This window comes from Kitasatospora viridis, assembly GCF_007829815.1.
GTDB classification, from domain to species: Bacteria; Actinomycetota; Actinomycetes; order Streptomycetales; family Streptomycetaceae; genus Kitasatospora; species Kitasatospora viridis.
In genome coordinates this window covers 396,213-507,082 of the sequence record NZ_VIWT01000006.1, presented here as the reverse complement: position 1 = coordinate 507,082, position 110,870 = coordinate 396,213, and the positions used below count along the sequence as shown (strand labels likewise).

Annotated in this window: 110 protein-coding genes and 1 pseudogene (2 of these 111 cut by a window edge); 58 read left to right on the top strand and 53 right to left on the bottom strand. The window is 73.4% G+C overall.

Annotated elements, in window-relative coordinates; translation table 11 throughout:
• On the top strand, positions 1 to 125 hold the 3' end of the coding sequence (locus tag FHX73_RS41400; protein WP_145911237.1) for a flavodoxin family protein. It extends 355 nt beyond the left edge of the window; 125 of the gene's 480 nt are visible here — the last part of the coding sequence; its start codon lies beyond the left edge, outside the window; it ends in the stop codon at positions 123 to 125.
• Between the two features lie 32 nt (positions 126 to 157).
• Here the strand turns inward: FHX73_RS41400 and FHX73_RS41395 are convergent, their stop codons facing one another.
• Complete coding sequence (locus FHX73_RS41395; protein WP_145911236.1) at positions 158 to 562, bottom strand: nuclear transport factor 2 family protein; 405 nt, start codon at positions 560 to 562, stop codon at positions 158 to 160.
• Positions 563 to 680: 118 nt separating this feature from the next.
• Between FHX73_RS41395 and FHX73_RS41390 the strand changes: the two genes are divergently transcribed.
• Entirely contained in the window at positions 681 to 1,124 is a 444-nt protein-coding gene (locus FHX73_RS41390; protein ID WP_145911235.1) for a MarR family winged helix-turn-helix transcriptional regulator, read from the top strand.
• A gap of 148 nt (positions 1,125 to 1,272) precedes the next feature.
• Positions 1,273 to 2,526, top strand: coding sequence for a serine hydrolase domain-containing protein (locus FHX73_RS41385; protein ID WP_145911234.1), 1,254 nt, complete (start codon positions 1,273 to 1,275; stop codon positions 2,524 to 2,526).
• A gap of 25 nt (positions 2,527 to 2,551) precedes the next feature.
• On the opposite strand, the gene FHX73_RS41380 is transcribed toward FHX73_RS41385, so the two are convergent.
• Complete coding sequence (locus tag FHX73_RS41380; RefSeq protein ID WP_145911233.1) at positions 2,552 to 3,415, bottom strand: SDR family NAD(P)-dependent oxidoreductase; 864 nt, start codon at positions 3,413 to 3,415, stop codon at positions 2,552 to 2,554.
• A gap of 106 nt (positions 3,416 to 3,521) precedes the next feature.
• On the opposite strand from FHX73_RS41380, the gene FHX73_RS41375 reads away from it, so the two are divergent.
• Together FHX73_RS41375 and FHX73_RS41370 are read left to right on the top strand one after the other, a co-directional pair.
• Positions 3,522 to 4,121, top strand: a complete 600-nt coding sequence (locus FHX73_RS41375; protein ID WP_145911232.1) for a GNAT family N-acetyltransferase — start codon at positions 3,522 to 3,524, stop codon at positions 4,119 to 4,121.
• Between the two features lie 126 nt (positions 4,122 to 4,247).
• Positions 4,248 to 4,715 (top strand): hypothetical protein, encoded by a 468-nt coding sequence (locus tag FHX73_RS41370; protein ID WP_145911231.1) that lies wholly within the window; start codon positions 4,248 to 4,250, stop codon positions 4,713 to 4,715.
• Here the strand turns inward: FHX73_RS41370 and FHX73_RS41365 are convergent.
• A complete protein-coding gene (locus tag FHX73_RS41365) occupies positions 4,676 to 5,365 on the bottom strand; it encodes a response regulator (protein WP_145911230.1) in 690 nt (229 codons plus the stop codon). The two genes, FHX73_RS41370 and FHX73_RS41365, sit on opposite strands and share 40 nt — an antisense overlap.
• Positions 5,362 to 6,567 carry a sensor histidine kinase gene (locus FHX73_RS41360; protein WP_145911229.1) on the bottom strand — a complete coding sequence of 402 codons (1,206 nt, stop codon included), beginning with the start codon at positions 6,565 to 6,567 and terminating at the stop codon, positions 5,362 to 5,364. Before FHX73_RS41360 ends, FHX73_RS41365 begins: the two co-directional genes overlap by 4 nt.
• A gap of 219 nt (positions 6,568 to 6,786) precedes the next feature.
• Between FHX73_RS41360 and FHX73_RS41355 the strand changes: the two genes are divergently transcribed.
• Entirely contained in the window at positions 6,787 to 7,662 is an 876-nt protein-coding gene (locus tag FHX73_RS41355; protein WP_145911228.1) for a patatin-like phospholipase family protein, read from the top strand.
• Positions 7,663 to 7,684: 22 nt separating this feature from the next.
• Here FHX73_RS41355 and FHX73_RS41350 read toward each other — a convergent pair whose 3' ends face one another.
• From FHX73_RS41350 to FHX73_RS41335, 4 genes are all read right to left on the bottom strand, one after another.
• The gene (locus FHX73_RS41350; RefSeq protein WP_145911227.1) at positions 7,685 to 8,650 is read right to left on the bottom strand and encodes an acetylxylan esterase; all 966 of its coding nucleotides are present in this window, start codon (positions 8,648 to 8,650) and stop codon (positions 7,685 to 7,687) included.
• A 277-nt stretch (positions 8,651 to 8,927) separates the two neighbouring features.
• A complete protein-coding gene (locus tag FHX73_RS41345) occupies positions 8,928 to 9,770 on the bottom strand; it encodes a hypothetical protein (protein WP_145911226.1) in 843 nt (280 codons plus the stop codon).
• Between the two features lie 150 nt (positions 9,771 to 9,920).
• Positions 9,921 to 11,204, bottom strand: a complete 1,284-nt coding sequence (locus tag FHX73_RS41340; protein WP_145911225.1) for a beta-ketoacyl-[acyl-carrier-protein] synthase family protein — start codon at positions 11,202 to 11,204, stop codon at positions 9,921 to 9,923.
• A 161-nt stretch (positions 11,205 to 11,365) separates the two neighbouring features.
• Complete coding sequence (locus tag FHX73_RS41335; RefSeq protein ID WP_246214199.1) at positions 11,366 to 12,724, bottom strand: right-handed parallel beta-helix repeat-containing protein; 1,359 nt, start codon at positions 12,722 to 12,724, stop codon at positions 11,366 to 11,368.
• A 207-nt stretch (positions 12,725 to 12,931) separates the two neighbouring features.
• On the opposite strand from FHX73_RS41335, the gene FHX73_RS41330 reads away from it, so the two are divergent.
• The 3 genes from FHX73_RS41330 (at position 12,932) to FHX73_RS41320 (ending at position 20,251) form a co-directional block, all read left to right on the top strand.
• A complete protein-coding gene (locus FHX73_RS41330; RefSeq protein ID WP_145911224.1) occupies positions 12,932 to 18,178 on the top strand; it encodes a SpaA isopeptide-forming pilin-related protein in 5,247 nt (1,748 codons plus the stop codon).
• Positions 18,179 to 18,346: 168 nt separating this feature from the next.
• The gene (locus FHX73_RS41325; RefSeq protein ID WP_145911223.1) at positions 18,347 to 19,105 is read left to right on the top strand and encodes a hypothetical protein; all 759 of its coding nucleotides are present in this window, start codon (positions 18,347 to 18,349) and stop codon (positions 19,103 to 19,105) included.
• A 96-nt stretch (positions 19,106 to 19,201) separates the two neighbouring features.
• Positions 19,202 to 20,251: a fatty acid desaturase family protein gene (locus FHX73_RS41320; protein ID WP_145911222.1), complete on the top strand. Its 1,050-nt coding sequence runs from the start codon at positions 19,202 to 19,204 to the stop codon at positions 20,249 to 20,251.
• 41 nt (positions 20,252 to 20,292) lie between these two features.
• Here FHX73_RS41320 and FHX73_RS41315 read toward each other — a convergent pair whose 3' ends face one another.
• Together FHX73_RS41315 and FHX73_RS41310 are read right to left on the bottom strand one after the other, a co-directional pair.
• Positions 20,293 to 21,840, bottom strand: coding sequence for a threonine/serine exporter family protein (locus tag FHX73_RS41315; protein WP_145911221.1), 1,548 nt, complete (start codon positions 21,838 to 21,840; stop codon positions 20,293 to 20,295).
• Positions 21,841 to 22,036: 196 nt separating this feature from the next.
• Positions 22,037 to 22,978, bottom strand: coding sequence for an amidohydrolase family protein (locus tag FHX73_RS41310; RefSeq protein WP_145911220.1), 942 nt, complete (start codon positions 22,976 to 22,978; stop codon positions 22,037 to 22,039).
• A 424-nt stretch (positions 22,979 to 23,402) separates the two neighbouring features.
• Between FHX73_RS41310 and FHX73_RS41305 the strand changes: the two genes are divergently transcribed.
• The gene (locus FHX73_RS41305; RefSeq protein ID WP_145911219.1) at positions 23,403 to 24,458 is read left to right on the top strand and encodes a C40 family peptidase; all 1,056 of its coding nucleotides are present in this window, start codon (positions 23,403 to 23,405) and stop codon (positions 24,456 to 24,458) included.
• On the opposite strand, the gene FHX73_RS47455 is transcribed toward FHX73_RS41305, so the two are convergent.
• The gene (locus FHX73_RS47455; protein ID WP_145911218.1) at positions 24,451 to 27,390 is read right to left on the bottom strand and encodes an AfsR/SARP family transcriptional regulator; all 2,940 of its coding nucleotides are present in this window, start codon (positions 27,388 to 27,390) and stop codon (positions 24,451 to 24,453) included. The two genes, FHX73_RS41305 and FHX73_RS47455, sit on opposite strands and share 8 nt — an antisense overlap.
• Before the next feature lie 139 nt (positions 27,391 to 27,529).
• Here FHX73_RS47455 and FHX73_RS41295 point away from each other — a divergent pair, with 139 nt between their 5' ends.
• A complete protein-coding gene (locus FHX73_RS41295) occupies positions 27,530 to 28,378 on the top strand; it encodes an MOSC domain-containing protein (RefSeq protein WP_145911217.1) in 849 nt (282 codons plus the stop codon).
• 17 nt (positions 28,379 to 28,395) lie between these two features.
• On the opposite strand, the gene FHX73_RS41290 is transcribed toward FHX73_RS41295, so the two are convergent.
• The 5 genes from FHX73_RS41290 to FHX73_RS41270 all read right to left on the bottom strand — a co-directional run bounded on the left by FHX73_RS41290 (position 28,396) and on the right by FHX73_RS41270 (position 36,898).
• A complete protein-coding gene (locus tag FHX73_RS41290) occupies positions 28,396 to 29,604 on the bottom strand; it encodes a hypothetical protein (protein WP_145911216.1) in 1,209 nt (402 codons plus the stop codon).
• A 68-nt stretch (positions 29,605 to 29,672) separates the two neighbouring features.
• On the bottom strand, positions 29,673 to 30,200 hold the full coding sequence (locus FHX73_RS41285) for a SigE family RNA polymerase sigma factor (RefSeq protein WP_145911215.1): 528 nt from the start codon (positions 30,198 to 30,200) through the stop codon (positions 29,673 to 29,675).
• 128 nt (positions 30,201 to 30,328) lie between these two features.
• Entirely contained in the window at positions 30,329 to 31,054 is a 726-nt protein-coding gene (locus FHX73_RS41280; RefSeq protein WP_145911214.1) for a nucleoside/nucleotide kinase family protein, read from the bottom strand.
• Positions 31,055 to 31,306: 252 nt separating this feature from the next.
• Positions 31,307 to 35,659, bottom strand: a complete 4,353-nt coding sequence (locus FHX73_RS41275; RefSeq protein ID WP_145911213.1) for a discoidin domain-containing protein — start codon at positions 35,657 to 35,659, stop codon at positions 31,307 to 31,309.
• Between the two features lie 234 nt (positions 35,660 to 35,893).
• Complete coding sequence (locus tag FHX73_RS41270) at positions 35,894 to 36,898, bottom strand: LacI family DNA-binding transcriptional regulator (RefSeq protein ID WP_145911212.1); 1,005 nt, start codon at positions 36,896 to 36,898, stop codon at positions 35,894 to 35,896.
• Positions 36,899 to 37,117: 219 nt separating this feature from the next.
• Here FHX73_RS41270 and FHX73_RS41265 point away from each other — a divergent pair, with 219 nt between their 5' ends.
• The 5 genes from FHX73_RS41265 (at position 37,118) to FHX73_RS41245 (ending at position 43,510) form a co-directional block, all read left to right on the top strand.
• A complete protein-coding gene (locus tag FHX73_RS41265) occupies positions 37,118 to 38,560 on the top strand; it encodes an extracellular solute-binding protein (RefSeq protein WP_145911211.1) in 1,443 nt (480 codons plus the stop codon).
• Positions 38,557 to 39,483: a carbohydrate ABC transporter permease gene (locus FHX73_RS41260; protein WP_145911210.1), complete on the top strand. Its 927-nt coding sequence runs from the start codon at positions 38,557 to 38,559 to the stop codon at positions 39,481 to 39,483. The genes FHX73_RS41265 and FHX73_RS41260 overlap by 4 nt, the downstream gene beginning before the upstream one ends.
• Position 39,484: 1 nt before the next feature.
• A complete protein-coding gene (locus tag FHX73_RS41255; protein WP_145911209.1) occupies positions 39,485 to 40,360 on the top strand; it encodes a carbohydrate ABC transporter permease in 876 nt (291 codons plus the stop codon).
• A gap of 139 nt (positions 40,361 to 40,499) precedes the next feature.
• Complete coding sequence (locus tag FHX73_RS41250; RefSeq protein ID WP_145911208.1) at positions 40,500 to 42,116, top strand: glycoside hydrolase family 13 protein; 1,617 nt, start codon at positions 40,500 to 40,502, stop codon at positions 42,114 to 42,116.
• A gap of 125 nt (positions 42,117 to 42,241) precedes the next feature.
• Entirely contained in the window at positions 42,242 to 43,510 is a 1,269-nt protein-coding gene (locus FHX73_RS41245; protein ID WP_145911207.1) for a sodium:proton exchanger, read from the top strand.
• A 43-nt stretch (positions 43,511 to 43,553) separates the two neighbouring features.
• Here FHX73_RS41245 and FHX73_RS41240 read toward each other — a convergent pair whose 3' ends face one another.
• Together FHX73_RS41240 and FHX73_RS41235 are read right to left on the bottom strand one after the other, a co-directional pair.
• The gene (locus tag FHX73_RS41240) at positions 43,554 to 43,724 is read right to left on the bottom strand and encodes a hydrophobic protein (RefSeq protein WP_145911206.1); all 171 of its coding nucleotides are present in this window, start codon (positions 43,722 to 43,724) and stop codon (positions 43,554 to 43,556) included.
• Between the two features lie 105 nt (positions 43,725 to 43,829).
• Positions 43,830 to 44,465 carry a hypothetical protein gene (locus tag FHX73_RS41235; RefSeq protein ID WP_145911205.1) on the bottom strand — a complete coding sequence of 212 codons (636 nt, stop codon included), beginning with the start codon at positions 44,463 to 44,465 and terminating at the stop codon, positions 43,830 to 43,832.
• Positions 44,466 to 44,635: 170 nt separating this feature from the next.
• On the opposite strand from FHX73_RS41235, the gene FHX73_RS41230 reads away from it, so the two are divergent.
• The gene (locus FHX73_RS41230) at positions 44,636 to 44,935 is read left to right on the top strand and encodes a WhiB family transcriptional regulator (protein WP_145911204.1); all 300 of its coding nucleotides are present in this window, start codon (positions 44,636 to 44,638) and stop codon (positions 44,933 to 44,935) included.
• A gap of 23 nt (positions 44,936 to 44,958) precedes the next feature.
• Here the strand turns inward: FHX73_RS41230 and FHX73_RS41225 are convergent, their stop codons facing one another.
• Complete coding sequence (locus FHX73_RS41225; RefSeq protein WP_145911203.1) at positions 44,959 to 45,729, bottom strand: maleylpyruvate isomerase N-terminal domain-containing protein; 771 nt, start codon at positions 45,727 to 45,729, stop codon at positions 44,959 to 44,961.
• A 160-nt stretch (positions 45,730 to 45,889) separates the two neighbouring features.
• Between FHX73_RS41225 and FHX73_RS45335 the strand changes: the two genes are divergently transcribed.
• Positions 45,890 to 46,048, top strand: coding sequence for a hypothetical protein (locus tag FHX73_RS45335; RefSeq protein ID WP_170305316.1), 159 nt, complete (start codon positions 45,890 to 45,892; stop codon positions 46,046 to 46,048).
• Positions 46,049 to 46,081: 33 nt separating this feature from the next.
• On the opposite strand, the gene FHX73_RS41220 is transcribed toward FHX73_RS45335, so the two are convergent.
• Both FHX73_RS41220 and FHX73_RS41215 read right to left on the bottom strand, forming a co-directional pair.
• Positions 46,082 to 46,663 (bottom strand): cupredoxin domain-containing protein, encoded by a 582-nt coding sequence (locus tag FHX73_RS41220; RefSeq protein ID WP_170305315.1) that lies wholly within the window; start codon positions 46,661 to 46,663, stop codon positions 46,082 to 46,084.
• Positions 46,664 to 46,772: 109 nt separating this feature from the next.
• Positions 46,773 to 47,120, bottom strand: a complete 348-nt coding sequence (locus FHX73_RS41215) for a hypothetical protein (RefSeq protein ID WP_145911201.1) — start codon at positions 47,118 to 47,120, stop codon at positions 46,773 to 46,775.
• Between the two features lie 186 nt (positions 47,121 to 47,306).
• On the opposite strand from FHX73_RS41215, the gene FHX73_RS41210 reads away from it, so the two are divergent.
• A complete protein-coding gene (locus tag FHX73_RS41210) occupies positions 47,307 to 47,867 on the top strand; it encodes a DUF1990 domain-containing protein (RefSeq protein ID WP_145911200.1) in 561 nt (186 codons plus the stop codon).
• Between the two features lie 28 nt (positions 47,868 to 47,895).
• Here FHX73_RS41210 and FHX73_RS41205 read toward each other — a convergent pair whose 3' ends face one another.
• The 3 genes from FHX73_RS41205 to FHX73_RS41195 are packed head-to-tail and all read right to left on the bottom strand — an operon-like array spanning position 47,896 to position 49,783.
• Positions 47,896 to 48,342 carry a winged helix DNA-binding protein gene (locus FHX73_RS41205; protein ID WP_145911199.1) on the bottom strand — a complete coding sequence of 149 codons (447 nt, stop codon included), beginning with the start codon at positions 48,340 to 48,342 and terminating at the stop codon, positions 47,896 to 47,898.
• Positions 48,339 to 48,815 carry a MarR family winged helix-turn-helix transcriptional regulator gene (locus tag FHX73_RS41200; RefSeq protein ID WP_145911198.1) on the bottom strand — a complete coding sequence of 159 codons (477 nt, stop codon included), beginning with the start codon at positions 48,813 to 48,815 and terminating at the stop codon, positions 48,339 to 48,341. The genes FHX73_RS41205 and FHX73_RS41200 overlap by 4 nt, the downstream gene beginning before the upstream one ends.
• A 47-nt stretch (positions 48,816 to 48,862) precedes the next feature.
• On the bottom strand, positions 48,863 to 49,783 hold the full coding sequence (locus FHX73_RS41195) for a LysR family transcriptional regulator (RefSeq protein ID WP_145911197.1): 921 nt from the start codon (positions 49,781 to 49,783) through the stop codon (positions 48,863 to 48,865).
• A gap of 88 nt (positions 49,784 to 49,871) precedes the next feature.
• Between FHX73_RS41195 and FHX73_RS41190 the strand changes: the two genes are divergently transcribed.
• Positions 49,872 to 51,305 carry an MFS transporter gene (locus tag FHX73_RS41190; RefSeq protein WP_246214198.1) on the top strand — a complete coding sequence of 478 codons (1,434 nt, stop codon included), beginning with the start codon at positions 49,872 to 49,874 and terminating at the stop codon, positions 51,303 to 51,305.
• 138 nt (positions 51,306 to 51,443) lie between these two features.
• Positions 51,444 to 51,878 (top strand): hypothetical protein, encoded by a 435-nt coding sequence (locus FHX73_RS41185; protein ID WP_145911195.1) that lies wholly within the window; start codon positions 51,444 to 51,446, stop codon positions 51,876 to 51,878.
• A 26-nt stretch (positions 51,879 to 51,904) separates the two neighbouring features.
• Here FHX73_RS41185 and FHX73_RS41180 read toward each other — a convergent pair whose 3' ends face one another.
• Positions 51,905 to 53,260: a serine/threonine-protein kinase gene (locus FHX73_RS41180; protein ID WP_145911194.1), complete on the bottom strand. Its 1,356-nt coding sequence runs from the start codon at positions 53,258 to 53,260 to the stop codon at positions 51,905 to 51,907.
• A gap of 132 nt (positions 53,261 to 53,392) precedes the next feature.
• Positions 53,393 to 53,605 carry a cold-shock protein gene (locus tag FHX73_RS41175; protein ID WP_145911193.1) on the bottom strand — a complete coding sequence of 71 codons (213 nt, stop codon included), beginning with the start codon at positions 53,603 to 53,605 and terminating at the stop codon, positions 53,393 to 53,395.
• Positions 53,606 to 53,778: 173 nt separating this feature from the next.
• On the opposite strand from FHX73_RS41175, the gene FHX73_RS41170 reads away from it, so the two are divergent.
• The 4 genes from FHX73_RS41170 to FHX73_RS45890 all read left to right on the top strand — a co-directional run bounded on the left by FHX73_RS41170 (position 53,779) and on the right by FHX73_RS45890 (position 57,239).
• Entirely contained in the window at positions 53,779 to 54,306 is a 528-nt protein-coding gene (locus FHX73_RS41170; RefSeq protein ID WP_145911192.1) for a hypothetical protein, read from the top strand.
• Positions 54,307 to 54,360: 54 nt separating this feature from the next.
• Positions 54,361 to 55,494 (top strand): serine/threonine-protein kinase, encoded by a 1,134-nt coding sequence (locus FHX73_RS41165; protein ID WP_145911191.1) that lies wholly within the window; start codon positions 54,361 to 54,363, stop codon positions 55,492 to 55,494.
• Positions 55,495 to 55,656: 162 nt separating this feature from the next.
• Complete coding sequence (locus tag FHX73_RS41160) at positions 55,657 to 56,718, top strand: trypsin-like serine peptidase (RefSeq protein ID WP_246214197.1); 1,062 nt, start codon at positions 55,657 to 55,659, stop codon at positions 56,716 to 56,718.
• Positions 56,719 to 56,831: 113 nt separating this feature from the next.
• Positions 56,832 to 57,239 carry a hypothetical protein gene (locus FHX73_RS45890; protein ID WP_211786498.1) on the top strand — a complete coding sequence of 136 codons (408 nt, stop codon included), beginning with the start codon at positions 56,832 to 56,834 and terminating at the stop codon, positions 57,237 to 57,239.
• A gap of 4 nt (positions 57,240 to 57,243) precedes the next feature.
• Here the strand turns inward: FHX73_RS45890 and FHX73_RS41150 are convergent, their stop codons facing one another.
• Positions 57,244 to 57,738: a hypothetical protein gene (locus tag FHX73_RS41150; RefSeq protein WP_145911190.1), complete on the bottom strand. Its 495-nt coding sequence runs from the start codon at positions 57,736 to 57,738 to the stop codon at positions 57,244 to 57,246.
• Between the two features lie 131 nt (positions 57,739 to 57,869).
• On the opposite strand from FHX73_RS41150, the gene FHX73_RS41145 reads away from it, so the two are divergent.
• The gene (locus FHX73_RS41145; RefSeq protein ID WP_145911189.1) at positions 57,870 to 58,922 is read left to right on the top strand and encodes a hypothetical protein; all 1,053 of its coding nucleotides are present in this window, start codon (positions 57,870 to 57,872) and stop codon (positions 58,920 to 58,922) included.
• Positions 58,923 to 59,040: 118 nt separating this feature from the next.
• Positions 59,041 to 60,624, top strand: a complete 1,584-nt coding sequence (locus tag FHX73_RS41140; RefSeq protein ID WP_170305314.1) for a purple acid phosphatase family protein — start codon at positions 59,041 to 59,043, stop codon at positions 60,622 to 60,624.
• Between the two features lie 3 nt (positions 60,625 to 60,627).
• Here FHX73_RS41140 and FHX73_RS41135 read toward each other — a convergent pair whose 3' ends face one another.
• Together FHX73_RS41135 and FHX73_RS41130 are read right to left on the bottom strand one after the other, a co-directional pair.
• Positions 60,628 to 61,080, bottom strand: a complete 453-nt coding sequence (locus FHX73_RS41135; protein ID WP_145911187.1) for a hypothetical protein — start codon at positions 61,078 to 61,080, stop codon at positions 60,628 to 60,630.
• 22 nt (positions 61,081 to 61,102) lie between these two features.
• Entirely contained in the window at positions 61,103 to 61,921 is an 819-nt protein-coding gene (locus FHX73_RS41130; protein WP_145911186.1) for an SAM-dependent methyltransferase, read from the bottom strand.
• 234 nt (positions 61,922 to 62,155) lie between these two features.
• Between FHX73_RS41130 and FHX73_RS41125 the strand changes: the two genes are divergently transcribed.
• From FHX73_RS41125 to FHX73_RS41115, 3 genes are all read left to right on the top strand, one after another.
• On the top strand, positions 62,156 to 63,478 hold the full coding sequence (locus FHX73_RS41125; RefSeq protein ID WP_145911185.1) for an MFS transporter: 1,323 nt from the start codon (positions 62,156 to 62,158) through the stop codon (positions 63,476 to 63,478).
• A gap of 116 nt (positions 63,479 to 63,594) precedes the next feature.
• Positions 63,595 to 64,335: a hypothetical protein gene (locus FHX73_RS41120; protein WP_246214196.1), complete on the top strand. Its 741-nt coding sequence runs from the start codon at positions 63,595 to 63,597 to the stop codon at positions 64,333 to 64,335.
• Positions 64,336 to 64,420: 85 nt separating this feature from the next.
• Positions 64,421 to 65,413, top strand: coding sequence for a helix-turn-helix domain-containing protein (locus tag FHX73_RS41115; RefSeq protein WP_145911184.1), 993 nt, complete (start codon positions 64,421 to 64,423; stop codon positions 65,411 to 65,413).
• Between the two features lie 24 nt (positions 65,414 to 65,437).
• On the opposite strand, the gene FHX73_RS41110 is transcribed toward FHX73_RS41115, so the two are convergent.
• The 3 genes from FHX73_RS41110 to FHX73_RS41100 all read right to left on the bottom strand — a co-directional run bounded on the left by FHX73_RS41110 (position 65,438) and on the right by FHX73_RS41100 (position 67,824).
• Positions 65,438 to 66,448 carry a G1 family glutamic endopeptidase gene (locus tag FHX73_RS41110; protein WP_170305313.1) on the bottom strand — a complete coding sequence of 337 codons (1,011 nt, stop codon included), beginning with the start codon at positions 66,446 to 66,448 and terminating at the stop codon, positions 65,438 to 65,440.
• Positions 66,449 to 66,748: 300 nt separating this feature from the next.
• Positions 66,749 to 67,000, bottom strand: coding sequence for a DUF397 domain-containing protein (locus tag FHX73_RS41105; protein ID WP_246214195.1), 252 nt, complete (start codon positions 66,998 to 67,000; stop codon positions 66,749 to 66,751).
• A complete protein-coding gene (locus FHX73_RS41100; RefSeq protein ID WP_170305312.1) occupies positions 66,997 to 67,824 on the bottom strand; it encodes a helix-turn-helix domain-containing protein in 828 nt (275 codons plus the stop codon). Before FHX73_RS41100 ends, FHX73_RS41105 begins: the two co-directional genes overlap by 4 nt.
• A 359-nt stretch (positions 67,825 to 68,183) precedes the next feature.
• On the opposite strand from FHX73_RS41100, the gene FHX73_RS41095 reads away from it, so the two are divergent.
• Together FHX73_RS41095 and FHX73_RS41090 are read left to right on the top strand one after the other, a co-directional pair.
• The gene (locus FHX73_RS41095) at positions 68,184 to 68,621 is read left to right on the top strand and encodes an ATP-binding protein (protein WP_170305311.1); all 438 of its coding nucleotides are present in this window, start codon (positions 68,184 to 68,186) and stop codon (positions 68,619 to 68,621) included.
• Positions 68,622 to 68,672: 51 nt separating this feature from the next.
• A complete protein-coding gene (locus FHX73_RS41090) occupies positions 68,673 to 68,873 on the top strand; it encodes a hypothetical protein (RefSeq protein WP_145911180.1) in 201 nt (66 codons plus the stop codon).
• Positions 68,874 to 68,884: 11 nt separating this feature from the next.
• On the opposite strand, the gene FHX73_RS41085 is transcribed toward FHX73_RS41090, so the two are convergent.
• The 3 genes from FHX73_RS41085 to FHX73_RS41075 form a co-directional block, all read right to left on the bottom strand.
• Positions 68,885 to 69,163: a DUF7336 domain-containing protein gene (locus FHX73_RS41085; protein ID WP_145911179.1), complete on the bottom strand. Its 279-nt coding sequence runs from the start codon at positions 69,161 to 69,163 to the stop codon at positions 68,885 to 68,887.
• A 171-nt stretch (positions 69,164 to 69,334) separates the two neighbouring features.
• The gene (locus FHX73_RS41080; RefSeq protein WP_145911178.1) at positions 69,335 to 69,793 is read right to left on the bottom strand and encodes a hypothetical protein; all 459 of its coding nucleotides are present in this window, start codon (positions 69,791 to 69,793) and stop codon (positions 69,335 to 69,337) included.
• A 70-nt stretch (positions 69,794 to 69,863) separates the two neighbouring features.
• Complete coding sequence (locus FHX73_RS41075; protein WP_145911177.1) at positions 69,864 to 71,144, bottom strand: chymotrypsin family serine protease; 1,281 nt, start codon at positions 71,142 to 71,144, stop codon at positions 69,864 to 69,866.
• 248 nt (positions 71,145 to 71,392) lie between these two features.
• Between FHX73_RS41075 and FHX73_RS46935 the strand changes: the two are divergent.
• Positions 71,393 to 71,500 (top strand): annotated as a pseudogene (locus FHX73_RS46935) (IS5/IS1182 family transposase); the annotation flags it as partial.
• A 19-nt stretch (positions 71,501 to 71,519) separates the two neighbouring features.
• On the opposite strand, the gene FHX73_RS41070 reads toward FHX73_RS46935, so the two are convergent.
• On the bottom strand, positions 71,520 to 71,831 hold the full coding sequence (locus FHX73_RS41070; protein ID WP_145911176.1) for a hypothetical protein: 312 nt from the start codon (positions 71,829 to 71,831) through the stop codon (positions 71,520 to 71,522).
• 1,157 nt (positions 71,832 to 72,988) lie between these two features.
• On the opposite strand from FHX73_RS41070, the gene FHX73_RS41065 reads away from it, so the two are divergent.
• Positions 72,989 to 74,038: a HEAT repeat domain-containing protein gene (locus FHX73_RS41065; RefSeq protein WP_145911175.1), complete on the top strand. Its 1,050-nt coding sequence runs from the start codon at positions 72,989 to 72,991 to the stop codon at positions 74,036 to 74,038.
• Positions 74,039 to 74,117: 79 nt separating this feature from the next.
• Positions 74,118 to 74,642: an RICIN domain-containing protein gene (locus FHX73_RS41060; protein WP_170305310.1), complete on the top strand. Its 525-nt coding sequence runs from the start codon at positions 74,118 to 74,120 to the stop codon at positions 74,640 to 74,642.
• 70 nt (positions 74,643 to 74,712) lie between these two features.
• On the opposite strand, the gene FHX73_RS41055 is transcribed toward FHX73_RS41060, so the two are convergent.
• The 5 genes from FHX73_RS41055 to FHX73_RS41035 form a co-directional block, all read right to left on the bottom strand.
• Entirely contained in the window at positions 74,713 to 75,087 is a 375-nt protein-coding gene (locus tag FHX73_RS41055; protein ID WP_145911173.1) for a hypothetical protein, read from the bottom strand.
• On the bottom strand, positions 75,084 to 76,646 hold the full coding sequence (locus tag FHX73_RS41050) for a hypothetical protein (RefSeq protein ID WP_145911172.1): 1,563 nt from the start codon (positions 76,644 to 76,646) through the stop codon (positions 75,084 to 75,086). Before FHX73_RS41050 ends, FHX73_RS41055 begins: the two co-directional genes overlap by 4 nt.
• The gene (locus FHX73_RS41045; RefSeq protein ID WP_145911171.1) at positions 76,643 to 76,990 is read right to left on the bottom strand and encodes a DUF6507 family protein; all 348 of its coding nucleotides are present in this window, start codon (positions 76,988 to 76,990) and stop codon (positions 76,643 to 76,645) included. The genes FHX73_RS41050 and FHX73_RS41045 overlap by 4 nt, the downstream gene beginning before the upstream one ends.
• Positions 76,991 to 77,112: 122 nt before the next feature.
• Entirely contained in the window at positions 77,113 to 77,922 is an 810-nt protein-coding gene (locus FHX73_RS41040; RefSeq protein ID WP_145911170.1) for a hypothetical protein, read from the bottom strand.
• Between the two features lie 111 nt (positions 77,923 to 78,033).
• Positions 78,034 to 79,224: a cytochrome P450 gene (locus FHX73_RS41035; protein WP_145911169.1), complete on the bottom strand. Its 1,191-nt coding sequence runs from the start codon at positions 79,222 to 79,224 to the stop codon at positions 78,034 to 78,036.
• Positions 79,225 to 79,426: 202 nt separating this feature from the next.
• Here FHX73_RS41035 and FHX73_RS41030 point away from each other — a divergent pair, with 202 nt between their 5' ends.
• From FHX73_RS41030 to FHX73_RS41020, 3 genes are all read left to right on the top strand, one after another.
• Positions 79,427 to 80,122 carry a MarR family transcriptional regulator gene (locus tag FHX73_RS41030; RefSeq protein ID WP_145911168.1) on the top strand — a complete coding sequence of 232 codons (696 nt, stop codon included), beginning with the start codon at positions 79,427 to 79,429 and terminating at the stop codon, positions 80,120 to 80,122.
• Positions 80,123 to 80,273: 151 nt separating this feature from the next.
• Complete coding sequence (locus FHX73_RS41025; RefSeq protein ID WP_145911167.1) at positions 80,274 to 80,681, top strand: YciI family protein; 408 nt, start codon at positions 80,274 to 80,276, stop codon at positions 80,679 to 80,681.
• On the top strand, positions 80,678 to 81,835 hold the full coding sequence (locus tag FHX73_RS41020; RefSeq protein ID WP_145911356.1) for an RNA polymerase sigma factor: 1,158 nt from the start codon (positions 80,678 to 80,680) through the stop codon (positions 81,833 to 81,835). Before FHX73_RS41025 ends, FHX73_RS41020 begins: the two co-directional genes overlap by 4 nt.
• 18 nt (positions 81,836 to 81,853) lie before the next feature.
• Here the strand turns inward: FHX73_RS41020 and FHX73_RS41015 are convergent, their stop codons facing one another.
• A complete protein-coding gene (locus FHX73_RS41015; protein ID WP_145911166.1) occupies positions 81,854 to 82,672 on the bottom strand; it encodes a methyltransferase domain-containing protein in 819 nt (272 codons plus the stop codon).
• A gap of 81 nt (positions 82,673 to 82,753) precedes the next feature.
• Between FHX73_RS41015 and FHX73_RS41010 the strand changes: the two genes are divergently transcribed.
• The gene (locus FHX73_RS41010; protein WP_145911165.1) at positions 82,754 to 83,353 is read left to right on the top strand and encodes a GrpB family protein; all 600 of its coding nucleotides are present in this window, start codon (positions 82,754 to 82,756) and stop codon (positions 83,351 to 83,353) included.
• Between the two features lie 43 nt (positions 83,354 to 83,396).
• Here the strand turns inward: FHX73_RS41010 and FHX73_RS41005 are convergent, their stop codons facing one another.
• The gene (locus FHX73_RS41005; protein WP_145911164.1) at positions 83,397 to 83,843 is read right to left on the bottom strand and encodes a cytidine deaminase; all 447 of its coding nucleotides are present in this window, start codon (positions 83,841 to 83,843) and stop codon (positions 83,397 to 83,399) included.
• Between the two features lie 117 nt (positions 83,844 to 83,960).
• Between FHX73_RS41005 and FHX73_RS41000 the strand changes: the two genes are divergently transcribed.
• From FHX73_RS41000 to FHX73_RS40990, 3 genes are all read left to right on the top strand, one after another.
• A complete protein-coding gene (locus tag FHX73_RS41000) occupies positions 83,961 to 84,956 on the top strand; it encodes a S41 family peptidase (RefSeq protein WP_145911163.1) in 996 nt (331 codons plus the stop codon).
• A gap of 101 nt (positions 84,957 to 85,057) precedes the next feature.
• Entirely contained in the window at positions 85,058 to 85,855 is a 798-nt protein-coding gene (locus FHX73_RS40995; RefSeq protein ID WP_145911162.1) for a VOC family protein, read from the top strand.
• Positions 85,856 to 85,899: 44 nt separating this feature from the next.
• A complete protein-coding gene (locus tag FHX73_RS40990; protein WP_170305309.1) occupies positions 85,900 to 86,610 on the top strand; it encodes a LysE family translocator in 711 nt (236 codons plus the stop codon).
• Positions 86,611 to 86,641: 31 nt separating this feature from the next.
• Here the strand turns inward: FHX73_RS40990 and FHX73_RS40985 are convergent, their stop codons facing one another.
• Positions 86,642 to 87,178: a YcxB family protein gene (locus FHX73_RS40985; protein WP_145911161.1), complete on the bottom strand. Its 537-nt coding sequence runs from the start codon at positions 87,176 to 87,178 to the stop codon at positions 86,642 to 86,644.
• A 222-nt stretch (positions 87,179 to 87,400) separates the two neighbouring features.
• Here FHX73_RS40985 and FHX73_RS40980 point away from each other — a divergent pair, with 222 nt between their 5' ends.
• Positions 87,401 to 87,892 (top strand): hemerythrin domain-containing protein, encoded by a 492-nt coding sequence (locus FHX73_RS40980; protein ID WP_145911160.1) that lies wholly within the window; start codon positions 87,401 to 87,403, stop codon positions 87,890 to 87,892.
• A 43-nt stretch (positions 87,893 to 87,935) separates the two neighbouring features.
• On the opposite strand, the gene FHX73_RS40975 is transcribed toward FHX73_RS40980, so the two are convergent.
• Complete coding sequence (locus FHX73_RS40975; protein ID WP_145911159.1) at positions 87,936 to 88,904, bottom strand: hypothetical protein; 969 nt, start codon at positions 88,902 to 88,904, stop codon at positions 87,936 to 87,938.
• Positions 88,905 to 89,065: 161 nt separating this feature from the next.
• Here FHX73_RS40975 and FHX73_RS40970 point away from each other — a divergent pair, with 161 nt between their 5' ends.
• Positions 89,066 to 90,250: a serine hydrolase domain-containing protein gene (locus FHX73_RS40970; RefSeq protein ID WP_425461482.1), complete on the top strand. Its 1,185-nt coding sequence runs from the start codon at positions 89,066 to 89,068 to the stop codon at positions 90,248 to 90,250.
• An 11-nt stretch (positions 90,251 to 90,261) separates the two neighbouring features.
• Here the strand turns inward: FHX73_RS40970 and FHX73_RS40965 are convergent, their stop codons facing one another.
• From FHX73_RS40965 to FHX73_RS40955, 3 genes are all read right to left on the bottom strand, one after another.
• Positions 90,262 to 91,158, bottom strand: a complete 897-nt coding sequence (locus FHX73_RS40965) for a nucleotide exchange factor GrpE (protein ID WP_145911157.1) — start codon at positions 91,156 to 91,158, stop codon at positions 90,262 to 90,264.
• Positions 91,159 to 91,218: 60 nt separating this feature from the next.
• Positions 91,219 to 92,298 (bottom strand): type 2 periplasmic-binding domain-containing protein, encoded by a 1,080-nt coding sequence (locus FHX73_RS40960; RefSeq protein WP_145911156.1) that lies wholly within the window; start codon positions 92,296 to 92,298, stop codon positions 91,219 to 91,221.
• Positions 92,299 to 92,522: 224 nt separating this feature from the next.
• Positions 92,523 to 92,930: a nuclear transport factor 2 family protein gene (locus tag FHX73_RS40955; RefSeq protein WP_145911155.1), complete on the bottom strand. Its 408-nt coding sequence runs from the start codon at positions 92,928 to 92,930 to the stop codon at positions 92,523 to 92,525.
• Positions 92,931 to 93,103: 173 nt separating this feature from the next.
• Between FHX73_RS40955 and FHX73_RS40950 the strand changes: the two genes are divergently transcribed.
• Positions 93,104 to 93,310, top strand: coding sequence for a DUF397 domain-containing protein (locus FHX73_RS40950; RefSeq protein ID WP_145911154.1), 207 nt, complete (start codon positions 93,104 to 93,106; stop codon positions 93,308 to 93,310).
• 81 nt (positions 93,311 to 93,391) lie between these two features.
• Here the strand turns inward: FHX73_RS40950 and FHX73_RS40945 are convergent, their stop codons facing one another.
• Together FHX73_RS40945 and FHX73_RS40940 are read right to left on the bottom strand one after the other, a co-directional pair.
• Positions 93,392 to 94,408 carry a WD40 repeat domain-containing protein gene (locus FHX73_RS40945; RefSeq protein WP_246214194.1) on the bottom strand — a complete coding sequence of 339 codons (1,017 nt, stop codon included), beginning with the start codon at positions 94,406 to 94,408 and terminating at the stop codon, positions 93,392 to 93,394.
• Positions 94,405 to 95,097, bottom strand: a complete 693-nt coding sequence (locus FHX73_RS40940) for a class I SAM-dependent methyltransferase (RefSeq protein WP_145911153.1) — start codon at positions 95,095 to 95,097, stop codon at positions 94,405 to 94,407. Before FHX73_RS40940 ends, FHX73_RS40945 begins: the two co-directional genes overlap by 4 nt.
• Positions 95,098 to 95,337: 240 nt before the next feature.
• Between FHX73_RS40940 and FHX73_RS40935 the strand changes: the two genes are divergently transcribed.
• Positions 95,338 to 98,235: an ATP-binding protein gene (locus FHX73_RS40935; protein WP_145911152.1), complete on the top strand. Its 2,898-nt coding sequence runs from the start codon at positions 95,338 to 95,340 to the stop codon at positions 98,233 to 98,235.
• 26 nt (positions 98,236 to 98,261) lie between these two features.
• On the opposite strand, the gene FHX73_RS40930 is transcribed toward FHX73_RS40935, so the two are convergent.
• On the bottom strand, positions 98,262 to 98,720 hold the full coding sequence (locus FHX73_RS40930; RefSeq protein ID WP_145911151.1) for a DUF6194 family protein: 459 nt from the start codon (positions 98,718 to 98,720) through the stop codon (positions 98,262 to 98,264).
• Positions 98,721 to 98,816: 96 nt separating this feature from the next.
• Here FHX73_RS40930 and FHX73_RS40925 point away from each other — a divergent pair, with 96 nt between their 5' ends.
• From FHX73_RS40925 to FHX73_RS40895, 7 genes are all read left to right on the top strand, one after another.
• On the top strand, positions 98,817 to 99,512 hold the full coding sequence (locus FHX73_RS40925; protein ID WP_211786497.1) for a MerR family transcriptional regulator: 696 nt from the start codon (positions 98,817 to 98,819) through the stop codon (positions 99,510 to 99,512).
• A gap of 216 nt (positions 99,513 to 99,728) precedes the next feature.
• Complete coding sequence (locus FHX73_RS40920; protein ID WP_170305308.1) at positions 99,729 to 100,643, top strand: phosphotransferase family protein; 915 nt, start codon at positions 99,729 to 99,731, stop codon at positions 100,641 to 100,643.
• 155 nt (positions 100,644 to 100,798) lie between these two features.
• On the top strand, positions 100,799 to 101,302 hold the full coding sequence (locus FHX73_RS40915; protein ID WP_145911148.1) for a SigE family RNA polymerase sigma factor: 504 nt from the start codon (positions 100,799 to 100,801) through the stop codon (positions 101,300 to 101,302).
• 5 nt (positions 101,303 to 101,307) lie between these two features.
• Positions 101,308 to 102,123 carry a hypothetical protein gene (locus FHX73_RS40910; RefSeq protein WP_145911147.1) on the top strand — a complete coding sequence of 272 codons (816 nt, stop codon included), beginning with the start codon at positions 101,308 to 101,310 and terminating at the stop codon, positions 102,121 to 102,123.
• A 3-nt stretch (positions 102,124 to 102,126) separates the two neighbouring features.
• On the top strand, positions 102,127 to 104,121 hold the full coding sequence (locus FHX73_RS40905; protein ID WP_145911146.1) for a penicillin-binding transpeptidase domain-containing protein: 1,995 nt from the start codon (positions 102,127 to 102,129) through the stop codon (positions 104,119 to 104,121).
• A 37-nt stretch (positions 104,122 to 104,158) separates the two neighbouring features.
• Positions 104,159 to 104,617, top strand: a complete 459-nt coding sequence (locus FHX73_RS40900; protein WP_145911145.1) for a hypothetical protein — start codon at positions 104,159 to 104,161, stop codon at positions 104,615 to 104,617.
• A gap of 12 nt (positions 104,618 to 104,629) precedes the next feature.
• Positions 104,630 to 105,196, top strand: coding sequence for an SUKH-4 family immunity protein (locus FHX73_RS40895; RefSeq protein WP_145911144.1), 567 nt, complete (start codon positions 104,630 to 104,632; stop codon positions 105,194 to 105,196).
• A gap of 23 nt (positions 105,197 to 105,219) precedes the next feature.
• Here the strand turns inward: FHX73_RS40895 and FHX73_RS40890 are convergent, their stop codons facing one another.
• Positions 105,220 to 105,654 (bottom strand): cupin domain-containing protein, encoded by a 435-nt coding sequence (locus FHX73_RS40890; protein ID WP_246214193.1) that lies wholly within the window; start codon positions 105,652 to 105,654, stop codon positions 105,220 to 105,222.
• 110 nt (positions 105,655 to 105,764) lie between these two features.
• Here FHX73_RS40890 and FHX73_RS40885 point away from each other — a divergent pair, with 110 nt between their 5' ends.
• The 3 genes from FHX73_RS40885 to FHX73_RS40875 all read left to right on the top strand — a co-directional run bounded on the left by FHX73_RS40885 (position 105,765) and on the right by FHX73_RS40875 (position 109,272).
• On the top strand, positions 105,765 to 106,436 hold the full coding sequence (locus FHX73_RS40885) for a TetR/AcrR family transcriptional regulator (protein ID WP_145911143.1): 672 nt from the start codon (positions 105,765 to 105,767) through the stop codon (positions 106,434 to 106,436).
• 11 nt (positions 106,437 to 106,447) lie between these two features.
• Positions 106,448 to 107,479 carry a hypothetical protein gene (locus FHX73_RS40880; RefSeq protein WP_145911142.1) on the top strand — a complete coding sequence of 344 codons (1,032 nt, stop codon included), beginning with the start codon at positions 106,448 to 106,450 and terminating at the stop codon, positions 107,477 to 107,479.
• A gap of 137 nt (positions 107,480 to 107,616) precedes the next feature.
• A complete protein-coding gene (locus tag FHX73_RS40875) occupies positions 107,617 to 109,272 on the top strand; it encodes an NB-ARC domain-containing protein (RefSeq protein WP_145911141.1) in 1,656 nt (551 codons plus the stop codon).
• Positions 109,273 to 109,388: 116 nt separating this feature from the next.
• Here FHX73_RS40875 and FHX73_RS40870 read toward each other — a convergent pair whose 3' ends face one another.
• Complete coding sequence (locus FHX73_RS40870; RefSeq protein WP_145911140.1) at positions 109,389 to 109,649, bottom strand: hypothetical protein; 261 nt, start codon at positions 109,647 to 109,649, stop codon at positions 109,389 to 109,391.
• A 218-nt stretch (positions 109,650 to 109,867) separates the two neighbouring features.
• Between FHX73_RS40870 and FHX73_RS40865 the strand changes: the two genes are divergently transcribed.
• Both FHX73_RS40865 and FHX73_RS40860 read left to right on the top strand, forming a co-directional pair.
• A complete protein-coding gene (locus FHX73_RS40865) occupies positions 109,868 to 110,446 on the top strand; it encodes a TIGR03086 family metal-binding protein (protein WP_145911139.1) in 579 nt (192 codons plus the stop codon).
• Positions 110,447 to 110,533: 87 nt separating this feature from the next.
• Positions 110,534 to 110,870 carry the 5' end (the start) of a YhgE/Pip domain-containing protein gene (locus tag FHX73_RS40860; protein WP_246214192.1) on the top strand. 959 nt of this gene lie beyond the right edge of the window, so only the first 337 of its 1,296 coding nucleotides appear in the window; the start codon lies at positions 110,534 to 110,536; its stop codon lies beyond the right edge, outside the window.

Below are 110,870 nucleotides of genomic sequence, written 5' to 3'. Positions count from 1 at the left end.
CCTGGCTGCCGTTCAAGCTGGTCGGCGGCATCAACCGGTCCCGCCCCGACGGCGGCGACCTGGCCGCGGCCCGCACCTTCGCCGAGCACCTGCGGGTGCGGGCGGGTGCGGGCGCGCGGCCCTGAGCCGTGTCCCTGACGGTGGCCCTGACGACTCGTCAGCGGGCGCTGCCGAGGTTGCGGTCGTCGTCGGAGCCGGCCAGCAGCAGGGTGGTCTCCTCGATCCGGCGGAACCGGCCGTCGGGGGCGAACTCGGCGAAGACGTAGACCTCCATGCGGACGGTGGAGCCGTCGGTCTTGGTGGCCTCGACGATGTGCCGGTCGGCGTAGCGGTCGCCCTGGACGAGCTCGTCGAGCACCTGGATGGTGCCGCCGGTGACGACGGTGCGCAGGTGGGCGATGTGGGCGGTGAACTCGGCCCGGTCGGCCCAGCTGCCGTCGGTGCGCTGGCGGTAGTCGGGGGCGAAGTGGCGGTCCACGGCCTCGGCGAGCGCCAGCCCGGGGGTGAGCAGCAGGTCGGTCATGGCGGCGGCGATGTCCGTGCGGAAAGCGGTGGTGGTCATGGGAGGTGGTCCTCTCGGGTTCGTCGGCAGAGCGGACCGGAGTCCGCCATGTGCGTGCGTCGAGCACGCATCTGCAGAGTACACGGATTGCGTGCGCAGCGCACGCTAGTCTGGTCCCATGCCGAACGACGTGGGACAACAGATCGCCGACGCCCTGGGAACCCTGCTCCGGCGCGGCACCCGGGCCCAGCTGTACCAGCACCTGACCGAGGGCCTGGGCGAGGCCGTGGACGAGGTCACCTACCCCGTACTCAGCGGGCTCGCCCGGACCGGCCCGCGCAGCGCCGCCGACCTGGCCGGCGAGATCGGCCTGGACCGCTCCGGCGTCACCCGCCGGGCCACCCGCCTGGAGGAGGCCGGGCTGCTCCGCCGCGAACCCGACCCGCACGACCGGCGCGCCACCCTGCTCGCGCTGACCGGCGACGGGCAGCAGGCCGTGGCCGCCACCCGGCGGCGGCTGGCCGCGCACATCGAGGCCGCGCTGGCCGACTGGCCGCCCGAGGAGGCCCGCTCCTTCGCCCGCCACCTCCAGCGCTTCGTCACCGAGGGCCCGTTCGGCTGAGCGCCGGACGGCGCCGGGTCGAGTCGGGTCCATCCGGCCGGGTCCATCCGGGTGGACTCGCCGGACGGCGCCCCGGCCCCTGGGGCCGGGGCGCGGCGGTGGTGCGGATGCTGACGGCAGATCACCTGATCGAAAGGGATGTTCCGTCATGAGCCGTGCCACCGCACGCCGAGTCGCCGCCGTCTTGCTCACCCTCTCAGCCGTCGCCTCCCCCCTGCTCGCCGGTCCCCCCGTCCAGGCCGCCGGGCTCTCCGCAGACCGCCTGGCCGCCTACCGCGCGGGCGCCGACCGCAGCGTCGACGCCTCCGGCGCCGACCTCGCCGCGGACGACTGCCCGCCGCACGGCCTGGACCCGGAGCTGGCGCGCCGGATCGACCGGGCCGTCGAGCAGGTCCGCCACGAGACCGGCACCCCGGGGGTGACCGTCGGGCTGTGGTTCCCCGGCCGGGGCAGCTACGTGCGCTCCTTCGGCACGGCCGACACCGCGACCGGCGCGCCGATGAAGCCCGACCTCTTCATGCGGATCGGCAGCGAGACCAAGACCTTCACCGCCACCGCCGTGCTGGAGCTGGTGGACCAGGGCCTGATCGGGCTGGACGACCCGATCGCCAACTACCTCGACGGCGTTCCGGACGGCGAGCACATCACGGTCCGTCAGCTCCTGGAGATGCGCAGCGGCCTGTTCCCGTACAGCGCCGACCAGGACTTCATCAACGCCTTCATCGGCGACCCGACCAGGCCGTTCACGCCGCAGGAGCTGCTGGCCTACGGGTACAAGCACGCGAACCTCTTCCCGCCCGGGAGCAAGTTCCTCTACGACAACAGCAACTACATCCTGCTCGGCCTGCTGGCGGAGAAGTTCGGCCGGCAGCCGCTGAACGAGCTCTTCCGGGACCGCGTGCTCGGGCCGTCCGGGCTGGCGCACACCCAGTTCCCGTTGGACGCCCGGTTCCCGCGGCCGCACGCGCACGGCTACACCAACCAGACCCCGACCGGCGACATCGCCGACTCGACCGACTGGAACCCGAGTTGGGGCTGGGCCGCCGGTGCGATGATCTCCGACCTGCGGGACCTGCACCGCTGGGCCAAGGAGGTGGCGACCGGCAACCTGCTCTCCCCCGCCACCCAGGCGGAGCGGCTGAAGTTCATCCCGGTCGAGGGCTTCCCCGACGCGGGCTACGGGCTGGGCCTGTTCCAGACCCACGGCTGGCGCGGCCACAACGGCTCGCTGCCCGGGTACGAGAGCGTGACGGTGTACCTGCCGGAGGAGGACGCCACGATGGTGATCCTGCTCAACACCGACGTCCTGCACGACGGCAACGAGCCCAGCACCCTGTTCGCCAAGGCGATCACCCAGATCGTCACGCCCGACCACGTCTACGACCTGCCCGCCGCACCCTGACGGACCGTCTGTTACCGGCCGCCTGTTACCGGCCGTCCGCCGGGAGTTCGACGGGGTACTCGGCGCCGAAGTCGGCCGACTCGGAGACGGCCTGCCAGGCCTCGGCCTCGGCGCCCTGGCGCCGGGTGTGCTCCAGCGCCATCCGGGCCGCGTTCACGCCGAGCAGCAGGTGGCTCGGCAGCTGTTCGCGCTTGACCACGCGGACCAGGATCCCGGCGGCCCGGTCCGGGTCGCCGGCGCTGCGCCCGGCATGGGCGAGGCCGAGGAAGGCGCCGACGGTCTCCTGGTACTCGGCCGGGATGTCCTGCACCTCCATGGAGGAGCCGGCCCAGTCGGTGGCGAAGCCGCTGGGCTCGACGACCAGGTACCGGATGCCGAACGGCGCGGTCTCGGTCGCCAGCACCCGGGTGAGGCCGTCGATGGCGAACTTGGCCGCCTGGTAGGAGCCGAGGCCCGGGGTGCCGCCGACCCGGCCGCCGACCGAGGAGAACTGGACGACGGTGCCGCCGCCCTGCTCGCGCAGCAGCGGCAGGGCGGCCTTGGAGACGTTGTACACGCCCCAGAAGTTGGTCTCGAACTGGCGGCGGAAGTCGTCCTCGGGGGCCGTCTCGACCGGGGCGACGTTCGCGTACCCGGCGTTGTTGACGACCACGTCGAGCCGGCCGAACCGCTCGCGCGCCGCGCCGAGCGCGGCGGCGACGGCGGCCGGATCAGTGACGTCCAGCGCGAGCGGGACCACCCGGTCGCCGAACTTCTCGACCAGGTCGGCCAGTTGCTCGGGCCGGCGGGCGGTGGCCGCGACCTGGTCGCCCGCCTCCAGGGCGGCGACCGCGAGGGAGCGGCCGAAGCCGCGGGAGGAACCGGTGATGAACCACGTCTGGATTGCCATGCAGATAGCAAAACACTGTTTCGCCAATACCGCAACCGCGTTGTGCTAGCTTCGCGCGGGCCGACCGCTTGACCCACCGGGGCGCGCTCGGGTGAGCATGGTCCCCGTGCCCCGCGCCTTGTCGACTCCGCCCACCGTCCTCCCGGGAACGGCCTGCGGCTCCCCGCAGCCCGTGCTGCCCGCCGCCCCCGGCCTGGTCCTGCGGCCGTGGCAGCCCGCCGACGCCCCCGCCTTCCTCGCCGCCTACCAGGACCCGGAGATCCGCCGCTGGCACACCCGCCGCCCGCACAGCGAGGCCGACGTCCACGCATGGTTCGACCGCTACCACCAGGACTGGGAGCGCGAGCGGGGCGCCCACTGGGCCGTCGCCCGCTCCGACGGCGAGGTGCTCGGCCGGATCGCCAGCGGGAGTTGGGACTTCGACGACGGCATCGCCGGCGTCAGCTACTGGGTGCTCCCGTCCGCCCGCGGCGCGGGCGTGGCGACCCTGGCCGTCACGGCCCTCGCAGCCTGGGCCCTGGAGGAGATCGGCTTCCACCGCCTCCAGCTGGACCACTCCACCCGCAACCGGGCCTCCTGCCGGGTCGCCACCAAGTCGGGCTTCCTACTGGAGGGCACCAAGCGCGGCGCGGCAGTGCACGACGACGGCCGGCACGACATGCACCTGCACGCCCGCCTCCGGGAGACCCGACCCGGCCACGGCTGACCACCCGTCAGGGCGCCAGTCCGGCCGCTCCTCCGCCGCCCACCGCGCCCAACGGGACGGAGGCCTCGGAGCATCGGACGCGCGGCCGCAGCCGTATGATCCCGGTGTGGCTGACGAGGGGGAAACGTGAACATCCGGTCGACGGTCGTGGTTCGCGCGGTGCTGCTGGGCGTGTCGATCGGCGCCGCGCCGGCCCTGGTACTGGCGGCTCTGGTGGGGGCCACGCTGGGGGCGGACGCGCTGGGGCCCGCGGTCGCGGTGGTCGTGCTGGCCGCGGCCGTCGGCCTGCTGCCCGGTGCGGCGATGGGACTCGCGCTGGCATTCGCACCCCGCTCGGTGTGGGACCGCGACGCGCACCGCAGCCTGGTGGCCGGTGGCGCGGCCGCCGGTGCGTTCCTGGTCCAGACGCTGGCCGTGGCGGTCATCGGCGGGAGCGGCGCCTGGCTGGGCGTCTCGGCGTTCGGCACCCCGGCGGTGCTGCTGGGCGGCTGGTTCCTGAGCGGCCCGGTGGCGGCGCCGCTCCGGCGCGGGGCGGCGCCTGACCCGGGGCGGGTTCAGCCCGTCGTGCCCGCCACCACCAGGCCGGACTCGTAGGCCGCGATCACCGCCTGGGCCCGGTCGCGGACCCGCAGCTTGCCGAAGACGCTGGTGATGTGGTTCTTGACGGTGGATCCGCTGATCCCCATCTCCCGGGCGATGCCGGCGTTGTCCAGGCCGGTGGCGAGCAGGCGCCAGACCTCGATCTCACGGCCCGTCAGCTCGTCGAGGCCCGGCGGCGCGACGGCGGAGCGCGGCCGGCGGGGCGGGGCGGCGACGAAGGTGGAGAGCAGCCGGGTGAGCAGCCGGGGTGCCACGGCGGCCTCGCCGGTGTGCACGGTGCGCACGGCGGCGAGCAGCTCCTCCGGGGAGACGTCCTTGGGCAGGAAGCCGGCTGCGCCGGCGCGCAGCGCGGCGACCACGTACTCGTCCATGTCGAAGGTGCTCAGGGCCAGCACCCGGCAGTCGGGCAGTTCGCGGGCGAGCCGTTCGGTGGCCTGCACGCCGTCGACGCCGGGCATCCGGATGTCCATCACCACCACCGACGGCCGGTGCCGGTGGGCGAGTTCGACGGCCTGCTCGCCGTGCTCGGCCTCGGCGACCACCTCGATGCCCGGGGCGGGACCGAGGATCAGCGCCAGGCCGCGGCGGACCAGCGGCTGGTCGTCGGCGATCAGTACCCGGATCGGCTCGGCGGTCGGTGTCATGCGGGCTGCTCCTCCTCGTGGCGGGACTCGACGTGTTCGGCGGGCCCCAGCGGCAGCCGGGCCGCGACCCGGAACCCGCCGTCGGCACCCGGCCCGGCGACCAGGCTGCCGCCGTGCAGGGCGGCCCGCTCCCGCATGCCGATCAGGCCGTACCCGGCGGGGCCGCCGGGCCGGCCCCCGCCCGCCGGGCCGGCGCCGTCGTCGCTGACCTCCACGGTGACGGCCCCCGGCAGGTAGGTCAGCCGGACCCGGGCGCGGGCGGGGCCCGCGTGCTTGCGGGCGTTGGTCAGGGCCTCCTGGACGATCCGGAAGACCGTCAGGTCGGTGGTGGGCGGCAGCGGACGGACGGTGCCGTGCACGGTGAGCTCGGTCGGCAGCCCGGCCAGGGCGGACTCGCCGACGATCCGTTCGAGGTCGGCGGTGCCGGGCTGCGGGGCGGCCGGCGTCTGCTCGCGCTCGTCGTCGGCGCGCAGCACGTCGAGCAGTTGGCGCATCTCGCGCAGCGCCAGGCGACCGGAGCTCTCCAGGGTGACCAGGGCCTCGCGCACCACCTCGGTGTCGCCGCCGAGGTTGGCCCGGGCGCCGCCGGCCATCAGCTGCATGGTGGTGATGTGGTGGGCGACGATGTCGTGCAGCTCGCGGGCGATCCGGCGGCGCTCCTCGGCGACCGCGCGTTCGGCCAGCAGCACCCTGCGGGCCGCCACCTCGCGCTGCCAACGGCCCATCAGGGCGCCGGTGCCGATCGCCAGGGCGCCGCCGAACAGGGCGGCCAGCAAGCTGTCGGTGCTCAGGTCGAGCCGGCCGCCGCGGCCGGTCAGGGTGACCAGGCCGGCCGCAAGGCCGGTCGGCACGGCGAGGGCGAGCGGGCGGTAGCGGGCGAGCGCGTAGAGCGCGACCAGCATGGTGGACGGGTAGTGGTTCGGCACCGGCGAGCTCAGGTTGAGCGCCAGGTTGACGGCCAGCACAGCGGCCGCGGCGCCGAGCGGGTGGCGGCGCCGGACCAGCAGCGGCAGCGCGGCCGCCGCGCCCAGCAGCAGCCCCAGGACGCTGATCCGGGTGTGCCCCTCCAGGCTGTTCATGGTGGAGCTGAACAGCTCCAGCGCCGCCGAGCCGGCGACCACCAGGGCGTCGTTGCGGGTCCAGGGCAGAGCCTCGGCCTGCTCCGGCGCCGCGTCGGGCGGCGGCGGTTGGCGCGTCGGCATGCTGGCGGTTCCCTTCCCCGGTGGACGGCCCGGGTGGCCCCGGCGTGGTCGAACCATTCTCCCAGAGCGCCGACCGGCCGGAACGGGACCTGCGGAGGAGCCGCCCTGGGAGCAGGGTCCTGGTCGGGGCCGAACCACCGCCGGGGCCCGGTGCGCCGGATCCGACGGTGCGTCAGTAGGCTCGCCTGGACCGTCACACCGCTGGAGGGGAGAGCGACCATGGGGCGACCGCCGGAGACCGCCGAGCGCGCAGTCGTGCTGGGTCCGGGTGGCTACGTGGGCACCGCCTGGCTGGCCGGGCTGGCCCAGGGCCTGCGGGGTCGGGGCCTCGATCTGGGCGGGGCCGACCTGATCGTCGGCACCTCGGCGGGCTCCATGGTCGGCGCGATGCTGGCCACCGGGCAGGACTTCGACCGGATCGCCACCGTGCCCGCCGAAGCGCGGCCGACCGGGCCCGGCGCGGCGAACGGTGCGCCGGGTGGCACGGCGGGCGAGGTCCGGCAGGCGGTGTTCGCGGTGCTGGGCGACCCGGCACTGGAGCCGGCGGAGCGCCGCCGCCGGGTCGGCGCGATCGCCGCGGCGCAGGCCGACCCCGAGGCGGAGCGTGACCTGGTCGCCCAGCGCGCCGGGCTGATCGGCGCCGCGCAGTGGCCCACCGAGCCGCGCCTGCTGATCCCCGCCGTGGACGCGGCCGCCGGCGAGCCGGTGGTGTGGGACCGGGACAGCCGCGTACCGCTGGCCCGGGCCGTCGCGGCGAGCAGCTCGTTCCCGGGGACGGCGCCGCCGGTGACCGTCGACGGCCGCCCGCACATCGACGGCGCGCTGCGCGCGGGCAGCAACACCGACCTGGCGGCGGGCGCCCGCACGGTGGTGGTGCTGGAGCCGCTGGCCCATCAGTTCGCCGACCCCGGGCTCGAAGAGCGGCTGACGGCGGCCGGCGCGCGGGCCGTGCTGATCGTCGGCTCGGAGCCGCCGCTGGACCCGGCCGTCCGGGGTCCCGAGGTCTGGGCCGCCGCCTACCAGGCGGGGCTGGCCCAGTCGGCGGCGGTCGCCGAGCGGCTCGGCGGGATCTGGCCGGCCGCCGCCGAGAGCTGACCCACACTAAGGTGAGGCCCGCTCAGGCCAGGAAGGCGCCGATCGCGGCCTGCAACCTGTCTTCGTCCGCCGCCCACTGCGGGTAACCGCGGAAGTGGCCGGCCGGCAGCACGTGCAGCCGGCGCTCGCCCGCCAGTGCGTTGTGCACGGCGAACTGGCCCGGCGGCGGGACCGACGGGTCGAACAGGGCGCCGGCCACCTGGACCGGGATCCGCAGCCGGGTGGCGGCCGTGGCGGCGTCGAAGTAGCCGAGCACGTCGAGCACTTCGGGCCGCTCCAGCCAGCGCTGCCGCACGGCGGTGCCGCTGCCGACGCACTCCAGCGTCACCCGCAGCGGGTGGTTGCCGAAGGTCGGCACGGTCAGGTGGGCACTCCGGTACCGGTCGTCCCAGGGCAGCCCGAGCGCACCGACGCCGCCGCCGAAGCTGATCCCGCAGTAGTCCAGCCGGGGCGCCGCCTCGGGCACCAGCTCCAGCAGCGCGCTCGCGGCGCACCAGACCAGGTCGGCCACGGCGTCGCCGATCACGTAGGTCGCGTGGTCGGCGATGCCGTGCAGCACGTGCTCGCGCGGGTCGGCGGGGATGTCGGTGCGCAGGCTGCGCGCGCCCAGTCCACGGGCCACCGGGAAGAACGCGGCCGCGCGCGGGACGGGCAGCGGCGGGAGCGGCAGGTGGCACCCGTCGTAGCCGTGCCCCATGACCAGCCCGCGCTCGACCACCCCGTCGGCCGGCCGGACCAGCCAACCGCCCAGCCTGACACCACCGGTGGAGCCGTAGCCCACCTCGTGGACGGTGGCGCCGTCGGCCGTGCGCGCGACCGGCGGCCCGAGTTCGGGGCGCACCTCGACCTCCCGCGCCGCGGCGTACCGGGCCTGCCAGAACGCGTCGAAGTCGGTCGGCCGGTGCTCCGGCGGGCCCACCGCCAGCAGGGAGTCCAGGTCGTGGCCGTAGGTCGGGTCGAACGGGAAGGGGTGGCTGAAGTCCGTCATGATCATCACCCTCGCACCCGGCGGCGCGCCGGGGAAGCCCCACCCCGCGCACGCGTTCGCCCAGCGGCAGGGACGGCGCGCCCTTGCGCCGGCCTGCCGCCGGGCCGGGCCCGGGGATTCGCACGCCTCCGCTCGGGCCGTGGTCCGCCACGCCGCCCGGGAAGCGGGGCAGGGGGTGGCGGAGTCCTGGAGGTCAGGGGGCATGCGACACCGTACATCAGTCCGAGTGCCACCACGGTCGCGCGCCGCACCTGGTCACAGGGTGAGACGGCGAGCCTCAGCGGTGCTCCCAGAGGACCACGGCCAGCAATTGGCTGTCCTGGTCGGGCGGGTCCTGGGTGACGAAGTAGCCGACCCGGCCCTGGTTGGTGCCGAAGCAGGCCATCGAGCCCGGTTTGACGTCCACCGAGCTCTGGCCCAGCTCGGAGTTGAGCAGGTTCGCGCACTGGTCGCGGGTCGGCGCGGCCGACTGCTTCCACGGCACCACGGCGTGGCCGTCGATCCGGCCGGACGTGCAGACCAGGTTGCAGTCCAGCGACAGGTCGGACGGCAGACCCGGGGACGGCGGGTACACGTCCATGTCCCAATAGAACTGCCCCGGGCCGTTGTTGCCGTCCACCAAGGTCACCGTGCCCTGCCAGCGCACCGGGATCACCGTGGCGGAGGGCGACGGTGACGGGGTGTCCGGGCTCGGCGACGGCGGCGGCGGGGCGGGCGCGCTGCTGGTCGGCGTGGCAGGCGGCGTGCTCGGGCTCGGGCTCGCCGAGCCGGTGGGCGCCGGAGTGGTGGACACCGGCGGCAGCGGACCGGGCCCCGGGTGGCTCCCGCCCCCGGAGCCGGCCTCCTGGACGACCAGCGCGATCACCAGGGCGAGCGCCACCACCCCGGCCGCCACCGCCGCCAGCCGCCGAGGCGTCAGCCAGTGCGGCTGCGTCGGGGGTAGCGGCTCCGGGGGCCCGGCCGGCGAGCCGTACTGGACCGTGACCCGTTCGATCCGGTCCGCGCTGACGGAGATGCCCTGCTCGCCCGAGGCACGGCTCTGGACGCGCGGCGCGGACCGGCCGCCCCCGGGCAGCCGGCCCAGTTCCAGATCGTCCTCGTCGTCCTCGTAGTCGCTCATGCGCTCCATGCACCCGGTGTGGTCGGCGGTCAGCGGTTCCGACCGACATCATCCCCGCTCCGGGCGGCGGGCGACCCCGTCGCGACGTGGACATCGCTCCCGCACTCCGTCACCCCACCCCCACGCGCCCGGGGGCGGGATGACGGTCCGTCAGACGCCGGTGCGGCGCAGCGCCAGCACGGCGTTGTGCCCGCCGAAGCCGAAGGAGTTGCTCAGCGCGATCCCGCCGGGGCCGCCGGGCAGCGGGCGCGGTGCACCGATGACCAGGTCGAGCGGGTGCTCCTGCTCGGGGGTGCGGTGGCCGACGGTCGGCGGGACGACGCCGTGGTGCAGGGCGAGCACGGTGGCGACCGCCTCCACCCCGCCGGCCGCGCCCTGGAGGTGCCCGATGGCGCCCTTGGTCGCGGTGACCGGCACCCGGGCGATGTCCTCGGCGCCGAACACCGCGTGCAGCGCGAGCGCCTCGGCCGCGTCGCCGGCCGTGGTGGCGGTGGCGTGGGCGTTGATGTGCACCACGTCCTCGGGTGCCGCGCCGGCGGCGGCCAGCGCCTTGCGCAGCGCGTCCGCCACGCCCTCGCCGTCGGTGCGCGGCGCGACCATGTGGTGGGCGTCGGCGGAGACGCCCCAGCCGGCCACCTCGGCGTAGATCCGCGCGCCCCGGGCGAGCGCGTGCTCCTCGGCCTCCAGCACCAGGATCCCGGCGCCCTCGCCGACCACGAAGCCGGTGCGGTCCCGGTCGAACGGGCGGCTGGCCTCGGCGGGGTCGCCGTCGCCGGGGGCGAGGGCGCGCATCGCGGTGAAGCCCGCCATGATCGACGGCGTGATGACGGCCTCGGCGCCGCCGGCCAGCACCACGTCGAGGTGGCCGTCCCGGATCCGGTCGGCGGCCTGGCCGATGGCCTCGGTGCCGGAGGCGCAGGCGGCGGTCACGGTGCGGGCCTCGGCCCGCGCGCCGAGGTCGATGGCGATCTGCGCCGCGGGCCCGCTGGGCACGATCATCGGGGTGGCGTGCGGGGAGACGTACCGGGCCCCGCGCTCGGTCAGCGCCGTGTGCGCGTCCACCAGGATGGGCGCGCCGCCGAGGATGGTTCCGATCGAGACGCCGGTCCGGTGGGGATCGGCGTCCGTGAGGCCCGCGTCGGCCCAGGCCTCGCGGGCGGCGAGCACGGCGAACTGGGCGGCGCGGCTCATCGTGCGGGCCCGATTGCGCGGCAGTCGTTCGGCGGGGTCGACGGCCGCCCGTGCCACGACCCGCACCGGGATCCCGTCGAACTCCGCTCCCTCCAGCGGCCGGATCCCGCTGCGCCCGTCGAGCAGGCCCTGCCAGGTGGTGGCGGCGTCGCCGCCGAGCGGGGTGATCGCCCCCACGCCGGTGACGACGACGCGTCTGCGGGCGGGGGCGGCGATCGGGGCGGGGTGCTGGTGCTGTGCCATGGTTCTGATCTCTTCTGTGCTGGTGGAGCCTGGTGCGGAGGGCGGCCGACCTGGTGCTCCGTCAGTCTGACGACCAATCCGGAACCGCTGCCTCCGCTCACCATGATCACCTATCAGCTCCGTTCTTACCAGCGAGTAAGCCCGTCGGCGGGAGCGCCCGGTCAGGAGCCGGCCGGGCCCGGCGGCACCGCACCGGGGTCGGTCGGCAGCGGGTAGGCGTCCGGGGAGACCGGCCCGGGCAGCCCGACGGCCGGCACTCCGGGGGCGCCCGGGTCGGGCATGCCCGGGCGGGCCGGGGCGGGCGGCAGGTCGCGGAAGGAGACGCCCGGCGGCGCGGGCGGCTGCGCCGCGGCCGCGGCCACCGGGAGGCAGGGGCCGGGCGGGGCGGTGCCGGTGGCGGCGGTGGCCGGCTGGTCGGTGAAGCAGTTGCCGGCGTCCGGGCCGGCGGCCAGCACCTCGTCGACGCCGTTGCCGGTGATCCGGTTGCCCGCCACCAGGTTGGCCCCGGCCGGGTGCCCCTGGACGTCGCTGATCAGCACACCGGCGGCGGAGTTGCCCGAGACCAGGTTGCGGGTGAGCAGGTTGCCGGTGCCGCCGCCGACGCCCACCCCGATCCCGAAGCCGCCGTCGGCCTGCTCGGGGCTGGCCGGGTCGTTGTCGTCCACGATCACGTTGCCGGCCAGCACCGCGCCGTGCTGCGGCGCGAGCGCCTCGACGTCGTTGGAGTTCAGCGTCACCCCCACCCGGTTGCGGGCCACCCGGTTGCCCAGGAAGGCGAGGTTCTCCGAGGCGTTGGTGATCTCGATCCCGACCGCGTTGTGCTCCACCTCGTTGGCCCGCACCACGGTGTCGCACGGGTGGCACTGGCCGACGTAGATGCCGGAGTCGGCCTGCCCGGAGGCGTAGGAGTGCTCGATCACCCCGGCGCGGGCGTCGAAGGCGTAGATGCCGTAGAGGGCGTTGCCGTAGGCGGTGACGTAGGAGGCCCGGAAGCCGTTCAACTCGGGGAAGCGGACGGTGTCCAGCGGGTTGTAGCCGCTGCCGCCGGCGCCGTGCTGCTGGAGCCGCTCGTCGGTGACGCCGGTGAAGAGCACGCCGTTGGCCAGGTGGTGGCGGACCGTCAGGTTCTCCACCACCGACTGGGCGCCGGTCACGGTGATCCCGTTGGCCCGGCGGAAGTCGCCGTCGACGACCACACCCTGACGGTCCGTGCCGCGCAGCACCACCCGGGGCGTGCGCAGCTGCACGCTCTCGTGGTACTCGCCCGGATGGACCAGGACGGTGTCACCCGGGCGGGCGTGGTCGACGGCAGCCTGGATTGACCGGAAGTGCCCGGGCACGTCCAGCACGGCGGGCGGCCCGGTGGGCGCGGCGTCGCCGCCCGGGGGATGTCCGCCACACCCGCCGAGCCCGCCCAGCAGCGCGCCGACCAGCGCGGTCACCAGCACCCGCCGGGCCGTTCGGCCCCGCCCGCGGCACCCGGTCGCGCCGGGCCCGCCCATCATCCGTAGAACTCGCATGGGGCCTTGTTTAGCGGGTTCTCCGACGCCCACAAAAAGCACTCAGTAATACCATCCGCCGATAAATCCGGTAGGCAATTTCTCGCCCAACCGACTGAAACACATGAACGGATGACGGCGATTCTCGAACGATAATTCCGTCCGCCCGGATTCCGGCCGTCAATATTCAGCCTGGTGATTCACCCTCACGAAAGGCGTCGCGACACGGTGTTCGACATTCCTCGGCCCTTCGGGGCCCGGCCGCCGCGCGGCGGCCCACCCAAGCGCCGGCGCCGGCTCGCCGCCGCCGGCACGGTCCTCACGCTCGCCGCCGGCTACCTCGGCGCCCTCGTCCACACCGCCGAGGCCCAGGCCGGCGACGGCTCGGTGACGGTGCGGGTGATCCGCGCCGTCACGGCCAGCGGAGTCTGGCAGGGCGCCGCACTGGAGCCCGGCATGTCCGGCGTCACGGTCAACCTCACCGACGACGCGGGCACCACGATCAGCGGCACCACCGCCGCCGACGGCACCGTCACGCTGAACGCCGGGACCAGCGGCCTGACCGGCGGCACCTACCGGGTCCAGGTGATCAACCCCAAGCCCGGCGTGCTCTTCTCCGCCTTCGCCAGCCGGCAGGGCCTGGCCGGCGCGCCCAACCAGCTGAGCAGCACCGAGGAGTTCGTCAACCTCGCGGGCGGCCGGAACGTCTCGTACACCACCGGCCTGTGGAACCCGGGCGACTACTGCCAGGACAACGCGCCGCTGGTCACCGCCTGCATCCGCAGCGACGTCACCCCGGCCGACACGGGCACCCGCACCCTGGTGAGCTTCCCCTACCACGCGCGCGGGAACGACAACCAGACCACCAACCTGGCCACCAGGACCGACACCGGCTCGGTGTACGGCATCGGCTACAGCAAGCAGCGCAGGTGGATCTTCAGCGGTGCGACCGCGCACCGCGGCTCCGCCTACGGTCCGGGCGGCAGCGGCGGGATCTACCTGACCGACCGCGCCACCAACACGACCACGCTCTTCGCCACCGTGCCGGACACCGGCACCTCGGCGCACGACTTCACCACCGACATGGACCTGGCGTTCGCGCCGGCCGTGGCCAAGGAGGCGCTGGGCGACGTCGACGTCTCGGAGGACGGCCAGGACCTCTACGCCGTCAACCTGGCCGACCGTCAGCTCTACCGCTACGACGCGACCCAGCGCACGGCGACCGCGCCCAGGGCGGTCTACCCGATCCCCGGCCCGACCACCGCGTGCCCGGCGGCCGGTGACTGGCGCCCGTACGGCCTGGGGATCCAGGACGGCGTGGTCTACGTGGGCGGGGTCTGCTCCGGCGAGTCGACCCAGAGCGTCTCGGACATGCGGGCGATCGTGCGCACCTTCGACCCGGTGGCCGGCACCTTCGGGCCGGTGATCCTCGACCAGCCGCTCGACTACCCGCGCCTGGCCTCGTTCAGCATCGCCCCGTGCCCGGGCGCGGGCTGGTTCCCGTGGTCGGACACCATCCCGACCACCCAGAACGGCACCGCCTGCGGCACCACCTACTACGCCAACCCCGAGCCGATGCTCTCGGACATCGAGGTGGACACCGACGGCTCGCTGATCCTCAGCTTCCGCGACCGCCTCACCGACCAGATCGGCCAAGGCCAGCGCGCCAGGGCCAAGGGCGGTCTCTTCGTGCCCGCCTCGGGCGGGGCGCTCACCAAGGCCTGTGCCGGCGCGAACGGCATGTTCGTGATGGCCGAGAACCTCGGCTGCGGCAAGACCGGGAACCGCGGCCAGAACTACTACGCCCAGCAGCGCACCACGTACCACAACAACGCGATGTACTCCGGGATCGCGCTCTCCAAGGTGGAGTCGACCATCGCCAGCTCGGCGGTGGACCCCGACGGCGTGACCACCTACACCGGCGGCACCGGTTTCGTGAACCGCGACGGCAGCACCTCGACCACCGCCCAGATGGGCAACCGGCTCACCACGGCCTTCGGCAAGGGCGGCTCGATGGCCGACCTCGAAGTGATGTGCGACGAGGCGCCGCTGCAGATCGGCAACCGGGTCTGGTACGACGTCAACCGCAACGGCATCCAGGACCCCGGTGAGAATCCGGTGGTCGGCGCCACGGTGCGGCTGTACGACGCGAACAACACCGTGGTCGGCACGATGCGGACCACCGCGCGCGGTGAGTACTACTTCGACAACAGCAACGTGACCGGTGGCCTGCTGCCGCACACCCGGTACACGATCCGGGTCGACCTGCCCGCCGACTACGCCCCCGGCGGCCCGCTCTACCGGTGGACCGTCACCCAGGCGAACGCCGGCACCAACCGCTTCGTCGACAACAAGGGCGTGGTGCCGCCGGGCGGCACGTACCCCGAGATCGCCATCACCACCGGCGGGCCCGGCGAGAACAACCACACCTACGACTTCGGCTACTACCAGCCGACCGGCAACGTGAGCATCACCAAGACGGACCCGCAGGGCAACCCGCTGGCCGGCGCCACCTTCCAGCTCTGGCGCAAGACCAACGGCAACCCCGGGTTGCAGACCACCGGCCCGAACGCTGACGCCACGGTCGGCGCCCCCTGCACCACCGGCAACGACGGCAGGTGCACCGCGAACGTCGGCCTGGGCACCTACTACTGGCAGGAGACCCAGGCACCCAACGGGTTCGAGCTACCCAACCCGGCGGTCTTCGGACCGCTGGACCTCACCATGGCGAACTACCAGGCCGGGGTGAGCACCACCGCGATCGACCAGCCGATGACCGGTCAGGTCACGGTGACCAAGGCCGATCCGCAGGGCAACCCGCTGCCGGGCGCGGTCTTCCAGCTGTGGAAGAAGACCAACGGCGGCACCGGGCTGCAGACCACCGGCCCGAACCCGGACACCATGGTCGGCACCCCCTGCACCACCGGCAACGACGGCAGGTGTTCGGCCACCGTCGGGCTCGGCACCTACTACTGGCAGGAGACCCAGGCACCCAACGGCTATCTGCTGCCGGACCCGGCCGTCTTCGGACCGCTGGTCCTCACCGCCGCCAACCACCAGGCGGGGGTCAGCGTGGTCGCCAACGACCAGCCGATCACCGGCCGGGTGAGCGTCATCAAGTCCGACCCGCAGGGCAACCCGCTGGCCGGCGCGGTCTTCCAGCTCTACAAGGAGGACGGCACTGCGGTCGGCCAGCCCTGCACCACCGGCGCCGACGGTACCTGCTCGGCCACGGTCGGGCTCGGCAGCTACTACTGGCAGGAGACCCAGGCACCCGCCGGCTACCTGCTGCCCAACCCGGCGCGGTCCACCCTGATGGTGCTCACCGCGGCCAACTACCAGGCGGGCGTGACGGTCACGGCCGTCGACCAGCCGATGACCGGCACCGTGAAGGTCCTCAAGGTCGACCCGCAGGGCAACCCGCTGGCCGGCGCCGTCTTCCAGCTCCAGGGCCAGGACCACTCCCCCATCGGCCAGCCCTGCACCACCGGTGCCGACGGCATCTGCTCGGCCGTCGTCCGGCTCGGCACCTACTACTGGCAGGAGACCCAGGCACCCGCCGGCTACCAGCTGCCGGAGCCGGCCGTCTTCGGGCCGCTGGTCCTCACCGCCGCCAACTACCAGCAGGGCGTCAGCACCACGGCGACCAACCGGCCCGCGCCCGGCGCGGTGAGCGTCCTCAAGACCGACCCGCAGGGCAACCCGCTGGCCGGCGCCGTCTTCCAGCTCCAGGACCAGAACCACTCCCCCATCGGCCAGCCCTGCACCACGCCCGCCTCGGGCATCTGCTCGGCCACGGTCGACCCCGGCACCTACTACTGGCAGGAGACCCAGGCACCCGCCGGCTACGAGCTGCCCGACCCGGCCGTCTTCGGACCGCTGGTGCTCACCGTGCAGAACTCCCACCAGGGCGTCTCGGTGACCGCCGTCGACCAGCCGATGACGGGTCAGGTCAGCGTGCTGAAGACCGACCCGCAGGGCAACCCGCTGGCCGGCGCCGTCTTCCAGCTGCTCGGCCACGACCACGCGCCGATCGGCAGCCCCTGCACCACCGGCACCGACGGCAGGTGCAGCGCCACCGTGGGGCTCGGCACCTACTACTGGCAGGAGACGCAGGCACCCAACGGCTACGAGCTGCCCGACCCGGCCGTCTTCGGACCGCTCACGCTGACCAGTGACAACCACCGGCAGGGCGTCTCCGTCACGGCGGTCGACCAGCCGATGACGGGTCAGGTCTCCGTCACCAAGGTCGACCCGGAGGGCCGGCCGCTGGCCGGTGCGGTGTTCCAGCTGCTCGACCAGAACCGCGCGCCGATCGGCCAGCCCTGCACCACCGGGACCGACGGCAGGTGCAGCGCCACCGTGGGGCTCGGCACCTACTACTGGGAGGAGACCGCCGCCCCGGGCGGCTACCTGCTGCCGACCCCCTCGGTCTTCGGACCGCTGGTGCTCACCCCGGCCAACCACCGGCAGGGCGTCACGGTGACCGTGACGGACCAGCCGATGACCGGTCAGGTCACGGTGCTGAAGACCGACCAGCAGGGCAAGCCGCTCGCGGGCGCCGTCTTCCAGCTGCTGAAGGCGGACCGCTCCCCGATCGGCCAGCCCTGCACCACGGGCGCCGACGGCAAGTGCTCGGCGACGGTCGGCCTGGGCAGCTACTACTGGCAGGAGACCCAGGCACCGGACGGCTACCAGCTGCCCGACCCGGCGGTCTTCGGACCGCTCGTGCTCACCTCCGACAACCACCAGGCCGGTGTCAGCACCACCGCCGTCGACCAGCCCAAGCCCGGCGCGGTCACCGTCCGCAAGACGGACCCGCAGGGCAAGCCGCTGGCCGGCGCGGTCTTCCTGCTGCTCGACCAGAACCACAACCCGGTCGGCTCGCCGTGCACCACGGGGGCCGACGGCAAGTGCACCGCCACCGTCGAGCTCGGCACCTACTACTGGCAGGAGTCCAAGGCCCCCGACGGCTACCAGCTGCCCAGCCCCGCCCTGTTCGGACCGCTGGTGCTCACCCTGCAGAACGCCGCCCAGGGCGTCTCCGTCACCGCCGTGGACCAGCCGATGACGGGTCGGGTCACGGTGCTGAAGACCGACCCGCAGGGCAAGCCCCTGGCGGGCGCCGTCTTCCAGCTGCTGAAGGCGGACGGCACCCCGGTCGGCGGGCCCTGCACCACGGTCGGCGACGGCACCTGCTCGGCGACGGTCGGGCTCGGCACCTACTACTGGCAGGAGACCAAGGCGCCCGACGGCTACCAGCTGCCCAGCCCGGCGAAGTTCGGTCCGCTGACGCTGACCGCCGACAACGCCCAGGCGGGCGTGCGCGTCACCGTGGTCGACAAGCACGAGCCGGAGCTGCCCAAGACCGGCTCCTCGACGCTGCCGGTCGGCCTGCTCAGCGCGCTGCTGCTGGTCGGCGGCGGCGGGCTGGTGCTGATCGGCCGGCGGATCCGCCGCAACCGGAAGGCGTGATGCACGAGGCCGACTGAGCATCCGTCAGCGGGGTGGGACCATCCGGTCCCACCCCGCTGTGCTGTGCCCAACGGGTGGATTTGCCCGCCGGCCGGCGGCCCCGCTCCTTGACCCGCCACCGGCCGCCCGCTGAGCTGGGCCGGCTCAGTGCGACGAGGAGGAACCCGCATGTCACCAGCCGTGTTCTCGGCCGTCCGGTCCAGGCCGCTGGCCACCACCGCGACCGCGCTGACCGGCCTGCTCGCGGCCGGCCTGCTGCTGGCCCTGCCCGGGCACGGCGCGCCCGCCAGCCGTCCGGTGACCACGGACGAGGCCGCCCGGCTCGCGCTCTCCCGGCTCACCAGTTACGAGGCCAGCCCGGTGCTGGTGGACATCACGGTGCCCAGCGACGGCACCCGCACCCTGGTGCACGGGCTGGTGGACTTCCGCGCCCACCACGCCGTCGGCTCCTACACCACCGACGGCGTCGGCGGACCGGGCCTGCTCGCCTGGGACGGGAACGGGGTCGGGGTCGCCCCCGGCAAGCAGCCCGCCGACCCCGGCCCGGCCGCCCTCGCGCTGACGGCCGACCAGATGCCCCCGCAGGCCTGGTCGCCGCGCGCCTACACCACCGACCGGCTCGACACCGCGCTGCGGCTGACCATGGCCGTCGCCGCCGACCGCCCCGACAACGCCGAGCTGCTCGCCCAGTCCGGCGCCCGCTGGCTGCGCGACGAGCAGCTCGACGGCCACCGCTACGGCGTCTTCTCCGGACCGCTGCCGCGCGACGCCGCCGCCGGGCAGTCGCACCTCGTCTACTGGGTGGACCAGGACGGGAACCTGCGCCGCCTCGAACTGCGCGGCGCCGACAGCGGTCCGCCGACCACCATCGACCTGACGGAGCGTCACGTCGACGCCCGGGTACCGGCCGCGCCCTGGGGCGGCTGACGGGCCAGCACCAGGGGCGGTGCGGGGGTTAGCCCCCCGGACAGGACGGGTGCTTCCCCCGTTCTTCGGCGGCGCCCCGCACAGCAGACTCGGGGCATGCCCACACCACAGCGGACCACCACCCGCCCCGCCCCCTCGGACCCGGCCGCCGCCGGCAGCGACTTCGCCCGGCTCAGCCGCCGGATCGCCGCCGCCGGGCTGCTGGACCGGCGGCCCGGCTACTACGCCGTCCGATCCGGCCTGGTGCTCGCGGCCTACGCCGGCGGCTGGTGGGGCGTGCTCGCGCTCGGCGACAGCTGGTGGCAGCTCGCGCTGGCGGCGGCGCTGTCCGTCGTCTTCGTCCAGGTCGCCCTGCTCTCCCACGACCTGGCGCACCGCCAGGTGTTCGGCAAGCGGCTGCCGAGCGAGATCGGCGGGCGGATCGCGGCGAACCTGCTGATGGGCATGAGCTACGGCTGGTGGATGGCCAAGCACACCCGCCACCACGCCAACCCGAACCACGAGGAGCGGGACCCGGACGTCGCGCCGGACATCGTGGTGTGGTCGCAGCGCCAGGCCCGGCAGGCCGACGGGGTGGCCCGGTTCATCGGGGCGCGGCTGGCCTTCCTGTTCGTGCCGCTGCTCCTGCTGGAGGGGCTGAACCTCAGCTACAACAGCTTCCGCGCGCTGCGCGGCCCCGCGGTGAAGCGGCCGTGGCTGGAGGGGGCGCTGCTGGTCGCGCACTTCGCCGGGTACTTCGGGCTGGTCTTCGCCGCGATGCCGGCCGGCAAGGCGGTGGCCTTCCTCGCCGTGCACCAGGCGCTGCTGGGGCTCTACCTGGGCTGCGTCTTCGCCCCGAACCACAAGGGCATGCTGATGGTGACGCCGGAGATGAAGCTCGACTTCCTGCGCCGGCAGGTGCTCACCTCGCGCAACGTGCGCAGCAACCTGCTGACCGACAGCCTGATGGGCGGCCTCAACTACCAGATCGAGCACCACCTGTTCCCGAACATGCCGACCCCCGCGCTCGGCCGCGCCGCCCGGATCACCCGCGAGTTCTGCGCCGAGCAGGGCATCCCCTACTACCAGACCGGCCTGCTGCGCTCCTACCGCGAGATCTTCGGCCACCTGCACCGCACCGGCGAGCCGCTGCGCGCCGACCACTGACGCGGCCTCACCCTGACGGGGCCTCACCTTTTGACGGGGCTTCAGCGCCGGTGCCGCCCCCGCCGGGGCTCGGGCACCGGCGCGGCCACGCCCGGCGCGGGCAGGAAGAGCCGGGCCACCTCGCGGCCGAGGTTGACGCCGATCGCCAGCGCCATCGCGATCGCCGAGGCGCAGCCCACGCCGCGCAGCCCCGCGTCGGAGCGGCCGCGGACGAAGGCCAGCAGCCCGAAGTAGAGCACCGAGCCGGGCAGCAGCGGGCCGAGCGCCGCCGTGATGTGCGGCAGCGTGGAGCTGCCCCGGACCCGGGCCATCAACTGGCCCGACAGGCCGACCAGCACGGCGGCCAGACCGGTGGCCATGATCGGCTCCCCGCCCGCCCGGACCACCACCCCGTAGGTGGTCCAGGCGGCGGCGCTGTTCAGCAGGACGGCGGGCAGCGCGCCCGGGTCGGTGTTCAGCAGCACCGCCCACCCCAGGGTGAGCAGCACGGCGGCGGTGAGCTGCAGCGGCGGGTCGGAGGCCCGGGCCGGCAGGTCCCCGGCCGCCAGGTCGGCGCCGTTGTTGACGCCGACGTAGAGCACCGCCATCACGCCGATCACCACGGCGATCATCAGGTACATCGATTCGAGCAGCCGGGCGGCGGCGGTGAGGTAGAAGCCGGCCAGGCCGTCCTGGGTCGCCGCCACCATCGGCCAGCCGGGCAGCAGCGCGTACAGCCCGCCGGTGATCACCACCGAGCCGCGCAGGTGCAGGCCGTTGAAGGAGAGCAGGATGCCGATCACGGCGGCCGGGGCCGCGGCCACCACGAAGCGGTAGAACTCGGGCAGGTCGTGCCGGGCCACCAGCGCCGCGAGCCGGTCGCCGGCCAGCGCCGCGAGCACGGCGCTGCCGAAGACCAGCCAGGCCCGGACATCGGCCCGCCCGCCGACCAGCAGGGTCGCGGCCCCGGCCAGCAGGGCGCAGGCGACCGCCTGGACCCAGCCCGGGTAGCGGCGGCCGCGCCGGCGCACCGCGGCCAGCCGGCGCTGGGCGTCGTCCAGGCCGATGCCGCCCGCGGTGATCTCGGTGACCAGCCGGAAGAGCGCGGTGAGCCGGCCGTAGTCGGCGGCCGGGCGGCGCACCGAGCACTCGGCCGTGAGCGGCGGCTCGGCGGTGCCCGGCTGGTAGCAGATCGCCACCCGGGTGAACATCACCTGCGGCACGCACGGGCCGACCCGGTAGGCGCGGGTGACGGCCAGCATGGCCGCCTCGACGTCCTCCGCCGCCTCGCCGCTGGCCAGCATCAACTCGCCGACCAGCAGGGCGAGGTCGAGCACGGCCGCGGCGTCGGCCGGCTCCGGCCGGTCCGACCCGGAGCCGTCGGGGGCCGGCGGGCGGGCGGTGCTCGGGGTGCGCAGCAGCGGCAGCACGCGGTCGGACCAGGCGCCGCCGTCCGCGCCCTCCCCCGAGGAGACCGGCACGGCCTCGGCGGTCGGGCGGGCCTGTTCGCGGGCCGGGGCGGGGGCCGGGATCCGGTGCCGTGCGCCCCGGGAGCGGGGCGCCCGCCGGTCGGAACCGGCGCGCGGGCCGGGCTGCTCGTTGTCGGACATCACCACTCCCTGGCACGCCCCCCAGGTCGCTCATCGCTCCCAGACGGGATGTCCACTGTGAAGGGTGCGTGAACGCCCTGCGGCCGAACCGGGCCGACGGGCCGGAGCGCGCCGGGGCGTGCACGCCCGGTGGCCTCGAACGCGCCGACGGGCCGGTTTCGCGGCCCGAACAACCACAACCGTCCCGAACGCCTCGTCAGAGCCCGAACAGGCGCGCCGCGTTGTCGTGGCAGACCGCCCGCAGCCAGTCGGCGCCGAGGTCGAGGCGTTCCAGCGCCTGGAGCTGGTGCAGGTAGGGGTAGGGGATGTTGGGGAAGTCCGAGCCCAGCAGCACCCGGTCGCCGAGCGCGGCCAGCCGGGGCAGGGCGCGGGCGGGGAAGGGCATGAAGCCCTCGCTGAAGTCGGTGAAGGCCATGGTGGTGTCCAGGCGCAGCTCCGGGTGGCGCTCGGCCAGGTCGAGGAACTCCTCGTACTCGGGCATCCCCAGGTGGGCCACGATCAGCCGCAGCCCGGGGTGGCGGGCCAGCACCCGCGCGATCGGGTCCGGGCCGGTGTGCTTGCCCGGGGCCGGCCCGGACCCGCAGTGGATCACCACCGGGACGCCCGCCTCGGCGAGCAGGCCCCAGGCGGGCCGGAGCAGTTCGTCGGCCGGGTCGTAGGCGCCCACCTGCACGTGCGCCTTGAAGACCCGGGCGCCCGCCTCGACGGCCTCGCGCACGTACTCCTCGACCCCGGGCTCGGGGTAGAGCGTGGCGGTGTGCAGGCAGCCGGGGGTGCGGGCGGCGAACTCGGCCGCCCAGCCGTTCAGCCAGCAGGCCATGCCGGGCTTGTGCGGGTAGAGCATCGCGGTGAACGCCCGCACGCCGAACAGCTCCAGGACGGCGCGCCGCTCCTCCTCCTGGTGCCGGTAGGTGATCGGCCAGGCCGTGCCGCCGGTGAGCGAGCCCTGGGCGTCGAAGTAGGCCCAGACCTTGCGCAGCACCCGCTCGGGCATGAAGTGGGTGTGGACGTCGATCAGCCCGGGGAGACCGAGCCCGCCCCAGAACCGGCGGATCGCGGCGGCCTCGGCGGTCACGTCGTGGGTGCTGCTCGCGTACGTCTCGTCGGTGGCGTCGGTGGCGTCAGGGTGATCGTTCATGCCGATCACCTTCGGGCCTCGCGGGGGGACGCGTCCAGCCCGGGGCGGCGGGTGACGGTGTGTGAGGGATAGAAGGCGCCGGGAGTGGGCAGAAGCTCGGCATGGCCACCCAGGTCGAGGAGGTGAGGGAGATGGCCGGGATCAGAGTGGTGAAGCGCCCCGCTGCGCAGCGACCGCGGCCCCCGCTCGACCTGCGGACGCCGTCGGGCCGTCAGCTGCCGTACTGAGGCTGCCTGCTGGGCAGGATCGGGAGAGGCTGCCGCACACGGAAATCCGACCCTTGATCAACGGTTCTCGGCGACCCCGGAGTTCACTTCGGGGCCCGCCGTGACCTGGTCAGGGGAACAGCACTATGGTCGGAGGTCGAACGCGTCGTCCGACCGGCCCAGCAGGCCAGGCGACCCCTCGGGAAGAAGGAGCCGCCGTGGCGACCCACCGCCGTCCGAAGCAACCGAGCCGTGCCCGGGTCGTGGTGCTCACCGCGGCCACGGCGGCCACGGTCACCCTCTCGGTGCAGGGCGCGTGGGCCGACCCGAAGCCCTCGGTGGACGACGTCAAGTCGCAGCTGGACGGTCTGAACGCGCAGGCGGAGAAGGCCACCGAGCAGTACGACGGCGCCCAGGAGAAGGCGGCGGCGCTGCGCGTGAGCTCCTCGCAGCTCCAGGACGAGGTGGCCCGCACCCAGGCCCAGGTCGACCAGTTGCAGCAGGGGCTCGGCTCGGTGGCCGGTCAGCAGTACATGCAGGACGGGCTCGACCCGTCCCTGCAGCTGGTGTTCACCGCCGACCCGTCCGGCTTCCTCGACCGGGCCGCCACCCAGCAGCAGGCGGACATCAGCGAGGCCGGCGCCCTGAAGGCCCTCCAGCAGGCCCAGCGCGCGCTCAACCAGCAGAAGCAGGACGCCGCCACCGAGCTCGCCGAGCTGGACTCCACCACGACCGCACTGCAGACCGCGGCGAGCCAGGTGAAGGCCAAGCTCCAGCAGTCGCAGACGCTGCTCAACTCGCTCACCGCGAGCCAGCGGGCGGCGGTGCTGGCGGCCGAGCAGCAGGACGGCGGCGGCGGCGCGGCCTCGCGCGGCAGCACCCGGGCCGACCTCTCCGCCCTGCCGCAGGCCTCCGGCCAGGCAGGGTCCGCAGTGAGTGCCGCGCTCAGCCGGCTCGGCGACCCGTACGTCTGGGGCCACACCGGTCCGACCACCTTCGACTGCTCCGGCCTGATGCAGTGGGCTTACGAGCAGGCCGGCGTGCAGCTGCCGCGCACCTCCCAGGAGCAGGCCGGGGTGGGCATGTCGGTGCCGAGCCTGGCCCAGGCCCAGCCCGGCGACCTGGTGATCTACAACGCCGAGGACGGCCCCGAGGGCCACGTGGGCATGTACCTCGGCAACGGCCAGGTGGTGCACGCGCCGCACGCCGGCGCCGTGGTGCGGATCATGGCGGCCGACGCGATGCCGATCGCCACCATCCGCCGGATCATCTGACCGGTCCGGCCTGCGGCCCGGGAGCGGGGACCGGTTCCGCCGGCCGCGACGGCAACGGGGCCTGCGTGCCACTGACGCCCCGTGCCTCGTCGAAGCAGGCCCGGGCCGCCGCGGACTCGCCGAAGTGGGCGTGGATCCACCCGGTGGCCACCAGGGTGTCGGCCGCTCCGCCGGTGTCGCCGACCTGTCGGCGCAGCGTCAGCGCCTCGGCCAGGCTCGCCAGCGCCTCGTCGCGCCGGCCGAGCGCGCGCAGCGTGTCGCCGAGTTCCTCCAGCGCGATGGCGACGTTCGTGAGGTAGCCCAACTCGCGGCAGATCGCCAGGACCTGACGGCACACCGCCTCGGCCGCCGGATAGTCGCCGGCGGCCCGGTGGGCCGCGGCCAGCCCGCTCAGCAGCGGCGCCTCGCTGCGCGCGCTGCCCGAGCGCCGGAACAGGTCGAGGGCGCGGTGGGCGTAGTCCAGGGCCTCGGCGGGCCGACCGGTTCCGCCGTAGGCCCGGGAGAGGTTCGCGTAGACGCCCGCCCGGGCCTCCAGGTCCGGCTGCGACTCGAAGTGCGGGAGGCACTCCAGCAGGCGGGCGAGGCTGTCCTGGTACCGGTACGCCAGGCGGTGCGCCACGCCGAGCCGGAACAGCACCCAGGCCCGGCCTTCGCGATCGCCGTGCGCCCGGGCCGTGGCCAGCGCCTGGTGCAGGCAGTCGTCCCAGACGCCGGTCCACCAGTAGGTGGTGGCGTAGCCGAACAGGTTGAGCGCCAGCCGCCAGGCCAGGTCGGGGCGCGGGCCGAGCGCGGCCCGGCCGATGGCCTCGCGCAGGTTGGGCAGCTCCCGCACGCACCAGGCGAGCGCCTGGGCGGCGTCCGCGAAGTGCGGCACCCGGTCGGGCGGGCCGGCGGTGAACGCGGGCCCGGCGGCCATGCCGGGGGCGATCGTCGAGCTGGCGGCCTGGCTGGCGGCGGTGTACCAGCCGAGCAGCCGCAGCAGGGCCGCCTCGGCGACGGCCGCCGGCTCCTCCGCGGCCAGCCGCTCGGCCGCGTACTCGCCGACCAGGTCGTGGAACCGGTACCGGCCGGGTGCCGGGTTCTGCACCAGGTGGACGTCGCCGAGCAGCCCGAGGAGTTCGGTGGTCCGGCCCACCGGGCCGTCGACCAGGGCGGCGACCGCCTCGGCGGTCAGCCCGTCGCCGTGCCAGCGGCCGAGCAGCCGGAACACCCGCGCCGCCTCGCGTTCGCGCGCGTCGCCGCTGTCGCGCAGCATCCCGTAGCCGGCGGCGAAGGAGGCCTGGACGGACAGGCTGCCCGTCGCGAGCGCCTGCAACCGGTCGCCGCCGCCGTCGAGTTGCTCCGCCAGCGTGCGCAGCGGCCAGCCGGGCCGGACCCGCGCCTTCGCCCCGACGATCCGCAGGGCCAGCGGCAGGCCGGCGCAGGCGTCCAGGATCCGGGCCGCCTCCCCGGCCTCGGCGCGGATCCGGTCGGCGCCGCAGAACGCGGCGAGCATCTCCCGCTGCTCCGCCTCGTCGAGCGGCTCCAGCACCAGGCGGTGCCCGCCGGGCAGGTCGGGCAGCACGTTGCGGCTGGTGATCAGCACCGAGCAGCCGGCCGAGCCGGGCAGCAGCGGGAGCACCTGCGCGGCGTCGCGGGCGTTGTCGAGCACGATCAGCACCTGCCGACCCGTCAGCAGGGTGCGCAGCAGGGCCGCGCGGCCGTCGGTGTCGCCGGGGATCGGCACGCCGGGGCCGGCCGGGGCGTCGGAGAGGTCGCCGAGGAAGCGGCCGAGCAGGTCGTGCGGGTCCTGGCTGGTGCCCAGGCCGAAGCCGTGCAGGTCGGCGAAGAGCCGGCCGCCGGGGAACCGGTCGTGCAGCAGGCGTGCGGCGTGGACGGCGAGCGCGGTCTTCCCGATCCCGCTCATGCCGGTGACGACGGCGATCCGCGGGCCGGTGTCCTCCGGCTGGGGTGCGAGCAGCTCGACCAGGGCCTTGACCTGCTCGGCGCGGCCGGTGAACTCGGCTGTATCGGCAGGTAGTTGGGACGGGGTCGGCCGACCGGCGGCGGGCCGCGCGACCGCCTGCCCGGTCTCCTCCGCCCCGGCAGCGCCCTCGCCGGTCGGCGCGGCGCTCTCCTGGCCGACTCGCAGCAGCGCCGGATCGCCGGTGAGCAGCGCCTGGTGCAGCTCACGCAGGGCCTGGCCCGGATCGGCGCCGAGCTCCTCGGCCAGCGCGCCGCGCACCCGCTCGAAGGCGAGCAGCGCCTCGGCCTGCCGGCCGCTGCGCTGGAGCGCCAGGATCAGGTGCCCGTGGAAGACCTCGTGCAGCGGGAACTGCGCCGTCCGGGAGCTCAGTTCGGGCAGCAGGGCGGCGTGGTTCCCCAGCCGCAGCTCGGCCTCGGCGTGCCACTCCAGGGCCTGGAGGTGAGCCTCCGTCAGCTGCCGGGCGGCGGCCCGGACGCCGTCGGCGGCCAGGTCGGCCAGCGGCTCGCCCCGCCACAGGGCCGCGGCTGCGGCGCTGTGGCTGCTGACGGCGGGCCAGTCCTGCCGCGCCCAGGCCTGCCGGGCCAGGTCGAGCCGGGCGGCCTGCTCGTCGACGTCCAGCTCCCCCGGGGCGACCCGGAGCAGGTAGCCCCCGGGGGCGGTGTCCAGCCGCGCTGCGGTCTGCTCCTCCAGCAGACGGCGCAGCCGCATGGCGAGGTTGTTGAGCGAGGCCCCGGCGGTCGCCGGCACCCGCTCGCCCCACAGCTCGGCCGTCAGCCGCTCGCGGGTGAGCACGCGGTTGGCGCTCAGCAGCAGTGCGGCGAGCATGGTGCGGGCCTTGGCGGAGCGCAGCGGCACCGCCCGGCCGTCCGGGTCGAGGACCGCGAGGGGCCCGAGCAGGGCGAAGCCGAACCGCGTCGGTGCCGCCGGCTGTCTCGGACCGCCGCTTTCGGCTGTGCTCTCCCCCATGACCGGAATGCTACCCGGCGCCGTCCACACCGCTCCCACCAGCCGTTACGCGGGTGCTATCCGCTTGTTAGCGGGTGGCGGCAGGCTGGTCGGACCGGCCCCGGAGCGGGCCGCCGAACACGCATGCGGGGAAGGCACTGTGGCCAGGATCGTCGAACTCACCTCTTACCCGGTCAAGGGCTGCGCGGGCCTGACGACCCGTGACGCCGAGGTGACCGCCGCCGGGCTGCGCCACGACCGCGCGTTCATGGTCGTCGACGGCGACGGGGTGTTCCGCAGTCAGCGACGCGATCCCCGGCTGGCCCTGATCCGCCCTCGGCTCGATGCGGACGGGACGCGGCTGACGCTCTCCGCGCCCACCGGCGGCTCGGTCGTCGTCCCGGTGGACTCCTCGTCCCCGCGCCGGCCGGTGGAGCTGTTCGGGGCGCCGTTCACCGGCATCGACCAGGGCGAGGAGGCGGCCGCCTGGCTCTCCGCCTTCCTCGGCGTGCCGAGCCGACTGGTCCGGGTGCCGCCCGAGCACGGCCGGGTGACCGACGGGCTCGTGCCCGGCACCTCCGGCTACGCCGACAGCTGCGCGGTGCACCTGCTCTCGCTCTCCTCCCTGGCCGAGCTGGACGCCCGGCTCGCCGCCGGGGGCGGCGCGGCCGTGCCGGTCGGCCGGTTCCGCCCCAACATCGTGGTGGACGGCTGGGACGAGCCGCACACCGAGGACCTCGCGCGCACCCTCACCCTGGGCTCGGTCGAGCTGGCCTACGCCAAGCTCGCCATCCGCTGCTCCGTCACCCTGGTCGACCAGCACTCCGGGCGCAGGCGCGGCCCCGAACCGATCCGCACCCTGGCCGGCTACCGGCGGGCCGACGCCGGCGGCGTCGCCTTCGGCGTCAAGCTCGCCGTGGTCCGGCCGGGCCGGCTGTCGGTGGGTGACGAGGTGTCGGTGCACGCGTGGGGCCGGTCGGAGCTGCGGGCCGCCGCGCCGGTGCGCTGACTCGCCGCGTCGGTGGCTCAGTGCTGCCGCCAGCTGGGGTCGGTGGCGAGGGCGGTGAGCTGGTCGGCCGTCAGCACGGGCCGGCCCGGCTGGAGGTCGTAGCCGTTGCTGCCGTTGGTCTCCGCGATGGTGACGCCGGTGCCGTCCGCCAGCATGGCCTGGACCGTCACGCGGGTGGCGGTGGCGTCGGCGGCCGTGGTGGTGGTGATCACGCTGCTGCCGTCGGCCGTCCGGGTCAGCTGCTGGCCGGGCCGCACGCCGCCCTCGAAGGCGCGCCGGGGGTCGCCGGCGCCCTGCTCCAGCCGGGGGTCGACGGTGATCACCAGCACGCTGGTCCGCCCGTCGGCGGTGACCGTCAGGTGGGCTTGGCCGGTGGTGGTCTGCGGGGTGCTGCCGTTGTCGTGCTGGAGGCCGGCGGGCAGCAGGCGGTCCGCGACGGCCAGCAGGGCGGCCGGTCGGGGCGCCACCGGTCCGGCGGCCTGCCCGGGGGGCGGGGAGGCGACCGGCCGGGCCGCGGCGACCAGCCGGTTCCAACTGCCACTGGTCACCACGGTGGTCAGTTGATCGGTGGTCAGGGCCGGTTCGGGCCTGCTCAGCGGCGGCATCGCGGTCGGCGAGTTGTACTCGTCGAGCCGGACCTGGCGCCCGTCGGTGCCGGTGTACACCGCGCTCCAGTCGCTGACCGGGGTGGCGGCGGTCGGGGCCGACTTCTCGACGACCAGGATCGAGCCGTCCGGGCGGACGGTCCTGGTGCAGCTCGCGACGGGCACCATGAACGGGTCCGGGCACTGGGTGCCCACGGCGTCCTCGTCGAGCCGCAGTCCGACCGTGGCGGTGGTCAGTTCGAGCAGGGTCCCGCCGTGGCCGTCGTCGAAGACCAGGCGGGCCGTCGGGCCCGCGCCCGTCCCGTAGTCGAGGGCCTCCTGGCCGGTGATCCGGCCCGCCGGGAGCAGGGCCTCCAGGACGGCGGTCGCGGGCCGCAGCTCGGGAGCCGTTGTGCTCGGCCGGCCGGCCGGCGCCACCGGGTCACCGCCGGGCCGCAGTTGGACGGCGGTCACGGCGGCCACGGCCAGCACGGCCGCGCCACCGGCGACGGCGGCCCGGCGGCGGGCGGTGCGGCGGCGACCGCGCCGCTCGCCCGCGTCGGCCAGCAGCTCGCCGGGGGTGTCGGGGGCGAGGTCCGCGGCCTCGCGCAGGAGTTCGGTGATCGAGTCGTCGGAGGGCATGGCGCAGCGGCCTTTCTCGGCAGGGCTATCGGCAGGGGAAGGGGAAGGTGTCGGAGTCCGACGGCGGGTCAGGGACGCGGCAGTTCGTCGAGCTGGTCACCGAGCACGGCGCGCAGCCGCTCCAGCGCCCGGCTGGTGCGCGAGCGCACTCCGCTGGCGCTGAGCCGCAGCACCTCGGCGGTCTCCTCGGCGCTGCGGTCCTCCCAGAACCGTAGGACCAGGACGGCGCGGTCCTGGACGGGCAGTTGGCCGAGCGCGCGGAGCAGGGTCAGGCGCAGGTCCGGGTCGGGGTCGTGGACGGCCGTCTCGGCGAAGGTGTCGGTGACCTGCTCGGTGCTGGCACGGCGCCGGCGGTGCGAGAGGAAGGCGCGGAGCAGCACGGTCTGCGCGTACCCCGCCGGGTTCTCCATCCGGGACACCCGGCGCCACTTGCCGTAGATCCGGCCCAGCGTGTCCTGCGCGAGGTCCTCCGCGAGGTGCGCGTCACCGCCCGTCAGCAGGAAGGCCGTGCGCACCAGTCGGCGCCCCATCGCGGTGGCGAACGCCCGGAACTCCAGTGGCTCCAGCGGTGCGGTACTCGTCGTCGTGCGGTCCATGCCTGGTAAACGCGCTGGGGGCGGCGGCGCGTCCCGCGGGGGTCGGCTCCGGTGCGTGGATCGCCTCCTCCGCGTCTCGGTCAAGTTGACGGGCCCGGCCGGGTCGACGAACTCTTGCCCTCCGGAGGTCACGACTCCACGATGCGCGGGCTGGCGAACGTCGAGTTGTCGATGACGATGTCCATCATCGGGATCGGGTCGACTTCCTGAAGATAGATGCGCTCTGCCACCAGATACCGGTTGCGGTGGATCGACTCCGCATCGCTCCCGGCCCAGTCCTGATCACGGTCAGCACCTCGCTGAACGGACAGTTCCGCATCTACCTGCAGCCAGACACGGAAGTCCCAGTACTCGTTGATCTCCGGCCGGAAGGCGAAGACGCCATCCACGATCAGCACCGCATCCGAAAAGAGGGACGTCCGGTCTGAGGAATGGTCCTTCTGCGTCAGCGGGTCGATGCTGCACAGCGCGCACGACGTTGCCTCCGGCGACCGGGAGGGCTCAAGCAGCAGCCGCTTGACCGCGTCATAGTCGTACGCGTTGCGGTAGTACCCCTCACCTGACTCCCGGTCATACAGGTGCCGGTCCTTCCACGGCTTCTTGAAGTCATCAAGGGTTGCCCGGAGCACGGGCCGTCCCGCAGTACTGATCCGCTCAGCCAATTCGTGCCCGAAACTCGTCTTGCCCGCAGCGGTGAAACCGTCGATCCCTACCATCAGACGGCCCTGGCCGAGGGCAAGGATCCGCTTCGCGATCCGTTCGACCAGCGCAGTGCGTTCGTGAGAGGTCGTCGGAGGACACGGCTGCTGCCAAGTCGAAACCGAATGATGCACGCCCGCCCGCTGCTGTCCCATGAGGCGAACCTATCGGCTCCCTCAGCGGCGAGAAAGATCGCCCTGCCCGCCCGCCCACGGAGGAACGGGCAAGCGCACAGTCGCCTCCCCACCAACTCATGGGCACGGCAACGCCAACCCGCCCTACAGCACCCTGCGGATCAGCTCCGCCGCCGGCACCGAGGCCTACCTGGACCTCCCGCTCGGCTGGCAGCGGTTGGGTGCGGGCTCCTCACGAGGGGCCCGCACCCAACTGTCTGACACTCCGTCAACTCACGGGTTCACGGTGATGGCGAAGGTCGACGTGGTGTTCTGGATGTTGACGTCGTTGTCGTTCTCCACCAGGTGGTTGAACGTCACCGATCCGACCGCCGGCCCCTGGCCGGGCTCGGGCAGCGGGTTGGCCCAGATGCCGTAGCCGGACTTCCCGGTGCCGTAGGCGTCGTTGTCGGCGTGGGCGCCGGTGATCGTGGTGTCGGTGAAGACGGTGTCGGTCACCGGGTTGAGCGCGCTGCCTCCCGAGTAGTCGGTCTGGAACATGATGCCGCTGTAGGTCGGGTCGGTGATGCCGGCGTCGCTGACCCGGATGCCCTGGAACGGCTGGGTGGCGGAGAACACCCAGATCGCCCCGAAGACCTGGTTGCCCCAGAAGTGGCCGCCGTCCCTGGCCAGGGTGAAGTTGCGGACGGTGGTCTGCGGGCTGGACTCGAAACCCTCGAAGGCGAAGCCGAAGTTGAGCGAGGAGAGGGTCAGGCCCGAGTAGCACAGGGTGTCGGAGACGGTGAAGTTCTGCACCGTGTTCCCGCCACCGCCGTAGACGGCGACGCCGGCCGCCCGCCAGGGGGTCATCGCGGTGACGTTCTGGATGGTGTTGTTCTCCTCCTTGGCGCCCGGGTTCTGGTCCTGGGCGGCGAACAGCGCGAAGCTGTCGTCACCGGTGGAGCGGGCCTCGTCGTTGGAGATCAGGTTGCCCTGGCTGCCGTTGGTCAGGTTGATGCCGTCGGCCATGGTGTCGCGGATCCGCAGGTTGGTGAAGGTGGAGTTCTGCACGTTGGAGGCGCCCCAGATGCCGACCACGTTGTGCTCGATCCACACGTTGTCGATGGTGATGTTCGACTGGTTGCGCAGGTCCCAGGTGTGGCCGGGGCCGTCCTGGCGGGTGTTGTAGTTGCCGAACCAGGCGAAGCCGGTGAAGGTCGAGCCGCTCGCGCCGGACTGCAGGTCCCAGCCGGTGTCGGTGTCGGTCTGGTTCTGTGGGGCGGTGAACTGGCTGTACCAGACGCCGGCGCCGACCACCTTGACCGGCTTGCCGTAGACCGACAGCCGTCCCGTCACCGCGTACTGGCCGGCCGGCAGGTAGACGCCGGTCAGGGTGCCGGTGGTGTCCATCCGCACCTTGTCGAGGGCGTTCTGCACGTCCTGCTGGGTGAAGCCGCCGGGCACCACCAGGTGGGCCGGGTCCGGGTTGGCGACCTGGGTGGCCTGCTCCAGGTTCATGAAGTCGATCGCGTACTGGGAGGTGTTGGCGGCGTCCTTCTTCAGGGTGAAGACGGTGCCGGTCGGGAAGGACTGGCCGAGCAGGAAGCTGGACTCGTCGTAGATGTGCCGGGGCGAGCCGGCGCTCGGGCTCTTGCCGGGGCTGGTCTCCGAGCCGTACAGCCAGGCGTAGTGCGAGGAGAGGTTCAGCGGCTGCACCAACTGGCCGTTGGCGTAGAGGTCGAGGGTGGCGTTGATGCCGCCGCCGCCCGGCGCGTCGGGGATCGAGTAACGCAGCACGAAGGTGTTGGTGGACTCGCGGGAGGTCCAGCTGACCGAGTCGCCGGTGTTGTCCAGCGTGACGGCGGTGCGCTGGGTGGCCTCGCCGGCCAGGTCGCCGATGGTGCGGTTGGGGCCGACCACGGCGGCGGCTCCGCCGAGTTGGCCGTCGGTGGACTTGTAGGAGTCGTAGGGCATGTTGGCGCCCTGGCCGACGAAGACCGGGGTGTCGCTGGTCAGGTGCGGCTGCTTGACGGGCAGTTCGTTCGGGTCGGCGGCGAGCACCAGGTGGCCGGTGTACTTGCCGTTGGCGGCCGTCCAGGAGCCGAGGGCGACCGGGGCGGCGGTGGCGCCGGCGGCGATGGTGCCGTTGACCGCGCCGGTCAGGGTGGTGACGGTGTTCCCGGCGGGGTCGAGCAGGGTGAGCGTGATGCCGTGGCTGCCGGCGGTGGTGGCGATGGTGCCCTGGTTCTTCACCGTGGCGGTGAAGTTGACGGTGTTTCCGGCGGCCGGGGTGGCGGGCGTCCAGTTGAGCGTGCCGACCAGGTCGGCGGACTGGACGGGGGCGACCACCAGGTCGGTCGGGTTGGTGTAGCTCTGGTCGCCGGTGAGGTTGAAGTTCTGCTTGGACTCGTCGACCTTGGTGGTGAGTTGGTAGCTTCCCGCGTTCTGGGTGCCGATCGTGGCCGAGACGCTCTGGGTGGCGCCGGGGGCCAGCGCACCGACGGTGGTGGAGCCGACCTTGGTGCTGCCGAGGTAGAAGTTGACGTCGGTGGCGACCGAGGGGGCGGTGCCGCCGTTCTTCACCATGGCGGAGGCGGTGATCGCGTCGGTCTCCACGGGCGCGGTCGGCGTCCAGGAGCTGCTGGTCACGGTGAGGTCGGGGTTGGGCGCCGGGGTGCCGTAGACCTCGAACTCGCCGACCTGGCCGCCGGGGGCGCCGCTGTTGCTCGTGATGGAGAGCTCGACGTCGGCCACCCGGCCGCTGACCGGGATGGTGACGGTGTTCTGGTTGCCGCTCGGGTCGAAGGAGTAGGACTGGGCGGGGACCAGGGTGGTGAAGGTCGAGGAGCTCTGCTCTCGGCCGAGCACCGCGATCGTCTGGGTGCGGGCCGACCAGGCGGCGGCCGGGTTCAGCTTCACCGCCACCGAGCTGAGGTCGGCGTTGGCGCCCAGGTGCACGGTGAGCTGCGAGGGGTAGCTGGAGCCCTCGAAGTAGGTGGTCGCGTCGCCGTCGTCGGCGTTCGCCGGGGCGTAGGTGTAGGTGTAGGCGGTGCCGTCGATCGGCTTGTGCAGGGCGAGGTTGGTGCTGGTGCCGCCGGAGCCGGTGCGGGTGACGGTGTTGGAGGCGGCGGACTCCAGGCCGGCGGCGTTGCTCGCGGTGACGTCGTAGGAGACGGTGAGCGAGTCGGCGACGGAGTCGGTGTAGCCGAGGGTGCTGCCGCCGACCGTGGCGAGCTTGGCGCCGTTGCGGTAGACGGTGTAGCCGGTGACGCCGACCGCGTCGGAGGCGGCGGACCAGGTCAACGCGACCTGGCCGGAGGAGGGTTGGGTGTAGGCGAGGTTGCTGGGGGCGGTCGGTGCGGTGGCGGAGGAGCCGGTGCGGGTGACGGTGTTGCTGTTGGCCGACTCGTTGCCTGCGGTGTCCTTGGCTCGGACGAAGTAGCTGACGGTGGCGGTGACGGGCGGGTTGTCGGTGTAGCTGGTGGCGCTCGCCGGGACGGAGGTGAGCAGCGCGTTGTTCGCGTAGACGTCGTAGCCGGCCAGGTTCGGGCTGCTGGAGGCGGTCCAGGTCAGGGTGACGGCGCCGCTCGCGCTCTGGGTGTAGCCGAGGTTGCCGGGCGGGTTCGGCGGCTGGACGGCGCCGGTCGGGCCGTAGACCTCGAACTCGCCGATCTGCGCGGCCGGCCAGCCGGTATTGGCGGTGACGTTCAGTCGGACGTAACGGGTGGTGGCCTGGCCGAAGTCGATGGTGACGGTGTTTCCGGTGGCCGGGTCGAAGGTGTAGCCGGCCGAGGGCGCCAGGTCGGTGAAGGTGCTGCCGTCGGTGCTGCCCTGGACGGCGAGGGTCTGGGTGCGGGCGGCCCAGGCGGTGGCGGGCGGGAGCTTGAGCACCACCTGGTCGACGGCGACGGAGGCGCCGAGGTCGACCTGGAGCCACTGCGGGAAGGCGTTGTCGGTGCTCTCCCAGTAGGTGGTGGGGTCGCCGTCGTCGGCATTGGCGGCGACGTAGTTCTGGGTGTGCCCGGAGTCGCTCATGGTCTTGCCGAGCGCGAGGTTGGTGCCCGCCGCGGTGGCGCCGTAGACCTCGAACTCGGCGAGCTGGGCGGCGTTCCAGCCGGTGTTGGCGGTGATGTTCACCCGCACGTAACGGGTGCTGGTGGCGCCGAAGTTGATCGACACGGTGTTGCCGGAGGCCGGGTCGAAGGTGTACGAGGTGGCGGCCACGACGGTGGCGTAGTTCGTGCCGTCGGTGCTGCCCTGGAGCGCGAGCGTCTGGCTGCGGGCGGACCAGGAGCTCGGGAGCTTGAGCACCACCTGGTCGATCGGGGTCGCGGCGCCCAGGTCGAGCTGGGCCCACTGCGGGAAGGCGCCGGTGGCGCCCTCCCAGTAGCTGCTCTGCGAGCCGTCGTTGAGGTTGGCCGCGGTGTACTGGCCGTTGCTGCTGGAGACGGTGGCGGTCTTGCCGAGCGCCAGGTTGGCGGGGGCCGCGGCGGCGGGCGCGACCACGGTGCCGAGCAGCGGCACGCAGAGCGCGAGCACCGCGAGGAGCGCGGCGGCGGCGCGGCGCGGCCGGTTCGGGTGGGCACGGTGCGGTCGGGATCGGCGAGCCCCACCGGGTGACCGCAGCAGTGACAGAAGTGTTCTCATCGTCCCTCGGTTCCTGTGACTCCACGGATGCCGAGGCGAGCCGCCCCTGACCCGGGCTCCCTCGCTGACGGGCTGTCAGAGATCCATCGCCGAACCGGCGTCGTTCTGCTCTGGATTTCCGCAGCTTTGCCGAGAAGTTACAGAGCCCGTTCCGTCCCGTCAATGGGGCGCGCGGACATGACACTGCCCCGCCGCGACCGCGCGGCGGGGCAGTGCTCGGGCCTCCGGGCCTGGCTACAGCGCGGGGCCGGTGGAGCCGCGCACCACCAGCTCCGGCTCGAAGAGCAGCTCCTCCGCGGTCACGTCGCCGCCGTCGATCTGACGGACCAGCAGGGCCACGGCCGCCCGGCCGAGCGCCTCGATCGGCTGCCGGACCGTGGTGAGCGGCGGCTCGGTGCAGTTCATGAACGCGGAGTCGTCGAAGCCCACCACCGAGACCTGCCCGGGTACGGCCAGGTCGGCCCGGCGGGCCGCCCGGATGGCGCCCAGCGCCAGCGGGTCGCTGCCGCAGATGATGCCGGTGACACCGGCCTTGAGCATCCGGGCGGCCGCTGCCCGGCCGCCCTCCAGGGCGAACAGGGCGTGCGCGATCCACTCGGGCTGCGGCTCGCGGCCCAGCCGCCGGTACTGCCGGGCGAAGGCGGCGAGTTTGCGCCGGGAGGGGATGTGGTCGGCCGGGCCGACGATCATGCCGATCCGCTCGTGGCCGAGCGCGGCCAGGTGGCCGAAGGCCTGCTCGACGGCGACCGCGTCGTCGGTGGAGACCTGCGGGAAGCCGAGGTGCTCGACGGCCGCGTTGAGCACCACCACCGGCACGCCGCGCTCGCGCAGCTGCTCGTAGTGCTCGTGCGGGGCGTCGTCCTCGGCGAAGTGGCCGCCGGCGAAGACCACTCCGGAGACCTGCTGCTCCAGCAGCATGGTGACGTAGTCGGCCTCCGAGAGGCCGCCGGCGGTGCGGGTGCAGAGCACCGGCGTGAAGCCGCGCTGGGCCAGCGCGCCACCGACCACCTCGGCGATCGCCGGGAAGATCGGGTTCTGCAGCTCGGGCAGCACCAGGCCGATCAACCGGGCGCGCTCGCCCCGCAGTTGGGTGGGCCGCTCGTAGCCGAGCACGTCCAGCGCGGTGAGCACGGCGTTGCGGGTGCTCTCGGAGACCCCGGGGCGCCCGTTGAGCACCCGGCTCACGGTGGCCTCGCTGACCCCGACCTTCTGCGCGACCTCGGCGAGTCTGCTCTTCATGCCGCAACAGTAGAGCAGAGCCGCGCAAGCCGTTGAAAGAACCGGCGCCCCAGGTCATGCCGCAGCTCCGGGGCAATCGCCCAACACCGTGACACAGTTGAGTCTTTGCGTATTTCTGTCGATGTCTTGCGGCGACGGATCCGGCGGCCTACCTTCTGAGCCACGCCGGATCTCGGCCGCCCTCGCTCCAGAGACTCCAGAGACCATGGGGTAGACCGCATGACATTCCACAGCTCGCGCACCAGCCCGCGAAGAATCGCCACCCTCGCCCTCGCCGCCGGGATGCTCCTCGCCACCGCCGCCTGCAGTTCGTCCAGTTCGGGCAAGGGCTCCGGGGGCGGCGCCGGCGGCGTCGCGGACGGCAGCCCGCTCGACCCGCAGACCGCCGTCACCATCTCGATCGACTGCGCCCCCGGCGCCGACCAGGCCGCGGGGAAGGCCGACTACGCCGACGACCTGGCGGTGTTCAAGGTGAAGTACCCCAACGTCACCATCGACGCCAAGCCCTACGTGGGCCAGTGCGAGGTGCCCGCCCAGCAGACCGCGGAGTACAAGGCGCACGACGAGACCGGCGCCTTCCACGCCTACTTCACCGACCAGGACCAGACCCTCAACTCCGGTGACGCGGCCGACATCAGCGCCTACGTCAACGACCGGACGGTGCCCGGCTACTCCGGCATGCTCGCCAGCGTGAAGCAGAACCTCGGCGCGGACGGCAAGGTCTACGCCCTGCCGATCAACTACTACAGCACCGGCCTGGTCTACAACCGCGACCTGTTCAAGCAGGCCGGCCTCGACCCCGACAAGCCCCCGGTCACCTGGGACCAGGTGCAGGCCGACGCCAAGAAGATCGCCGCGCTCGGCGGCGGCGTCACCGGCTACGAGGACTACAGCGGCGGCAACAACGGCGGCTGGCACTTCACCTCGGAGCTCTACAGCCTCGGCGGCAAGATGGTCAGCGCCGACGGCACCAAGGCCGCCTTCGACTCCCCCCAGGGCAAGCAGGTGCTGCAACGCCTGCACGACATGCGCTTCACCGACCAGAGCATCGGCGCCACCCCGCTCACCCAGTGGGCCGACGCCTTCCCGCCGCTGGCCACCGGCAAGGTCGGCATGTTCATCGGCGCGCCCGACGTGGTCAAGCACCTGATCGAGGTGCTCGGCGCGGACAAGAACGCCTTCGGCCTGGGCCCGATGCCGGGCGCCACCGGCCCGGCCGCCAGCCTCGGCGGCGGCGACCTGTACTACCTGAAGAAGGGTCAGACCCCGAACCAGATCAAGGCCGAGATCGCCTGGATCGACTTCGAGTACCTGACCCCGGACGCCGGCCAGTTCAACTTCGCCCGCTCCGCCACGCTCGCCGCCGGCAGCAAGGACCCGGTCGCCATCTCGGTGCCGCAGCCCTACTTCTGGTCGGCCGGCTCCCCGCAGCTGACCGCGATCACCGACTCGCTGAAGACCAACGGCAACCTGCCGCTGTCCGACTACGACCCGTACGTCAACTCCCCCACCAGCTCGGTCAACGAGCCGCCGGCCGCGCAGCAGCTCTACAAGGTGCTGGACACCGCGATGTCCGCGGTGCTGACCGACCCGAAGGCCGACGTCGACAGCCTGCTCGCCACCGCCGAGTCCCAGGCGAACCAGATCCTGGCCAACCAGTGACCGCCGCGCGGCCGGGCCCGGCGGCCAGCGGCCCGGCCCGCGCCCGGGCGGCCCGGCGCCGCTGGCTGGCCCGGAACCTGCGCGCCCACGGGTTCCTCGCCGGCGCGCTGCTCTGCTTCGTGCTGTTCACCTGGTACCCGATGGTCCGTGAGATCACCATGTCCTTCCAGCGGGTCCACCACGGCGCCACCAGCTGGGTGGGGCTGGCCAACTACCGCCAGATCACCGCCGATCCGGAGTTCTGGTCGGCCTGGCGCAACACCCTGGAGTTCACCGGGCTCGCGCTGGTGCTCGGCTTCGCGCTGCCGTTCCTGGCCGCGATCGTGATCAACGAACTCCGGCACGCCCAGGCCTACCTGCGGATCCTGGTGTACCTGCCGGTGATGCTGCCGCCGGTGGCCGGGATCCTGCTCTTCAAGTACTTCATGGACCCGGGCTACGGGCTGTTCGACCAGGTCCTGCACGCCCTGCACCTGCCGGGCTCGGCCTGGTTGGCGTCCAAGGACACCGCGATGCCCTCGCTGGTGCTGGTCTCCACCTGGAGCAACATGGGCAGCGCCACCCTGGTCTACCTGGCCGCCCTGCAGGGCATCCCCGGCGAGCTCTACGAGGCCGCCGAACTCGACGGCGCCAACCTGCTGCAACGCGTGCGGCACGTGACGGTGCCGCAGACCCGGCTGATCCTCTCGCTCATGCTGGTGCTCCAAGTGGTCGCCACCATGCAGATGTTCACCGAGGCCTTCGTGCTCACCGGCGGCGGCCCCGAGGGCTCCACCACCACCGTGGTCTACCTGCTGTACGACTACGCGTTCAGCTACGACAAGTTCAACACCGCGGCCGCCCTCGGCGTGATCATGCTGGTGGTGCTCGGCTGCTTCTCCGCGCTCTACCTGTGGCTTGAGCGCCGCGGCCGGGAGGACTGAGATGACCACCACCACCCGCACCCTGATCTCCCCGGTCCAGCTGAACCGGCCGCGCGGCCGGCGCGCCTACCGGATCGTGCTCGCCCTGGTGCTGCTCACCGCCACCGCCGTCTTCCTCGGACCGCTGTACTGGATGGCCACCGGCGGGCTCAAGTCCCCGCAGGAGCTGGTGCGCACCCCGCCCACCCTGGTCCCCGCGCACCCGAGTACGCACGCCTTCACCGAGGCCTGGTCGCGCCTGGGCATGGCCCGGCTGCTGCTCAACACCGTGGTCTACGCGGGCGGGGCGCTGCTGCTCCAGCTGGTGTTCTGCGTGGCGGCGGCCTACTCGCTCTCCAAGCTGCGGCCGGTGCTGGGCCGGGCGATCCTCGCCATGATGCTCGCCTCGATGATGGTGCCGGCCGCCGCCCTGGTGATCCCGCAGTACCTGACCGTGCTCGACCTGCCGCTGGTGCACTGGAACCTGCAGGACACCCCGTGGGTGATCTGGCTGCCCACGGTGGCCAACGCCTTCAACGTCTTCCTGCTGAAGCGGTTCTTCGACTCCGTGCCCGACGAGCTGCTGGACGCCGCCGCGCTCGACGGCGCCAGGCCGCTGCGGATCCTCTGGTCGGTGGTGCTGCCGATCTCCCGGCCGGTCCTCGGGGTGGTGTCGATCTTCGCCCTGGTCGCGGTCTGGAAGGACTTCCTCTGGCCGCTGATCACCGTGCCGGGCAACGAGACCCTCAACGTCGGCGTCAACACCGCGGCCACCTCGATGCCGCAGAACACCCTGATCGCCGGCCTGTTCCTCGCCTCGCTGCCGACCCTGGTGCTCTTCCTGGTGCTCCAGCGCACCATCACGGCCGGCCTGACGGCGGGCAGCCTCAAGGGCTGACCGCCGCTCGACGGCCCGTCAGACCCCGCCGTCCCGGCCCAGCCGCCCTGACCGGTGCGGGCCGGGACGGCGGACCGACGCCCACCATCCGCCCACCGTCCGAAGCCGCCATCCCGAGCCACCCGAAAGCAGGTCCGCCGTGTCCGTCCCCGGAGCGCACGAACCCGAGTGGTGGCGCCGCGCCGCCATCTACCAGATCTACCCCCGCAGCTTCGCCGACGGCGACGGCGACGGCGTGGGCGACCTGGCCGGCGTCCTCGCGCACCTGCCGCACCTCGCCGAACTCGGCGTCGACGCCGTCTGGTTCAACCCCTGGTACGCCTCCCCACAGGCCGACGCCGGCTACGACGTGGCTGACTACCGCCGGATCGACCCGCTGTTCGGCACCCTGGCGCAGGCGGAGGAGGTGATCCGGCGGGCCCACGAGCTCGGCATCCGGGTGATCGTGGACGTGGTGCCCAACCACACCTCCGACCAGCACCCCTGGTTCCGGGCCGCGACGGCCGCCGGGCCCGGCTCACCGGAGCGGGAGCGGTTCTGGTTCCGTCCCGGGCGCGGCGCCGGCGGCGAGCTGCCGCCCACCGACTGGCAGGGCTTCTTCGGCGGCCCGGCCTGGACCCGGGTGACCGAGCCGGACGGCCGCCCGGGCCAGTGGTACCTGCACCTGTTCGCGCCCGAGCAGCCCGACTTCAACTGGCAGCACCCCGAGGTGCGGGCGGAGTTCGAGGAGGTGCTGCGGTTCTGGTTCGACCGGGGTGCGGACGGCTTCCGGGTGGACTCGGCCGCGCTGCTGGTCAAGGACCCCGCCCTGCCGGTCGCCGACGACCAGGTCGCCTTCACCGACCGGGAGGAGGTGCACGCGATCTACCGCTCCTGGCGGGCCGTCGCCGACTCCTACCCGGGCGGGCGGGTGCTGATCGGCGAGCTCTGGCTGCCCGACGCCCGGCGGCTGGCCCGCTACCTGCGCCCGGGCGAACTGCACACCGTCTTCAACTTCCCCTACCTGGAGTGCTCCTGGCAGGCGGACGCGCTGCGCACGGTGATCGACGACACGCTGCGGCTGCACGAGGCGGCCGGTGCGCCGGCCACCTGGGTGCTCTCCAACCACGACGTGGACCGGGTGGTCACCCGCTACGGCCGGGCGGACACCTCCTTCGCGATCTACGCCCGCCGGCACGGCCGCCCCGTCGACCTGGCGCTCGGCACCCGGCGGGCCCGCGCGGCGGCGCTGCTCACCCAGGCGTTGCCCGGCTCGGTCTACCTCTACCAGGGCGAGGAACTCGGGCTCTGGGAGGTCGAGTCGATCCCCGACCGGCTGCGCCAGGACCCGATGTGGGAGCGCAAGGGCCGCAACCCCGCCGACCCCGGCCGGGACGGCTGCCGGGTGCCGCTGCCCTGGTCCGGCGACAGCCCGCCGTTCGGCTTCGGCCCGCCCGGCGCCGACCGCCCCTGGCTGCCGCAGCCCGACGGCTGGAAGGAGCTCACCGTCGAGGCCCAGCGGGCCGACCCGGGCTCGGTGCTCGCGCTCTACCGGGCCGCCCTGCGGCTGCGCCGGCAGCTGCCGGACGCCCCGCTGGCCTGGCTCGACTCCCCCGCCGGGGTGCTCGCCTTCCGCCGCGGCGACTCCTTCGCGTGCGTGGTCAACCTCTCCGGGCACCCCGTCGCCCCGCCGCTCGACGGCACGCCGCTGCTGGCCAGCGGGCCGCTCGACGGGGAGCACCTACCTCCGGACACCGCCCTGTGGCTGCGCACCTGAGCGGACCACGCCGGGGAGCCCGCTGTCCGGGGGAACTTCCGGCCCCGGCGCCCGCGCCCGGGCCGGGACGGTCCCGGGTGCGACCTAGCCTGGCCGGACTGCCCAGGAGCGTGTGAGGACGGCTGATGGCTCAGCAGGTGCCGGTGAACGACCGTCAGGAACCGGCCGCGGTGCCGTCGGCCGCGCCGCCGAGCGGGCGGGTGACGGCGCTGCGGCTGGGGATCGCGGTGCTGATGGCGCTGCCGGCGGTGGTGCTGCGGCTGACCGGGACGCATCCGGCGCCGGTGCCGGCCATGGTGCTGTTCGGGCTCGGCGTGCTGGCGGCCGCGCTGCTGCTGATGTGGGCGGCCGAGACCGCGCGGGCCGACATCGCGGGGCCGCTGGCGCTGGCGCTGCTGGCCTTCATCGCGGTGCTGCCCGAGTACGCCGTGGACCTGTACTTCGCGTACGCGGCCGGCAGCCGGCCCGAGTACACGGCCTACGCGGCGGCCAACATGACCGGCGCCAACCGGCTGCTGGTCGGCGTCGGCTGGCCGCTGGTCATGCTGGCCAGCTACCTGGCGGCCCGGCGCCGCAAGGTGCGGCCCGGCATCGCGCTGCGCGAGCACCGGCGGATCGACACCGCCTTCCTCGGGGTGGCGGCGCTGCTGGCCTTCGAGATGCCGATCAGCCGGCGGATCGCCTGGCCGCTGGCCGTGCTGCTGATCGGCTGGTACGCCTACTACCTGTTCCGGATCAGCCGGTGCAGCGAGGACGACGAGGAGGAGCTGGTCGGCGTCCCGGCCCGCCTCGCCGCGCTGCCGGCCCGGCGCCGGCAGGTCACCACGGTGGTGGTCTTCGTGCTGGCCGCCGCCGTGGTCTTCGCCTGCGCCGAGCCGTTCGCCACCTCGCTGGTGGACGCGGGCTCCTCGCTCGGCATCGACCGCTTCCTGCTGGTGCAGTGGCTCGCGCCGCTCGCCTCGGAGGCGCCGGAGCTGATCGTCGCCGTGGTCTTCGCCTGGCGGCTGCGCGGCGACGACGGGCTCGGGGCGCTGCTCTCCAGCAAGGTCAACCAGTGGACGCTGCTGATCGGCTCGCTGCCGCTGGCCTACCTGGCGGGCGGTGGCGGCGGCCCGCTGCCGCTGGCGCCCCGTCAGGTGGACGAGGTGCTGCTGACGGCCGCGCAGACCGTGCTCGCCGTGGTGCTGCTGCTCGACCTGCGCTTCCTGCCGTGGAAGGCCGGCCTGCTGCTGGTGCTCTTCGCCGTGCAGTTCGCGCTGCCGGACCAGCACGCCCGGGTGCTGTTGAGCTGGGTGTACCTGGGCCTGGCCGCGGTCCTGCTGGCCGGGCGGCTGCGCGAGCTGCGGCCGACCGCCCGGGCGCTGCTGGGCCGGATCGCGGGCGATCCGCACTGACAGACCGTCAGGCCGTCGGCCCGGCGCCCGCGCGGCCCGGGGTTCACCACCGGTACCAGTGCCCGCGGCCCCGGGCCCGGCCCACCGGGCGGACGATGAAGCCGATCAGCCAGCCGACGAACACGAAGAACGCCACCCACCACAGGGCCTTCACCAGGAACCCGAGGCCGAAGAGCACGGCGGCGAGGAGCAGGACCAACAGGACTGCGGCCATGGATCTGTCATCTCCCTCATCGAACGGCGCTGGCGTCGCCTCACGGTCACGCTACTGTCCGAAATGTCGGATTCCATGCATCCCGTCCCGGGCAGGCAGTCGCGGTCAGCGCAGCTCGACCGCCGGCAGCTCGGCCAACTCCGCCTTGCTCAGCCGGACGTTGACCTGGCCGCCGCGCCACTCGGTCTCCCGCAGCGGTATCGCCACCGTCTTGCGGCCCCAGAGGTGGCCCTCCTGCAGCAGCACGTGCGTCACGCCGTGGTCGCGCGGGTCGACCACCAGGCCCTGCACCCGGCCGACCGCGCCGTCCATGGCCTCGACCCGGTCGCCGTGCCGGATCTGCACCTCGCCGGCCGGGATCCGCTCGCGCACCTCCAGCGCCGGCGAACCGTCCGGCAGCAGCAGGCTGGGGGTCAGCCCGGCGCCGCCCGCCCCGAGCCCGTAGTAGGGCAGCAGCAGCGTCTCCTCCGGGGCGTAGCCGGCCAGTCCGGCGCCGGCGGGGAGGTAGTACGTCTCCTCGGCGGGGTCCAGCCGCTCCACCGCCGCCCGGGTGCAGCGCAGCCGCAGGCCGTCGCCGACTTCGACCGGCTCGACCAGGTCGACCGGCACCAGCCGGCCCGCCACCACCAGGTGGGTGGCGCGGCCCGCCACGGGATCGATCACCACCCGGTCGAGCGGCTCGCACTCGCCGTCCGCGCAGTGCACCTGGTCGCCGATCCGGTAGGGCACGGGTGTGTTCATCGCAACCTCCATGGTCTCGGGGGACCTTGCGCCGGCTCGTCTGCCCCGGACCGCGCGGCGCACACCAGGCTGGCGATGATCGGACAATCCCGAGAATAGTGCGATTAAGGCGCGGAATCCGGGACAGACGAGGGAGCGGCCAGCGACCCCGAAACGGAGAGGTGATCCCCGTGGTGCACGTTTCCCGCCTGCCCGGTGCCTACGACCACAACTGGAGCTGGCAGCTGCGCGGCTCCTGCCGCGAAGGCGCCGCCGGGCTCTTCTTCCACCCCTCCGGCGAGCGCGGCGCCGCCCACGACGAGCGCGACGAGGCGGCGAAGGCCGTCTGCGCCGGCTGCCCCGTGCGCACGGAGTGCCGGCGCTACGCCTTGGCCGCCCGCGAGCCGTACGGGGTCTGGGGCGGCCTCACAGAGGACGAGCGCCACCGGCTGCTCAGCCGCGGCCTGCACCGGCAGGCCGCCCTCGCGTGAGCGGGCTCCCGCTCCCCCGCCGGTCAGTAGCCGCTCAGCAGGGTCCGCACCCGGCGCAGTTCCTCCGGTCCGACGGTGCTGTGCCAGCGCCCCGGGTCCGCCGGGCGCCGGCCCCACAGCAGCAGCACGCGCACCGCCGCGTCGCTCTCGATGGTGGCCGGGCCCTCGGGCGCGGCGAGGCCGATGGTGGCGCCGTCGGCATCGGCGGTCACCACCACGTCGTCGGTTCCCGGAGTGCGCAGGCGGGCCTCGACCCGCCCCTCCGGACCGAGGTCGAGCCCGGCCGAGCCGCGGACCAGCAGCGGCCGGCCGACCAGGTGCACGCTGTGGCCGGTCATCCACGGCGCGGCGAGCGCCTCACGGGCCGTCCGGTCGTCGCCGGTCAGGTCCCAGCGGTGCAGGATCAGCTCCTCGCGCAGGTGCTCGGCGAAGAACGGCACGTTGACGGTCCGTCCGGTCCACTGCACCGGCGTGTCCGGGGGCAGGTCGCTCTCGGCGGCCGCGGCGACCTCGGCCAGTTCCTCGCAGTTGGCGGTGAACGCGGCCCACAGCTGCGGGTCGGACATCCGCCGGTACGGCTCCTCGCGGTCGAAGCCGCGGGTCGCGACCGGCGCGCCGGCGTGGAAGGCCCGCAGGACGCGGGCCAGCTCCTCGGCGTTGCCGGCCTGGTGGGCCAGCACGTCACGGACGGTCCAGGCCTCGCACCAGGTTCCGTCGTCGGGCCGCCGCTCCTGGACGGCGTGCAGGAAGGGGACGAGTTCCGGAAGGATTTCGGCGACTTTCGCGGGGATCATGCGCGATCGGTATCCCGGTGGGCATGCGCACCAAACCACCGGGCACCCGACCGTGCGACGGAGCACGGACGCTGCGGGGCGCGTCGGGTTCGGCGCCCGCCCCGGGCGCACAACGGATCGGAGAGTCGCGATGGGCCGGGTCAACCGGGATCTGCGGACAATGGGCGATCAGTTCCCGATCGCCCACGAGGCGTTGCCGGAGGCTGCTTTCGCACACGTCCGCCGGGTGGTGGCCGCCCGCGCGGCCGACGCCGAGGACTGCCGCCGCCTGCTGGACTCGCTCGGCCTGCTGGATGCCGGCGGGCCCGGGCCGGGGTGACCCCCGTTACCCGGGAGCGGTCCTGACGGGTGGTCAGTAGCCGTTGGCACCGCTCGCGCTGCTGCTCGCCGTGGGCGTGCCGGCGGTTGAAGGCGAGGTCGTGTTCGAGGGCGAGGTGGCGTTCGAGGGCGAGCCGGTGTTCGAGGGCGAGGTGCTCGCCCCGCCGACCTGGATGTGGGTGTCCATGCCGAGCGCCTTGTGCCCGTCGATCGGGCACCACAGCTCGTAGCTGCCCGCCTGGAGCGTGACGGTGAACTGCGCCTTGGAGCCCGGGGGGATGCTGCTGGTCTGGACCGTGGACACGCCCGGGCCGGAGATGGCCAGCGCGTGCGTCACCGACCCGGTGTTGTCGCCCACGAAGGTGTAGGAGCCGGGCGCGAACTGGCTCTGCGAGAGGGCGAGCGAGAACTCCTTCTCGGTCACCGTCACGGTGGTGCCCGCCGCCGTGCTGCTGCTCGGCCCCGAAGTGGTCGCGGGCGCAGTGGTCGCGGGCGTGCTGCTCGCGGTGCCGGACGACTTGCTGCTGGAGCACGCCGTGAGCAGCGGGGCGGCCGGCAGGGCGAGCGCCAGCAGCAGGGCGGGTACGACGGTGCGGGAACGGCGCTCGGCGGCCATGGTCATCGCCTCCTCTTCGGCACGAGACTGGCGCACCCGGCGCCGATCGCGGCCGCGACACTCCCCCGTACCCCGGCCGTCCACCCGATCGGCCAGGGGCGGCCGGCGCTCAGCGCGTGCCGAGGCGTACGTCGGAACGCGGGTCGAAGCGCTGGTCGAGGCGCTGGTCGAGGCGCTGGTCGAGGCGCTGCCCGAGTTCCGCGCGGAAGAGCTCGCCGTAGGCGGCCGCGACGTCGTACAGGTCGATCGCGGCCGGGAGCTCCGGCTCCCGCTCCCGCTCGACCAGGAAGCCGGCGGTCTCCGCCACGATCCGCTCCTCGGCGGCGTCGGCGACGGCCAGTTGGGCCACCGTGGTCTCGGTGGCCTGGAACCTGGTGACCACCGACTCGCCGCCGATCAGGAAGCGCACGAGGTACTCGTGATCACCCAGCGGTACGACCTGGATGTCGCCGTTCATGAACGCTCCTCCCGGGTCGGCTGCGGGCGCCGGAGTCCGTGTCCGGGGCCGTCTCCCGAGTCGATTGTGCGCCCACCACCCGCCGGAAGGCCCCGCGCGCACGCCCGGGCGTGGCGCCGACCGGCGGGCGGTGCCCCACGTCCGACCGGCGCCACGGGAGAACCGTCGATGCCGTAGAACTGTCGGATGCCGTCGAACGCCCTGCACCGCCGCTACCTGGCCGCCCGCGCCGCCGAGCCCGACTACCCGGAGGTCGGCGCCACCGCCTCGGCCGCGCTGCCGCCCGGCTACTCCTGGCTGCGCCGCCGGATCCACCTCGGCCACGGGCCCGAGGTGCTGGAGCGCGCCGGTGGCTTCGTGCTGCGCTGGGGCACCCAACTGGGCTCGGGCTTCGCGCTCTACCCGCCGCCCGCGCCCGCCACCGCCGGTGCCACCGTGCTGCTGCGGATCGGGCTGCCCGGGCTACGGCTGCCCCGGCTGGTGATCCCGTGCCGGGTGGTGTGGACGGTCGAGCGGCCCGACCGGATCGGCTTCGCCTACGGCACGCTGCCCGGGCACCCGGAGCGCGGGGAGGAGTCCTTCGTGGTGAGCATGGACGCGGCCGGCGAGGTGTGGTTCGAGGTGACCGCCTTCTCCCGGCTCGCGGCCTGGTACTCCCGGCTCGGCCGCCCCGTGGCGGCGCTGCTCCAGCACCTGGCGATCGCGCGGTACCTGCGGGTGGTGGCGCGGGCGTTCGGGGCGGGGTGACGGCCTGCTGACGGTGCGTCGGCGTCGCTCAGGCGCGGGCGAGCTCGGCCTCGGCGCGCTCGGTGATCAGGGTCAGCACCCGGCCGGCGACGGCGAGGTCCTCGGCCGGGATGTCGGCGTACAGCCGGGCGGCGATGCCGGCGCTGGCCGCGCTGATCCGCTCGTGCAGGTCCCGTCCGGCCTCGGTGAGCCGCAGCGCGCCGGCGTCGGCCCGGCCCTGGTCGAGCAACTGAGCGGCCGTCAGCCGCTCGATGACGGCGCGCACGGCCGGCTCCTCGGCCTGCAGCGTCGCGCCGACCTCGGCGGCCAGTGCGGCGCGGTCGGCGGACCCGCCGGCGCCGGCGACGGTGCGCAGCACCACGCTCTGCGCGAAGTCGGTGCCGAGGTCGGCCAGCGTGCCGTCGAGCAGGGTGCGCGGGCCGCGGAAGGCCAGGGCGATGACGCGGGCGTTCAGGGTGGGGGCGGTGGTGGTCATGACGGCTCCTCGTTGTCCGTGGGCGGTTCAAGGGGTGCGTCGAGCAGGGTCGCCAGGTCCTCGGCGAACTGCCGGGTGCGGGGGCTCTGCTGGCCCCCGAGCGGCGCCAGCAGTCGGTCCAGCAGGCCCTGGACCACGGTGATCGCCCGGCCGGTGACCTCGCGGCCCTGCTCGGTGAGCGACAGCTGCATGGCGCGCGGGTCGCCCGGGTCCCGGGTGCGGGCGACCAGGCCGGCGCCCTCCAGCGCGCGGGCGAGCTTGGAGACGTAGAGCGGCTCCAGGCCCGTGGTGTCGGCGAGTTGCCGCTGGCTGGGCCGCTGCCCGGAGCGCCCCATGCCGTACAGCGCGCCCAGCAGCGCGTACTGCGCGTGGGTCAGGCCGAGCGGCGCGACCGCCCGGTCCACGGCCACCCGCCACTTCATCGACAGGCGCCAGACCAGGAAGCCCGCGGTCGCGCCCTCTGCCGTCGTCATGCTGCTGTCCTCATGAGAAATACAGTACATGGCTACTATGTCCATGGCTAGCATCTTCCGACGGACCGGTCGAGCACCAGCTCGCGCACCGTTCCGCGCAGCCAGCGGTGCGCCGGGTCGGCGCCGTGGCGGGGGTGCCAGGCCATGGCGAAGGGCAGCGGCGGCAGCGCCAGTGGCACGGGGAAGGCGACCAGCCCGAGCGCCTCGGCCATCGGCAGGCCCTGGGTCGGCGCCAGGCCCACCAGGTCGGTGTCGCGCAGCACGAAGAACGAGGAGGCCAGCGAGCCGACCGTGGCGCTCACCGTGCGGCTGAGCCCGAGCTCGTGCAGCGCCTGGTCGACCGGCCCGCTCATCCGGCCCCGGCGGGAGACCACCAGGTGCTCGGCGGCGGCGAACCGCTCGGGCGTGACGGTGCGCCGCAGCAGCGGGTGGCCCTGGCGCGCCACGCCGACCATCCGCTCGTCGAAGAGGTGCTCCACCTGGATCTCGGGCTGCCGGCTGTCGATCACGCCCACCTCCAGGTCGGCCACCCCCTCCCGCAGCACCGGCTCGTCGAGGTGGCTCTCGGTCAGGAACCGCAGCCGCACTCCGGGGGCCTGGTCGCGGACCCGGGCGAGCAGCGCCGGGCCGAACGCCGCGGGCAGGCCGTCGAAGGCGATCACCGTGAAGGTCCGCACGACCGTGGCGAGGTCGACCTGACCGGCCGTCAGGAAGAGCGCGCGGGCGCGCTCCACCACGTCGCGCACCTCGGCGTGGATCTCCAGGGCGCGCGGGGTGGGCACCATGGTCCGCCCGGCGCGGACCAGCACCGGATCGCCGAGCGCCTTGCGGATCCGGCCCAGCGTGCGGCTCATCGCGGGCTCGGACAGGTGCAGCCGCAGCGCCGCGCCGCGCACGCCGGACTCCTCGATCAGCACGTCGAGGGCGAGCAGCAGATTGAGATCCAGACTGGATTGCGTCACGCGCAATGTCTCCCTGCACAAGATGCACTGGTCGTCAGGTCACGGCCACCCTACGGTGAATCCGATCCCGCTTCGACCAGCTCCGAGGAGAGCCGTGTCCCGTGCTGCCCTGGCGCCCGCCGCCACTGCCGACGCCACCACCACCGCCCCACCGGGCCTGTCCCGCACCGTGCTCCTGCTGCTCTGCACCTGCGTCGGCCTGGCCCAGAGCATGGTCGCCGCGGTCAACCTGCTGATCGCCGACCTAGCCGCCTCCGCCCTCCACCCGACGCAGGGTCAGCTGCTCTGGGCGGTCGACGCCTACGTGATCGTCTTCGCCGGCCTGCTGATCCCGGCCGGCGCGTTCGGCGACCGGTTCGGCCGCAAGGGCGCCCTGCTGGCCGGACTCGGCGTCCTGGCGCTGGGCGCCGCGGTGAGCGGGGCCGCGCCGACCATGGCGCTGGTGATCGCCGGGCGGGCGCTCTGCGGCGTCGGTGCCGCGCTGATCATGCCGGCCACCATGGCGCTGGTGGTGCAGCTGGCCGGACCGGCCGGGCGGGCCGCGGCCCTGGCCGCCTGGACCCTGGCGCTCGGCCTCGGCGGCCTGGCAGGCAACCTGGTCGGCGGTGTGCTGGCCCAACTGGTCTCCTGGCGCTCGCTGTTCGCCCTGGTCACGGTGCTCGCGGCGGTGCTGGCCGGGCTCGGCGCGGCCCACCTGCCGAGGACCGCCCGCAACCGCGCCGCGGTGCTGGACCCGCTCGGCTCCGCGCTGCTCACGGTGGCGGTGCTGGCCCTGGTGGACGGCATCATCGAGGGCCCGCACCGGGGTTGGGGCAGCGCGCCGGTGCTGGGCGCCTTCGGGTTCGGGGCGCTGCTCGCCCTCGGCTTCGTCGGGTACGCGCTGCGCGCCGCGCGGCCGCTCTTCGACCCCCGGCTGTTCCGCTCGCCGCGGCTGCGGGCCGGGGTGCTGGGCACGGGGCTCAGCTTCTTCGGGCTGTTCGCGCTGTTCTACGTCAACGCCCAGTACCTGCAGTACGCCAAGGGCTACTCGCCGGCGCTCACCGGCCTGGCCGTCGTCCCGGTCACCGTCGGCATGATCCTGGTCCCCCGGCTCGCCGCCCGGCTGCTGCCGCGCACCGGCCCCGCGCCGCTGGCCGTCGGCGGGCTGGCCGTGCTCGGCACGGGCCTGCTGCTGGTCTCCACCTGCGACGCGCACACCGCCTACCCGCTCTACGCCGCCTGGCTGGTGCTGCTCTCGCTCGGCACCGGCCTGTGCATGCCCACCCTCACCATCACGGTGGTGGCCGAACTCCCGGTCCAGCAGGCCGGGCTGGGCTCCGGGCTGAACACCGCCGCCCGGGAGATCGGCGCCGCCCTCGGCGTGGCGCTGGCCGGCTCGGTGCTGGCCACCCGCTCCACGGGGATCCCCCGCACCCCGCTCGCGGTCGCCCGGTTCACCGAGGGCATGGGGCTGGGCCTGCGGGTGGTGGCGCTCGCCCTGTTGGCGGGCACGGCGCTGGTGGCGCTGGGGTACCGCAAGCGGGCCTGAAGCACCCCCGTGTGCGTCCAACTCCGCTGGTCCAGCGCGGCGTTACCGACACATGACCGATCGGTGAGCGCCGCCCGGCAGGGTGCTGCACGAGCGGTCCGGCGGACAGCGCCGGGCCCGAGACCCGGAAGGGGTCCGATGTCCCGTTCCACCAACCTCCGCCGCGGCATCGCCGCCCTGGCGGTCGCCACCGCGGCCACCGCCACCCTCGCGCTCGGCACGGGTTCCGCGAGCGCGGTCACCGGCGGCACCTACTGCGGGGCCACCCAGCAGGTCGACGGCGACGTGTACGCCCAGGTGTGCCTCAACGTCAGCGGCTACGCCGCGCAGGCCTCGCTGCACGTGACCAACCACGGCAGCCACTCCATCACGGGCGTCGCGTACATCAACCACAACGGCTCCTACGAGGCGACCACCAGCTGTGGGGGCATGACCGCTTCCGACCCCGGCAGCTACTGCAGCACCCCCTGGGACTACATCGGCAACGGCGGCTACGCCCAGGGCCAGGCGTACCTCTACATCGACGGCAGCTACTACGGCAGGTTCTTCTCGCCCTCCGAGTACATCGGCTGACGTCGCGTCAGCTCAGCCCCGCCCCGTCAGCGGTGCCGCCCCGGCCCGCCGGCGGGGCGGCTCGCGCCGCCAGAGGCGGCGGCAGGTCGCGGCCGGCGCGCCAGCGCGGCGATCAGCAGGGTGCAGAACACCTCGACGGCGAGCGGCGGGCCGAACTGGAAGTGGTCACCGTCGATCAGCCCGGCCGTGCCGAGCGCCGCGGCGCCCCAGATGGTCGTCACGACCGGGTGCGAGCGGATGCGGGAGGTGCCGCGGCGCACGGCGACGGTGGTCGCCAAGCCGAGGACGGTGGCCAGCGCCGCCATGCCCAGCAGGATCGACTCCTGCCGGTTCGAGCCGAAGACGAGGCCGAACACCAGGCCCGCGACGATCGCGCCGAACACGCCGCTCGCGATCTGACGGGCCGTCGGCGGGCTCCCCGCGTCGGCGGCTGCCCGGGCGGGCGGGGTCGCCGGGGTCGCCCGGGCCGGGGTCGCTGACGCAGCCGCCGGCGCCACCCGGGTCGCCTTCACCGTCCTCGGCGCCGTCCGCTCCGGCGTCACCGCCCTCGCCGCCGCCCCCGCCGCACTGCCCGCGAGCCGCGCGGCAGCCTGCTCCGCCGTCAGCCGGCGCGCCGGGTCCTTCGCCAGCAGCCCCAGCACCAGCGGCCCGAGCGGCCCGGAACGCACCGGCGGGGCCGGGTCGTTGAAGAGCACCGCGGTGAGCACCTCGGCCGGGTGGCCACGGCCGAACGGCGGCCTGCCCTCCAGCGCGCAGTACAGCGTGGCGCCCAGGGAGAAGAGGTCGGCGGCCGGACCGCCCTCGCCGCCCCGGGCCCGCTCGGGCGCGATGTACTCGACCGAGCCGATGAACTCCCCGGTGGCGGTGAGCGCGGTGTCCGCCTCCCGCACCGCGATGCCGAAGTCGGTGAGCACCACCCGGCCGCCGTCGGTGATCAGCACGTTGGCGGGCTTCACGTCCCGGTGCGTGATGCCGGCGGCGTGCGCGGCCCGCAGCGCGTCCAGCAGTGCCGCAGCGATCGCGGCCACCCTCGGCACCGGCAGCGGGCCCTGCTCGGCGATCAACTGGGCCAGGTCGCGCACCTGGAGGAGTTCCATGACGATCCACGGCGCGTCGCCGTCCATCACGATGTCGTGGATGGTGATGATGTTCGGGTGGTCGCGCAGCCGCGCCGCATTGCGCGCCTCGCGCTGGGCCCGCAGCACCCGCTCGGTGCGCTCGGCCGCCGGCAGGTTGGTCGGCAGCACCAGTTCCTTGACCGCGACGTCGCAGTCCAGCGCCTGGTCGCGGGCCCGCCAGACCCGGCCCATGCCGCCCTCGCCGAGCGCCGACACAAGCCGGTAGCGCTCCCCGATCACCCGCCCGGCCCGCCCGCCGTCCACTCGCCGCGCCCCGTCCCCTCGGTTGCCTGACTCGGAGTCAATCTACCGAACCGCACGGCACCGCACGCGACGGCCCGGGGCGGGGGTGGCTGCGCTCCCCCGCCCCGGGCCGTTCACCGGCGCTGCGGCGCGCTACCCCACGACCTGCACCTTGTCGGCCTGCATGCCCTTCTGGCCCTGGACGGCCTCGAAGGTGACCTTCTGACCCTCCACCAGGGACTTGAAACCACCCCCCTCGATCGCCCTGAAGTGCACGAACAGGTCCGGCCCTGACTCCGGGGTGATGAAGCCGTAGCCCTTCTCGTCGTTGAACCACTTCACGGTGCCGTTCTGGCGCTCGGCCATGCCTTCTCCTTCGGGATTCGGATCACCTCACCCGATCCTCTCACTCAAAGCACTCGACTAAACACGAGGCGCAGCGGTCATCGTGCGACCTGGTGACGAGCGCCACTTCAGGGCCTCACCGACCGGCACCGCACATATCATCTGCACTCGAACCACCCACGAGGAGCGCCCCCATGCCGCAGCCACCGGACCACCGGGCCCGAGGCGCCGTCCTCGCCGTCGCCGCGGGCTTCCTCGCCGCCACCGCCCTCGCCGGCGCCCTCGGCTACCTGCACTTCTCGGCCCAGATCCGGGCCTACCGGGCGGCGCGGCCCTGCCCCGCCGCCGACTGCTACCGCGAGGTCACGGCCACGCTGGCCGAGAAGTACGAGGAGTCCGGCCGGAGCACCTCCTGGCACGTCAGCCTCGACACCGCGCCGCCCGCCGACCGGGACGTGGCCGTGAGCCGGGGGTTGTTCGAGTCGGTCCAGCCGGGCGACACCGTGCGGGCGCGGATCTGGCGCGGCACGGTCACCGCCGTCAACGGCTCCGCCACGTACGCCGCGCCGGACGACAACGACCACCGCGCCGTCTGCGGCTACGGCGGGCTCGCCGCCGCGGGCGCGGCGCTGGCGGCCGGGGCGCTCTCGGCCCGCTCCTTCCGCCTCGTCCGGCGCGGCCGGGCCCGCGCCGGCGCCGAGCCCGGCCCCGACTTGGACTGATCGCGGCCGGACACGGTAGACAAGGGGTCCGGACCGGCGAACGGGGAGGGCCAGTTGGAGCGGATCGGGTCGTATGCCGTGGTGCGGGAGCTCGGCGCGGGCGGGATGGGCACGGTCTACCTGGCCCGGTCGCGCGGCGGGCGCCTGCTGGCGGTGAAGGTGGCCAGACCGGAGCTGGCCGCCGATCCGGCGTTCCGGGCCCGCTTCCGCGCCGAAGTGGATGCGGCACGCAGGGTCGGCGGCTTCCACACCGCCCAGGTGGTGGACGCCGATCCGGACGGCGAGCCGCCCTGGCTGGCCACGGCGTACATCCCGGGCCCGACCCTCGCCCAGCTGATCTCCACCCAGGGCGCCTTGGGCGAGCGGCAGTTGCGCGAGCTGGGCGCGGCGCTGACCGAGGCCCTGCAGGCGGTGCACAGGTGCGGGCTGGTGCACCGGGACCTGAAGCCGGGCAACATCGTGATGGCGCCGGACGGCCCGCGGGTGCTGGACTTCGGCATCGCCCGGGCCGCCGAGTCCACCCGGCTGACCATGACCGGCCACGCCTTCGGCACCCCCGGCTACCTCGCTCCCGAGCAGGCGGCGGGCGAGGACGTGACCGGCGCGGCCGACGTGTTCGCCCTCGGTGCGGTGCTGGTGACGGCGGCGGGTGGCAGCGCCTTCGGCGAGGGCGGCCCGATGGCGCTGATGTACCGCTCGGTGCACGCCGCGCCGGACCTCTCGGCGCTCCCGGCGGGCCTGCGCGGGATCGTCGGCGCCTGCCTGGCGAAGGACCCGGCGCGGCGCCCCGGCACGGATCAGCTGCTCGACGCGTTCACCGGCGCCGCCGACCCCACCCATCCGCCCACCCTCCTCGCGGACGCCGACCCCGCCGACTTCCCGCAGGACTCCGACCCCACGGGGGAGATCGAGTTCTTCGAAGCCGAGGACGCCGAGCGGGCGCTGGCCATCGACGCCCGCGGCGTCGCGATCAGCCTGATCGGCCTGCCCGACGCCGGCTTCGACTTCCGCTGGCAGGAGATCAGCAGCATCGCCCACACCCTCGACCGGCGCCGCCTGCAGTGCACCCTGTTCGTCGAGTGCACCGACGACGCCCCGTACGACTGCACCCTGACGGCGCCCGACGAGCAGACCTACGAGGAGTGGGCCCGGCTGCTGCCCGCCGTACTGGACCACTACTGCGACTAGGCACCGGCCGCCGGAGTCCGCCGGAGCCGCCGTGCACCCGTTCGGTTCGACTGCGAACTCTTCCGGCGCAGCAGATCCGACCGCGGACCGGGCGCCCGTCTAGCGTGGCCGTCAGTGGGGGGACACCACTGACTCCGATGGAGGTGAGCCGTGCGTCCCGAGGTGACACGGCGTCAATCCGACCAGGCGCCCGAGGGCGAGCAGGTCAACCGCAGGTTCCCGCGGCCGGGTGCCCTGTTCTCGCTGGCCGCCGCGGCCATACTGCTGTTCGCGGGTGCCGGGCCGGCCGTCGCCCAGGGCGGGCCGGCCGCGGCGGGTGCCCGGACCGATGCGAGCTCCACCAGCTCGACGGCGACCCTCGACGACGGCAGCGCGGTCGACTCGGCGGCCGCGGCCGGCAAGGCCCAGGACTACTGGACGCCCGAGCGGATGCAGAACGCCGTCCCGTTCGACTCCCCGGCGTCCGACACCCTGCCCTCCGGCAGCGCCGAGCCCACCCCCGCGCCGACCGGCAGCCCGGGCAGCATCGACCCGGCCGCGCCGACCGTGCCGAACCAGGGCGGCCCGAAGGACCCGCTGATCACCGAGTCCGCCGCGGTCGGCAAGGTGTTCTTCCACAACCCGAGCGACGGCAAGGACTACGTCTGCAGCGGCAGCGCCCTCAACGGCCCGTCGAAGCAGATGGTGATCACCGCCGGCCACTGCGTGCACGGCGGCCAGGGCAAGACCTGGATGACCAACTGGATCTACGCGCCCCGCTTCCGGTCCGGCAACTACCCGTTCGGCACCTACGCCGCCAAGCAGTTCCGCACCTTCAACGCCTGGATCGACAGCAGTGACCACACCCGCGACGTGGGCCTGGTGACCACCTGGCCGCAGAACGGCACCAAGCTGGTCGACGCGACCGGCGGCCAGGGCCTGTCCTGGAACTACTCGCACAGCGTGGACGTCACCGTCCTCGGCTACCCGGTGGACCGCGACAACGGCCAGATCCAGCAGTGGTGCACCGGCACCACCAGCGGCTCCGGCGGGTACATCCAGATCCACTGCAACTTCGGCGGCGGGTCGAGCGGCGGGCCCTGGCTGCGCGCGTTCGACGACTCGACCGGCCTCGGCTACGTCAACGGCGTGATGTCCACCCTGGACAGCAACGGCTGGAACGCCAGCTCCTACTTCGACGACGCCGTGAAGACGATGGTCGACGCCCAGGGCAGCGTCACCTGACGGTTCGTCCGCCCACCGCACCGAGGCCGCCCGGCGCACCCCGCGCCGGGCGGCCTTGCGCTGTCCGGGCGAAGCGGCGTGCCGTCACCGCCGCCCGGTCGTTGGGGCAGGTCATGACCCTTCGACAGACCGCCACCGCCCTCGGCCTGCTGGCCGCCTCCGCCCTGCTCGCGGTGACCGTGCCCGCCGTCTCCCAGGCCGCCGTCCCGCACACCGCCGGCCCGGCCACCCGTGCCGCCGCGCAGGTCCGCAACCCCAAGACCGTCAAGGCCGCCGACTACAACCAGGCGCGCAGCATCCTGGCGAAGGCCGGCAGCCAGACGGCCGCCAAGTCGCACCCGGTCCACGGGACCGGCGACGTGCCGGTCTCTTACGGCACCAGCCTGCTCGCCTCGGCCCGCGACGAGTTCCGGCAGGCCGACCGGAACCTGCCGGCCAAGGACAAGAAGTCGGACATGTCGATCTCCCACTACAACGCGATCCACAACGCGGCCAAGGTGATGGGCATCGACCGCTGGTGACCGGTCAGCTGCCCGCACCGACCGCGCGCACCCAGACCGGGAAGGGAGCGCGCACGGGCTGATCGTCCGACTCCTCCGACTCCTCCGCCTCCTCCGCCTCCTGCGCCGCGGACAGCTCCGACCAGGCCACCACTCCCGGCTCCCGGTCCGCCAGGTACCCCGCGACGATCGGCCCGAGGTCGTCCGTGGCAAGGTGCGCACCCCCGAAGGGCAGCTCCGCCGCGCTCACCGACCCGGTCGAGCACCGGAGCTGCCCGGCCTGCTCGTCGTGCCACACGTAGAACGTCGCCACCCCCGCGAAGCCCAGCTCCCGCAGGCGCAGCCGGATGCGGTCGGCGGTCCACTCGAACGCGGCAACCACGTCGGGCACCGCCAACGCGCGCCGCTCCTCCTCCCCCGCGCCGAGCCACCAGGTGTTGGTCGCCCACTCCGCCCGCCGGTCGGCGGGTTCCAGCACCAGCGGTTCGTCCGCCACTTCGGCGATCCAGGTCAGCAGCACCCGAGCAGTATCCCGGCCGGCCGAACCGAGTGCGACAACTGAGTACGACAACTGAGTACGACAACGGATGTCCCCGCACCCCCGGGTCCGGTCACCATGACAGGACCGAAACGGCATCAGGGGGGCACCAGATGAACCAGCACCGAGCGCACCGGCTCCGGTCACGCGCGGCACGGTGGCCGATCGCGGTGGCCACCGTCATCCTGGCGCTCGCGGCGGCCGGCTGCGACGACCAGGGCGATCCCACTCCGAGCAACGACGCCACGAACTCCCCCGACCTGCTGACCACCGCCCTGCACCAGGTGCACGCCACCGACCTCACCCGGGCCTGGATCGAGTTCGGCAACACCGGCGGCCCCACGTACATCGACAACGGATCCGCCGCCGACGCCCTGAGCACCGACTCCCTGGCCGGCTTCGGCGCCCCCGCGTTGGCCACCCAGTCGCAGCTCCCGCTCCTGACCGGCATCGACCCCGCTGCCGGGCGGCCCGCCCTCTCGGTCGGCCGACCGGGCGACGCGGTCGGCTTCCTCTACGGCTCCTTCGACGCCGCCGGGATCGGGGCGAACTTCCGCAAGCTCGGCTACCAGCACAAGGACCTCGGCGGCGGCGAGACCGAGTGGCTGGTCCGCGATCAGGACCGGACCGACCAGACCAGCCCGCTCGCGCAACTGGGCATCACCACCGCGCTGAACGTCGTACGGGTCTCGCCGAACCGGATCGTCTACGGCGAGGTGAGCGCCGACGTCGACCAGGCGCTCGCCGGCGGTCCCACCCTCGCGGACGACGCGGCGGTCGGCCCGGTCGCCGGCTGCCTCGTCGACACGGTCGCCGCGCAGATCGGCCAGGACCCGAAGGTCGGCCGGCAGCCGCTCGGCGTCGGCGTCCGGGCACCCGTCCCGACCGACGCCACGGAGGTGATCTGCCTGCCGACCGCGAGCGACGCCGCCGCCCAGGCCGCCGCCGCGGCCTGGCCGGGGCGGGTGGCCTCGGCGCGGTCCACGGTGTGGGCCGAGCCCTGGTCGGCCCTGCTCACCGCGCCGCAGGCGACCGTCGTGGGCGGCCCCGACCACCTGGTGCGCCTGACGGCGCGTCCGACCACGACGGTGCAGGTGCTGTTCCAGGCGGTGCAGAACGCCGATCTCGGCTCGCTGGTCGGGGGTCTGACGACGGGCGGCTCGTGACCCATTGGTCCAGACCAGCGTTCAGCTCCCGTTCACCGTCGACACCCTCCGCCGTAGCCCGACGGTCCGGCAGGACTGGGAGTCTCCTGGGAATTTCGTGCACCTCCCAGGAGACGACGTGTCACTTCCCTCCCGCAGAACGGTCCTCCGGACGGGTACGGCCGCCGGCGCGCTCGCCGCGCTCCCGGCCTCCACCCTGCTGTGGACGCAGCCGGCCGTGGCCGGCACCCCCGGACCGGAGCAGATCCACCTCCAGTGGGGTGACGACCCGTCCACCCAGCTGACCGTCTCCTGGGCGACCGGCGCCGCCGTGCGCCGCCCCCGGGTCCGGGTCGGCACCGCGCGCGACGGCGCCGGGGACGCGGTGCGGGCGCAGAGCCGCAGCTACGTGGACGGGCTGAACAAGGTCGAGACGTTCACCCACCACGCCAAGCTGCGCGACCTCGACCCGGACACCAGCTACGTCTACGAGGTGCTGCACGACGGCGCGGCTCCCGTGCGCGGCACCTTCCGCACCGCACCGGCGCCCGGCCGGGCCGCCTTCCGTTTCACCAGCTTCGGCGACCTGGGCACCGGCGACAACGTGTTCCAGAAGTCCTCGATCCACGGCGCGGCCGCCGTCCGGCAGGTCGAGCAGTTCGACCCGCTGTTCCACCTGCTGAACGGCGACCTCTCGTACGCCAACAACAACCCGCAGCTCCAGCCGCAGTGCTGGAACGCGTTCATGAACAACATGGCCGGCTCGGCCGCCCGCCGCCCGTGGATGCCGGCTCCCGGCAACCACGAGGTGGAGGCCGGCGGCGGGGACCTCGGCTACGCCTCCTACCGGACCCGGTTCGAGCTGCCGGACAACGGCACCCGCGACTACTGCGGCAACTGGTACAGCTTCCAGGTGGGTTCGGTGCTCTTCGCGAGCCTGGACGGCAACGAGATCGCGGTCGAGGACGACGCCAGCATCGACCCCGCCACCGGCCAGTCGATCTACATCAGCGGGTACAGCGAGGGCGCCCAACTCCGCTGGCTGGAGCGGGTGCTGCGGCGTGCCCGGCAGGGCTGCGAGGTGGACTGGATCGTGGTGAACCTGCACCAGTTCGCGATGTCCTCCTCGGCCAGCAGCCACGGCGGCGACATGGGCATCCGGGAGAAGCTGCTCCCGCTGCTCGACCGCTACTCGGTCGACCTGGTGCTGGCCGGGCACGACCACGACTACGAGCGCACCCACCCGGTGCGCGGCACCGAGCCGGGCGGCCTGCTCACCCCCGCCGTCGCCGACGACGAACTGCGCGAGATCGACGCCACCAAGGGCACCGTGCACCTGATCCTCGGCGGTGGCGGCACGGCCGGGCACGACGACAAGTACCTGCCCGCCGACGGCAGCGGCGTCCGCGAGGCCACCGTCCGCACCCAGCGCCTCACCTTCAAGGCCGACCCGGACGCCACCGAGCAGGCCCACTGGTCGGCGGTGATCGACCCGGACACCCGGTTCCCTTACGGCGTCGCGGTGTTCGACGTCGACCCGGGCACCCTGCCCGGTGGCCGCACCACCATCACGGTGAGCTACTACCACTCGGTCCCCGCAACGGCGGCCGTCCCCTTCCCGGCCCCGGTGCTGTTCGACCGCTTCACCCTGCACCGCAACCGCAGCGACGGCTGGGGCAGTTGGGGCGGCTGGGACGGCGACGACGACCAGGACCGGCAGTAGCCGCTACCCCCAGTGCCAGCAGTACAGCCCGTCGCCCGTCTCGCCGGCCGTCCGCGCGAGGCGGGCGACCGCGTGCAGGAGCGCCGGCAGGTCGTCGTCGGTCATCTCGTCCCCGTCCTCCCGGCGGATCCGCTCGTGCCAGCGCCCGGCGAGTTCGTCCAGCCGGTCGGGCGGGGCGGCGGCCAGGGCGCGGGTCAGGGCGGGCGGGACGGCGAAGACGCCGCTGCCGTCGTTGACGACCGGCGCCACCCAGCTGGGCCACTCGTGGGCCAACAGCTCTGCGAGCGGAGGGAGTTCGGCACCGGGCGACTCGAAGTACAGCTGCCACTCGACGGCTGCGTCGTCCGGGTCGAACCACCGGCCGGTCACCGCGCTCTCCCGCTCCGGGCCCCGCGTGCGCGTCGCGGCGGCGGTGCGGTCGTCGGGAGCGAGGAAGAACGCGATTCCACTGGCCATCCCGCGATCATCGCAGAGCGTTTCAGCGCAGCACCGCCACCCCGGCGAGGCAGGAGGCCTCGGCGTCCGTGGCGGGCTCGTCCCCGGGGTCCGGGTGCCAGCGGGGTGAGGCGACCAGGCCGGGTTCGAGCAGCTCCCAGCCGGCGAAGAGGGCGGCGATCTGCTCGCGGGTGCGGCTCTGCGCCTCGGCGCCGGCGGAGCGGTAGACCTGGACGACCCGGGCGGTCTCCTCCGGCGCGAACTCGGGGGTGCTGTGACTGATCGTCAGATGGCTTCCGGGGGCGAGCTGGGAGCGGAAGGCGGCGATGAGGTCGGCCGCAGCGCGGTCGGGGCCGTCGGGCACGAAGTGCAGCAGCGCGATCATGCTGAGCGCGATCGGGCGGGAGAAGTCGAGCAGTTCGCGGGCCCCCGCGAGCACCTGCTCGGGGTCGCGGACATCGCCCGGCAGGTAGGCGGTGCGGCCCTGCGGGGAGCTGCGCAGCAGGGCCTCGGCGTGGGTGAGGACGATGGGGTCGTTGTCCGCGTAGACGATCCGGGCGGCCGGGCGCACGGCCTGGGCGACCTCGTGCAGGTTGGGCGAGGTGGGGATGCCGGTGCCGATGTCGAGGAACTGGTCGATGCCGCGCCGGGCGAGGTGGCGGGTGGCCCGCTGCATGAACGCCCGGTTGGCCCGGGCGGCGATCCGGGCCCACGGGAAGACGGCGAGGGCGCGGCCGGCGGCCTCCCGGTCGGCCGGGAAGTTGGTGACGCCGCCCAGGAAGTAGTCGTACATCCGGGCCGGGTGCGGCAGGTGCACGTCCAGGTCGATCCCGTACCCGCCGGTGTCCTCGTCCCCTGCCATCCCACTTCTCCCTCGCGCCACAACCATTCGATCATGCCCGGTGGTTGGCAGCCGCAACCGGGGCGGCGCCCGACTGGGCGGTGGAAAACCCGTTGCTCCGCCGGATCCGCGCACGTACCGTCGTCCGGTCCGGTCGTCGGACGCCAGGCCCGGTCCGAGGAGGTCCCGTCATGAGGTGCACCGGCTCCACCCCCGCACCCCTGACACTCCTCCCGGACAGGATCCCTCCTCGTCTTGAACGACACCGACTCGAATGACGCCCCCTCGCGCGACACCGGTTCGCCTGCTGGCGCCACCGATCCGCACACTCGGCGCCGCCTGCTGCCGGACCTCTCCGTGCTGCGCACGGCGCGGGACTTCCGGCTGCTCTGGCTGGCGGGGCTGATCAGCATCCTCGGCTCCGCGTTCACCCTGCTGGTCGCCGTGCCGCTGCAGGTGCAGGAGCTGACCGGATCGCCGCTGGCCGTCGGCCTGTTGGGGCTGGCCGAGCTCGCCGCGATGCTGCTCTGCGCGCTCTGCGGCGGCGCACTGGCCGACCGGACCGACCGGCGCCGGATGGTGCTGCTCACCGAGGCCGGCCTGGCGCTGCTCACCGGCGCGCTGCTGGCCAACGCGCTGCTCGGCCGGCCGCACGTCTGGCTGCTCTACCCGGTCGCCGCGGCGGCGGCCGCGCTCCAGGGCTTGCAGTGGCCGGCGCTCGGCGCCCTGGTACCGCGTCTGGTGCCGGACCGTCAGCTGCCGGCCGCAGCCGCGCTGGAGTCGCTGCGCGGCAACACCGCCGTGCTGGTCGGCCCCTCGCTGGGCGGGCTGCTGGCCGCCGCTGCGGGACTCGCCACCGCCTACGCGCTCGACCTGGCGAGCTTCGCCGCCTCCCTGCTGCTGCTCGCCCGGCTGCGCCCGGTGCGGGTGCGCGAGCCGGAGGAGGGCGGGCTGCTCCGCTCGGTCGGCGCCGGGCTGCGCCACCTGGGCGGGCAGCCCGTGCTGCTCGGCACCGCGCTGCTCGACCTGCTCGCCACCGCGCTCGCCCTGCCCACCACCCTGCTGCCGTTCCTGGCCGAAGGCTGGCACGCCCGGTGGGCGCTCGGCCTGCTCTACGCCGCGCCCGCCGCGGGCGGGCTACTGGCGGGCGCGACCAGCGGCTGGCTGGGCCGCACCCGCCGGCTCGGCCGGGTCGCGCTCGCGGGCAGCGCCGTGTGGGGCGCCGCGCTCGCGGCGGCCGGCTGGGCGGACCGGCTGGGCCCGGCGCTGCTGCTGCTCGCCGTCGCGGGCGCGGGCAACGTGCTCGCGGACGCGGCCCGTTCGGTGATCTGGAACCGCACCGTGCCGGACGCGGTCCGGGGCCGGCTGGCCGGCGTCGAGCTCCTCGCCGGTGAGGCCGGCGCCACCCTCGGCCAGCTGCGCGCGGGCGCGGTCGCCGCCCGCCTCGGCGCCCGCACCGCGCTCCTCGCAGGCGGCCTCACGGCGTTCGGCGGCACGGCGGTGCTGGCCGGCGCGCCCGCCGCGCTCTGGCGGTACGGGGCGGCGCAGGCCTCGGCGCCGGCGCGGGCTACGGCCTGACGCTCGGTCACCCCGGCCCGGTCCGCGCGGACCGGGCCGGGGTGCGGGGTGCTGGGCACCGACCGGCTCCGGCAAATCCGCTGGCACCGGGAGCCCCGGCTGACGAGACTGCACCAGTGAACCCGCTACCGCCCTCGCCCTCCCCGGACCCGCGGGTCCGCGACCTCGTTCTCGACTTCGCGGCGATGGACGCCCTGGTGGCCGAGCTGGTCGTGCCCGGCGACGCGTCGATGTACGTGATGAGCGCCCTGGAGACGGCCCGCGAGCTGATCCGGCACTCCTACTTCCGGTACGAGTTCGCCACCGTCGCCGTCACGCACTCCCTGTTCGCCCTGGAGCACGTCCTCGCCGAGCGGGCCGGCCAGGCCGGGCTGATCCCGGCCGAGCTCGCCGCCGGGCTGGACCGCGCCCGGGGCCTGCGCGACAAGCTCGCGCAGGGCACCGTGACGAGCGCCGCCCTCGGCCCGATGCCGGCCGCCGCCTTGGTGCGCGCCGTCTTCGACGCCGTTGCGCTGCTCCACCGTCCGGCGCCGGTACCGGAGGCGGCGGACGTGACCCGGGATCAGCTCGCCCGGCTGTGGGAGGAGTTCCGGCGCGCGCCGTACCCGGACGGCTTCCGCGGCGTCGCCATCGAGGGTGTGGAGCTGATCCTGCTGGACGCCGACGTCGCCGGCCTCGTCATGCGGGAGCTCGCCGGCGGGCTCGACGACAGTGGCGTCGCCCTCCTCTGGGCCCGCATCGCCGACCTCGACAAGGTCGTGCCCCTGATCGACTCGGCGTACTGCGCCTGCTACTTCGCGAAACTCCGGGCGGTGGCCGGGCTCGCGGCGGCGCGCTCGCTTCCTCCCGCGACCTGAGCGGCGCCCTACCGCCCCATGGTGTCGCGAATTCCCTGCGCCACAAGACTGGTTGAAGGTCTAGACCGGTTCCTATGCTGTCGCCATGCCTGACGCCCACGCAGCCGACCGGCCCGCCGCCCTGCTCGCACCGGTCGGGCTGGGCGCCGTCGAGAGCGCCCTCTACCTCGCCGTGCTGGCCGCGCCGCGCGCCACCGCGACCGAGCTGGCCCGCGCGGTGGGGGCGACGCCCGCGCGGGTCCGCGGCTGCCTGCGGCGGCTGCTGGAGGCCGGGCTGGTCACCCGGCTCGCCGGCACCCCCGCCCGGTACACCGCCGCGCCGCCGGACGCGGCGATCGGCGCGCTGGTCACCGGCCGCCAGCACGACCTGGAGCGGTTCCGGGCCCGGGCCCACGAGCTCACCGCGCACCTCCGCAGCACCCAGTCCGCCGGCCCGAACGCCCAGTTCGCCGAGGTGATCGAAGGCCCCGCGCTGATCCGTCACCGGGTGGAGCAGATGCAGCTCGGCGCCCAGCGCGAGATGAAGGTGGTGGACTGCCCGCCGTACTTCGACAACCCGGTCGCCAACCCGATCGAGTTCCAGCTGCTGCGCCGCGGGGTGGCCTGCCAGGTGATCTACGACGCGTCAGGCCTGGAGAGCAGACCGCGGCTGGAGTTCACCGCAGCCTGCATCGCGGCCGGCGAGCAGGCCCGCACGCTGCCCTCGGTGCGGATGAAGATGCTCATCGCCGACCAACAGGAGGCGATGATCCCGCTGGGCTTCGGCACCGCCGAGCCGACCACGGCGCTGTTCGTCCGCCCGTCCCCGCTGCTCACCGTGCTGCTCACCTGCTTCGACCTGCTGTGGGAGCGGGCCGCCCCGATCACCGCGACCGGGACGGCCCCCGAGCTGCTGGACCGGCGCGACCTGGAGCTGCTGACCATGCTCGCGGGCGGCGCCAAGGACGCGGCGATCATCCGCGCCCTCGGCATCACCCAGCGCACCCTGACCCGCCGGGTCGGCCGACTGCTGACCCTGCTGGACGCCCGCACCAGGTTCCAGGCCGGCCTCCAGGCGAGTCGGCGCGGCTGGCTCTGACGCTCAGTCAGCGATGGAGTAGCGTCAGCAGGTTCCGCTCTGCTTCCAGGCCGCCCAGGAGCCCGCCGCCCCCGGGGCCGCCCCGGTCGAGTACCAGGTGGCGGTCCACTTGTCGCCGTTGTAGGAGACCTGCGCGCCGGGCGCGTAGGAGGAGGTAGCGCTCCAAGCGGCCAGGCCGCCGCAACCGGCCGGCGGCGGGTTGCCGCCGTTGCCGGAGCCGCCGCCGTAGGTGACGGTGAAGTCGCCGGAGTTGTCGTCCGCCCCGGTCGAGGCGATCACCGAGCCACTGCTGTCGGTCATGTCGATCGCCTGCGCGTTGGCGGCCTGCAACGTGCCGCCGTCGATGGTCGAGCCGGTGAACTCGATCGACCCGAAGTCCGGCAGCGCGGTGACGCTGCTGCCCGAGGTGACGGCCTCCGCGACCACCTCGGCACTGGCGTTCTGCGCACCGGAGGGCGCGGCGACCACGTTGTCCTCGGTCCAGCCCTGGGAGCTGTCGGTGAGCGCCAACTCGTACTGCCCGTCGCTGCGGGCGGTGACGGTGGAGGTGAGGCTGTCGCCGGGCGAGACCGGATCGCCGTACTCCTGCACGGAGTTGTCCGGGTAGGTCTCCCACCAGGCGAACGGCTGCGGCGAACCACTGGAGCAGTCCACCCCGGTGCCGTCCTGCTCGACCGACTGGCTGCCCCAGCCGTCCAGGCCGATCCAGAACGCGGCTATGCCGTCGGAGTTGCAACTGACCTGCGGCTCCACCCAGCTGGAGGTGACGGTGCTGAAGGTCGCACCGTTCGCCGCGTAGCCGGCCCAGTTGGTGCTGGTCTGGTTCGCCGGCACCAACTGGTGACGCGCGTTCAGCAGGTGGGAGAAGTGCTGGAGGTTCCGCACCGGCACCGACGTCGCCCCGGGCAACGCGTGCCCGTGCGCGGCGTGGTGAACGGCGGGCGGGGCGGCCGACGCGGCCTGGGCGGTGGCACCGCCGCCGAACACGACGGCCAGCGCCACCGCGGCGACGGACAGGGATCGCAATCTGCGCACGAGGTCACTCCTCTTCTGGATGTGCACCGGACGAACCACGTGCACTCTGGAGTTCACCGCCGGGCCGCCACAATGCCGAAAGGTGGACACTGGCCACAGCACGCCATGATCGACGCCAGCTCAGGCACCCACCCCGCAGAATCAGCCCATCACCTCGCAGGCCGGCACCTTGACGCCAAGTCAGCTGTGCTGGATTGCGCGCCCGCCGCCCGGGGCATCTCTCCCGGCAACGCACAGAGGGCCGCCTCCCCCTGCTTGGGACGGGGGGAAGCGGCCCTCTGGGTGTTGCGGTTCCTCCGACTACAGCTCGCCGGCCAGGATGCCCTTCTTGAAGGCCTCCCACTCCGCCGCGTCGTAGCGCAGGTCACTGCGGTCCGGGCGCTTGGAGTCCGTGATCACGACGCCGCCACCGGGCAGGTGGGCGACCTCCACGCAGTTGCTGTTGTTCTGGCTGAACGACGACGTACGGCGCTCCAGGCCGCTCACATCGAGCGCGTACAGATCGGCCTTCGGCAGAGCCTCAGAGGTGCGGGGCCCAGGGGTGGTGCTCAATGTGCATGTCCTTCCATGTGTTTTTTGATGGTCTCCCGCGACTGGTCGACGGGAAGTGCGGCAACCATGACGCGCTCGAACGCCTCGTCGTACTCACCGGCGACCTCGTCTCCTTCGAAGTACCGCATGTCGTTGCGGTCTTCGGTCATGACGATCGGCGGCCACGGTCGGGCGAAGTGGAAGACGATGAATGTGCCGCCCGCCCCCGGATGCGGCCCGGCGTCCAGGGGCATGATCTGGATCTCGACATTCGGCAACTGGCTCACGTCCAGCAGCCGTCGCAACTGTTCCGGCATCAACATCGGATGCGAGACGAACCGCTGCATCAGCAAGGCCTCGTGCAACACGAAGCGCCATCGCGGCAGGCCGGTGGGCTGGGTCAGGACCGCCTGCCGACGCATCCTCAGATCCACGATCGCCGGATGCTCCTCTGGCGGGATCCGGAACGCGGTCGCCATGGTGATCTCCTTGGCGTAGGCGGCGGTCTGCAGCCAACCAGGGATCACGTTCGGGTGGTAACTGCGGATCGACTCCGCCTCGCCCTCGGCGTAGATCAAGTCCTCGACGTGCTGAGGCACCGCTGAGGTTCCGTAGTTGGACCACCAGCCGGACTTCCCGGCGTTCCGTGCCAACTCCTCCAGCACCGTGACGATCTCGGGGTCACTGACGCCGCAGCACTCCAGGAGTTGCGCGACCTCCGGCGCCGTGATGGCGCCGACCGCGTGCTCGATCCGGGAGATCTTGGGGCCGGTCCACTTCGCGCCCATCATCGCGGCGAGCTGCTCACCGCTCAGCCCGGCCCTGTCCCGGTACTGGCGGAGCATGCGACCAAGTCGACGGCGGCGGACGGTGGGTACAGCACGAGCGCTCGGCATGGGTGATGCTTCGTCCTCTCCTGGTGCGGTGTCCATGCATCCGGGTGAAGTCTCGCACTTCAGAGGTGCACCGGTCGATAGAACACCAGTTTTGTCTCTTGCCAGTTGGCCCGGCAAGCTTGCCAGCCCACCGAAGCAGGAGCACTCTAGTCGCACGCGCTATGACGCTCAGTCAAGTTGCGTGCCGGTAACGGATTTTGAGGCGCGGAATACTCGAACACGCCTCCGATTCCCCCGGGCCGACGGCGCACCAGCACCACCAGCACCACCCGGAGAGACAGATGGATCTCATCAGCACGCCAACTACCGTGCCTTCCAGCATCGTTGACGCCCTGGCCTCGTTCACCGTCCCGGCCAGACCCGATCAGATCGGCATGGTGCGCCGCTGCCTGCGCGAGTTCACGAGCTGGCTCACCCTCGCGCCCGACCTGCTCGCGGACCTCCTCCTGATGACCTGTGAGGTCCTCACCAATGCTGTACAGCACGGCTGTTCACCGGATCGCGACGACGACCGGGTGCGGATCGACGTGCAGCTCATCCGCGCCAGCGCCGTGCGCGTCTCGGTGACCGACCCGGGCCACGGCTACGGGCGCCTCCCCTGGCCGGGCGAGGAGGAGGAACACGGGCGCGGCCTGCTGATCGTGGCGGCCCTCGCCACCGATCTCGGGGAGTACACCGCCGCCGACGGGGCGCACACCGTCTGGTTCACGCTCGGCGACTGCTCCGCGCTCCCCTCTCCCCGGTAGCACTACCACTACGACGGACACCCCCGACCCACCAGCCACGGAGGCACCGAAATGACCACCACCAACGCTCCCGCCACGCCCACCGTCGAGGTCGGCGACCTGGTCAAGGACGCCCACGGCCGCCACCGCGTGGTCACCGACCTGCGCGACGGCCTGCCCCTGCTCCGCCGCCGCACCGGCGGCGCCCCCGAGGAACCCCCCGTGGACCCGCGCACCCTGACCCTGATCGCCCGCCGCGGCACCTGGTCCTGACTGCCACTGACCTAGACCGGCACGCGGGCGAAGCCCTCGGTCCAGTGGTCCTCATCGAGGTCGTACTCTCCGATATCGAAGCAGTCGGGCTCATCGGCGAAGCCCGGCAGGAGACGCGCTCGCCGCATCCGCTCCGCGGCCGCGGCCTCCGAGGAGTAGATGCCGAGCAGCTTGACGTCGTCTCCGTCCTGCTCGTCGATGAACACGCCGCCGTCGTCCACGTGAACCGTCTCGCCGTCGGGGCCGGCTTCGTTCTGGTGGCCGATGTGCCACAGGGGATAAACCTTCACAGGCGCAGGCTACCCCGGGCCCGGCATTCGCCAGGTCGGCGGTCGTCGACAGCATGAAGCCACGCCAACTATCGGCGGCCGGTACCAGCTGGTCCGCCCGATCGACGAGGGAGGCTTCGGCGAGGCCTGGCAGGCCCGCGACGCCGTGCTCGGTGTTGACGTCGCATTGAATCAATAGAGGTGGGCGAAGACCGGCTGGCTGGCAAGGAGGGACTTCTGCGGGTCGCCGCCTTGATGCAGGACCAGCGAGACCTGGTAGTCGTAGATGTGAAACTTCGTCACGTCGTCCCAGGTCGTTCCAGAGCAGAGCGTGTCGACGTCTCCCTTTCCGTTTTGCGGCGCACGGGAGTTGCGGCCGACGACGACTCCATTCTTCGTCAGGTACGCGTTGAGGTCCCCCGAAGGTATGCGGCCTCGGTATTCAACTCCGAGTGATTCTTTGCGAATCGGGACGGAGAAGACCTGTAGTTTGTTCGAATCGGTGACGCCGGAGACAGTCTTCCCGCACTCTTCGGCGTGAGCTGCAGCAGGTGGCTGTTGGCTGCAGCCGGTGATCGGGGCCACAGGTAGAAGTACGAGCGATAGCAGGGCAAGGCTGCGCTTCATGCCCTTAGGACGCCGGTCGGACATCGTTGGTTCCCTCAGCATGTGGTGGTCGGGTGTACCTATGGGTCTGCCCCCAGGTACACCCGACAACCTGTCAGGTATGGGGGTTCAGGTGCAGGCCGAAGGCGTTGAGGATGTCGGGTGCCTCGGTCCACAGCAGCGTGTTGGCATCGAATCCGCCCGAGACGATACCGCGAGCCTGCCGGGTGTTGCTTCCGGTTACGGTGAACACGAGTGCTCCGGAGTCGCCTTCCGTTGCGACATAGCCCGAGGACTGGCCCTCCACACCGCGGATCGTTGCGTTAGTGCCGTCGTTCCACGTCACGGCCCAGCGGATGTCCTGGTTGATCACCTTGATCCCGCAGGGCACGCCGTGGCCGTTGTAGTACGACACTGCCCCGTCCTGGCACACCTGTTCGCCGTTGTACGAGTACGCGTCGGAGGGAACGGCGTACCACTGGCCGTTCGGCGTATCGGCCTCGTCCGAGTTCGTTCCGCTTCCGCTCGCTCCGCTGGTTGCGATGGTCTGGGCGTCCCAGCCCGGGTTGTCGGCAGTGACGATGCCGATGAAGTTCCCGTGAGAGTAGCCCCACGAGCCGACGGCGTCGCCTTCGCCGTAGACGGAGGTACTGGAGGACGTCGCGAAGCAATGGTCTGCGGTGATGAGGTAGTCGTTGCCGGCGTTGTCCTCGGCGGCGAGACCGGCGGTGCAGTTCGCTGTGTACCCGGCCTTGTGGGATTGGCCGATCAGCACGTCACCACCGATGAAGGGCGCGTTGTCGTTCCAGCGCCAGGTGTCCAGCGTGGCCTGAGCCTGTCCGGCGGTGACCGTCACAGGGATGTCGTTGCCTGCGAGCAGGGCCTTGACGTGGTCGACCGCCGAGGGCGCCGCCTGGATCTGGATCCCGGAGCCGTCGGGAGCCTCGGCAGCGGAGTAGATTTCCGGTTTGGCACCCTTGGCGGGTTTGTTCGCACCCATGATTTTGTCGAGCGAGGCATCGATCTGCTTCTTGGTGTATTTGGCCGACACGTACTTGACCTTGCTGGTGTCGACCCCGGCGTGTGCGGTCTTTGCCGCTGCCGCGATCGCCGTTCCGTGTTTCGGGTCGGTGGTGTAGACGATGACCTGGTCACGGGTCTGGTCGACGTAGATGTTGCTGTAGGTGTCGCTGAAGGCCGTCTTGCGCCCCTGCTCGTCAATGGAAGCGGCGAGGTCGTGAAGGGGCTTCTGGGCGAGGGCCTGTGCAGTTGCTGCCGCGTCGATGCCTGCCAGACCCCCGCCATCCTTGGCGATTGCCTCGGGTGTTGCTGTCGCGAGCACAAGCGAGAGGGCCGCCCCGCTTGTAAGTAGAGCCGTGCGAATTTTGCGGTTCACGCTGGTTTCCCCCCAAAGTGAAATTGCAAGGCCGGTGATCGATAATATGTGATCGCGAAGATCAATTATTTTCCGCGCAGTTTTTTAGCCAGCAGTGAACCCGAGGCCACCCAGGGGGTCTTGGAACGGCGCCGGATACACGCTGGACAGGAGAGGATCAGCCTGTAAGCCAGATCGCAGATCTTGGCCGGATCATGCCGACCAGCCACGCCCACTGCTCGGCCACTAACTGATCGTTTCAGAATGAGTTCAAGCGCCTCCGCAGCCGCTACGAACGACGCGCCGATCTCCACCAGGGACTACGCGGCCCTGCCTGCAGCAGCATCTGCCCCAGGCACCTTCGAAAGTCATCCTGAAACGATCAGTAAGGCCCGGTCAGAGGCTGGCCTCGGCGAGGATGCGGTCCATCCGGGCCGGTGGCAGCGCCGGGTTGGCCGCCGCCGCCTCGACGACGTTCGGCTCGGAGTCGGCCAGCAGTTGCTCCAGCAGATCGGCGGTGGCGTTGGGGTGCCTGGCTGCCCCGGCCCGGAGGAAGGGCTCTTCGTGGGCGGCGAGGATCCGCAGCTGAGGTAGCGGGAGTTCGGGGTCCTCCAGGGCGTTGGCCTGGGTCCGGGGGTTGGGGTCGTTCGCGAGGCTGCGCAGTTCGTGGCGCGGGAAGTTGGGGTGGTCGACCAGCCGGGTGCGCACCTTGATGTCCTCGCCGTGGTCGCGGAGCAGCCGCAGCAGGACCTGGGGCGGGTCGGCGGGCGGCGGTGCGGCGGACCGAGGCGTCCGGGTCGTCGTCCAGCACCTGCCAGGCGTCCTCCGGTAGGTCGCGGCTGGCAGCCAGGACGCGCCGGAACGCCGCGTGCGGGCTGTTCAAGTGGCTCAGCCGCTCGGCGAGCGGTAGCTCCCGCAGCCAGCCGGGCTCGTGTCCGCTCCCGAACGCGAGGAGGGACGCGATTCCGCCGGCGGCCCGTTCCGCCTCCAGTTGTGCGAGCAGTCGATCGCGGGTCTCGGGCGTGGTGTGGCGGCTGTAGGCCACCGCGACGCGCACCGACGGATCCGCGTGGTCCGCCAGCCGGGCCACCATGTCGGCGGTCAGGTGCGGGTTGCGGGCCAACCCGTCCACCACGTGCTCGTCTCCCGTGGCCAGCAGGCGCTCGAACTGATCGGGCGTCAGCGGGAGGTAGCGCGCGACGTCCGCCTGCACGGCGGGGTCGGCCAGGCAGCGCTCGTAGAAGTCCGGCGGGACGCCCGGCTCCCACGAACGCGCGGCCGCCGCCCGCACCTTGGGATCCGGATCGGCGAGCAGCGCCCGCTGCGCCGACATCGGCCGGTCCCACCAGGTCTGCGTGACCATCCTGCGGAGTTTCGCGTCCGGGGCGGCGGCCAGTTGCTCCGGCTGCTGCCCGTAGGCCTCGACCAGGTCCTCGATGCCCAGCGTGGCGCCGCTCTCCACCGTGGACCGGACGAAGTCCGCGAAGGCGTCGCGGATGGCCGGGTCGGGATGCTCGGCGATCCGGCGGTGGATCGCCGCGGAGGCTCGGCCGTCGTGCAGCCGCAGCGCCGAGCTGCCACCGTCGTGTGCCAGCATCGCCTCGGCCACCGGGTCCGGCAGTTGACCGCCACGCATCGTTCAGCCCGTGCGGGCCGGCCGGATGGACTGCCAGGCGGACCAGCAACTCGACCGGGGCGGCCAGGTTCCGGCCCAGCCCGGACAGCTGGCGATGCGTCAGATTCACCATGGGCCCACGCTATCCGGGTCGCGCGAGCGGCTGTGGTCCGCCGGTGCACCGACGATGCACCGGTGGCGGGCCGACAAATCCCTCGCGCAGGCGCGGTTCGTGCACCAGGATGCCCGCATGGAAACGGACACCGTGGCGGAGCTGGTCACGCGGGCACTTGCGGCAGAGCGGGCCGCCATCGACCCGGACGAGCACACGGACTACTCGGCGCTGTTGTGGCGGGCGGCCGCTGACGGGGCGGGGGCGCTGGCGTGCGGGCTGGAGTTGATCGGGTCGGGTGATCCGATGGAGCGTGAGGCCGGGTGCAACCTGTTGGGGGATGCCGCCAATCAGCACGAGGCGGTCCGTGCCGAGACGGCCACCGCGCTGGTCGCGCTCGCGCAGCGGGAGACCGAGGGGCGGGTGCTGCACTCGCTGGCCCGGGCGATCGAGATGACGCACGACGCGCGCGCCGTGCCCGTCCTCATCGCCCTGGCCGGGCATCCCGATGCCGAGGTGCGCGAGCAGGTGGCCCGGTCGTTCCCGGGGGTCCTCACCGGGCGGCCGGACGGGCCGGACATCCGGACCTTGATCACTCTGACCCGGGACCCGGTGTCGCACGTCCGCGACTGGGCGACGTTCACCCTCGGCGTCCAGGCGGAGGTGGACAGTCCCGAGATCCGGGCCGTGCTCTGGGAGCGGACGGGCGACGAGGACGCCGACACCCGTACCGAGGCGATCCGCGGGCTGGCCTGCCGGCACGATCCGCGCGCCGTGCCACTGCTGATCGCGCTGCTCGACAACCCCGAGGGCGCGCACGTCCTCACCTTCAACGCGGCTCAGGTCATGGGCGTCCCGGAGCTGCTGCCGGCCCTCCTGGAGTACGAGCCCGGCGACGACTGGGTGACCGACGCCGTGAACGCGTGCAACCCGGTGCGGCGGGCCCGGCTGGACGCCTGTGCCTGGGAGTTGGTCACCGAGCTCCACCGGCTGCGGCCCGACCTGGACGCCGCCGTCTCGATGGAGCGCTTCGGCTGGAGCCGCCGGCTCGGCCTCGGCGCCGCCGTCGGGTCGGAGGGCTACGACGTCGAGGCGCTGCTCGCCCGCGCGGACGGCGACCCCGTCCGCGCTGCCGAGCTGGTCGCGTCCGACCTGCCGCGAACCGCCCCGGACCCGGCCGACCGGTAACTTCACCCGCCCGTTCCAACCGGCTGTGTCAGACTGTCAGTTGGCATCCGACGGGATGCCCGTCACCCGGGGAGTGGACGTGCAGAAGACCTTCAGTTCCGGACGGATCGTCAGGACGGCGGGCGCCCTGCTCGCCCTGGTGCTGGCGTCGACGTTGGCGACCGGCCAGGACGCGTCGGCGGCGGCGTGGCCGGCCGTGATCAACTCAGCGTCGAGGCTCTGCCTCGGGATAAACGGGGGCGGCGACGCGAACGGGACGCCGGCCATCCAATGGGGGTGCAACGGCAACCCCGACCAGTCGTGGGCGTGGGTGCAGACCAGTACCCCTGGCGGCTACGAGCTCGTCAACGGGAACGGGCTGTGCCTGGAGGCACCCGGCTGGACCACCACCGCGGGCGCACAGCTCGGGCAGTGGGCCTGCAACGGGGGTGCGAACCAGATCTGGAACGACGACGGCATCAACCCGGACACGGTCAGCTTCAGGAACGAGAACTCGCACATGTGCATCAGCGACCAGAGCGGCAGCCCGCTCGCGGGGGCGCCGATCATCCAGTGGCCGTGCAATGGCCTTGGCGACCAGCTCTGGACCTGGCAAGTAGGCTGACCGCCACCGCATCGACGGGGGCCGCGTCCCACGGCACCGTGCGACGGATCCCCTCATCGCGGCCGCCCCGTCAGCCGGCGCGGCGGCGCAGTTCGATCAGCAGGGCGACCTCGGCGAGCCAGCGGGCGAACAGTTGCTCCCGTTCGATGCCGTCGCCGGCCGCGGCCCCGGCGCGGAGCCAGTCGCGGACGAGTTCGGTGCCGCGCGCGCCGATCACCGGTTCGGGCAGGGCCAGGGCGGCGGCGAAGCCGCCGGCCCGGACGTGCCGGGCGAGGAAGCCGAGGGGGTACGGTCCGATCCCGGCCTGCTCGGCCTCGTGGGAGGCGGCGATGGCGGCCTCGGTGAAGAGGGCGCGCCGTGGTCCGCCCTCGATCAGCAGGCCGCGGGTGACGGCGGCCGGCACGTCGAGGCCGCGCAGTTCCGAGTCGTGCCTGGTCCCGGTCACTTGGGGAGCTCCAGTCCGCCGGCGGTGTTCATGTCGCTGCCCGTGACGCCGCCCAGCTGGCTGTGGACGAACTGGTCCTCGGTGACCCAGGAGGTCTGGCCCCACGGGTTGTAGATCTCCAGCAGGTTGCCGTTGCGTCCGATGATCGCCATCTGGTGGCCCTCCTTGCTGCCGAACACGTCGATCGGAACGGGCTGTCCGGAGTCCACGGAGTGTTCGATCCGGCCGAGCGCGGCCTGCCGGTCGGCGTCGTTGCCGAGCGAGACGTACTCGTAGGTGCTGCCGGTCGCGGTGCCGAGGTCCTGGTTGGCGAGCATCGCCCCGCCCTTGGGGCCGATCCCGCCGTCGGCGAACGGGTAGGGCATCGACCCGTCGGTGATCTGGCCCTGGATGTAGTTGGAGATGTAGGTCTTCTGCAGCCGCTGCTGGAAGTTGTCGGCGGAGTCGGCGCCGGGCACGTCGGGGGTGTTGCCGGTGGTGAGGCTCAGCATCAGCACCGGGTCGAGCTTGGCCTGGGCGATCACGGTGGAGGCGGCCACGCAGTCGCCCACGCCGCCCTGGTTGTAGATGCTGTCGCCCTTGCTGTCCACCGCGCTGCCCATGTAGGTGACCTGGCTGGGGTTGGCGCTGTCCAGCGTGGTGCCGGAGGTGAGGTCCGGGACGAGGTGCTGGGAGAGCCAGGTCGGGTCGTCGCCGTGGCCGTGGATCAGCGCGTCGAACTGCTGGACGTCGGCGACCGAGTGACCCGCCGCCAGCGCCTTGTACAGGTAGGCGGCCTCGTCGGGCGACTTGGCGCCGGCCAGCAGCTGCTGGAAGGCGGCCTGGTCGGTGCCGTTCATCGTGCCCATGATCTGGGTGGCGCGGCTCAGCTCGTTGGGCGTCAGCAGGTAGCCGGAGTCGGCCTGGCCGCCGGGGCCGGTCAGGTTGGCCAGCACGACGGCGCTCAGCGGGTCGAGCGAGCCCTGGCCGGCCAGTTCGGAACGGGCGGCGGCGGCCAGCTGGTTGAGCATGCTGGCGGTCTGGGTGCCGCAGGACTCGGCCTTCTGGGCGGCGGTGATCCGGCTGCCCACGGCGGTGATCGCCGCCTTGGTGGTGGCGGGATCGGCCGGGCCGAGCTGCGCGCGGGCCTGCTGCTGGGCGGCTTGCAGGGCGATGACCGCCAGCGCGTCGCCGGCCTGGGCCTCGGCCAGGTCGTCCGCCCAGGTGTTGAGCAGGCCCGCGGCCTTGCCCAGCACGGTCCTGGAGTTCAGCAGCTCGCCGGCGACGCCTTGGATGGCCTCGCCCGCGCACTCGGCCACGCTGCCGGTCCAGGCCTCCGGCAGGCGGCCGGCGGCCACCTTGTGCAGGTCCTCGGAGGCGGTGCCGAAGGCCGCCGCGGTGGTGCCGTAGGTGTGCGCGCGGTCGCGGATCGCGGCCGGCGAGCCCGCCGGTCCGGCGACGCTCAGGGCGTTGCCGATGGCGTTGGCCAGCTGGACCGAGGTGCCGCCGATGCCGAAGACCGACACGCTCGACAACTCGATGTCGGCCTGGGCGCCTTGCAGGTCCGTCACCTTGCTCATCGGGCGCCCTGCCCGGGCTTCGGTGCCACGGCTGTCGCGGCGGCCTGCAGTCCGGCGGCCGCGGCGGCTTCCGCGGCACGGTAGTTGGCGTTGTTCTGCTGGACCTTCTGCACCAGCTCGTTGACGGCCTTCACGGTCACCTGGATCTCCTGCGACCAGTCGGTGTTGAAGCCGGCGCAGGCCTGGGCCATCCCGAACTCGCCGAAGTCGGCGTCCGGGTGGCTGACCGGGTCCTGGTAGTCGGTGCTGACGGTCGTCAGGTCGGTGGCCACCACGCCGAGTTGACGCACCACCTGGTCGAGCGCATCCGGCTGCACCCCGTATCCGCCGGTTCCCGTGCCCATGTCTCGCTTCCCCCTCGCGAGTCGATCCGCTGCCTGGCCGTTCGTACGACACCGTGACCGTAGTGCAGGACACCGACCGCGGGGATCCCGTGGGGGCGGACTTACGCGTTCCTGTTACAGCATCAGTACACCGTCGAGACCGGCGGGGAGGGCGCGGGGGCGGGGCCGGGCGCCGGCGGGTAGTACCTGGTGGTGACCGCGAAGAGCGCCGTGTAGCGGTGGGGACGGGCCTGGGCCGGGGTGGCCGCCGGCGCGGTCTGCCAGTCGAGGACGACCACGCGCTGCTCGGGCCCGTCCGTGGGCGGGAGCGAGGCGGGCCGCTGGTGTTCGCCGGCCTCCTCCGGGGGCCGGCCCGGCAGGCCGGGGAGGGCCGGTCCCTGCTGGACCACGAGGTCGGCGGTGGCCGTGGGGTGGTTCCGGCTGCGGTAGGACATCTGGTCGTCCAGCGGCGTCCGCTGCTGCGACTGCTGCGCGGCACGGTAGTTGGCCAGCAGCCCGCTCTGCGGGCCCTCGGGCCAGCCCATGGCGGTCATGGTCCGGTCGAGCTGGTCCAGGCACTGCTGGATGTCAGCGTCGAACCCGAGGTAGGCGATCACCGTCCGGGTGCAGTCGACCGGCGTCCACTCCTCGCCCCGGCCGGTCAGCCCGTCGACGACTTCGGTGTCGCACAGGTCGTAGGTGGAGGTGCCGAACCACTGCGCCCAGGGCGTCCCGGCCCGCAGCCGGGCGAGTTGGTCGTCGGCCTGGGCGGTGGCCCACCGGTCGGCGGCGCGGCCCGCCGGCCCGTCCGCCACGGCCTTGACGTCCGGCGGAGCGGGCGGGACGAACGCCGGGCGCGCCAGCAGGGCGAGCGCCGTCGCCAACACCGCCGCCGGCACCGCCGCCGTCGCCAGCAGCCCGAGCCAGGTCCGCCGCCGCCCTCGCCACCGCACAGTTGGCCTCCCCCGTCCGCCGGTCGCGTCCACCATGGTGCGCGCGGCCGGCCTCCGTCCGGCCTCGCTCGCACAACGGTTGCGCCAAGCTCTCCAGCAGGCCGCGCGCGGTCACTCGTCCCAGGTGACCGGGAGGCTCTTCACCCCGTAGATGTCCGCGATCTCCGGGCGCAGCCGGACCTCCTCAGCCGGCACCGCGAGGCGCAGCGTGGGGAAGCGGTCGAACAGTGCGGGGAGCGCGACCCGCATCTCGATCCGGGCCAGCTGCGCCCCGAGGCACTGGTGGACGCCGTGCCCGAAGGCCAGGTGTCCGCCCTCCTGGCGGGCGAGGTCGAGCACGTGCGGGTCGGTGAAGCGCTCGGGGTCGCGGTTGGCGGTGTTGTAGGAGAGCACCACCGTGGTACCGGCCTTGACGAGCTGTCCGCCCACCTCGGCGTCCACCAGCGCCGTGCGCATGAAGCTCTTGGCCACGGTCAGGTACCGCAGCAGCTCCTCCACGGCCCCGTCGGTGAGCCCGGGGTCGGCCCGCAGCGCGGCCAGCTGTGCGGGGTTGCGCAGCAGGGCGAAGGTGCCCAGCGACAGCATGTTCGCGGTGGTGTCGAACCCCGCGGCCAGCAGGACCAGGGCCACGCCCTGGAGTTCCTCGTCGGTCAGGTCGCCGTCGAGCAGGTCGCTGAGCACGTCGTCGGTCGGGTGGGCGCGCTTGGCGGCGACCAGCCCCGCGAGGTACTCCTGGGTCGCCGTGTAGGCCGCGACCAGCTCCGCCTCGTCCGGCTCGCCGTTCATGAAGGTGTCGATCTGCTCCTGGAAGGAGTCCCGGTCCTGGTAGGGCACCCCGAGCAGCTCGCAGATGATCATCACGGGGATGGGCTTGGCGAACGCGGTCACCAGGTCGACGGACGGGCCGGCCTGCGCCATCGCGTCCAGGCAGTCGGCGGTGACCTGCTCGACCCGCGCGGTGAGCTGGCGCATCCGCCGCGCGGTGAACTTGCCCACCAGCGGCTTGCGGTAGCGCCCGTGCTGCGGGTCGTCCGTCAGCAAGAACTCGCCGGGCGGCGGCGGCGGAACCTCGAAGTCGCCCAGGTTGATGAGCTCCTTGCGCGAGCTGAACCGCGGGTCGGCGAGCACCGAGCGGACCAGCTCGTAGCCGGTGATCAGCCAGCCGGGGCGGCCGCCGATGTGGGTGAGGCGGGTGATCGGGGCGCGCCGGCGGGCGTCGACCAGCTCGGCCGGCGGGTCGAAGGGGCAGCCGGGCCGGCGTTCCGTCGGCATCGTCATGACGCTGTGCAGGGGCTCGTCCATGGCCGTTTCCCGTCCTCTTCCAGTCCTCGTGTCGTGCCGGTCCAGATTTCGGCATCTCCTGAAAGCTACGTTGCGTTCGAGGCGTGGTCAACCGACCGGGATCCATAACCCATGCTCAGCTGACGGAATCTGATGCATTGACACTGCCGCCGAACGCAACGGTGCGTTGCGTTGGACTGTAGGTGAAGGCAATACTGGCGCCATGCCCCCAGGACGGTTGACCCAGCAGGAACGCCAGCAGATCGCCGCCGGACTCACCGACCGGCTCTCCTTCGCCGAGATCGCCAGACGGCTCGACCGCCCGACCTCGACGGTCAGCCGCGAGGTCGCGCGCAACGGTGGCGCCGGCGGCTACCGGCCCGAGCAGGCGCACCGGGCGACGGTCCGGCGGGCCCGCCGCCACCCGCCGGTGCCGCCCCGCGCGGGCACCCCGGCTGATCCGGCCGCCCCGACCGACCACGGCGACCTGGTGCGGGAGATCGTCGAACTGGCGGTCCGCTCCGGCATGCCGAGGATGACGGCGCGGGTGCACCTCGACCTGATGTTCGCCGAGGACGGCCGGCGCACCGCCGCCGAACTGACCGAGCGGCTCCGGGTCAGCCCGGCCTCCGTCTCGGCGGCCGTCAACTCCCTGGTCGAGTTCGGCTACGTCCGGCGCGAGCGCGACCCGCGGCGGCGCCGCGACGTCTACCTGATCGACGACCAGGCCTGGTACCACTCCGTGGTGGTCAGCGCCCGCCAGACGCTCGAAACGGCCGAGGCCGCGCTGTCGGCCGCCCGCTCCGTCGGCCCCGGCACGCCCGTGGGACGGCGGCTGGCCAGGTGCGGGGCGTTCCTGGCCCAGGTCGCCGAGGACCTGACGGCCTCGGCCGACCGCCGTCGGCCGCTGCTCGGCTGACCCCCGGGACCACCCTGCCGGGCTCCCCCGGAACACCCTCGGAAAATCTTTCCGGAAAAGTCGGCCCGCGATGTCGAGAAGGCGTGCCCGGCTCCGTCCCAGGGCCGAGAGCGACCACAATGGGCCGCACCAGTACCGAGGAGAGATCCCCATGGCCAAGTACCTGCTGCTGAAGCACTACCGCGGCGCGCCGGCTCCGGTGAACTGCGAGCCGATGGACCGGTGGACGCCGGAGGAGGTCACCGCGCACATCCGCTACATGCAGGAGTTCGCGGCCCGGCTGGAGCAGACCGGCGAGTTCGTGGACGCCCAGGCGCTCGCCCCCGAGGGGAGCTGGGTCCAGTTCGACGGCGAGGGGCGCCCGCCGGTCACCGACGGCCCGTTCGCCGAGACCAAGGACCTGATCGCCGGCTGGATGGTGATCGACGTCGACAGCCACGAGCGGGCCGTCGAGCTGGCCGGTGAGCTGTCGGCCGCGCCCGGGGCCGGCGGCAAGCCGATCCACGAGTGGATCGAGCTGCGCCCCTTCCTCGCCGCGCCGCCCACCATCACGGACTGACACCGGTGCTCGACGAGACGCTGCTGCGCAGCCTCACCCCGGGAGTGCTCGCCGTCCTGGTCCGCCGCGGAGCCGACTTCGCGGCGGCCGAGGACGCCGTCCAGGACGCGCTCGTCGAGGCGGTCCGCAGCTGGCCCGAGGATCCCCCGCGGGATCCGAAGGGCTGGCTGATCACCGTGGCCTGGCGCAAGTTCCTCGACGCGACCCGGGCGGACGCCGCCCGGCGCCGCCGCGAGGACCGGGTGGAGGAGGAGCCCGCGCCCGGCCCGGCCGCCGCCACCGACGACTCGCTCTGGCTCTACTTCCTGTGCGCCCACCCGTCGCTGACGCCCGCTTCGGCGGTGGCGCTGACGCTGCGCGCGGTCGGCGGGCTGACCACCCGCCAGATCGCCGAGGCCTACCTGGTGCCGGAGGCGACGATGGCCCAGCGGATCAGCCGGGCCAAGCGGACCGTCTCCGGCGCGCGCCTCGACCGGCCGGGCGACGTCGCCACCGTGCTGCGGGTGCTCTACCTGGTCTTCAACGAGGGCTACTCGGGCGAGCTCGACCTGGCCGCCGAGGCGATCCGGCTGACCCGGCGGCTGGCGGCGGCGATCGACCACCCGGAGGTGTCGGGGCTGCTCGCCCTGATGCTGCTGCACCACGCCCGGCGCGCCTCCCGGACCGCGCCGGACGGCAGCCTGGTGCCGCTCGCCGAGCAGGACCGCCGCCGCTGGGACACGGCGGCGATCGCCGAGGGCATCGGGATCCTCCAGGCGGCGCTGGCCCGGGACCGGCTCGGCGAGTTCCAGGCCCAGGCCGCCATCGCGGCGCTGCACGCCGACGCGCCCAGCACCGAGGAGACGGACTGGGTGCAGATCGTCGAGTGGTACGACGAGCTCACCCGGCTGACGGACAGTCCGGTGGTCCGGCTGAACCGGGCGGTCGCCGTCGGCGAGGCGGACGGCCCCCGGGCGGGACTCGCGGCGCTCGCCGAGCTGGACGAGGCGCTGCCGCGCCGCACCGCCGTCGCGGCCCACCTGCACGAGCGCGACGGCGACCTGCCGACCGCCGCCCGGCTCTACGCCGAGGCGGCGCTGCGGGCCGCCAACCTGGCTGAACGCGAGCACCTGACCCGGCAGGCCGCGCGCCTCAACACCCTGCTGCGGGGCTGACCGGACCGGCCCGCAGCCTCACTCAGGGCGGTGCGCGACCACGGCGAACATGGTCACCGACAGGTGGAAGGCGCCCTGCTCGGCGGCGGCCGCGAGGTCGGCGTAGAGCCGGTCGCGCTGCTCCTCGGTGATCAGGTCCCGCGCGACGGCGGCCTGGCCGAGGCCCTTGACGATCGGCCAGGTGACCGCGCGCGGGTCGTGCAGCAGCACGTCGGCGCCGGCCTGGTCGACGGTCAGGCCCGCGCCGGTGAGCCACTGCGTCAGGCGGCGGCCCGCGTCCGGGGTGGCGGCGGTGGCCCGGGTGACGGTGGCCAGCGCGGCGCCGACCGCCGGCTCGACCGGGTGCAGGAGCAGCGTGTGCCAGTCGGTGTCCAGCAGCGCCACCCGGCCGCCCGGGCGCAGCACCCGGGCGATCTCGGCGACGGCCCGGGCCGGATCGGTCAGGTGCTGGAGCACCCGCTCGCACCGGACGAGGTCCGCCTCGCCGTCGCCCAGCGGCAGCGCGAGGGCGTCGCCGTCGCGGAACCCGGCCGAGCTGCCCGCCTCCGCGGCGCGCCGCTCGGCGACCTCCCGCAGCCCGGCGTTCGGTTCGATCCCGAGCGCGCTGCCACCCGGGGCGACGGCCGCGGCGAGCACTTGGGTCTCCGAGCCGGTGCCGGCGCCGACGTCCAGCGCCCGCTCGCCGGGGCGCGCCGCCAGCCGCGCGTGCGCCCACTCGCGCAGCCGCCGCACACCGGCGTTGGCGGCCTGCGAGTCCAGCGCGGCGACCAGCCGCCCGGTGACCGCCGGGTCGGCGTTGGCCGCGTGGAAGGCCGAGGTGGGGCGCGGGTCGGTCATGCCGCCCACTATAGGGAGGCGCCTGAGAGCAGGTCAGCGGCCGCGCCGGACCTGGCGGTTGTCCCGGTTAGACTCGCCCGAATGACCACCGACACGACTCCCACTCCCCTCGTGGTGCTCGACCACGACCCCGACTGGCGGCGGCGGGGCCTGGCCCTCGCCGGGGAGCTGCGCTCGGCGCTGAACCCGTCGCCGCTGCACGCCGAGCACATCGGCAGCACCGCGATCCCCGGGATGGCCGCGAAGCCCGTGCTCGACCTGCAACTGACCGTCGCCGACCTGGCCGAGGCCGAGCGCGCCTTCGACCCGGTGCTGGCCGAGCTGGGCTTCGAGCTCACCCCGCACCGGCGCGACCACGTGCCGGCGGGCCTCGACTCGGACCCCGCGGACTGGGTGAAGCGCCTGTGGCGCAGGCGCGGCCACGCCGGCCCGGACTGCAACCTGCACGTGCGCCTCGCCGGCTCGCCGAACGAGCGGCTCGCCCTGCTGTTCCGCGACTGGTTCCGCGCGCACCCGCAGGCGGTGCCCGCCTACGCCCGGTTCAAGCGCGAACTGGCGGGCGCCGTCGGCGATATCGACGTCTACTCCGACGTCAAGGATCCCGTGGTGGACCTGGTGGTCACCGTCGCCGAGGAGTGGGCCGACGCCACCGGGTGGGCGCCGCACGCGGAGCGCCCCTGACGCTGCGTCTGCTGACCCCGGGTCAGGGGCGCCGCGCCGGGTCTCAGCCCGCGAGCTCCGACTCCTCGAAGGGCCACGGGTCCTCGGGGAACACCCGGGCGAACCAGTGCGGTTGCAGGTCCCGCAGGCGCAGGGTCCGCCAGCGGCGCGGGTCGGCGGGCACCGGCACGCCCACCTCCACGTCCGGACCGTGGGCGAGCAGGCGCTCCTGGCAGACCCCGCAGGGGGCCAGCACCCAGTACCCGCGGTCGCCGTCGGCGGCGGTCACGCAGACCGAGGCCACCACCCGGCGCCCGAGCTTGAAGGCCTCGCAGATCGCGCCGGTCTCGTGGCACAACTGCACGGCGTTGTTCGGGAAGTGCGGCGCGATGCTGGTGAGCACCGTGCCGTCGTCCAGGCGCAGGGCCGCCGCGCCGGACCAGTCCTGCCCGTCGGAACGGGTGCGTGCCAGCGCCGTCGCGGCCTCCACCAGCTGTTGATCAACGGCCATGCGCCGAACAGTAGCCGCGGGCCCGTCAGCTGCGCACCTCTGTTCCGGGGGCCGCCGCGTGCCCTACTCTCTCCCCCGCACCGCATGATCATCACAGCACGGGGAGACCGACCCTTCATGACGCCGCTCCAGCCCGCCGAGATCGCCGGCATCGTCACCGAGACCGCCCGCCTCACCCGCGAGCTCTACGTCTTCCCCGAGGTCGGCGGCAAGCTGGCCGACCTGCTCGCGGACCGGCTCGCCGAGGGCCGCTACGACGGGGCCGCCGATCCGCAGACCCTGGGCCGCCTGGTCACCGAGGACCTCCAGTCGGTCAGCCAGGACCGCCACCTGCGGCTCAAGTTCCACCACGAGGAGGTGCCGGCCACCGAGAACGGCGCGGTCCTGGCCGAGCTGCACCGGGAGGCCGACCTCTCGCTCGGCGGCGTCCCGCTGGTCGAGCGGCTCGGCGGCGGGGTGGCCCGGCTGAAGCTCGCGCCGATCGTCTTCCCGCTGGGCCTGGTGGGCGCCGAGCCGCTGACCGCCGGCTTCAACCTGGTCGCCCCGGCCGAGGCGCTGATCCTGGACCTGCGCGAGTGCGTCGGCGGCCACCCGGAGGCGGTCGCCCACGTGAGCGCCTACCTGCTGGACGAGCCCACCCACCTGACCACCCTGTACGACCGCGAGGACGGCTCGTACCGCCAGCTGTGGAGCCCGGCGCACGTGCCCGGTCCGCGCTTCGGCGGCGAGAAGCCGCTCTACGTGCTGATCAGCGCGGCCACCTTCTCCGGCGGCGAGGCACTCGCCTACGACCTCCAGCAGCAGGGCCGGGCGGTGGTGGTCGGCGAGCGCAGCGGCGGCGGCGCCAACCCGCGCCAGGGCTTCACTCTGCACCCGCAGCTGGAGGCCACCATCCCGGTCTCGCGGTCGATCAACCCGGTCTCCGGCACCAACTGGGAGGGCGTCGGCATCACCCCCGACATCGAGACCGACCCGGCCGACGCCCTCGACGTCGCCCACCGCGCCGCCCTGGCGGCGGTCGCCGCCCGGGACACCGACACCCCGTCGGCCGCCGAGGCCCGCCGCCTGCTCGCCGGCGCCGCCGAGCCCGCCCGCGACGGCGAGCCGATCTGACGCGGAGTCACACCGTCGCACCGGGCGCGCCGCCCGGTGAGCGCCGCGGGTGCGGGCTAGCGTGACAGCTGGTCCGCACCCCGGCGCGAGGAGTCCCCACCATGGCCGCACGACCCGAAGGCACCCCGTGCTGGGCGGACGCGACGTTCGCCGACCTGCCGGCCGCCAAGCAGTTCTACGCCGAGGTGCTCGGCTGGACCTTCGCCGAGGGCGCGCCCGAGTACGGCGGCTACACCCAGGCCCTCAAGGACGGCAAGGCGGTCGGCGCGCTCGTCCCGCCGATGCCCGGCCAGCAGCAGGGCCCCTCCGCCTGGACGCTCTACTTCGCCTCACCGGACGTGACCGCCACCGCCGAGAAGGTCCGCGCGGCCGGCGGCACGGTGCTGCTGGAGCCGATGCCGGTCGGCCCGCTCGGCTCGATGGCGCTCGCCCAGGACCCGGCGGGCGTGGTCTTCGGCGTCTGGCAGGCCGGCGAGCACGAGGGGTTCGAACTGCGCGACGTGACCGGCACCTACGGCTGGGCCGAGGTCTTCACCCGCGACACCGCCGCGGCCAACTCCTTCTTCCCCCGGGTCTTCCCGTACCGGGTGCAGCGGATGCTGGACGAGAACGTCGACTACAGCGTCTACAGCCTCGGCGACGAGCAGGTGCTCGGCTCGATGGGCATGACCCCGCAGGTCCCGGCCGAGGTGCCGCCGTTCATCAACGTGCACTTCATCGTGGCGGACTGCGACGCCGCCGTGGCCAAGGTCACCGAGCTCGGCGGTCAGGTCGTGTTCGGCCCGATGACCAGCCCGTTCGGCCGCTTCGCCTCGGTGGTCGACCCGCAGGGCGCGCCGTTCTCGGTGATCGACCCGGCCGCGGCCGAGGGCGAGCGGCCGACCCTGGCGGACTCGTAGCCGCACCGCGCGGTGCGATCAGCGCATGGTGCGATCATTGCCCGGTGACCGCACAGCTCCTCGCCTTCAGCCTGACCTCGCTCCTGATCATCGTCGTCCCGGGGCCGGACCTGATCCTCCTGCTCCGCAACGCGGCGCGCGGCGGCCGTCCCGGCGCCAGCGCCACCGCGATGGGCATCATGCTCGGCAACGCCGTGCTGGCGGCCGCCGCCGTGGCCGGGCTGACCGCCCTGCTGACCGGCTCCGAGGTCCTCTACACGGCGGTCCGGATCGCCGGCGCGGTGTACCTCGCCTACCTGGGCGTCCGCTCCCTGGTCGACTTCGTCCGGCGGGGCCGGGAGGGCGCCGTGGTCTCGGACGGGGCCGTGGTCGCGGACGGGGCCGTGGCGGCGGAAGGGGCCGTGGTCTCGGACGGGGCCGTGCGGCCTGCACACCCGGCTCCCGCGCTCACGGCGGTGGACCGGCGGGGGAACTTCCGCCAGGGCCTGATGAGCAACCTGCTCAACCCGAAGGTGGCCGCCTTCTACCTCTCGCTCTTCCCGCAGTTCCAGCTGCCCGGCATGTCGCAGCTCTCCCAGCACCTGCTGCTGGCCGGGCTCTTCTGGTCGCTCGCGCTGCTCTGGTACATCCTGGTCGTCGCCGTGCTCGGCTCGGTGCAGCGCGTCCTGCTGCGCCGCGACGTCCAGCGCGGGATGTCGGGCGTGGCGGGGGTGGCCCTGGTCGGGCTGGGGGCCACCCTGGCCGCCCGGGGCTGACCCTGTCGGCCGGTGGGCCCGTGGGCCGGTGTCAGCCGACCGGCGTCTTGGTCGCGCCCGTAGGCAGGCCCTCGGCCCGGCCCTTGTGCGCGACCTTGGGCAGGGCCGCCAGGAACGCGTCGACCTCGGCGCGCTGCTCCGCACTGAAGGCCGCCTTGAGCACGATCGCCGACTGCGGCGTGCTGCCCAGCTTCTGCGACAGCACCGACCACGCCATCGGCGTGTGCGTCACCTTGCTGACGGCGGACCACGGGATCTCGCGGGTCTGCACCGGGGAGTTCAGCTGGAGGACCTCGTCGGTGAGCCTGGCGGTCGTCGCCCCCACGTAGCGCGGGGCGACCTTCGCGCCCATCCGCTTGCCGGTGGCGGTGATGTTCAGCACCTGCACGAACCCGAAGAAGAACGCCGCCACCGCGAACCAGAGGCTGCCCGCGGCCGCGCAGACCACCGCCAGCACCGCCCAGAGACCGACGATGCCCCACCGCAGCCCCGGCCGGGTGGCGGCGTTCGCCGCGACGACGGCGACGATCTCCTCGGTGGTCGCCTGGTAGCTGACCTGGATGTCCATGCTCGTGTGCTCCTCGCTCGGTACCGGCGGCACATCATGGCGGCGATCCGCCATCCGAGGCAAACAAGTGACCGATCGTCGGCCGGCGCCGTGACCTGAACCGGGCGTGAAGGGCCCGGGCTTGCCCGGCCGCCCCGCCGCGTGATCGGATACCGCCAGCATCGCGTGCCGGTGACGGACTGCGTCAGGCATGGAGGTGCGGAACCGAAGGGACCGCCCTCCGTGGCCTCCCAGGACGGCGACCGTACGGCCGCCTTGAGCCTCCAACTCGCCCGAGCCCATCAGGAACTGCGCCGCCGGATCGGCGGGATCCGCTCGGACCTCGGCCGGGAACGGCCCCGGTCGGGCGACGACACGCTCCTCACCCACTGCCTGGCCTTCTGCGCCGCGCTGACGGCGCACCACCAGGGCGAGGACGGCGGCCTGTTCGCCCAACTGCTGCACGAACGCCCGGACCTCGCGCCCACGATCGCGAAACTCGTCGAGGACCACGCGCTGATCACCGACATCCTGACCAGGGTGGGCCGCCTCGCCGACCGGGCCGCCGGCTCGCCCGCCCAGGCGCTGGCGGCGATCGGCCGGGAGCTCGACGGGCTGGCGGCGATCATGGAGTCCCACTTCGCCTACGAGGAGCGGGCCCTCGGCGAGGCGCTGGACCACGGGCTGCCGGACACCGGTTGGTCCGGCGCGGTCCTCCGTTTCGACCCGGCCTGACGTCGGGCTTCCGCTGGTCGCCGCCCGCCGTCCGCCGTCCGCCTCACTGCATCAGTTGGACGTGCGGGTGGTCCCAGGAGGCCGCGCAGGTGTACAGCTGCAGGTCGTAGCCGCGGTTGATGTACAGCCAGGTGGCGCTGGCAGGATCGATGGCGTCCGGGAGTTCGGCGTCGGACTCCTCGATCGGCCGCCAGCTCGGGACCTCGTTGTCCCACTCCGCGTCGTAGAGGGTCAGCAAGGGGCGGACCGGTGATCCGCACTCGGCACAGACGACCCGCTTCGGAGCGATGAAGCTCCACGGGACGTGCCCGGCGACCTTGCAGCCCATGGTGATGCTGAGGTCGTCGAAGTAGTCCATCCCCTCCCGGGCCTCCCAGGCCTCGATCCGCGCCCAGAGCTCGCCCGGCAGTTCGTCGCGGTGCGGGTACTCGACGATGGGCTCCGGGTGCAGGTCGCACGGTTCGGGCAGGTAGTGGTCGTTGCCGATCACCGAGGGCCGCGGCGCGGCGGCCAGCGGGTCGCGCACCTCGGCCGCCACCCGCCAGCGCAGCACCGTCCGGGGCAGCACGCCCTCGGCGTGGTCGGTGAAGGGGCACCAGAGCACCTGGAGCAGGTCGGCGCCGTCCGGGCGCGGCAGGTCGGGCACGTCCGCCGCGTAGAGCTGGACCACGGGCAGCATCGGCAGCGGCCCGTCCTGGGCCACCTCCTCCCGGTACGGGATCCGCCGCAGCTCGGCGCTCACGTCCGCACCGCCGCGGGCTTGCCGTTCCAGGAGCCGCCTCTTCAACCGGGCGTTCTCGGGCGTGATGCCGAGGTGGCTGGGCCCGGCGTGCGCCGGGCAGACCGGCCACGGCTCGGCGGCCGGCCAGAGCAGCGGGCCGCCGATCGAGCTCTGCGCGGCGGTCGGGTTCCCGGCGCGCGGGTGCAGCCGCACGGCGGTGCGGGCCAGCGGGGCGAGCTCCGGGAAGTGCGCGGTGATGTCGACCGGGCGGGGCGGTGTGGTACGGACCATGGCGGTGAGGCTACGGCCTGACGTCACATCAGCGCTCCTCATTTCCGCTCGGCTAGGCGGGTCACAGCGGGCGCCCGGCCGTTTCCCCGGACCGCCGGCGGGTGATCCCTCCGGCCAGGCGGCGGGCGTTCCGTCGCCGAGTCGCCGTTCGGAGGCCCGCCGTGTCCCTGTGCTCCCGCCGCCCGTCGCTCTCCCGCCACGGCGGCCGCGCGGTCACCGCGCTGCTCGCCGCCGCGCTGGCGCTGGTGCCGGCCGGGCCCACCGCCGCGCAGCCCCGGGACGGCGGGGACCAGGCGCTCCAGGCCCGGCTGCAGGCGCTGGTGGACCGCCCGGGCGGCCCGCCCGGCGCGATCGCGGTGCTGCGCGAGGGCGACCGGGTGCGGGTGTACCGGGCCGGGGTGGCCGAGCTGGGCACCGACCGGGCGCCCCGCGCCACCGACCACATGCGCCTGGCCAGTGCGTCGAAGGCGTTCAGCGGCGCCGTCGCTCTCCGCCTGGTCGACTGCGGCTTGCTCGGGCTCGACGACACCCTCGCCGAGCGCCTGCCCGCGCTGCCCGCCGCCTGGGGCGCGGTGACGCTGCGTCAGCTGCTCAACCACACCAGCGGCCTGCCGGACTACAGCTCGGCACCGGCCTTCGGCAACCTGCTGCGCGCGGATCCGCACCACGTGTTCGACCCCCGGCACCTGCTCGACTTCGTCGCCGACAAGGACCTCGGGTTCACCCCCGGCTCCCAGTACCGGTACTCCAACTCCGACAACATCGCCGTCGCCCTGATGGCGGAGGCGGTGACCGGGCAGCGCTACGAGGCGCTGCTGGCCCGTCAGGTCTACCGGCCGCTGGGCCTGACCGGGACCAGTCTGCCCGGCGGCTACCGGCTGCCCAGCCCCTACCTGCACGGCTACGACGTCCCGCTGGACGAACCGGCCGAGGACGTCAGCACCCAGTTCGGCGCCTCGGGAGCCTGGGCCTCGGGCGGCATGGTCTCCACCCCCGGCGACTTCGGCGCGTTCATGGCCGCCTACGCGGGCGGCCCGCTGATCAGCGACGCGACCCGCCGTCAGCAGCGCAGCTTCGTGCCGGGTGACTCCGAACCGGCCGGCCCGGGCGCCAACCGCGCCGGGCTGGCGATCTTCGAGTACACCACGCGCTGCGGCGTGGTCTACGGGCACACCGGCAACACCTCCGGCTACACCCAGCTCGGCGCGGGCACCCCCGACGGCGGGCGCAGCCTCACCGTCTCCGTCACCAAGCAGGTGCGGCAGGCGACCGACCCGGAGCTGCTGGACCAACTGCGCTCCGTCGAGGAGGACTTCGTCTGCGCCTTGCTGGGCGACCAGCCGTGACGGGCACTGCATCAGGACCCGGACGGGTCGGTCTCGGCGTCCGGGAGGCGTCGGAGGCGCCAGTCGAAGGGCATCAACTCCCGTTCCCAGCCAGGTGATCCGGCCAGTGCCTCGGCAGCCTCGGGCGCGCGCAGGAGGCAGCGGTGGCGGAGCAGTTCACGCCGCTCACCAGGCGTCAGGAGGCGCTCCTCGGGGCCGAGGTTGGCCGGGTGGTCGGGGTGCAGCTCGGGGTTGCCGTCGATCGGGCGGTCTCCCGCCACGTTGAGCCGGTCGCCGGCCGGGGTCCGGTAGTCGAGGCGGAAGTCGGTGCGCCACTGGGAGTTGCTGCCCCAGCCCTGGGACAGGTCGACCGTCGGCCGGTTGGCGCGCCGAAAGGTCCAGTACAGCGGCGAGCGGTCCGCGACGCCGCACTGCGCGTGCTCGGCCCCCGCCCGGATCCGCACACCGGCCCGGGCGAACAGCAACTGACCCAGCATCAGACCGGGCCGCAGCACCTCGACGGCCTCGATCGGCGCGTACGGGTCAGGGGTCTGCTCGACCTCGACGATCTCGTGCAGGAACGGGTCGAAGGCGCCACCAGAGTCGAACGGTGTCATGCCGAGGCAGGCGAACAGGTCGAGGTAGGCGTGCGGTGACGGCGTGGGGCCGGACGCGTCGAACCCGAGCAACAGCTGATCACTGACCCGGCTCAACGCGTAGAGCTCCCAGAGGAGTTCCTGCCCGCCGGGCTCGGGCCCGGTCGCCCCCTCCGCCCACCACGAGCTGTCCTCGGCCGCCCCGGCCAGCCAACGGCGGTACCCGCCCCGCGCCCGGTCGAGCCACGGCCCCACAACCGTCGCGTACGGGTCCGGGCCCTCGTGCCAGGTGAGGGCCTCGTACAGTTCCCGCGCATCCGCGCCGTATGCCATACCGGAATCCTACTGGGTCGTTCGTTGGCGTCCGACTGGGTGGACTCGGCTGTGGACGAGTCAGCTGTGGACGACCGAGCCGCAGGCACCGGCGGGGAGCACCTGGAAGCCCTCGCTCGCCAAGTCGGCTTGTGCCGTTGCGGAGTTGCAGACCCAGCCCATCGGTCCGAGGATGTTCTGCAGGTCGGCGCTGCCGTTCCACTCGGCGTCGCGCACCACGTCCTCCAGCAGGTAGCCGTAGTTGGTGGCGGTGAAGTCCGGATTCAGGGCGCCGTACTCCACCGGCGAGACGCCGTCGATGCTGCGGATCGTCAGCTTCCCCGGGGAGTCGGCCGTGGTGGCGTGACCGTTGAGCTGGCCGGCGTACCGTCCGGCCGAGTAGGGAACCAGGGTGTTCGGGTTGCTGAACACCGGGTCCGTGCCCTCGTTGTCAGCCGGCCCGTCGACAACACACCCGCCAAGCCTGGGCTGCCGATTGCTGCCGGTGGTGGTGACGACCGCCCCGTTGAAGACGGTGGCGGTGTCGGACTGGAAGTACGTGTCGAGGCCGTTCGGATCGCCGGCCGCGAACTGCGGCGCGACCGGGACGATCCTCGCGTTGGGCCCGCTGTAGCCGGCGATGTCGGTGATCTGGTTCCAGTTGGTGATGGCGCAGTCGTAGATCCCGAACAGGTCCGCGCTGCTGAGGTTGGCGGGCGCGTTGCCACCGGCCGGTGCGGCCCAGCTGACCGCGTCCACGGCCAGCGCCACGAAGTCGTCGCTGGTCGGGTCGGTGAGCAGCGGCTGCATCACACTGCGGTCGAAGTCGAGGGTGCTGCTGGTGTTGTCGTTGAGCGCGGCGAGCCCCGTGCGCCCGTTGTCGGGCCGGACGATGGTGCTGCCGCCGGGCTTCGGGACGATCGGGCTCGCCCCGGTCTGGTCCCAACTGTAGAACCGGGCCGAGGTGGTGTCCCCGGCGGCCGCCAACGAGGCGTTGTAGTCGGCGGAGAGCTGGTTGAACAACGTCTGGTCCGCCTCGGTGCCCACCCCGACGACCTCGGGCTGCGGCGGGGGCGGCGGCGGATCGGCCTGAGCGGCGGCGGCCGTACCGAGGACCAGCGCGGCGGTGGCGAACAGGGCCGGGAGCGCTCGGTTGCGCATGGGAATCCTCCTGCGGGGAGAGGGAGTTGGCTGCGCCGCCGATCGTGGCCGCTCGGGCTGGTTGAGCCAAGTCCGCGGCCCGGTCGGCGGGTTGCCAGTCCCCCGGCCCTACCCTGCTCAGAGCGGCGGCAACGCCGAGCCGGTCGCCCGCTGTTCTTCCGCCGCTCGCTGGCCGGAGACGACCGGATCACCTGGCCGCCATGGCACGGGACGGGGCGAGAACCTCACCTACCACCCAGCGGCACCCGTCGAGCGAGCACCCTGCGACAACTGATCCGCCACCCCTGCTCACCCCGCACGACGGTGTCCTCATAGGTCACGCTCCCAGTCGTCCCGTCCGCCTTGACACCGATCCCCTTCGACCTGGCCCGCACCTCGCTGTCCGCGACCGGCGTGAGGACGATGTTCGTGACGTGATGACCGACCGGATTCGCCTCGCCCATCGCAAGCGCGGCCGCTCGAACCGCCGCCACCCCGCGCAGGGGCTGCTGCTGCCCGAAGTCCGAGAGGTCGTAGACGACATCGGCGGTGAACAACTCGTCGAGCCTGTCCAACTCGCCATCGTCGAACAGGTGCCCGTGCAGCGAGATCAGCTCGGCAATGGCGAGCCGGTCTGAAGCTGAAAGCGTCATGGCAGACCTCTTACCTGGGTCAGGAGCGATGCGTGTTGCGCTGATTGTGTCAGTCACAAGGCTCACACTTGACCCTGCGTCAGGAACCGCCAACTACGATGCCCTTCAGCCCTCGGCACTGTCACCAACCGCGTTACCGGCCACGATTCGCAAGCTAGGAGAGGACATTGAACATGCTTCCTGATCTGACCGGCACCAACTGGCGCAAGAGCACGCACTCGGGCGGCGGCGGCAACTGCATCGAGGTCGCTGACGGCGTCCCCGGAGTGGTCCCCGTGCGAGACTCGAAGGACCCCTATGGGGGCGCGCTCGTCTTCTCCGCCGACGCGTTCGCGGCTTTCGTGGCCACCGTCCGCACGGGGAGCTTCGGCGGGGTCTGACGGACCCGCTTGCCCAGGAGAGCGACAACCGGGCCCCGGTCGACCGGGGCCCGGCATCGCGAATCGCCGTCAGGGCGCGGCTCAGTACGCCAGCAGCCGGACCGCTCCGCCCTCAAGTTCCAGGAACTGACGTCCACTCGCATGATGGTGGGTCGGCGAGAACCCCGGGACGGTCCCCAGCAGCCGCCCGTCCGTCGGGTCCCAAGCCGAGAGCGCGGAGTCGTCGGAGCTGAACAGCCGGGTGCCGTCGCTGAAGAAGCGCCCGCCCGGGCCCTCGAAGGCCAGGACTTCGTTGGCCGTCGCCGACAGCTCGAAGATCCTCGCGCCGGCCCGCATGTCGTCGTCATCGTCGCCGAGACCGCCGACTGCCACGCGGTCCGGGCCGATCCAGGTCATCGCGTGGTTCCAGTAGTACGCCCGGTCGCACAGGTCGAGCCGGCTCGGGCCGTCCTCGGACTCCCAGGGGTTCTCGCCCAGCCAGCGGTCGAGGCGCCAGACGGCGGGGATCCCGATCGGGTGCCACAGCCAACCGTCGTCCAGGATCCGCCGCCCGTCCGGGCTCGGGTACAGGGCGCCGTGGAAGAAATCGAGGTGGTGCTCCGCGAATCCGGCCTCCGGGCGCCCGGTGAGCAGCTCACCGGTTCCCGGGTCGCTGACGTCCAGCCGGTTCCAGTCGGTGCGGTGGACGACCACGCAACGACCCTGGTGCTCCACGAAGGCCAACGAGAACGGGACCGTCCAGGAGTTGTAGCTCTGACCGTCCAGGGCCCTGGTGACCTCGCCGGTCCGCAGGTCGAGCAGCTCTCCGAAGCGGCCGTAGTCGTTGACCACCGCCGCGAAGTCGCCGTCGCCGGAGGCGTGCAGACGCCTGCGGATCCGCTCGCCCCGATGTCCTTCCGGCTCGGTCTCCACCGGAACGGTGGTGGCGGCGAGGACCGCGTGCTGACCGGTGACCGGGTCCCACCGGCTGATCCGGCCGTCCTGACCGAGCACCAGCCATTGCGGCCCGCCGCTCCCGTCCACCGGCGCGAGGTCGGCGACCGCGCCCAACTCCCGTGGTACCGCCACCTCGCGGACCGACTCCTCGTACCCGTTCACCGACGGCCCGCCAGATTGTCCCGGTCCGCAACCGGTTCACCGCCGTCCGGCGGGCGGCGGGCGAACAGGAGGGCCCCCGGCGCGGATCCGTCGGGGTCGGTCAGGAGGTGGGCTTCGACCGTGAAGCCGGCGTCGCGGAGCCAGGCGGCGACTCGGTCGGGGTGGCGGCGGTGGATGTGGACCTTCATGGGGTGGCCGCCGTAGCCCTCGGTCTTCAGGCGTGACTCGGTGCCGACGTGGAAGCCGAGCAGGAGGGGGCCGCCGGGGCGCAGGACTCGGCGGAAGTGGGCGAGGACCGTGGGGACCGCGTCGTCGGGGATGTGGATCAGCGACCAGAAGGCGAGCAGGCCGGCGCACGACTCGTCGGCGAGGTCGAGGTCCGTCATGGAGCCCACCTGGAAGCGCAGGCCGGGATGGTCGCGCCGGGCCAGGTCGACCATCGCGGGCGACAGGTCGATCCCGAACGCGTCGAGCCCCGACTCGTGCAGGTGGGCGGTGATGTGGCCCGGGCCGCAGCCCACGTCCGCCACCGGTCCGCCGCCGGTGGTGTGCACCAGGTCGGCGAACAGCGTCAGGGCCGCCCGGACGTACGGTGCTCCGGCCAGCGCCCCGCGGATGTAGTCGGCGTAGCTGGCCGCGACGGTGTCGTAGGAGGTCCGGGTGTCCGTCAGCCAGCCGTCCGTGTTCATGCGCGACACAGTAGTCCAGTGATCACGTCCGGGGCACGGCCGGCCGAGCCCGCCCGTGCCGTCGCACCGGGTGTTTGTGAGTGTTCCGTGCGCGCCGCGGTGGATCCTTCGGGATCGGTCGAACTCCTGCTGGGACTACCGACGGTCGTGCAACAATCACCCACGGCGCGGCTGCGCGAGCTGCGCTTTGGGACGGCGTTGCGTGGGTCGGCAACGCGTGGATCCGGGGGGATCTGGTTTATGTCGTACTGGGCCGTGCTGCCCGACGGGGTTGCTCCCGCCTACCGGCAGCTCCTGGAGGAGCTGCGCGCGCTGAAGGACGAGCGGCGGCTGACGCTGCGGCAGTTGGAGCGGCTGACGCACTACAGCGCGTCCTCCTGGCAGCGGTGGCTGAACGGTTTGCGCCCGCTGACTCCGGAGGCGGTGCAGGCGTTCAGCGGTGCGCTCGGGGTGGACGGTGCGCGGCTGCTGGCGCTGCTCGGCGATGACGCCGGCCCGGCCGACCTGCGAGGTGCCGGGCCCACCGCCGCGCCGGCCACCATTCCGGTCCGCACCGGCAGAGCTGCCGGCGGCTCCGCCGGCAACGGTATCGTCCCTCGGCAACTGCCGATCGACACACGGGTCTTCACCGGACGATCCGAAGAGTTCGCGGAGCTGCTGGCCCTGGCGGAGTCGGCGGCCACCGGGAGCGACAACGGCATGGTGGTGATCTCCGCGATCGACGGGATGGCCGGAATCGGCAAGAGCGCGCTGGCCGTTCGGGTCGCCCACCGGGTCAGCGAGAGCTTTCCCGACGGGCAGTTGTTCGTCGACCTGCGCGGGAACACCGCCGGCGCGGACCCGGTCGGTGCGCACGCCGCGCTGGCGTTCCTGCTGCGCTCGCTCGGGGTGCCGCCGGAGTCGATCCCGGAGGAGGTGGGCGAGCGGGCGGCGCTCTACCGGTCCCGGCTGGCCGGCACCCGCACGCTGATCGTGCTCGACAACGCCGCCGGAACCGCCCAGGTCCGCCCGCTCCTTCCCGGTGCGCCGGGTTGCCTGGTGCTGATCACCTGCCGGACCGTCCTGGCCGGCCTGGACGATGCCCATCTGGTCAGCCTCGACGTGCTGTCCGAGGACGAGGCGCTCGCGCTGCTCCACAAGGTCGCGGGGCCCGGCCGGATCCCGGCCGGCCATCCGGCCGCCGCGCAACTCCTCGCCCTCTGCGGCGGCCTGCCGCTGGCGGTGCGCATCGTCGGTGCCCGGCTGCGCCTGCACCGGGCGCTGCGGATCGAGGAGTTCCTCGCCCGGATCCGCGACGACGCCGACCGGCTGTCCCAGCTCAAGGACGAGGACCGCAACCTGCGCTCGCTCTTCGACGCCTCGTACACCGCGCTCTACGAGGCCGAGCAGCGCATGTTCAGGCTGGTGGGGCTGATCCCGGGGCCGGACCTGGACGCCCACGCCGCCGCGAGCATGTTCGGCACGGACCTGCGGCACGCCCAGCGCCTGCTGGAGTCCCTGCTGGACCGCAGCCTGCTCGTACAACCGGTCCCGGGCCGGTACCGGATGCACGACCTGCTGCGCGCCTACGCCCGCACGCTGACGGACTCCGCGCCCACTGCCGCGCTCGCCATCGAGGCCGGCGACGCGGTGGAGCGGCTGTTCCGCTACTACCTGCACGCCGCGCACCGGGCCGACCGACGCCTCGACCGCTTCGGCCGGCCGGGCCCACGCCTGCTGGGCGCGCCCACCGGATCGGCCGAGCCGGACGCACCGGAGCTGCCCGATCGCGCCGCGGCGATGGCCTGGCTGCGGGTGGAGCACGAGAACCTGCTGGCCCTCGTCCGGCACGCCCGCACGCACGACCGGCACGAGTGGGCGAACGCGCTCACCGCCGAGCTGAGCGCCTACCTGCACTTCGAAGGGCGCTACCAGGAGAGCATCAGCCTCCAGCACGCCGTCATCTCCTCCACCCAGGTGCCGGGCGGTCAGTTCTCCGTCGCGAACGCGCTGATGGCGATCGGGCGCAACCGGCACATGAGCGACGTCACGGACGCGGCGGACACCTACCGGCGCGCGCTGGTGATCTACCGTCGGCTCGGCGACCGGCTCGGCGAGGCGAACGCGCTGCACGAGCTGGGACGGCTGCTGTACCTGCAGGGCGACCTGGACGGCGTGGCCGAGCTGAACCAGCAGGCCCTGACCATCTACCGGGAGCTCGGCGATCTCCGCGGCCAGGCCGGGGCCCTGCGCGAACTCGGCAACCGGGCGGTGCTGATCGGCGACTACGCCGCGGCGACGGCGCTGCTGCACCAGGCCATGGCCATCCAGCAGGACCTCGACGACCCGGTCGGCCAGGCGCACCTGCTCATCCAGCTGGGCCGCACCAGCCACTCCACCGGCGATTCGGGCACCGCGACCAGCCTGCTGGAACGGGCCCTGGCCCTGTACCAGGAGCTCGGGCTGCGTCGGGACGAAGCCAACGTGCTCAAGGACCTGGGCACGGTGGCACGGGAGTCCGGGAACCTGTGGGCCGCGATGGACCTGCAGGAGCGCGCCCTCGTGATCTACCGCGATCTGGGCAGCCACCTGGCGGTGGCCGGGGCCATGCACGAGCTGGGCGAGATCCGGCTCGCGAGCGGCGACCACGCCGGGGCGGTCGAGTTGCTGGAACAGGCGATCGCCACCTACCACGAGATCGGCGACACCTTCGCCGAGACCGAGGCCGTCCACGCGCTGGCCGGGGCCCGGCACGGGCTGGGCCAGGACATCGAGGCCGCGGCCCTGCTGGACCGGTACCTGATCGCGTGTCGGACCCAGGACAACCGCGCCGGCCAGGCCAAGGCGCTCAACAGCATCGGCGACCTGGAGCTGGACACCGCCGGTCCGCGGGCGGCCCTCCCCCGCTACCAGGACGCACTCGCCCTGGCCCGCCGTTTCGACCACCCGCGCGAGGAGGCCAGGGCCCTGAACGGCACCGCGCGCTGCCACGAACGCCTCGGCGGCACCACGGCGGCCATCGTCGCGCTGCGCCAGGCCCTGGCCATCCACCGGCGGATGGACTCCCCGGACGCGATGTCGGTCGCGGCCCGGCTCGCCGAGCTCGAAAGCGCCTCCGGTACCGCCCTGCTGGAGCCCTCGCCGTCCCGCGCACGGTGAGGCGGGCAGCCCCGGACTCCCCCGCGTCAGCGTCGCTCGTGGCGTGCGCGTGCGAGCTGGTGGGCCGCGCGCAGCAGGTCGCGGGTCGTCCCCGCACTGCGCGGGCCCGGGTTGACCACGGCCAGCCAGCCCACGGTCCCGTAGACGGGGTGCGCGATCACGGTGTCGACGGTGCTCGGGTCGACCAGCGTAGTGGCCGGTTCGCGCGGCGCGTGGCCGGTCCACCGGATGAACGCCTCCTTCCCGGCGGCGACGTTCACCCGGAACGCGCCCGGGCGGTCCAGGCCTGACGCCTCATCACCGGGATAGTTCTTGGTCACGACCGTGGCGAACGGCTGGCCGGTCGTCGGGACGGCACCGTCGGGTGCGTAGTAGAAGAACGTGTCGCCCCAGCTGATCTCCGGTGAGCCGTCACCGGGCGCCGGCCTGACGGCCAGCACGCCGCCGAGGTCGGCCACGAAGCTGATGATCTCGTCTACAGTCATGTGCTCAAGCGTGGCATTGAGGTGCTTGTGGAGACTTCGAAGACTTCGAGGCCGAAACTCAGGGGATCAGTGGTGCGAGGTCTCAAATCGGCGGGAATGCGGACCGTGGATGTCGCACGGGAGGCCGGGTGCTCCGTCCAGCAGGTCCGCAATCTCGAACGCGACGGCGTGCTGCCGCCGGCGACCCGCACGGCCACGGGCTACCGGGCCTACGGCGCGGTGCACCTGCGGTCCGCGCTGGCCTACCGGGCGCTCGCGGCGGGTGCGGGGCCGACCGGGGCCAAGGAGATCGTCCGGGCCGCCCACCGGTTCCCCGCCTCCCCGACGGTGTTCGCCCTGCTCGACGCGGCGCACGCCCGGCTCCATGCGGAGCGCGTGGAGCTGGAGTCGGCGAAGGAGGCGGCCCGGGCGATCTCCGGCGAGCCGATCGAGGACGTCCGCGCGTCGGACTCGATGAGCGTCTCGGAACTCGCCGCCGCGCTCGGCGTGCGCCCGTCCACCTTGCGGCACTGGGACGCGGAGGGCCTCGTCGTCCCCGATCGCGACCCGGTGCGCGGGGTACGCCGGTACGCGCCGGCCCAGGTCCGGGATGCCCGGATCGTCCATCAACTGCGCAAGGCCGGTTACCGCATCGCCTCGCTCCGGGCCCTCGTCCCCGAATTGCGGCACGCTCGCCGGTCCGAGGACCTCGCCGCCGCGCTGACCGCCCGGGACGCCGCCCTCGCGGCACGCTCCAGGGCCCTCCTCGACGGTGCCGCCGCGCTCAGCGCCGTGCTCTCCACGACCGTGTGACGCAGACGACCCTGTGACGCAGACGACCGTGTGACGGCCCGCCAGCTGGCGAGGCCCACCGGGACGCCCGGTGGTCAACTCCACTTCCCGGTGTCCCGATGGCCGTTCGGATCACTGCGTCGTGGAATGTTCGTTGACAACGCATACCGGAGCGCCGAAGCTGACGTCGAGTCGCTTCCCTCCCTCCGGGGGCAAACTGCTTCCCGAGGGAGCCTGATGTCATCCGCGTTGTCCACCGTCCGCGAGCGCGCGCTGCGCGCCGCCGCCCAGGACCTCCAGCTCACGGGGGGTGAGCTGGTCGGCAGCGGGCTGGAGTTCCAGGTGTGGCGGATGCGGCACCCCCGCTGGGGCGACGTGGCCCTGCGGCTGCCCGCGCAGGCCGTCGAGTCCAACCCCAACGACCCGTACGTGGACACCGCCGAACTGCTCCGCCACGAAGCGCTGCTGTACGCGGCGCTGCCGGCCTCGGGCATTCCGCTGCCGCGGTTCCACGACCTGCGCCACTACGAGATCGACGTGCTGGTCTGCGAGTACGTCGCGACCGACGGCAGCGCCTGCGACTCGGCCGAACTGGGCGAGATCGTCGCCCGGTTGCACGAGGCGCCCGTCCCGACGGGCATCAGCCCGGCGCGGTCGGCCGGCGCGTTCCCCGGGACCATCGCGGAGCGCGTCGCCCGGCGCTACGAGGTGCTTCGTGAGCTGGCTCCCGACCTGGACGCGCTTGTGGCGGCCGACACGCTCGCCGCAGCCATCCCCGCGACCGGCGCCGGCTCGCTGCTGCACCTGGACGTCCGGGCCTCCAACGTGCTGACCGTCGACGGCCGGGTCCGGGCCTTGATCGACTGGTCGAACTCGATGGTCGGGGATCCGGCCCTCGAACTCGCCCGGATCGAGGCCAACGCGCTGTTCCCGGAGAACGGCATCGACTTCCCGGAGTTCCAACGGGGCTACCGCTCGGTGCGGCCGCTGCCCGAACGGAGCGACGCGTGCTGGAGCCTCTACCGGCTGGACGCGGCGGTCATGCTCGGCATCGTCTTCACCTGCGAGGCGCCGGATGCCGAGCGCGGCCGCCTGATGCTGGATCAGGTCCGCACGCTCGCCATGGCCTGGCAGGACCCACCGGCCACCTGACCATCCCCGCCACCACGACCGCGCCCCCACCACGACCGCGCCCCCGCCCGCACCGCACCGGCGATCGAAAAAACCCGTGGACGGTGTGTAACAGACCTGGTGGGCTGCGGCGTAAGAGTAGTGGCATCGTCGCGGGATCGGGGGAAGGGGCATTGGTGGGGGACGCAGCTGCGGACTTCCTGGAGTTCGCGCACGCGCGCAGCGGGCAGCTGTTCCGCACCGCCTGCCTGCTCACCGGTGACTGGCACCTGGCCGAGGACCTGGTCCAGGAGACGCTGGCCAAGCTCTACCGCTCCTGGCGGCGGATCGACCGGAACGGGTCGCCGGCGGCCTTCGCGCAGACGGTGCTGTTCCGCACCTTCGTCTCCTACCGCCGCAAGCGCAGCAGCGGCGAGCGGACGGTCGAGCAGCTGCCCGAGGTGGCGGAGCTGGCGGGCGAGCCGGAGCTGCGGATCACCCTGCTGCAGGCGCTGGCCCAGCTGACCGACAAGGACCGGGCGGTGCTGGTGCTGCGCTACTGGGAGGACCGCTCGGTCGAGGAGACGGCCCAGGTGCTCCGGGTGTCGCCGGGCGCGGTGCGAGTGCGCAGCCTGCGCGCGCTGGAGAAGCTGCGGCTCGTGCTCGGCGAGGAGTTCCAGGACGCGGTGAGGGCGCGGTGAGGCGAATGACGGACGATCAGGACCAGCTGCCCGCGCGGCTCGAACGCACCGCGCGGAGCCTGCCGGACGGCCTGGAGCAGGTGGTTGAGCTGTTCCCCGCGCACAGCCCCGACCTGGCGCTGCGGGCCGCGGCGCGCGGACGGCGCCTGCGGCGGGTCCGGCAGGCCTGGCTGGGCGGTGCGCTCGCGGTGCTGGTGACCGGCGTGGGGCTGCTGACGGCACAGGCGATGGACCGGGACGCGGACGGCGTGGTGCGGCCGGGGCCGGCGACCGGCGTGACGGTGGCGCCGTCACCCACCGGGCCGCCCACCGCTCCACCCACCAGCCCGCCCACCGATTCACCCGCCGCGCCCTCGGCGAGCCCGTTGGGCTACCTGCCGGCGAACGAACAGCTCGCGGCACTGCTGCCCGAGCACGGGACGCTGAGCTCGCCGGGCGGCACCGGCGGCCTCACTCCCGATCACACGCTGAGTTCGGGGCCGGGCGGGGGCACCGTCATGGGCTGGTTCGACTTCACGGACGCGCACGGGACGGCGACGGTGCAGGTGACCGTCGTGGACGACGATCCCGCCTTCGAAATGCACAGCTGCGCCGGATGGCTCGCCTCCTCCTGCCAGAAACTCGGGGACGGTACCGTCGTCCTGGCCTACTCGAACCGGTCGGGCGACAGCGCACAGCGCCAGTGGTTCGCCAATGCGATCTACTCGGGCGGCCGCAGCGTGCTCGTGTCCGAGCTCGTCCGGTCCAGCACCGGGGGGCAGCTCGCGCTCAGCCCGGTGGAGTTGCGCACGCTGGCGCTGAGCCCGCAATGGAAGAAGTGATCGATGAGCAGGGGGGAACAGGGGATGGGGACCGGGGACGAACAGCCGGACGCCGAGCAGGAGAAGGCACCGGGGGTGCCGGACGAGCCTGCCGCTGACGCGGACGGCTCCGCCGACGTCCACGCCGACGCCGACGAGCCGGACGGCCTGGACGGGCTGGACGGGCTGGACGGGCTGGACGGGCTGGACGGGCCGGACGGGCCGGACGACGTGGACGAGCCCGCCGCCCCGGACGAGCCCGAGCAGTACGAAGAACTCGACGAGCTCAGTGACTTCGACGGCTACGACGGCTACGAGGACGGCGAGGATCCCGGGGACCCCGTGCCCGCCGCCCGCCGTCCGGGGGCCCGCCGGGCGGTGCTGGCGAGCGTGGCGGTGGTGACCGCCGGGCTGCTCACGGTCGGCGGCATCGCGGCGTACAACCTCTCCTCCGCGGTGTTCGGCGGCTCCTCCGGCACCCCGCACGCGAGCAAGGCGGTGCCGGCCACGCCGCCCGCCGCCGACCAGGCGACGGCCGCCGCCAAGGCGTTCCTGGCCGCCTGGGCGAGCGGCGACCTGGACGCGGCCAGCCAGCTGACCGACCGTCCGAACACGGCGGCCGCGCAACTCCTCGAATTCAAGCAGCAGCTGTCGTACGCCTCGCTGACCTCGACCGTCGGCGGCCAGGACGCGGGCGCGGCTCCCACCAGCGCCGACGTCGGGGTCGGCTTCCAGGTCACCGTCACCTTCGCCGCCGGCAGCAGCCCGTGGACGTACCAGGGCGGGCTGAGCGTGCGTCAGTCGGGCGGCACCGGGAAGCCGGTGGTGCACTGGGACCCCACGGTGATCCACCCGCTGCTGACCGGGTCCAACTCGATCACGCTGCGGGCGATCGCCACCCCGGTCGCGACGCCGGTGGACCGCAACGGCCGCTCGCTGGCCGGGTTCCCCTCGCTCGTCCCGCTGCTCGCCTCGCTCCAGGTGCCCGGCTCCGCGCAGCCCACCGACCCGACCAGCGGCAACGGCCAGGCCGTGGTGCTGCTGGACGCCGACGGGGGCAACGCGCAGCAGTTGTTCGTCGTCTCCCAACCGCAGGCCGGCCCGCAGTTGAAGCTGACGATCGACGCGGACGTGCAGAAGGCGGCCGAGGCGGCGGTGGCCGCGCAGTCCACCGGCGGCAACCCGGTCGGGCTGGTCGCGATCGAGCCGAGCACCGGGAACATCCTGGCGGTGGCCAACGCGCCGGCCAACGGGTTCAACCAGGCGTTCCTCGCCAAGCTCGCGCCGGGCTCGACGATGAAGGTGATCACCGCCGCCGCGCTGCTGGAGTACACCAACGACACCCCGGACAGCACGGTGCCGTGCCCGGAGACCGTCAACTCGCCGCGCCTGTGGCCCAACGACGAGCCCGGCAGCTTCCCGGACTACACGCTGGCCGACGACTTCGCGCACTCCTGCAACACCGCCTTCATCCAGGAGAACCAGACCAAGCTGCCGTTCGGCATCCTGCCCAAGGTCGCGCAGCAGTTCGGCATCGGCCAGCCCTGGTCGACCGCGCCCGGGGTGCAGAGCCTCGACATGGTCGTGCCGCCGCCGGTGACCAGCGACGACGCGGCGGCCGAGGCGATCGGGCAGTTCACCATCGTGTCCAACCCGCTGGCCATGGCCTCGGTCGCGGCCACCGTGCAGAACGGCACCTTCCACCAGCCGATCCTGCTGCCCGGCCAGCCGCAGGTGGCGGCCGCCCAGCCGCTGCCGGGCTCCGTGGCGAGCGAGCTGCGCCGGATGATGGCGCAGACCGCGTCCTCGGGCACCGCCGAGCAGGCGATGGCGGGCCTGAGCGGCCAGGTCGGTGCCAAGACCGGCACCGCCCAGGTGAACGGCGCGCCGGCCTCCAACAGCTGGTTCATCGGCTACCGCGACAACCTCGCGGTGGCCGCCGAGGTGGAGGGCGGCGGCCACGGCGCGGGCGCGGCCGGGCAGGCGGCGGCGCAGGTCCTGGGCGTGGGCAACCAGTGAGCACGAGGCGGGACTGCGTCGGGGGGAGGCGGTTGCGGTGCGGACGTTCGCGCAGTGGGACCTGACGGAGCAACGGCCTCCCGTCGAGGGCGTGCCGGACGCCGTCGTGGCGTCCTGCGCGCGGATCGGCCACGACTTGCTGGCCGCACCCGCGGCGTTTCCGCTGCCGGTCGCGCAGCTGCGCTGGTGGGCGGGTGAGTACGACGACGAGGAGGCCCCGCCCGACGTCCTCCTGGTCGGCCTGACCGCCGAGCAGGGCATGCGGTTCGGCAGCGGAGTCGCGCCCGACGCCGAGCCCTCGGCCGAGCTGACGGCCGCGCTCGCCGACGGCGTCCAGGACCACCTGGCCGGCTACGAGTTCGTCCAGTGGCCGGCCTGTCCCGGCCACCAGCACCTGCTGCGGGCGGGCGTGGTGGGCGAGGACGCCTGCTGGAGCTGTCCGGACTCGGGCCGGCCGGTCGCCGTCATCGGCGCACTGGCGCCGACCAGGGGCTGAGACCATGGAGCCATGGAGCCGCTGATCGACCGTGCCACGATGGAGCAGGTCTTCGCCCCCGAGGACCTGCTCACCACCCCGGACCACCTGCTGACCGGGATCGCCCACGCCCCGACCCGCGCGTTCCTGCGCGACGTCGGGCTCCCGGACCGCGAGCGGTGGTTCGAATCGCCCCAGGAGCTGGCCGAGGGCCGGGTGCGGATCGGGGGCGAGGCCTGGCAGCGGGTCGCGCAGGAGTACCCGAACTGCCCGTTCGACATGTCGGTCTGGCTCACCGTCGGTGGCATCGCCCTCGACAGCGTGATGGTGGACACGGTGACCGGGCTGGTCTACTCCATCCCCGACGGAGGCTCACCGCACCTGCTGAACAGCGGCGTCGACGCCTTGGCGTACTTCCTGCACGCCCTGGAGGTCGAGCGCGAGGCCTACGACCCCGAGGCCGACGGCGAGGTCGACCCGGACGGCGCGGTGGAACGCCTGCTGGAGCTGATGCGCGCGGCGGACCCGGCGGCGCTGGAGTACCCGGAGTCGACCTGGTCCATGGTCCTGCGCTACGTGGGCAACATGATGCAGGACTAGGACCGGCGGGTTCTGACGCCGGCTCAGCCGGCCTCGGTGCGCCGCTCCAGGAGGGTGCCCTCGCGCAGGGTCATCGACATCAGGTCGCTCGGGGCGTCGAGCGCCAGGCGGTGCCAGCGGCCGCGCGGGACGATCGCGGCGTGGCCGGCCGGCAGCGGGACGAGCTGCTCGGGGGTACCGGGCTCGGTCGGGCGCAGGTAGAGCCGCGCGCCGCCGGCCAGGCAGCAGACCACCTCGTCGGCCGCCGGGTGCATCTCCCAGTGGTCGGCGTGGACGTCGGCGTCGGTCTCCACGTGGAAGGCCGCGATCTGCCAGCCGCCGTCGGGGCTGGCGGCCATCCGCCGTTCGGCGGCCCGCACCCGGCCGTCGGGCAGCACGTGCAGGGCGGCGGCGAACAGGTCCACCGGCGGAACGGGCGAAGCGGACGGAACGGGCATGACCGTGCTGTCGGTCGTCATGTCAGGAAGCCTTCCTCGAAGCGGAGCAGCATTTCTGTACGCGTTTCTGTACGCGTAAGAAAACTAGCCCGGAAGTCCGTCCTTGTCGACACCTGCGCGATGATGGCCCCATGCCCCAGCCACCCGCAGCACGCAAGAGCGTCGGTCGACCGCCCCGGATCTCCCGTGAGGAGGTCATCGGGGCGGCCCGCCGGATCGTCGCCGAGGAGGGCGTGGACCGGCTGACGATGCGTCGGCTGGCCGGCGAGGTCGGCAGCACGCCGATGGCGCTCTACCACCACGTGCGCAACAAGGAGGAGCTGCTGCTCCTGCTGCTGGACGACTACGCGGGGCGCGAGCTGCACCGGCCCGAGCTGCCGGCCGCGCCGCGCGAGCGGGTGGTGGCCGCCGCAGCAGCGGTCCACCGGGCGCTCGCGGGCTGCCCGTGGATCGTCGAGGCGCTGACCGCCGACGACCTGTTCGCCACCTCCGCGCTCTGGTTCGTGGAGCAGATCGTGGACGGGCTCGTCGAGTGCGGCCTCTCCCCCGAGCGGGCGGTCCACGGGTACCGGGCCATCTGGTACTACACCGCCGGGGAGATCGTGGTCCGGGCGACCGCGGCCCGGCGGCGCGCGGCGGACCAGGAGCCGGCCACCTTCCGGGAACGGGTCTTCGCCGAGCTCGACCCGGCCGAACTGCCCCGGCTGGCCGCCCTCGCGGACCGCTGGGCGCCGCTCACCACCGAGGACCGCTACCTGGACGGGCTGCGGGCCCTGGTGGCCGGCCTGCTCGCCGAACAGTGACGGGAGCGCCGATGGACGTGGGGTCCGCGCGGGCCGCCGCCCGGCACTGGGTCACCACCACCGGCCGGACCCGCCCCGGCTACCTGGGCGCCTACCTGGTCGGCTCCACGACCGCCCTGCCCGACCGGGCCGAGCTGCCGCTCGGCTCGGACGTGGACGTCATGCTGGTCACCCGTCAGCCCCTCCAGGGCTTCAAGCTCGGCAAGTTCGAGCACCGGGGCGTGCTGCTGGAGGTCAGCCACCTGGCGTGGGAGCAGCTGGGCTCGGTGGACGCGGTGCTGGCCGACTACCACCTGGCCGGCGGACTGCGGCGGGACACCGTGATCGACGATCCGTCAGGCGCGCTGCGCGGGCTGCAACGGGAGGTGGCCGCCCGGTTCGCCGAGCCCGACCGGGTGCGCCTGCGCTGCCGGGGCGTGCGCGAGCGGATCACCACCGCGCTGACGGCCGCCGACGAGGCGGCGCCCTGGCACGACCGGGTGACCGGCTGGCTCTTCCCGACCGGGGTGACAGCACACCTGGTGCTGGTCGCCGCGCTGCGCAACCCGACCGTGCGGCTGCGCTACCTGCGGGCGCGCGAGGCGCTCGGCGAGTTCGGACTGGCCGACCGCTACCCGGCGCTGCTGCACCTGCTGGGGGCGGATCAGCTGACGCCCGCCCAGGTGCGCGGGCACGTCGACGCACTGGCCATCACCTTCGACGCGGCGGCCCGGGTAGCCGTCACCCCGTTCGCGTTCAGCACCGACATCACCCCGCCCGCCCGGCCGATCGCCGTCGACGCCTCTTACGAGCTGGTGCGGCGCGGCGACCACCGGGAGGCGATGTTCTGGATCATCGCCACCTTCGCCCGCTGCCACAAGATCCTCGCCGCCGACGACCCGGCCACCGAGGCCGCACTGGCCCCGCTCTTCGACGCCGCCGTGGCCGACCTCGGCATCACGTCCGACCGGGACCTGCGCCGGCACGCCGGGGCGACCCTCGACGCGCTGCCGGGGCTGTGGGACACCGCCGAGCAGATCATCGGTGCGTCCGCCCGGATTTGACGGATCGTCAATTGTCGTTGCGCGCGGCCGTGAGAGAAGCCCGCTGCGAGGGACGCGTGAAGTCGCGTATCCAGTCCGAACACGTACGCTCGCTCCTAGAATCGAACTGTCATGGCACGGTTACACACGGGGGCGCCGTGAACGAGCAGCAGGGGATGCCGGATCCCGACGGGGCGGAGGATCTGGCGGAGTTCGTCGGGTTGTTGGGCGAGTTGCGGGCGTGGGCGGGGATGCCCTCGTACCGGGTGTTGGCGAGGCGGGTCGGTCCGCTGATGCGGCCCGCGCGCGACATCCCGCTCACCACCGTCGTCGACACGTTCAAGGCGGGTCGGCGGCGGCTGGACCTGGGCCTGGTCGTGGCGATCGTCCGGGCGCTGGGGGTTGACGGGCCCGCGGTCGCGCGGTGGCGCGAGGCCTGCGTCAAGGTGCACGGACTGGCCAAAGTGGGCGGCCCGGTCGGGGTGTTCGGCCAACTGCCCACGGACCTCGCCACGTTCACCGGGCGCCGCGAGGAAATCGCCCGCCTGATCGCCGCAGCCACCCAGCGCCACGACGGCGACCGCGCGAACACCGTGCTGATCTCCGCGATCGAGGGCATGGCCGGCGTGGGCAAGACCCAACTCGCCGTCCACACCGCCCACCAGCTCGTCGGCGCCGGCCACTTCACCGACGCGCAGCTGTACGTGAACCTGCGCGGCTTCGAGCCCGAACTCGCCCCCGCCGACCCGTCCGCCGTCCTGGAGGCCTTCCTACGGCAACTGGGCGTGCCGGCCCAGCAGATCCCGGCCGGCCGCGACGAGCGCGCGGCGATGTACCGCGATCGATTGCGCGGACGCAGCGCGCTGATCCTGCTCGACAACGCCGCCGACGAGGACCAGGTCCGCGACCTGATCCCCGCCGGCGGCGGCTGCCTGGTCCTGATCACCAGCCGCCGAAGCCTCGCCGGACTCGACGGCGTCATCCCACACCTGCTCGACACCTTCACCGGCGCCGAAGCACTCGACCTGCTCACCCGGATCGCCGGACACAACCGGGTGGCCGCCGAACCCGAGGCCGCCGCCCGCGTCATCGAGTACTGCGACCGCCTCCCCCTCGCCCTCGCACTGACTGCCGCCCGGCTCCGCTCCCGGCCCGCCTGGAGCCTGGCTGAACTCGCCGACCGCATGCGGACCGGACGCCTGGAGGCGATCAGCGCCGGCGGCCGCGCGATACGCCCCGTGTTCGACGCCTCCTACCAGGCACTCCCGAACCAGGCCCGACAGGTCTTCCGCCTCACCGGCCTGCACCCCGGCCCCGACTTCAGCGCAGCGGCCGCCGCCGCACTGGCGGGCATCACCGCCGGCGAGGCCGCCAGGGCACTGGAACTGCTCCTGGACGAACACCTGCTCCAGCAGAAGCGCAGCGGACGCTTCGAACTCCACGACCTGCTCCGCGCCTACGCCACTGAGCAGGCCAACTCCCTTGACTCCGAGCAGGAGCGCCGCGCCGCGGTGCACCGGATGCTGGACCACTACGTGCACACCGCGCACGCCGCCGCCCTGCACGTGGAACAGGGCCGAGACCCGCTCGACCTGCCCCCGCCACAACCAGGGGTCTACCCAGAACAGTTCACCGATCACGAACAGGCGCTGGCCTGGTTCACCACCGAACATCCCGTGCTGCTCAGCGCCATGGTCCACGCCGCCGCCACCGGCTTCGAGGACCACAGCTGGCAGTTGGCCCACGCGCTTGCCACCTACGGCTTCGTCCGCTTCAAGGAACAGCGTTTGTCGATGGGCTTGGACAGCGCCTGATGATCGTCAGCGAGAGCGCCGCGGGCGGGCCCGCCTTGCGACGGACCCGCCCATACCTGACTACCCGGCGACGTGCTCATTCACCGATCGGGATCGGCAACGCGAGCGCTCCATCGTCACGGCGCGAGGGCGACCCAGCCACCGTAGGGTCCCGCGAGGAACTCGCAGTCCCAGACGCCCAACTCGTTGTGCTCCCTCACGAACTCCACGCACGTTTCGGCAGTGCCGTACGGGCCGCCGACGACCTGGTTCGACCACGCGACCGACTTGGTCGACGCGTGGGTCGGGGCTGCTGCGCTGGCCGTGGCCGTGGTGCCGGCCACGGCGGTCAGCGCCAGCACCCCGGCGGTGGCAAGTGTGGCGAGTGCCTTCTTCATGGACAGTCTCCTCTTAGTTGACGAGTGGGAGTCGGCAAGTCGCCTTCCCCCGTTGACTACCGCTCGGACCGGTCTTCGCGTGAAGCGGTAGGACCAGGTTGACCCTGGGGGCACGGCGTGGCCCCGTTTCCCGAACGAACCCGAACACCTGTCAGAGGTGACTGCGAGAGTGCTCGTCGCAGCGACGAACACCCCTTGCAGACACAGGAGTCAGCCCGATGGACCCGCGCGCCCTCTACACCCGCTCCCTCGACCAGCTGGCGATGGTCTTCGCCGGCGTCACCCCGGCCGACCTCGACCGCCCCACGCCCTGCACCGAGTACGACCTGCGGACGCTGCTCGGCCACGTGGTCGGCGGCATCCACCGGATCGCCTACGTGGGCGAGGGCGGCCGCGCCCTGGACCTGGCCGCCACGGTCGGCGAGATCGACGACACCGACTGGTCCGGCGCCCTGGACCGGGCCCGGGCCCGGGTCGCCGCCGCCTGGTCGGACGACGCCACGCTGGACCGCGTCGTCGACGCGCCCTGGGGCGAGGCGCCCGGCCGGCTCGTGCTGACCGGCTACCTGACGGAGGCCGTCACCCACACCTGGGACATCGCTCAGGTGGTCGCGCCCGCGGAGGCGCTGGACGAGGAGTTGGCCTTGATCTCCCTGGGCATGGCGCAGCAGGTCCTGCCCGCCGACGGCGACCGCACCGGCAGCCCCTTCGCCGCGCTCCGCGCCGTGCCGGCCGAGGCGGATGCCTACAGCCGCCTGGCGGGCTGGCTGGGCCGCGAGGTCCCGCTCGCCGGTTGACCTCGCACCGCGCCTGTCCGCCCGGTTGGCGGGCAGGCGCGTGTCGTGCACCCGGCCACCCGGCGGGGCGTCCTAGCGTGGACCGTCGTGGCCTCCCCGATCGAGCCGACCGTGCCCGCCCCCGAGCAGCGGCGGGCCGGCGCGCTGCTGCGCCGCCCCAAGCTGTGGCTGGTGCCCACCGTGCTGGCCGCCCTGGTCGCGCTGCTGCTGTCGCTGCTCTACATGGGCGGGATCATCGACCCCAACGGGAACCTGCACCACCTGCCGGTCGCCGTGGTCGACGCGGACACCGGCGCCCCGCTGCCGGGCCAGCGGGAGAACGTGGGCGCGCAGGTCGCGGCGGCGGTCGTCGCGGGCTCGCCGGCCGGGTCGGTGCGCTGGCGGCAGGTGGGGCAGGCCGAGGCGCAGGACCTGTTGGCCTCGG

Coding starts and splice junctions, on each gene's coding strand:
- FHX73_RS41350 (WP_145911227.1), bottom strand. CDS start 8,650: ATGACGGACTTCAGCCACCCCTTCCCGTTCGACCCGACCTACGGCCAC.
- FHX73_RS40905 (WP_145911146.1), top strand. CDS start 102,127: ATGAGCAGGGGGGAACAGGGGATGGGGACCGGGGACGAACAGCCGGAC.
- FHX73_RS41390 (WP_145911235.1), top strand. CDS start 681: ATGCCGAACGACGTGGGACAACAGATCGCCGACGCCCTGGGAACCCTG.
- FHX73_RS40910 (WP_145911147.1), top strand. CDS start 101,308: ATGACGGACGATCAGGACCAGCTGCCCGCGCGGCTCGAACGCACCGCG.
- FHX73_RS41355 (WP_145911228.1), top strand. CDS start 6,787: ATGGGGCGACCGCCGGAGACCGCCGAGCGCGCAGTCGTGCTGGGTCCG.
- FHX73_RS41220 (WP_170305315.1), bottom strand. CDS start 46,663: ATGGCCGCCGAGCGCCGTTCCCGCACCGTCGTACCCGCCCTGCTGCTG.
- FHX73_RS41035 (WP_145911169.1), bottom strand. CDS start 79,224: ATGGACGAGCCCCTGCACAGCGTCATGACGATGCCGACGGAACGCCGG.
- FHX73_RS40930 (WP_145911151.1), bottom strand. CDS start 98,720: ATGACTGTAGACGAGATCATCAGCTTCGTGGCCGACCTCGGCGGCGTG.
- FHX73_RS41005 (WP_145911164.1), bottom strand. CDS start 83,843: ATGGCCGTTGATCAACAGCTGGTGGAGGCCGCGACGGCGCTGGCACGC.
- FHX73_RS41215 (WP_145911201.1), bottom strand. CDS start 47,120: ATGAACGGCGACATCCAGGTCGTACCGCTGGGTGATCACGAGTACCTC.
- FHX73_RS40940 (WP_145911153.1), bottom strand. CDS start 95,097: ATGAACACGGACGGCTGGCTGACGGACACCCGGACCTCCTACGACACC.
- FHX73_RS47455 (WP_145911218.1), bottom strand. CDS start 27,390: ATGGGGGAGAGCACAGCCGAAAGCGGCGGTCCGAGACAGCCGGCGGCA.
- FHX73_RS41090 (WP_145911180.1), top strand. CDS start 68,673: ATGACCACCACCAACGCTCCCGCCACGCCCACCGTCGAGGTCGGCGAC.
- FHX73_RS40885 (WP_145911143.1), top strand. CDS start 105,765: ATGCCCCAGCCACCCGCAGCACGCAAGAGCGTCGGTCGACCGCCCCGG.
- FHX73_RS41245 (WP_145911207.1), top strand. CDS start 42,242: ATGGCTCAGCAGGTGCCGGTGAACGACCGTCAGGAACCGGCCGCGGTG.
- FHX73_RS41030 (WP_145911168.1), top strand. CDS start 79,427: ATGCCCCCAGGACGGTTGACCCAGCAGGAACGCCAGCAGATCGCCGCC.
- FHX73_RS41310 (WP_145911220.1), bottom strand. CDS start 22,978: ATGAACGATCACCCTGACGCCACCGACGCCACCGACGAGACGTACGCG.
- FHX73_RS41325 (WP_145911223.1), top strand. CDS start 18,347: ATGTCACCAGCCGTGTTCTCGGCCGTCCGGTCCAGGCCGCTGGCCACC.
- FHX73_RS41235 (WP_145911205.1), bottom strand. CDS start 44,465: ATGAACACACCCGTGCCCTACCGGATCGGCGACCAGGTGCACTGCGCG.
- FHX73_RS40890 (WP_246214193.1), bottom strand. CDS start 105,654: ATGACGACCGACAGCACGGTCATGCCCGTTCCGTCCGCTTCGCCCGTT.
- FHX73_RS41000 (WP_145911163.1), top strand. CDS start 83,961: ATGACGCCGCTCCAGCCCGCCGAGATCGCCGGCATCGTCACCGAGACC.
- FHX73_RS41290 (WP_145911216.1), bottom strand. CDS start 29,604: ATGCCCTCCGACGACTCGATCACCGAACTCCTGCGCGAGGCCGCGGAC.
- FHX73_RS41010 (WP_145911165.1), top strand. CDS start 82,754: ATGACCACCGACACGACTCCCACTCCCCTCGTGGTGCTCGACCACGAC.
- FHX73_RS41340 (WP_145911225.1), bottom strand. CDS start 11,204: ATGGCACAGCACCAGCACCCCGCCCCGATCGCCGCCCCCGCCCGCAGA.
- FHX73_RS41275 (WP_145911213.1), bottom strand. CDS start 35,659: ATGAGAACACTTCTGTCACTGCTGCGGTCACCCGGTGGGGCTCGCCGA.
- FHX73_RS40920 (WP_170305308.1), top strand. CDS start 99,729: ATGTCATCCGCGTTGTCCACCGTCCGCGAGCGCGCGCTGCGCGCCGCC.
- FHX73_RS40965 (WP_145911157.1), bottom strand. CDS start 91,158: ATGGCATACGGCGCGGATGCGCGGGAACTGTACGAGGCCCTCACCTGG.
- FHX73_RS41380 (WP_145911233.1), bottom strand. CDS start 3,415: ATGGCAATCCAGACGTGGTTCATCACCGGTTCCTCCCGCGGCTTCGGC.
- FHX73_RS41130 (WP_145911186.1), bottom strand. CDS start 61,921: ATGGCAGGGGACGAGGACACCGGCGGGTACGGGATCGACCTGGACGTG.
- FHX73_RS40955 (WP_145911155.1), bottom strand. CDS start 92,930: ATGACGCTTTCAGCTTCAGACCGGCTCGCCATTGCCGAGCTGATCTCG.
- FHX73_RS40895 (WP_145911144.1), top strand. CDS start 104,630: ATGGAGCCGCTGATCGACCGTGCCACGATGGAGCAGGTCTTCGCCCCC.
- FHX73_RS41265 (WP_145911211.1), top strand. CDS start 37,118: ATGACATTCCACAGCTCGCGCACCAGCCCGCGAAGAATCGCCACCCTC.
- FHX73_RS41320 (WP_145911222.1), top strand. CDS start 19,202: ATGCCCACACCACAGCGGACCACCACCCGCCCCGCCCCCTCGGACCCG.
- FHX73_RS41170 (WP_145911192.1), top strand. CDS start 53,779: ATGCCGCAGCCACCGGACCACCGGGCCCGAGGCGCCGTCCTCGCCGTC.
- FHX73_RS41225 (WP_145911203.1), bottom strand. CDS start 45,729: ATGATCCCCGCGAAAGTCGCCGAAATCCTTCCGGAACTCGTCCCCTTC.
- FHX73_RS41270 (WP_145911212.1), bottom strand. CDS start 36,898: ATGAAGAGCAGACTCGCCGAGGTCGCGCAGAAGGTCGGGGTCAGCGAG.
- FHX73_RS41115 (WP_145911184.1), top strand. CDS start 64,421: ATGCCTGACGCCCACGCAGCCGACCGGCCCGCCGCCCTGCTCGCACCG.
- FHX73_RS40985 (WP_145911161.1), bottom strand. CDS start 87,178: ATGGACATCCAGGTCAGCTACCAGGCGACCACCGAGGAGATCGTCGCC.
- FHX73_RS41200 (WP_145911198.1), bottom strand. CDS start 48,815: ATGACGACGGCAGAGGGCGCGACCGCGGGCTTCCTGGTCTGGCGCCTG.
- FHX73_RS41210 (WP_145911200.1), top strand. CDS start 47,307: ATGCCGTCGAACGCCCTGCACCGCCGCTACCTGGCCGCCCGCGCCGCC.
- FHX73_RS41255 (WP_145911209.1), top strand. CDS start 39,485: ATGACCACCACCACCCGCACCCTGATCTCCCCGGTCCAGCTGAACCGG.
- FHX73_RS41145 (WP_145911189.1), top strand. CDS start 57,870: ATGAACCAGCACCGAGCGCACCGGCTCCGGTCACGCGCGGCACGGTGG.
- FHX73_RS41185 (WP_145911195.1), top strand. CDS start 51,444: ATGTCCCGTTCCACCAACCTCCGCCGCGGCATCGCCGCCCTGGCGGTC.
- FHX73_RS41285 (WP_145911215.1), bottom strand. CDS start 30,200: ATGGACCGCACGACGACGAGTACCGCACCGCTGGAGCCACTGGAGTTC.
- FHX73_RS41365 (WP_145911230.1), bottom strand. CDS start 5,365: ATGACACCGACCGCCGAGCCGATCCGGGTACTGATCGCCGACGACCAG.
- FHX73_RS41205 (WP_145911199.1), bottom strand. CDS start 48,342: ATGACCACCACCGCCCCCACCCTGAACGCCCGCGTCATCGCCCTGGCC.
- FHX73_RS41015 (WP_145911166.1), bottom strand. CDS start 82,672: ATGACCGACCCGCGCCCCACCTCGGCCTTCCACGCGGCCAACGCCGAC.
- FHX73_RS45890 (WP_211786498.1), top strand. CDS start 56,832: ATGACCCTTCGACAGACCGCCACCGCCCTCGGCCTGCTGGCCGCCTCC.
- FHX73_RS40960 (WP_145911156.1), bottom strand. CDS start 92,298: ATGCGCAACCGAGCGCTCCCGGCCCTGTTCGCCACCGCCGCGCTGGTC.
- FHX73_RS40865 (WP_145911139.1), top strand. CDS start 109,868: ATGGACCCGCGCGCCCTCTACACCCGCTCCCTCGACCAGCTGGCGATG.
- FHX73_RS41100 (WP_170305312.1), bottom strand. CDS start 67,824: ATGCTCCGCCAGTACCGGGACAGGGCCGGGCTGAGCGGTGAGCAGCTC.
- FHX73_RS40925 (WP_211786497.1), top strand. CDS start 98,817: ATGCGGACCGTGGATGTCGCACGGGAGGCCGGGTGCTCCGTCCAGCAG.
- FHX73_RS41135 (WP_145911187.1), bottom strand. CDS start 61,080: ATGGCCAGTGGAATCGCGTTCTTCCTCGCTCCCGACGACCGCACCGCC.
- FHX73_RS41395 (WP_145911236.1), bottom strand. CDS start 562: ATGACCACCACCGCTTTCCGCACGGACATCGCCGCCGCCATGACCGAC.
- FHX73_RS41050 (WP_145911172.1), bottom strand. CDS start 76,646: ATGAGCAAGGTGACGGACCTGCAAGGCGCCCAGGCCGACATCGAGTTG.
- FHX73_RS41175 (WP_145911193.1), bottom strand. CDS start 53,605: ATGGCCGAGCGCCAGAACGGCACCGTGAAGTGGTTCAACGACGAGAAG.
- FHX73_RS41345 (WP_145911226.1), bottom strand. CDS start 9,770: ATGAGCGACTACGAGGACGACGAGGACGATCTGGAACTGGGCCGGCTG.
- FHX73_RS40880 (WP_145911142.1), top strand. CDS start 106,448: ATGGACGTGGGGTCCGCGCGGGCCGCCGCCCGGCACTGGGTCACCACC.
- FHX73_RS41240 (WP_145911206.1), bottom strand. CDS start 43,724: ATGGCCGCAGTCCTGTTGGTCCTGCTCCTCGCCGCCGTGCTCTTCGGC.
- FHX73_RS41065 (WP_145911175.1), top strand. CDS start 72,989: ATGGAAACGGACACCGTGGCGGAGCTGGTCACGCGGGCACTTGCGGCA.
- FHX73_RS41315 (WP_145911221.1), bottom strand. CDS start 21,840: ATGTCCGACAACGAGCAGCCCGGCCCGCGCGCCGGTTCCGACCGGCGG.
- FHX73_RS40935 (WP_145911152.1), top strand. CDS start 95,338: ATGTCGTACTGGGCCGTGCTGCCCGACGGGGTTGCTCCCGCCTACCGG.
- FHX73_RS41360 (WP_145911229.1), bottom strand. CDS start 6,567: ATGCCGACGCGCCAACCGCCGCCGCCCGACGCGGCGCCGGAGCAGGCC.
- FHX73_RS41025 (WP_145911167.1), top strand. CDS start 80,274: ATGGCCAAGTACCTGCTGCTGAAGCACTACCGCGGCGCGCCGGCTCCG.
- FHX73_RS40950 (WP_145911154.1), top strand. CDS start 93,104: ATGCTTCCTGATCTGACCGGCACCAACTGGCGCAAGAGCACGCACTCG.
- FHX73_RS41385 (WP_145911234.1), top strand. CDS start 1,273: ATGAGCCGTGCCACCGCACGCCGAGTCGCCGCCGTCTTGCTCACCCTC.
- FHX73_RS41335 (WP_246214199.1), bottom strand. CDS start 12,724: ATGCGAGTTCTACGGATGATGGGCGGGCCCGGCGCGACCGGGTGCCGC.
- FHX73_RS45335 (WP_170305316.1), top strand. CDS start 45,890: ATGGGCGATCAGTTCCCGATCGCCCACGAGGCGTTGCCGGAGGCTGCT.
- FHX73_RS41080 (WP_145911178.1), bottom strand. CDS start 69,793: ATGTCCGACCGGCGTCCTAAGGGCATGAAGCGCAGCCTTGCCCTGCTA.
- FHX73_RS41280 (WP_145911214.1), bottom strand. CDS start 31,054: ATGGGACAGCAGCGGGCGGGCGTGCATCATTCGGTTTCGACTTGGCAG.
- FHX73_RS40975 (WP_145911159.1), bottom strand. CDS start 88,904: ATGGTCCGTACCACACCGCCCCGCCCGGTCGACATCACCGCGCACTTC.
- FHX73_RS40995 (WP_145911162.1), top strand. CDS start 85,058: ATGGCCGCACGACCCGAAGGCACCCCGTGCTGGGCGGACGCGACGTTC.
- FHX73_RS40870 (WP_145911140.1), bottom strand. CDS start 109,649: ATGAAGAAGGCACTCGCCACACTTGCCACCGCCGGGGTGCTGGCGCTG.
- FHX73_RS41045 (WP_145911171.1), bottom strand. CDS start 76,990: ATGGGCACGGGAACCGGCGGATACGGGGTGCAGCCGGATGCGCTCGAC.